Source organism: Cedecea sp. VD22, assembly GCF_037150195.1.
Taxonomy (GTDB): Bacteria; Pseudomonadota; Gammaproteobacteria; order Enterobacterales; family Enterobacteriaceae; genus Cedecea.
This window is the reverse complement of the sequence record NZ_JBBCPX010000010.1, coordinates 1-113780: the sequence shown is the minus strand read 5'-3', so window position 1 is coordinate 113780 and position 113780 is coordinate 1. Positions and strand designations below refer to the sequence as shown.

Sequence of the window (113780 nt, the reverse complement as noted above, 5' to 3'; positions counted from 1 at the left end):
AGCTGAATAAGCGTTTTAGCAAAGATGAGCTGCCGCCGCTGGTAGCGCTCACGGCCAACGTGCTGAAAAACAAGACTGAGTATCTTGAGGCCGGGATGGATGACGTGCTGAGTAAGCCGCTCGCCGTGCCGGCCTTGATGTCGATGATCCAAAAATTCTGGGATAAGCAGATAACGGATAAGGAGCCTGTGGTGACAAAAGTCGATAGTGAAAAACAGCAAGCATTACTCGATATTCCGATGCTCGAACAATATATCGAGCTGGTGGGCCCAAAACTCATTACCGATGGCCTGGCGATGTTTGAAAAAATGATGCCGGGTTATTTAGAGGTGCTCGATTCCAATATGACCGCGCGGGATAACAAAGGCGTGGTGGAAGAGGGGCATAAAATTAAAGGTGCGGCAGGCTCCGTTGGTTTGCGGCATTTACAGCAGGTTGCCCAGCAAATTCAGTCCCCGGATTTGCCTGCGTGGTCTGATAATGTCGGGGAATGGATCGAAGAGCTGAAACAAGAGTGGCAACATGACGTTAGCGTATTAAAAGCGTGGGTTGCGGAAGCTGGAAAAAAATGACCCCGGCCAGGCCGGGGTGCGCGAATACTGCGCCAACACCAGGGAAAACAGGGTTGCGCCTTTTTTAGCGTTGAATTATTGAACGGCACAACCAGCAATTCGCGGGCTGTCAGCCATATAAGATAGCAAACCTTAAAATATTTGTTACGTGAATCAGTAAAATATGTGAAGCATAGCGATCAAATTAACGTGGCTGATACTGATTCACCCGGAACGAAAAGGAACTGACGGATGAAAAAAATAGGCGTAGTGCTGAGCGGCTGTGGGGTTTATGACGGCAGTGAGATTCATGAGGCCGTATTAACGCTGTTGGCCATTTCTCGCGCTGGTGCGGAAGCCGTTTGCTTCGCGCCGGATAAACCTCAGTCTGACGTGATCGATCATTTAACCGGCGAAGCTGCAGCAGAAACTCGCGACGTGCTGGTGGAGGCTGCGCGTATTACTCGTGGCAATATTCAGCCGTTGCGTGAAGCTTTGTCTGAAAACCTTGACGCATTGATTGTGCCCGGCGGTTTTGGCGCGGCGAAAAATCTAAGCACTTTTGCTTCAAAGGGGGCAGATTGTGAGGTTGATGCCGATCTCCGTCGCGTTGCACGGGAATGCCACGAACAGGGCAAGCCGCTCGGTTTTATGTGTATTGCCCCGGCGATGCTGCCAAAGATTCTGGATATGCCTGTGCGTCTGACCATCGGCACCGACATCGATACCGCAGAGTTACTGGAAGCCATGGGGGCAGAACACATCCCTTGCCCGGTGGATGATATCGTGGTGGACGAAGAACAGAAGGTTGTCACCACTCCTGCTTACATGCTCGCGCAAAATATCGCAGAGGCCGCTGCCGGGATCGACAAGCTGGTTGCCCGAGTGCTGGAACTTAGCGCATGAGTAAAGGGCGTTTCGCGCCGTGGCAGTGGGTTAAACGCTGGCTGCTAAAAGCTGTGCTGGCGGTTTTGGCGATTTGGTTCATGGGCATCCTGACCTTTCGCTTCCTCCCGGTGCCGTTTTCCGCAGTGATGGTGGAGCGGCAGTTCAGCGCGTGGTTCAGCGGTAACTTCGGTTACGTTGCCCATTCTGACTGGGTTTCCATGGATGATATTTCGCCGTGGATGGGGCTGGCAGTGATCGCCTCTGAAGATCAAAAATTTCCCGAGCACTGGGGCTTTGATACTGATGCCATCGAAAAGGCGCTGGCCCATAATGAACGCAACGAAAATAGGGTACGAGGCGCGTCGACGCTTTCCCAGCAAACCGCAAAAAATTTGTTCCTGTGGGATGGACGGAGCTGGCTACGTAAAGGGCTGGAAGCCGGCCTTACGGTGGGGCTCGAAACCGCGTGGAGCAAGCGACGTATTCTGACGGTGTATCTCAATATCGCCGAATTTGGTGAAGGTGTTTTCGGCGTGGAAGAAGCCTCCCGTCGTTACTTCAACAAGCCAGCTAGCCGCCTGACACCTGCCGAAGCAGCGCTGCTCGCCGCCGTCCTGCCTAACCCAATTCGTTTTAAGGCTAATGCGCCTTCAGGCTATATTCGCCAGCGCCAGCAGTGGATTTTGCGACAGATGCGCCAGCTGGGCGGAGAGTCATTCCTTGAGCAGCACAATTTAAAATAAGCCGCATCCAACGCACTCGCGCGCTCTCCACGACAAGGTAAACGCTATGATGACCTCTTGCCTGAAAGAAGATACCGCCCGGCAAATTGTCCAGCGCACCATGAACATCATCGATCACTCGGTGAATGTGATGAGCGAGCAGGGGGTGATTATTGCCTCTGGCGATCCACGCCGTCTGTATCAGCGCCATGAAGGTGCTGTCCTGGCGCTGACGGAAAACCGGACCGTGATTATTGATGAGGCTTCTGCCCGGCGGCTGAAAGGGGTTAAACCCGGTATTAATTTGCCCATCGTCTTTCGCCAGAAAATCGTTGGCGTGGTGGGGATTTCTGGTGAGCCAGAGAAAGTGCAGGCTTATGCCGAACTGGTCAAAATGGCGGCCGAGCTGATCCTTGAGCAGGCGGAAATGCTTGAGCAAAATCAGTGGGAAAAGCGCTACCGGGAGCAGCTCGCCGCGCAGATTATTTCAGGCCAGCAAAGTCTGGCGGAACTGCGCCCTATGGCCAGCGGCCTTGGCGTAGACCTTGAATTGCCACGGTTTGCGCTGATGATTCATTTTCCCTCTCGAGATGTTTTGCGTCAGCGGGAGCTGCTCGAGCGGCTTGGCGGCTACGACAACCAGGCATTAGTCACGCCATTCGGTTTTGAACAAATCGCAATGCTACTACCCCTTGGCGGTGGCCGGCCTGAGGAGTGGCAGGCATTGCTGAAAAAAACGCTGCGCAAACTTCATTCTCAGCTGTTGGCGCATTTTGAAGTCACCCTGTCAGTTGGGGGATGCTTCGACGGCGACGACGCGTTACGACGATCCTGGCTTAGCGCCGTGGCGCTGCATGAGATGGCTTCACGGCAAAAAATTGGCCGGTCGATTTTGTACTATCAGGATTTTTTATTGCCTGTGTTGCTCAACGGACTTTCCGGCAGCTGGCAGGCCGAGGAAATGGGGCGAGCATGGAAAACGCTTTGTGAAGCCGATCCGAAAGGCGTGCTTCGCCGCACGCTGCGCTGCTATTTTGAACAGAATTGTGATCTGTCTCAAACGACAAAATTGCTGCATATTCACGTCAATACATTGCGCTATCGGCTAAGTAAAATAGAGTCGATAACGGCTTTAGATATTAATAAGTTAGATTCGACTCTTCAGCTGTTTATTGGTATGCAGCTCAGCGACTGATTTGTAGTAATCTACAAGAAAACGTTTCTTTCACCGCCCATTTTCTGGTGTTTTCTCTCAAGCTATTTGCAGCCCGCTCAGGGTAATGTCCCGCCGTACCTTTCGATCTCCCTAAAAAAATCAAAACAGGAGTGATTCATGACCACGGTTTCGGCTCTGGGCGCCCTGGTGGCGCTGGTTGTTTCTATTGTCCTAATTTTACGCAAGGTTCCTCCGGCCTACGGCATGATTGCTGGCGCTCTGGCTGGCGGGTTAGTTGGCGGCGCTGATTTAGTGCAGACGCTTTCGCTTATGATTACCGGGGCGCAGGGGATTACCAATGCGGTACTGCGCATTCTCGGGGCAGGCATACTGGCGGGCGTGCTGATTGAGTCCGGGGCAGCCAACACAATTGCCGAAACCATTGTCCGTAAGGTGGGTGAGAAAAGGGCGCTGTTCGCTTTGGCAGTGGCGACCATGTTGCTGACCGCCGTCGGCGTATTTATTGATGTTGCCGTTATCACGGTCTCTCCTATTGCCCTGGCGATTGCCCACCGGGCCGATATTTCGAAAATGGCTATACTGCTGGCGATGATTGGCGGCGGGAAGGCCGGCAATGTAATGTCGCCCAATCCTAATACGATTGCGGCGGCTGACGCTTTCCACGTTCCACTCACCGACTTAATGATGGCGGGCGTTGTACCGGGTCTGTTTGGGCTGGCGCTCGCCTATTTTCTGGCGAAGCGGTTGCAGCATCGGGGCTCTAAAGTTGCCAGCAGTGAGTTGATTGCCGGGGAAAAAGAAAAGGCCTTGCCTGCGTTTGGCGCGGCAATAGCGGCGCCGCTGGTGGCTATTTGCCTGCTTGCACTTCGCCCGATTGCCGGCATTGCGATTGATCCGCTGGTTGCGTTGCCGATAGGCGGCCTGATTGGGGCTATAGTGATGGGGCAGTGGCGGCAGACAAATCATTTTATGGTGTCGGGGCTGGCGCGTATGTCTCCGGTGGCGATTATGCTGCTGGGGACCGGAACGCTGGCCGGGATCATCGCCAACTCCGGCTTGAAGGATGTGCTGATTAACGGTTTAACGGCCTCCGGTATGCCGTCCTACCTTCTGGCACCTTTTTCCGGGGCGCTGATGTCCATGGCTACCGCATCAACAACGGCAGGAACGGCGGTGGCTTCTGCGGTGTTTAGCTCAACGCTTGTCGATATGGGAATTTCTGCACTCGCCGGGGCGGCAATGATCCATGCCGGGGCGACGGTGCTTGACCATATGCCGCACGGCAGCTTTTTCCATGCCACCGGGGGCAGCGTGAATATGCAGGTTCATGAACGCTTAAAACTGCTTCCCTACGAAACAGCCGTTGGTTTGGCCATCGCTTTTGTTTCAACCCTGATGTTTGGTGTGTTTAATTTAGCGGGTTAATGAGGTTGCCATGAAAATTGTTATTGCCCCCGATTCTTTCAAAGAGAGCCTGAGCGCGATGCAGGTCGCCGAGGCCATTGAGCAAGGTTTTCGCGAGATTTACCCGAACGCAGAGTATATCAAGCTGCCGATGGCCGACGGAGGAGAAGGGACCGTTGAATCGATGGTTGCCGCGACGCACGGGCAAATTATCCCTGTAACGGTGACCGGCCCGCTGGGGCTGCCTGTTGAGGCTTTCTTTGGCATCACGGGCGATAGCGAAACAGCCATCATTGAAATGGCGGCCGCTTCAGGGCTGCATCTGGTGCCGCCCGAAAAACGAAATCCGCTGCTGACCGGCACTTTTGGCACCGGGGAGCTTATTCTGGCGGCGCTGGATCGCGGCGCACGTAAAATCATTATTGGTATCGGTGGCAGTGCGACCAACGACGGCGGGGCCGGCATGATGCAGGCGCTGGGCGTCAGGCTTCGTGATGCACAGGGTAATGTGCTTTGCGCAGGCGGTGCTGCCCTGGCTGAGCTTGCAGAGATTGATGTTAGCCAACTGGATGCCCGCCTGGCACAGTGCGACATTCTGGTGGCCTGTGATGTCGATAATCCGCTGTGCGGTGAGCGCGGTGCGTCAGCGGTCTTTGGGCCGCAGAAAGGCGCTACGCCCGAGCAGGTTATGCAGCTTGATACTGCACTCAGGCATTATGGCGAACAGCTGGAGCACATCAGCGGTAAGGATGTGATTGCCGTAGCAGGTGCCGGGGCGGCAGGGGGCATGGGGGCGTCTTTGTTTGGTTTGCTTCATGCCCGCCTGCAGCCCGGTGTGGAAATTGTCACCGAAGCTTTGCGGCTTGCCGAGGCTGTTCAGGGGGCGGACCTGGTTATCACCGGAGAAGGGCGTATAGACAGCCAGACCATTTATGGCAAAACGCCGATAGGCGTGGCGAGAGTGGCGAAGCGTTTTCAGGTGCCGGTTATCGCGCTGGCTGGCGGTATGACGACTGATTACGGCGTAGTCCATCAGCACGGGCTCGACGCTGTATTTTCGGTGCTTAATCGGGTTCAGACGCTGGCGGAGGCGTTGGAAAAGGCGGGCGAGAATATTTGCGTGACAGCGCGTAACGTTGCCGCAGTATGGAAAATAGGGCGCGGTTAGATCCGCGCACGGCGGTTAGTCTTCGTCAAATCCGGCATTGAACAGAGCAATCACGGCCGCCAGGGCTTGCTCTTCTTCCGGGCCTGTGACTTCTATTTCTATGTGGCCTCCTTTGGCGGAGTCCAGCATCAGGAGGGCAATCACGCTGCTGGCTTCAGCTTCGGTGCCCGCTTCGTTTCTCAGCATCACTTCTGCGTCAAAACTTTGTACCAGCTCAAACAGTTTCATCGCCGGGCGCGCGTGCATGCCCAGCTTGTTGGTGATTTCAACGGTCTGCTTTACGCTCATGTTTTACGTTTTTCCAGCGTGCGGTGACGGGACTGGACGTTCTTCCCGCGTGAGCGGAAGTAGTCAGCCAGCTGCTCTGCAATATAAACCGAACGGTGTTTACCGCCGGTACAGCCAATCGCCACGGTCAGGTAGCTACGGTTGTTGGTTTCAAGCATCGGTAACCATAACTCAAGATAGCTGCGGGTCTGGTAGATAAAATTGTGTACTTCTGTGTGCCTGTCGAGGAAGGCGGCGACAGGGCGATCGAGGCCGGTCATTGGACGCAGTTTTGGATCCCAGTGCGGGTTAGGAAGAAAACGCACGTCGAACACATAATCGGCGTCAATCGGTATGCCGTGCTTAAAGCCAAAAGACTCGAACACCATGGTGAGTTCGCGTTCACGTTTACCCAACAGACGAGTACGCAGCATCTCCGCCAATTCGTGTACCGACATTTCGGAGGTGTCGATGATCAGGTCCGCGCGGGATTTTAGTGGTTCGAGGAGATCGCTTTCTTCGTCAATCGCACTTTCCAGAGAGAGATTTTTGCTGGAAAGCGGATGAAGGCGGCGCGTGTCACTGTAGCGGCGGATTAGCGTATTACGATCGGCATCAAGGAACAGCAGCTGCGGAGAAAAAGCGTCCGGCAGGCTGTCCATTGCGTGCTCGAAGATTTCCGGCGACTCCGGCATGTTGCGCACGTCTATGCTGACGGCAGCAGAGATTTGCCGATCGGCAAGCGTTTTTGCCAGCTCTGGCAACAGGACAACCGGCAGGTTATCCACGCAATAGAATCCCATATCTTCCAGTGCGCGCAAGGCTACAGACTTCCCTGAACCTGAGCGGCCGCTGACAATCATCAGCACCATGTAATCATTCTCCCGATTTATCTGTCTGAGACATCAAACGCGCCGATTATTCATTTTCGCTGTCGTGATCGACTTCTGTTTCAGTAATTATCTGGTAAAGCTCTTCGTCACTGCCGGCTGAGCGCAGCCTGCGACAAATGGTTTTATCCGCCAGACGCTTGGCCACCAGGGAAAGCGTGTGCAGGTGGGTTTTTGTCTGGTCAGCAGGTACCAGTAACGCAAATAACAGGTCAACCGGTTGATTGTCGATGGCATCAAAAGCGATTGGCGTTTCCAGTTGAATAAAGACGCCGACGGCGCGAAGCGTATCTTCCTCCAGCTTGCCGTGGGGAATAGCGATACCGTTGCCAATGCCGGTACTGCCCATACGCTCACGGGTCAGTACGGCTTCGAAAACGACCTGCGGTGGAAGGCCAAGCTGTTTGGCTGCCAGTTCGCTGATGATTTCCAGCGCACGTTTTTTACTCTGGCAGTGGACGCCACTGCGAGTACATTCCTGGTTAAGGACATTGCTCAGTTGTAGAGCGGAATCGTTGTTCATCATAAGTTCACCTAAGCACTTTTGTGCAAACGGCCCGCGACTTAAGCAGCGGGCCGGCCATATGCACATCGGATGCCCGGATTATCAGTGTTGTTTTAGTTTATCTTTGTGTTTCGTTAACTGTCGGGCCAGTTTATCAATCAGGCCGTCAATCGCCGCATACATGTCCTGGCCTTCGGCACTGGCATGCAGTTCTCCACCGTTCACATGCAGCGTAGCATCCGCTGTATGGGTGACTTTTTCCACCTTTAATACAATATAGACCTGGTTGATTCTTTCGAAGTACTGCTCCAGTTTGGCAAACTTCGAGTTCAGAAATTCACGCAGTGCTTCAGTGATCTCGACGTTTTGTCCCGTAATGTTGAGCTGCATAGTGTCTTCCTTATCGGTAAAGTCACACCAGCTGTTTACGCTGGTTTGACGGTGGAATGGATAAAGACTCTCGGTACTTCGCAACTGTGCGGCGCGCCACCATAATACCTTGATCCGACAGTATTGAGGTTAACTTACTGTCGCTCAGCGGTTTGGCGGGGTTTTCCGCAGCAATTAACTTCTTCACCAGCGCCCGAATTGCCGTGGAGGAGGCTTCACCGCCGCCTTCGGTATTGACGTGGCTGGAGAAGAAATATTTCAATTCAAAGATGCCGCGTGGGCTATGCAAATATTTCTGAGTGGTCACCCTCGAAATTGTCGACTCGTGCATGTCCACTGCCTGAGCAATATCGGCCAGCACCATCGGTTTCATATGCTCTTCACCGTGCTCAAAGAAGGCCTGCTGCTGTTCGACAATGCATCGGCTCACGCGCAATAACGTATCATTGCGGCTTTCCAGGCTTTTAATCAACCATTTCGCTTCCTGCAGGTTGCTGCGGATGAACTGCGAGTCGCTGTCATTGCGCGTGTTGCCGCTCATGGCTGCGTATTGCTGATTGATTTTGAGGCGCGGGATGCTGTCTACGTTAAGCTCTACAACCCAGCGCGTCAGGTGCTTACGCACCAGTACATCAGGAATAACGTACTCAGGTTCACCCGTTTGGATCGACTGGCCGGGGCGAGGATCGAGGGACTGAATCAGGCACATGGCCTCTTTAAGCGCGTCCTCTTTGATACGCGTGACCCGCATCAACGTCCGGAAGTCGTGATTTGCCAGCAGATCTAAATGATCGCTAACAATAAGCCGGGCTTCCGCCAGCCATGGGGTCTCTTTGGCGTACTGAGAAAGCTGAATTAACAGGCAATCGCGTAAGTCTCGTGCTGCGACGCCGACGGGATCAAAACGTTGGATGCGTTTGAGGACGGCTTCCACTTCGTCAAGGCTTACATCGTCGTGGCCCAGACTTTCCAGAATGTCTTCCAGCGGCACGGTGAGATACCCGGTTTCATCCACTGCATCGACAATAGACGTCGCGATAGCGGCGTCCGTATCGGAAAATGGCGTCAAATCGACCTGCCACATCAGGTAGTCCTGCAGGGACTGGGTGGTCTCGCCCTGGTAGACAGGCAGCTCGTCGTCCAGATAGTCAGTTCCCGTACCTGAAGGCGTTCCAGCGGTGTAAATTTCATCCCAACTGGCATCCAGCGGCAGCTCATCGGGCATCTCTTTCTGCTCGAGGGCTTCACGGGTGTCCATTGCTTCGCTCTCAGGCACTTCCTGAGTATCGATCTCATCATGCAGGTCGGTTTGCTCAAGCAATGGATTACTGTCCAGTGCCTGCTGGAGTTCTTGCTGAAGCTCTAACGTTGAGAGCTGAAGCAGACGGATGGCCTGCTGCAGCTGGGGCGTCATAGCAAGTTGTTGGCTAAGCCGTAATTGCAAACCTTGCTTCATGTTCAGAGCAAACGTCCTCAAATAAGTCGTGTAAGACTTCCCACCCTATCAGAGTCTGAACTCTTCGCCCAGATAGACTCGCTTAACTTGCTCGTCTTCAAGGATTTCTTCCGGTGTACCGTGGGCAATCAGGTGCCCCTGACTAACGATGTAGGCGCGTTCGCAGACGGCCAGCGTTTCGCGGACGTTATGGTCTGTAATCAATACGCCGAGGCCGCTGTCACGCAGGTGCTCGATAATGCGTTTGATATCAATAACGGAAATAGGATCAACCCCGGCAAAGGGTTCATCCAGCAAAATGAACTTCGGGTTTGCCGCAAGCGCGCGAGCAATTTCTACGCGGCGGCGTTCACCGCCGGACAGTGACTGCCCGAGGTTATTACGCAGGTGCGAGATATGAAACTCTTCCATCAGCTCGTTAGCGCGATCGTCACGCTGCTCTGACGTCAGATCATCGCGAATCTGCAGCACCGCCATCAGATTATCAAACACGCTCAGGCGGCGGAAAATGGACGCTTCCTGCGGCAAATAACCGATGCCGCGACGCGCACGAGCGTGCAGCGGCAGCAGACTGATGTCTTCTTCATCAATAATGATGTTACCTGCATCGCGTGGCACGATCCCCACTACCATGTAAAACGTCGTGGTTTTACCGGCGCCGTTTGGCCCGAGCAGCCCAACGATCTCACCTGATTTAACGGTTAGGCTGACGTCTTCGACTACGCGGCGGCCTTTGTAGGCTTTGGCCAGGTTTTTCGCAATTAAAGTTGCCATAACGAATCAGTTACTCTTTTTTGGTGCCGGTTGCTGGCCGTTTTTGTTTTGCAGCTGAGACGGCACCAGCACGGTGGTCACGCGTTTGCCTTTCTCGCTAAACGCCTGCATTTTTTGCTCTTTCACCAGGTAGGTGATCTTGTCGCCGGTGATGTTGCTGTCCAGCTGTTCAAGGTAAGCGTTGCCGGTCAGTACAACGAAATCTTTAGCCAATTCATAATGCATGGTGGACGCGTGGCCTTTTACCGGCTTACCGTTGTCCTGCATTTGATAGAAAGTAGCTGGGTTACCGTAGCCATCAATCACCTCTTTGCCTTGTTCACCGCCTGGGCGGGTCACAACGACTTTATCGGCGTTGATTTTGATCGTGCCCTGAGTCACAACGACATTGCCGGTAAAGGTAACGACGTTGCCCTGCATATCGAGAGACTGTTGGTCGGATTCGATATGAATAGGTTGGTCGGTGTCACCGGTCAGTGCCCAGGCTGACAGCGGTACGGCAAAAAGCGAACCAAGCAGAACAAGTTTAAGGCTGAGTTTGTTTATTCTGGATTTCATATGAGGTTTTAACCTTTTCAATCAGCTGTGCAGTTTGGCTGCGTAAGTTGCCACGCATTTTCAGGCCACTGGAGTTAAATGTGGTGCCGTACAAAGTCACCAGGTCGTCAGAAGCGACATCCTGAGTAATTAAATTCACCTGCGCATTGTCCGTCGTGATTCTGCGTAACTGAGAGTCAGGTGTTAACGCAGTGACGACGACGTTGCCATACAAATAAAGCATTTTGTCATCGGTAAGTTTGGCGCGATCCGCCTGAATTTCCCAGGTGGCGATTTTATTTTCATCGTACTGGGTCATGACGGGTTTGGTGAACCATGAAATACCCGTATCCGAGAAGTATTCAACGTGTTGAGCAATAAGCTTATAGTTCAGCGCGCCCTGTGGGTTGTATACGACTGTCGTGGAAAATTCGCTTTGATAAGTTGGCGTATCGCTGTTAACGGTTACGCCGGACTCGTCCTTCTCCGTCAGATTCAGGCCGATAAGCACTAATGCCGCAATGGCAAGCAGGAAAATAATCCAACGTCTGGTCTTGCTCATATGGATTGCCCTTTCGCCTCATCAAGCTTGCCTTGCGCCATCAACAGGAGATCGCAGATTTCCCGCACTGCGCCTCGCCCGCCGCTGATTCTGGTCACGTAATCCGCTTTTGGCGTCAATAATGGGTGGGCGTCTGCAACGGCAACGCTTAAACCGACCCGTTCCATGACTGGCCAGTCGATCAGGTCATCGCCAATGTAGGCAACCCGATCGGGAGAAAGCGCAACCTTTGACAACAGATCGTGGAACGCCACAACTTTATCGGATTGCCCTTGATAAAGGTGGGTAATGCCCAACGTTTCGCAGCGATCTTCCAGCAGTTTTGCTTTCCTGCCTGTAATAATAGCGACTTCAATTCCGGAGGTCAGGGCGCAGCGAATGCCATAGCCATCGCGTACGTTAAAGGCTTTCAGCTCTTCACCGCTGTTGCCCATGTAAATAAGGCCGTCAGACATTACGCCGTCAACGTCCAGAATCAGCAGGCGAATCTCTTTCGCTTTCGCTATGACCTGCGCGCTTACCGGCCCGTAGCAGGTATTAAGCAGCGCATCATGGTTACTCATTAAGGCTAATCCTTTTTTAAACTACGCCCGCGCGTAGCATGTCATGCATATGTACCACACCCAGCAACTGGTCGCCATCCGCCACCATAACCGAAGTAATATGGCGTGACTGCATCAGGTTTAATGCGTCCACAGCTAATGTGCCAGGGCGTACGCGAATGCCTCCCGTTGTCATGACATCCGCAATACGTAAGGTATGTAAATCAACACCCATATCGAACACGCGACGTAAATCGCCATCGGTAAAGATGCCCTCTATTTTCATCAGGTCATTGCAGATGACCGTCATCCCCATATTTTTACGGGTAATCTCCAACAGCGCATCCCGCAAAGAGGCTTCTTTGCTTACGTGCGGGATATCATCACCCGTGTGCATGATATCGTTCACGCGGAGTAATAGCTTACGCCCCAGCGCGCCGCCAGGATGAGACAGAGCAAAATCTTCAGCGGTAAAACCACGAGCCTTCAGTAACGCCACGGCCAGCGCATCGCCCATAACCAGCGTCGCCGTTGTGCTGGAGGTTGGCGCGAGGCCGAGAGGGCAAGCTTCCTGAGGCACTTTGATGCACAGATGAATATCCGCTGCACGGCCCATTGAGCTTTCCGGGCGGGCGGTCATGCAAATCAAAGGCACCTGAAGGCGCTTTAATACCGGGATGAGCGCCAAAATTTCGTTCGACTCGCCGGAATTAGAAATCGCCAGGACGATATCCTGTGCCGTGACCATGCCTAAATCACCGTGGCTGGCTTCTCCTGGGTGCACAAAAAAGGCTGGCGTGCCGGTACTGGCAAAGGTTGCCGCGATTTTTTTCCCAATATGACCCGATTTTCCCATCCCCATGACAACAACTTTACCGGGACAATAGAATATCTTCTCACAGGCCAGCGAGAAATCGTCGTTGATGTACTGGTCGAGTTGAGCCAGGCCTTCACGTTCAATATTGAGCACGTCTTTGCCCGCTTGTTGAAAGTCAAAACCCGGCGCTAAATCTATATGAGACATAATTCCCGTTTCCGCTTTATTCGACGACAGGTGGCGCAACGAACCACAGCACCACAATCCATATGATGAATCCACATGTTAACAGAGCGCCCGCGAGCTTGCCGATTTGGCGAGGTTTGCGCCAGCAGAGCAGGGCAAAAACAGCACTTACCGCTAACATCAACCAATAATCCCGGGCAAAAGCTAACGGGTTGAGGTGGCCCGGTGCCACCAACGCAGGAATGCCAAGCACAAACACAACGTTAAAAATGTTCGAACCGATGATATTACCAATCGCAATATCATCTTCGCCCTTGCGCGCGCCGGCTATGGCGGTCGCTAATTCCGGCAGACTGGTACCAATCGCAATGATCGTCAAACCGATAACCAGTTCGCTTACGCCAAAATAATGGGCAAGCACCGAGGCATTATCGATGACCATTCGCGTTGCCATCGGCATAATAACCAACGCCACTCCCAGCCATAAAAATGCGACGGACAGACTGCCTTCTTGAGGGAGTTCGGCCTGCTGCTCCCGCGTCAGACTATCGATCCCCTGCCGTTCCGCAAGGCGGCCTATTCTAATGATAAAGAGTAGATATAACACTGCGATTGTCAGCAGCATGACGCCCTCGGCCTGCGTCAGTTCACCGTCATAGAGAAACAGACCTGCGGCGGCACTCACCGCCAACATTAGAGGCAATTCACGACGTAGAATATCGGAATTAACGGTAAATGGGTGCAGCAGCGCGGCGAGCCCCAGGATCAGCATAATGTTAGTGATATTTGAGCCGATAGCTGTCCCTACGGCCAAATCCAACTGGCCGTGCAGCGCTGACGTACTGGCGATGATAATTTCAGGCAGTGAAGTGCCAATGCTGACCACCGTCATGCCGATAATCAGCGGCGGGATCCCGATGCTGCGACAAAGTATCGCTGCGGCGAAAACTAAACGGTCGGCACCATAGACCACCAGGAGTAAACCAATAATTAATAGCGCCGTAGCTAACAGCATGAAAAATCCTTTATTAGGGTATAATCGCCGATCCTGAGGGGCTGAAGGGTCGGGCAAAACGAAGTGCAGCCTGAGCCTGGCGATAAGTCTTAATTCTGACTTTATGCGGCGAAAAAGTAAAACAAATGCCAGCTTTCGCTAACCTGCGCAGGTAATATTCTGTAAAAATGTTGGGTTTTAGCATCCCTTTGAGGCCATGCTTGCCGGCAAACATAAAAAAGGAAGGGCGATGAGTCAGACAGAAGCCAATCTGGTTGAGATCCGTGGGATGAGTTTCTCTCGCGGCGAGCGCCAGATCTTCGAGAATATTTCGCTGACGGTACCACGCGGCAAGGTGACGGCGATCATGGGGCCATCGGGGATCGGTAAAACTACGCTGTTGAAGCTTATTGGTGGGCAGATCCAGCCGGACAGCGGCGAGATCCTTTTTGATGGTGAGAACGTACCGTCGATGTCGCGTTCACGGCTTTTTACCGTGCGTAAACGCATGAGTATGCTGTTCCAATCCGGCGCCTTATTTACCGATCTTAATGTGTTTGAAAACGTGGCTTATCCACTGCGTGAACATCTTCAGTTACCAGAACCGCTATTGCACAGCACGGTGATGATGAAACTGGAAGCCGTGGGGCTTCGCGGGGCGGCCAATCTTATGCCTTCTGAATTATCTGGCGGGATGGCGCGCCGCGCGGCGTTGGCCCGTGCTATAGCGCTTGAGCCAGACTTGATTATGTTTGATGAACCTTTCGTCGGACAGGATCCCATTACCATGGGCGTGCTGGTTAAGCTTATTTCAGAACTTAACAGCGCTCTTGGCGTCACCTGCATTGTGGTATCACACGATGTACCAGAAGTATTAAGCATCGCGGATTACGCTTATATTGCTGCCGATCAGCACATTGTTGCTCAAGGTAGCCCGGCGGAATTGCGTGAAAACCACGATCCACGCGTTAGACAGTTCCTTGATGGGATCGCGGATGGCCCGGTGCCATTCCGTTATCCAGCCGGGGATTATCAACAAGATTTATTACCTGGAACGAGGAGCTAAACTGCTCATGCTGCTAAATGCACTGGCATCTCTCGGGCGACGCGGGATAAAAACCTGCGCTTCGTTTGGACGTGCCGGACTGATGTTATTCAACGCGCTGGTAGGGAAACCGGAGTTTCGCAAGCATGCGCCGTTGCTGGTTCGTCAGCTTTATAATGTCGGTGTACTGTCGATGTTGATCATTATGGTTTCCGGCCTGTTCATCGGGATGGTGCTTGGCTTACAGGGCTATCTTGTGCTGACGACTTACAGCGCTGAGTCGAGTCTAGGCATGCTGGTGGCGCTTTCACTGCTCCGTGAACTTGGCCCGGTTGTTGCCGCGCTACTGTTTGCCGGGCGTGCGGGTTCTGCTTTAACCGCCGAAATTGGCCTGATGCGTGCGACGGAACAGCTGTCCAGCATGGAGATGATGGCTGTCGATCCGCTGCGCCGCGTCGTTTCACCGCGATTTTGGGCTGGGGTTATCTCGCTGCCGCTTCTGACGCTTATCTTCGTTGCCGTGGGCGTTTGGGGTGGTGCTCTGGTGGGCGTGAACTGGAAAGGCATTGATGCCGGTTTCTTCTGGTCAGCAATGCAAAATGCAGTCTCATGGCGGCTGGATTTGGTTAACTGCGTGATTAAAAGCGTAGTCTTCGCCATTACCGTAACGTGGATTGCGTTATTCAACGGGTACGATGCTATTCCGACTTCTGCCGGGATTAGCCGGGCAACCACGCGCACCGTTGTGCACGCTTCTCTGGCCGTTTTGGGCCTCGATTTTGTGCTGACAGCACTGATGTTTGGGAATTGAGTTCATGCAAACAAAGAAATTTGAAGTTTGGGTTGGTGCTTTTCTGCTGGTCGCGCTGGTCGCTATTATTTTTCTCTGTCTGAAAGTGGCGAATGTTACCTCTCTGCGTAGCGAACCGACTTATCGGGTATATGCCACCTTCGACAACATCGGTGGCCTGAAAATGAGTTCGCCGGTTCGTCTTGGTGGTGTTGTTATTGGTCGAGTTGATGGTATCGCTCTTGACCCGAAAACCTATTTGCCTCGCGTAACGCTGGACATTGAACAGCGCTACAACCAGATTCCGGATACCAGCTCTCTGGCGATTCGCACGTCTGGGCTGTTGGGTGAGCAATATATTGCTCTTAACCTCGGCTTTGACGACCCGGAACTGGGGTCATCTATGCTGAAAGATGGCAGCACCATTCAGGATACGAAATCTGCTTTGGTTCTTGAGGATCTGATAGGTCAGTTCCTTTACAAGAGCGGCAACGGCGACAATAAGAATTCTGGCGATGCTGAAGCGCATTCCGCAGGCCATACTGATGCTGCACCGCAGTCAGGTACTACGAATTAATTTAAGAGGAACAAGTGATGTTTAAGCGTCTTATGATGGTAGCTATGCTGGTTATCGCCCCATTTGCGATGGCGGCAGACCAGACCAACCCTTACAAATTAATGAATGAGGCGGCGCAGAAGACCTTTGATCGCCTGAAAAACGAGCAGCCTCAAATTCGACAGAATCCGAATTATCTGCGGGATATCGTTGGCCAGGAACTGCTGCCTTATGTTCAGGTAAAATACGCGGGGGCGCTGGTGTTAGGGCGTTACTACAAAGATGCTACGCCTGCGCAGCGTGACGCTTACTTCAAGGCTTTTGAAGAGTACCTGAAGCAGGCCTATGGTCAGGCGCTGGCGCTGTATCACGGTCAGACTTATCAAATCGCCCCGGAGCAACCTCTTGGTAATGCTGATATTGTGGCGATCCGTGTGACGATAATCGATCCAAATGGGCGTCCACCAGTGCGTCTTGATTTCCAATGGCGTAAAAATAGCCAAACCGGGAACTGGCAGGCATACGATATGATTGCCGAAGGGATCAGCATGATCACCACCAAACAAAACGAGTGGAGCGACCTGCTCCGTACGAAAGGTATCGATGGTTTGACCGCGCAGCTGCAGTCGATTTCGAAACAGCCAATTACCCTGGACAGTAAAAAGTAATGGCGGAAGAACTAAGCTGGAAGCAGGACGGTGCAACGCTGCATTTCTTCGGAGAGCTGGATGGCGTCACCGTTAATTCGCTTTGGCAGCAGCGTGAGAAAATGGTCACGGGTATCAGTCTCTTTGAGCTAAGTGGCTTAACTCGCGTTGATACCGCCGGGCTGGCGTTGCTTATTCACCTGACAGCCATCGTGGCTCGCCAGGGGAACAAGATTGAGCTTAGGGGCGCTACTGATAATTTGCGCACACTGGCTCAACTCTACAATCTGCCAGAGGCGCTATTGCCACATCTGGCAGGCTAATGATTTCAGCACGTTACTTTCAAAGCCCTCGAACTGCTAAGTTCTGGGGCTTTTTGCTTATTTAAGCGGACGCCACTTTCCTCTAAGATGTGTGGCTTATTTCATCATTTATTAATCGACGAATAGATACCCCATGGAAAATCATGAAATTCAGACAGTGCTGATGAACGCACTGCCCCTCCAGGAAGTCCACGTCTCAGGCGATGGCAGCCACTTTCAGGTTATAGCGGTGGGTGAGTTATTCGCCGAGTTAAGTCGCGTCAAAAAACAGCAAACCGTGTATGCCCCGCTGATGGAATTTATCGCGGATAATCGCATGCATGCTGTGTCTATTAAGACCTATACGCCAGAAGAGTGGGCGCGCGATCGCAAACTGAATGGTTTTTGAATCATCGGCTCAGGCTGGTGATAACGTTTTGAATTTAAAAGAGAGCAGTTTCAATGGATAAATTTCGTGTGCAGGGGCCTACCCGCCTGAGTGGAGAAGTCACAATCTCAGGGGCTAAAAACGCCGCGCTGCCAATCCTCTTCGCCGCGCTTCTGGCGGAAGAGCCGGTAGAGATTCAGAACGTTCCAAAACTGAAAGACATTGATACCACGATGAAGCTGCTGAGCCAGCTGGGTACCAAAGTTGAGCGCAACGGTTCCGTCTACATTGACGCCAGCGGCGTAAATATTTTCTGTGCGCCATATGACCTGGTGAAAACCATGCGAGCCTCTATTTGGGCGCTAGGGCCACTGGTTGCTCGCTTTGGCCAAGGGCAGGTTTCTCTGCCTGGTGGTTGTGCCATTGGCGCTCGTCCGGTGGATTTGCACATTACTGGTCTGGAGCAGTTGGGTGCGGAGATTAAGCTCGAAGAAGGCTACGTTAAGGCGTCGGTAAATGGCCGCCTTAAAGGTGCTCATATCGTGATGGATAAGGTCAGCGTGGGTGCAACCGTGACCATCATGAGTGCGGCCACGCTTGCGGAAGGCAAAACGATCATTGAAAACGCTGCCCGTGAACCGGAGATCGTCGACACTGCGAACTTCCTTAACACCCTGGGCGCGAAGATCAGCGGTGCGGGCACCGATCGTATTACTATCGAAGGCGTTGCTCGTTTGGGCGGGGGCGTTTACCGCGTGCTGCCTGACCGTATTGAAACCGGGACGTTCCTGGTGGCTGCGGCAATCTCTGGCGGTAAAATTCTTTGCCGTAACGCGCAGCCGGATACTCTGGATGCTGTTCTGGCGAAGCTGCGTGAAGCTGGCGCGGAAGTTGAAACGGGTAAAGACTGGATCAGTCTTGATATGCATGGCCAACGTCCAAAAGGCGTAACGGTGCGTACTGCTCCACACCCAGGTTTCCCTACCGATATGCAGGCGCAATTCACCCTGCTGAATCTGGTGGCGGAAGGGACAGGCGTTATCACCGAAACTATCTTCGAAAACCGCTTTATGCATGTGCCTGAATTAATCCGTATGGGCGCGCATGCTGAGATCGAAAGCAATACAGTTATCTGCCACGGTGTCGAAAAGCTTTCCGGAGCTCAGGTAATGGCAACCGATCTTCGTGCGTCTGCAAGTCTGGTTCTGGCGGGCTGTATCGCAGAAGGGACAACGATAGTGGATCGTATTTACCACATTGATCGCGGCTATGAGCGTATTGAAGATAAGCTTCAGGCGCTGGGGGCTAAGATCGAGCGCGTCAAGGGAAGCGAGTAAACATCCTCCCTTAAAGACGGATAGCCGGGGCATGCCCCGGCTTTTTTATAGCTGTCGGATCTTCCGTGTTCGGTCGATAAACTCACGTGTCACCGGGTCGTGGTAGCGTGAAGGCCAGATAACCTGTGGTGCAACACCTAAAGCCTTAGCGATAATAAACTCCCCTTTGGGCCAGGGGCGAGACAGCGCATTGGCGAGCGTTGATGAGCTTAAACCTGACTGGCGTGATAAGGCGGCGAGCGACGTTTTCTTTTTTCGCAGTCCGGCAATAATGTCCGCCGGATGCCAGTCCACAAATTGATTTTCCATAATCTCTCCCTGTGATCTTACTAATCCTGCTCTGAGATGAGCGATGGCACAGGAAATTTATAACATAAAAATTTCCAAATGATTCCAGTAAGTGCAAGGAATAATAGATTCTGTGTTTTCATCCGCAAATATGATGAAAGCTAGTGAGAATGAAATATTCAGGAAAGAGGGAAGGGTTGAGGATCTGTTTTACTGGAAACTTTAGCGCGCCAACTGGCGCGCTAAAGTTGATGTTAGTGGTCGCGTTGAACGGACATGTGCGCCAAAGAAATTAGCGCTTCACGGTAAGGAGTATCAGGCAGCACTGAAAGGGCATCGATTGCTTTATCTGCCTCTTCTTCGGCGCGTTGACGAGTCCATTCCAGAGAACCGCAATCCGACATAGCTCTCAGTACGGGATCCAGTAAATGACGGCCATTTCCCTGTTCGATCGCTTCACGAATCATCTGAGCCTGCTCTGGTGAGCCGTTGCGCATGGCGTGTAACAGCGGCAGCGTCGGTTTGCCTTCGTTCAGATCATCGCCGACATTTTTACCCAGCGTTTGCCCATCTGAGCTGTAATCCAGCAGGTCATCAATGAGTTGAAACGCAGTACCCAGGTACCGCCCATAATCCTGCAGCGCTTTTTCCTGAATCTCCGTTGCGCCTGCCAGAATCCCCGAGCATTGAGCCGCAGCTTCAAACAGGCGGGCCGTTTTGCTGTAAATGACCCGCATATAGCTTTCTTCAGTAATGTCTGGGTCATTACAGTTCATCAGCTGTAGCACTTCGCCTTCAGCGATAACGTTTACGGCCTCTGACATCACTTCCAGCACTTTCAGCGAACCGAGGCTGGTCATCATCTGGAATGCTCGCGTATAGATGAAATCGCCGACCAAAACGCTCGCAGCGTTGCCGAAAGCGGCATTGGCTGTGGCTTTACCCCGACGCATATCTGATTCGTCCACGACGTCATCATGAAGTAGCGTGGCGGTATGTATAAATTCGATCAGCGCTGCAATTCTGACATGTGCTTGCCCTTCGTAAGCAAGCGCCCGCGCGGCAAGTACGGCAATCATTGGGCGGATGCGTTTACCGCCACCGCTGACGATGTAGTAGCCCAACTGGTTGATCAGTTGAACATCGGAATTCAATTGCTCAAGGATTGTCGCATTGACACCCGCCATATCTTGCGCGGTTAACTCATTAATTTTTTCTAAATTCATCGCAAAAGTCTGGCTTTCGTCCTGTTTATTCCATATCCATATGGCATAACGAGAGGGTTGAGGTTCGATACTGTAGTACAGATTGTACTGAAAAAACGAGGCAGATAAACGGTGTGTGTGCTGTTGCGTTTTTTTTCTACGGTAATTGACGATCGGGCTTGTCAAACCCTCACGATTTGCGTAATATTCGCGCCCTATTGTGAATATTTATAGCGCTACCTGAAACCTATGTAAGGTAAGCGCGGAAAGCGGAGTTTTATATGTACGCGGTTTTCCAAAGTGGTGGTAAACAACACCGAGTAAGCGAAGGTCAGACCGTTCGCCTGGAAAAGCTGGACATCGCAACTGGCGAAACTGTTGAGTTCGCTGAAGTTCTGATGATCGCAAACGGTGAAGAAGTCAAAATCGGCGTTCCTTTCGTCGATGGTGGCGTTATTAAAGCTGAAGTCGTTGCTCACGGTCGTGGCGAGAAAGTTAAAATCGTTAAGTTCCGTCGCCGTAAACACTATCGTAAGCAAGCGGGCCACCGTCAGTGGTTCACTGATGTGAAAATCACTGGCATCAGCGCCTAAGACCTGAGGAGTAGATTAAATGGCACATAAAAAGGCTGGCGGCTCAACTCGTAACGGTCGCGATTCAGAAGCAAAACGCCTGGGTGTAAAACGCTTTGGTGGTGAAACTGTACTGGCTGGTAGCATCATCGTTCGTCAACGTGGTACCAAATTCCACGCTGGCAACAATGTAGGTTGTGGTCGTGACCACACCCTGTTTGCTAAAGCAGACGGTAAAGTGAAATTCGAAGTTAAAGGCCCGAACAATCGTAAATACATCAGCATCGTTGCTGAGTAAGTTTTTCGGTCCGGTAACGGATGAAAGCCCCGCAACGTGTTGCGGGGCTTTTTACATTGTACGCCTGGTAAATTAAGACAGGGAATGGGCATGGGGCAGCAGGCGGGAATCGGTATTCTTTTAGCGTTAACCACGGCGATGTGCTGGGGGGCGTTACCCATAGCGATGAAGCAGGTGCTTCCGGTGATGGCGCCACCAACCGTGGTATTTTATCGATTTCTGATGGCCAGTATTGGCCTGGGTATTTTCCTTGCGATTCGGGGGAAATTACCGCCGCTCAGGATGTTCCGTAAGCCCCGGTGGCTAGTACTGTTAGCGATCGCCACTGGGGGATTATTTGGCAACTTTCTGCTCTTTAGTTCTTCCCTGCAGTATTTAAGTCCTACTGCGTCTCAGGTTATTGGCCAGCTTTCTCCTGTCGGGATGATGGTGGCGAGCGTAGTAGTGCTAAAAGAGAGAATGCGTGGCACGCAGATTATTGGTGCCATGATGCTCTTGTGTGGTCTGGTGATGTTCTTCAACACCAGTCTTGTAGAGATTTTTACCCGCCTGACGGATTACACCCTTGGTGTTATCTTCGGCGTGCTGGCGGCAACGGTTTGGGTCAGCTATGGTGTGGCGCAGAAAGTGTTATTACGCCGGTTAGCCTCACAGCAGATCCTCTTTTTGTTGTACACTTTATGTACTATTGCACTTTTGCCGCTGGCAAAACCTGGTGTGATTTTCCAGCTCAGTAGCTGGCAACTGGCATGTCTGGTTTTCTGCGGTCTGAATACGCTGGTAGGCTATGGCGCGCTCGCTGAGGCGATGGCGCGCTGGCAGGCCTCCCAGGTTAGCGCCATCATTACGCTAACCCCGTTATTTACGTTGCTGTTCTCAGACCTGCTGTCTCAGGCCTGGCCCGAGTATTTCGCCATACCGATGCTTAACCTTGTGGGTTATATCGGGGCTCTCGTGGTTGTGGCTGGTGCGATGTATTCCGCGATTGGCCACCGCCTTTGGGGGCGCTGGCATAAAACCGAAACGATCACGCCGGTGCAGCGTTCGGGCGAATGATTTACGGAGAAGTAAGATGAAGTTTGTTGATGAAGCAACGATCCTGGTCGTAGCAGGTGATGGCGGTAACGGCTGCGTTAGCTTCCGTCGTGAAAAATATATCCCGAGAGGCGGCCCGGACGGTGGTGATGGTGGTGACGGTGGTGACGTATGGCTTGAAGCCGACGAGAACCTGAATACGCTTATCGATTATCGTTTTGAAAAGGCCTTCCGCGCAGAACGTGGCCAGAACGGCCAAAGCCGCGATTGTACCGGTAAACGTGGGCATGACGTCACTGTAAAGGTACCAGTGGGTACCCGAGTGATCGATCAGGGCACCGGTGAAACCATGGGCGATATGACGCAGCATGGCCAAAAGCTGATGGTTGCCAAAGGCGGCTGGCACGGTCTGGGTAATACCCGTTTTAAATCCTCCGTAAACCGTACCCCACGTCAGAAAACGATGGGGACTCCGGGTGAAAAACGCGATCTGCAGCTAGAGCTGATGCTGCTGGCCGATGTCGGTATGCTGGGTATGCCAAATGCGGGTAAATCTACCTTTATCCGCGCGGTATCTGCAGCGAAGCCAAAAGTGGCTGATTATCCATTTACTACGCTAGTGCCAAGCCTGGGCGTTGTTCGTATGGACAATGAAAAGAGCTTCGTTGTCGCGGATATCCCGGGGCTTATCGAGGGCGCCGCTGACGGCGCTGGTTTGGGCATTCGCTTCCTTAAACACCTTGAGCGCTGCCGCGTATTGCTGCATCTCATTGACATTGAACCTATCGATGGCTCTGACCCGGTTGAAAACGCCCGCATCATCGTTGGCGAACTGGAGAAATACAGCGAAAGCCTGGCGTCAAAACCTCGCTGGCTCGTGTTTAACAAAATCGATCTGATGGATAAAGCGCAGGCCGAAGAAAAAGCGAAAGCCATTGCCGAAGCGCTTGGTTGGGAAGATAAATACTACCTGATCTCCGCTGCCAGCCAGATGGGCGTCAAAGATCTCTGCTGGGATGTGATGACCTTTATCATCGAGAACCCGATTACGGCGGCTGAGGTCGCTAAGCAGCCAGAGAAAGTCGAGTTTATGTGGGATGATTACCATCGCCAACAGCTCGATGAAATGGAAGCTGAAGCAGAAGAAGACTGGGATGACGACTGGGATGATGAAGACGACGAAGGCGTCGAAATTATCTACCAGAAGTAAGTCTCAACGAAGAAGGCCGGTGCTCCCGGCCTTTTTTATTGGATGCTGTTCGGAAGCCAGCAGTCAGCCTGCAAGCCGCCTTCCGCACGATTGCCTAATGCCAGGCGGCCATGGTGAAGTTGAACAATCCGCTGCACAATGTTCAGACCCAGTCCGCTACCGCCATAGCGCTGATCCATACGCCTGAAGGGTTCCGTGATTTGTTGAAGATATTCGTCTTTAATGCCCGGGCCGCTGTCGGCCACGCTCAAGATCGTTCCACCCTCTTTTTCCGTCAATGCTATATGAATTTCGCCTTTTTCCGGGCTATAGCGGGAGGCATTTTCCAGCAGGTTACGCAACATTAAACGCAGCAGCACGGCATCACCTTGCACGGTCAGAGCGGATGCTGCAGGCCAGGTTAGCTTTTGCGAGCGCTGTGCCGCCAACTCTTCCATTTCCATTTTAAGCGGCGCAATGATGTCGTCACTCCAGACCAGCGTATTGTAATGCCCGCTGGCCAGAGCTTGCCCGGCGCGCGAAAGCATCAGGAGCTGTTCAATGGTATGCATAAGCTGATCGATACGTGTTAGCAGCATCGGGGCCTGCGCTACCCCATTTTTTACCATCAATTCCAGATGTAACCTGAGACCAGCAAGCGGTGTTCTCAGTTCATGGGCCGCATCGGCAGTGAATAAGCGCTCCTGTTGAATCGTATGATCCAGCCGGCCAAGTAGCTGGTTGAGGGAATTGGTTACGGCCACCATTTCGTCCATGTCGGAAAACATAGGCAGGGGAGTGAGGTTGTCGGCTGAGCGGTTAGCCAGGCTTGAACGCAGCTGATTCAGCGGGCGGGTTATCCAGGTAATTGCCCAGAAAGAGAAAAACAGCGTAAAGGCAACCATGACCAGAGAAGGCACCAACAGGGAAGCAATCGCTTCACGAATCTCTTTTTCGACCTGCTGGTTTCGGGCTTTTGCGGAGAGCGTTTCACTCACCAAAAAACCAATCTGCTCACGGCTCTCATGCCACAGCCAGACAACGCTAATCAACTGGAAGAAAAGAAGAATAAGCGCCAGCAGGATCATCAGGCGCCGGCGCATGCTGCTCATGAGCGGCTTTCCAGCCGGTAGCCAACGCCGCGCACGGTTTTGATTCTGTCTTTGCCTAATTTTCGGCGTAGGTTGTGAATGTGCACTTCAAGGGTGTTGGAGCCGGGATCGTCCTGCCAGCTGTAAATATCCTGCTGTAGCGTTTCACGGTGGACCGTCTGGCCGATTCGCATCATCAGGCGTGTCAGAAGAGCGAACTCTTTGGGCGTAATTTCTACAGCCTGATTGGCGAGCAGCACCTGCTGAGTCTGCAAATTGAGGGTTAAATCGTCTTCCTGAAGCAGATTGTCGCTGTGTCCCTGGTAGCGACGGATCAGCGCTCTCGCACGCGCCTGCAGTTCTGCAAGCGCAAAAGGCTTAACCAGATAATCATCCGCGCCGGAGTCCAGACCATTTACTCTGTCTTCAAGCGCGTCACGAGCCGTCAGGATTAGCACCGGGTTTTTTACCCCACGCCGACGCCATTGACTCAACAGCGTGGCACCATCTTTGTCCGGAAGCCCCAGGTCGAGAATAATCAGGCTGTATTCACCGCTTTGCAGCAAGGCATCAGCCTCCGCAGCCGTCGCGGCGCAGTCCAGCGCGTAGCCTTCCCCACCTAACGCCAGCGCAAGACCTTCCTGTAACAGTAAATCGTCTTCAACAATAAGCAGTTTCATAACTAGTTATTCTGGTAAATGTCTTTGTAAAGCCGGCTTTCGAAGCGCACTAACGGGATGCGGCGATTACGCTGGTCCGCTGGTTCAACGGCATAACCAGAGAGATACTGCACAAAGGCCATGCGCTGCCCGCTTGCCGTGGTGATGAAGCCAGCCAGATTATAAACACCCTGCAATGAACCCGTTTTCGCCGACACTTTCCCATCCACGCCAGCCTGATGTAGGCCGGCACGATACTGCAGAGAGCCATCGTAGCCCGCGAGCGGCAGCATAGAGATAAAGTTTAGCTGATTATCATTCTGCGCGATGTATTGCAGCACCTGCATCATTGTGGCCGGTGAAATCAGGTTATGACGCGAAAGGCCTGAACCATCGACGACAATACTGTTCCCCAAATCTACGCCCGCTTTTTGGCGCAATATCTGGCGTACAGCATCAGAACCTGCCCGCCAGGTGCCAGGAACACCCAGCCGGTTATGTCCGATGGTCCTGAATACGGTATCGGCAATCATGTTGTCGGATTTCTTGAGCATGATTTTAAGCAGGTCATGCAACGGGGCTGACTGTTTGCTGGCTATCACCGTGCCCGGTTCGTTGGGTTGAGTCTGGCGCAGTAGTGTTCCGCTATAGCTGATCCCTGCCTGCTTCAGTTCATCTTTAATGATGGCACCTGCATAGCTTGCACCATCCTGAATGGCAAAGGCTAAGGGCAGCGGATCGGCACGTTGTGTAAGGCAGCCGGTAAGCGTATAGCGGTTGAGATCGCCCGGGACAACATCCAGTTCGCAGTATTGGGCGTCAGGAGAACCTTTGGCCAGCGTTCTGACCTGACTAAACATCACGACCGGATAGTACGAAGCAATGCGGATATAGGCTAAATCGTCAGCTTTTGGCGCGCTGTATAAGGAAATAGAGAAGCAGTTACGGTCCACGATGGCGGCGGCGGGTGGTGCGCTGAAGCACTGTGTCATGTCGTTCCACGGCCAGCCCGGTGCTTTATCGTGGCTGGCGAAAATAGACGTGTCGACCAGCACGTTGCCCTTAATCTGTTGGACGCCCGCTTTTTTTAATTCGGCAACCATGTTGCGAATATCCTGACGCTTAAGCGTAGGATCTCCGCCGAAACGAGCGATAAGATCGCCGTTAAGTACGCCATTATCGATTTGAGCACGGCTTTCCAGCGTGGTGGTAAAACGAAAATCCGGGCCCAACTGAAGGAGCGCCGCTAGCGCCGTAATCACTTTCTGCGTACTGGCAGGCAGAGCCATTTGTTGGCTGTGATAATCAATGAACGGGCTTGTCGCACCGACTTTTTGTACCATCAGCGCCAGGTTCGCCCCGTCAGGCAACTGGGAGGTGTACTCTTCAACGTTCGCAGCCTGAACATTGATGGCTACGGCAGCGGTCAACCCAATGACAAATCTCAAAAATCGCATAATCTCGCGGTAACGGCCTGGAAACGTGACCGCCATACTACGGTGCATTATGGTGCAAAGTAAACGATGACCCTCAGGGAACTCCAGGGTAAAATACCGGTCAATTTGAAAACTGTTACTGACCTGGAGTCATTACCCCGGGTCGGTTTTCTTTTATTTGTTGCCGGAGAGACTTGCGTTACCGGCCATGCTCTTAAGCCAGCACGGTGTTTACCCTGCTGCAGAGGACTGATTTTAAGAGGTATAACAAATGCAACCTATTCCGATGACCTTACGTGGCGCTGAACAACTCCGCGAAGAACTGGATTTCCTGAAGTCCGTTCGTCGCCCTGAAATCATTGCTGCGATTGCTGAAGCTCGCGAGCATGGCGATCTGAAAGAAAACGCTGAATATCATGCCGCGCGTGAGCAACAGGGCTTTTGCGAAGGCCGCATCCAGGATATCGAAGCGAAGCTTTCTAATGCTCAGGTGATCGACGTCACAAGAATGCCAAATAACGGCCGTGTGATCTTTGGTACTACCGTAACAGTATTGAATCTGGACAGTGATGAAGAGCTTACTTATCGCATCGTTGGCGACGATGAGGCTGATTTTAAAAAGAATCTTATTTCTGTAAACTCGCCTATTGCTCGCGGTCTTGTGGGCAAGGAATGCGACGATGTTGTCGTAATTCGCACGCCGGGCGGTGATGTCGAATTCGAAATCTTAAAAGTAGAATATTTGTAATTTTTACTACGCTGGCTAAAGGGTTGGCGTATTGTAAAGAAAAGAAAAAGGCCGCATAGCGGCCTTTTATCAACGAACATAGCGTGGCATTTTGCACACCTCTGCTTATTTCGGCAGAGAAATCTTACGCTCTTTAGAAGGGCGGTAGAGCACCAGCGTTTTACCGATGACCTGTACATTACAGGCGCCGGTTTCCCGCACGATGGCATCCACAATTAAGGTTTTGGTTTCGCGATCTTCCGTTGCGATCTTCACCTTGATTAATTCATGGTGCTCAAGCGCTTGTTCAATCTCGGCCAGTACCCCTTCGGTCAAACCATTATTGCCAAGCATAACCACCGGCTTGAGCGGATGGGCCAGACCTTTTAGGTGCTGTTTTTGTTTAGTACTCAGATTCATCGTATTTTTTGCTTACGTTGGGATTGAAAACGGTTCATTCTACCGCCATCTCCAGTGTATCGCCAAATCGGCTGTGCTGATTGTTAGTTAGCCTGCTATTCACGATGAACAAAGTTGGATATTGAGATGACAGGTAAGAAGCGTTCTGCCAGCTCCAGTCGCTGGCTGCAGGAACACTTTAGCGATAAATATGTTCAACAGGCACAGAAAAAGGGGTTGCGGTCCCGTGCCTGGTTTAAACTTGATGAAATACAGCAAAGTGACAAACTTTTTAAGCCAGGAATGACTATTGTTGATCTTGGTGCTGCACCCGGCGGGTGGTCACAATATGTCGTGACGCAAATCGGGAATCAGGGGCGAATCATCGCTTGCGATCTTTTACCAATGGATCCTATCGTTGGTGTGGACTTCCTTCAGGGCGATTTTCGTGATGAATTAGTCGTCAAGGCCCTGCTGGAACGTGTTGGTGACAGTAAAGTGCAGGTTGTCATGTCAGATATGGCGCCAAACATGAGCGGGACACCGGCAGTCGATATTCCCCGCGCTATGTACTTGGTTGAACTGGCACTGGAAATGTGTCGGGACGTGCTGGCGCCGGGCGGTAGTTTTGTAGTGAAAGTGTTTCAGGGCGAAGGTTTCGATGAATACCTGCGAGAAATTCGCTCCCTGTTTACGACGGTTAAAGTTCGTAAACCGGACTCTTCTCGTGCCCGCTCACGTGAAGTGTACATTGTAGCGACCGGGCGCAAACTATAGTACCCTGACGCTGTTTGTTAACACAGTTGTAATATGAGGTTAATCCCTTGAGTGACATGGCGAAAAACCTAATACTCTGGCTGGTCATTGCCGTTGTGCTAATGTCTGTATTCCAGAGCTTTGGGCCCAGCGAGTCAAATGGCCGTAGGGTGGATTACTCCACTTTCCTGTCTGAAGTTAATCAGGACCAGGTTCGCGAAGCGCGCATCAACGGACGTGAAATCAACGTTACCAAGAAAGATAGTAACCGATACACGACTTACATCCCCGTTAATGATCCCAAGCTGCTTGATAATCTGATTACCAAGAACGTGAAAGTTGTGGGCGAACCGCCTGAAGAGCAAAGTCTGCTGGCAACTATCTTCATTTCCTGGTTCCCAATGCTGCTGCTGATTGGGGTCTGGATCTTCTTTATGCGTCAAATGCAGGGCGGCGGTGGCAAAGGTGCCATGTCGTTCGGTAAGAGCAAGGCGCGCATGCTAACGGAAGACCAAATCAAAACCACCTTTGCTGACGTCGCTGGCTGTGATGAAGCGAAAGAAGAGGTGGGTGAGCTGGTTGAATACCTCCGTGAGCCGAGCCGCTTCCAGAAACTGGGCGGTAAAATCCCGAAAGGTGTCCTGATGGTCGGCCCTCCGGGTACGGGTAAAACGCTGTTGGCAAAAGCGATTGCTGGCGAAGCGAAAGTACCGTTCTTCACAATTTCCGGTTCTGACTTTGTTGAAATGTTCGTTGGTGTTGGTGCATCCCGTGTGCGTGACATGTTCGAACAGGCCAAAAAAGCGGCACCTTGTATTATCTTCATCGATGAAATCGATGCCGTAGGTCGTCAGCGTGGTGCTGGTCTGGGCGGTGGTCACGACGAACGTGAGCAAACCCTGAACCAAATGCTGGTTGAGATGGATGGCTTTGAAGGTAACGAAGGGATCATCGTTATTGCGGCAACTAACCGTCCTGACGTGCTTGACCCTGCGCTGCTGCGTCCTGGTCGTTTCGACCGTCAGGTTGTCGTGGGTCTGCCAGATGTTCGTGGCCGTGAGCAAATCTTGAAAGTTCATATGCGTCGCGTACCGCTTGCACCGGACATCGATGCCGCAATTATCGCTCGTGGTACACCTGGCTTCTCTGGTGCCGATTTGGCTAACCTGGTAAACGAAGCTGCGCTGTTTGCTGCTCGCGGTAACAAGCGTGTGGTGTCGATGGTTGAATTCGAGAAAGCGAAAGACAAAATCATGATGGGGGCAGAACGCCGCTCCATGGTGATGACGGAAGCGCAGAAAGAATCGACCGCTTATCACGAAGCAGGCCATGCGATTATCGGTCGCCTGGTACCGGAGCACGATCCGGTCCATAAGGTAACGATTATCCCTCGTGGCCGCGCCCTGGGTGTGACCTTCTTCCTGCCTGAAGGCGACGCAATTAGCGCCAGCCGTCAGAAACTGGAAAGTCAGATTTCCACGCTGTATGGCGGTCGTCTGGCTGAAGAGATTATCTACGGGGCAGAACATGTTTCTACCGGTGCGTCGAACGACATTAAAGTAGCGACTAACCTGGCTCGTAACATGGTGACTCAGTGGGGCTTCTCCGACAAACTTGGCCCGCTGCTGTATGCGGAAGAAGACGGTGAAGTATTCCTGGGCCGTTCAGTGGCAAAAGCGAAGCATATGTCTGATGAGACTGCGCGTATCATCGATCAGGAAGTTAAATCCCTGATTGAACGCAACTATGCCCGTGCTCGCCAGTTGCTGAATGAGAACATGGATATTCTGCACACCATGAAAGACGCATTGATGAAGTATGAAACCATTGATGCCCCGCAGATTGACGATCTGATGGCGCGCCGTGAAGTTCGCCCGCCAGCAGGTTGGGAAGATGCGAGCAAAAACAACAATAACTCTGACAACAACGGTACCCCGAATGCGCCGCGTCCGGTTGATGAACCACGTACGCCAAATCCGGGCAACACGATGTCTGAGCAACTGGGCGACAAATAAGACGCTCACCGAGATGTTTTTGCAGTAATCTATAAACCCCGGGCCTGCCCCGGGGTTTTTGTTTTTGTACAGCCTAAGACGAACGCAAAGGAAGAAGAATGAAACTCACCGCGCAAGGCTCCACGCTGGATCTCTCGCATCCTCACGTCATGGGGATTTTAAACGTCACGCCGGACTCCTTTTCCGACGGTGGTCAGCACAATTCCCTGGTTGAGGCCCTCAAGCATGCAAATGCGATGATCAATGCCGGGGCGACAATCATCGACGTTGGCGGAGAGTCAACCCGGCCTGGCGCGGCAGAGGTGAGCACAGAAGAAGAACTTGAGCGCGTTATTCCGGTGGTCGACGCGATCGCTCAACGGTTTGAAGTCTGGGTCTCAGTGGATACATCGAAAGCCGAAGTTATTCGCGAATCTGCACGAGTAGGGGCGCATCTTATCAACGATATTCGTTCCTTAACGGAGCCAGGTGCGCTAGCTGCCGCTGCGGAAACGGGGCTCCCTGTTTGCCTGATGCATATGCAGGGCGAACCGAAAACGATGCAACAGGCACCACAGTACGATGACGTATTTGCCGATGTGAATCGCTTTTTTGTGGAGCACATTGCCCGCTGTGAAGCCGCAGGGATTTCAAAAGATAAATTGCTGCTCGACCCGGGCTTTGGTTTCGGTAAGAATCTCACCCACAATTATCAGTTATTGGCTCGCCTTTCGGAATTTCATCGCTACGGTATGCCGCTACTGGTAGGCATGTCCCGTAAATCGATGGTCGGGCAACTGCTTAATGTTGGCCCGGATCAGCGCCTGAGCGGTAGCCTTGCCTGCGCGGTGATTGCTGCGATGCAGGGGGCTCAAATTCTTCGCGTTCATGACGTAAAAGAGACTGTTGAAGCTATGCGCGTGGTCGAAGCTACGCTTTCAGTGAAGGAAAACAAATACTATGAGTAACCGTAAATATTTTGGCACCGATGGTATCCGTGGTCGCGTGGGCGATGCACCTATTACCCCCGATTTTGTTCTGAAGCTTGGCTGGGCTGCGGGTAAAGTCCTGGCTCGTCATGGTTCGCGTAAGATTATTATCGGTAAGGACACGCGTATTTCCGGCTACATGCTGGAATCTGCACTGGAAGCCGGTCTGGCTGCAGCCGGGTTGTCTGCTTCATTTACTGGTCCAATGCCTACGCCTGCAGTTGCTTATTTAACTCGTACATTCCGCGCTGAAGCCGGGATTGTTATCTCCGCCTCACACAACCCGTTCTATGATAACGGTATAAAATTCTTCTCGATCGACGGGACTAAACTGCCGGATGAGGTCGAAGAAGCTATTGAAGCGGAGATGGAAAAAGAGATCACCTGCGTGGATTCGGCGGAGTTGGGTAAAGCCAGCCGTATTGTCGATGCAGCAGGGCGCTATATTGAATTCTGCAAAGGCACGTTCCCGAACGAACTGAGCCTTAATGGCCTTAAAATCGTCGTAGACTGCGCCAACGGCGCGACTTACCACATTGCCCCGAATGTATTGCGTGAACTGGGTGCAAAAGTCATTGCCATCGGCTGTGAGCCGGATGGGGTGAATATTAATGAAAAATGCGGTGCGACCGATGTGCGTATGCTGCAAGAGCGCGTGCTGTCGGAAAAAGCCGATCTAGGCATCGCGTTTGACGGCGACGGCGACCGGGTAATTATGGTGGATAACCAGGGCCTTAAAGTCGATGGCGATCAGATCCTTTATATCGTTGCCCGGGAAGGATTACGTCAGGGGCAGCTTCGCGGCGGTGCCGTGGGTACGCTAATGAGTAATATGGGACTTGAAGTCGCGCTGAAGCAGTTGGGTATTCCCTTTGCCCGCGCGAAAGTTGGCGACCGCTATGTTCTGGAAAAACTGCAGGAGAAAGGCTGGCGAATTGGGGCTGAAAACTCCGGTCACGTCATTCTGCTGGACCAAACCACCACCGGTGACGGCATAGTCGCAGGTTTGCAAGTGCTTACCGCAATGGTTCGTAACCATATGAGCCTGCACGATCTCTGCAGCGGAATGAAATTGTTCCCGCAGATTCTGGTTAACGTTCGCTTTACCGCAGGCAGCGGCGATCCGCTTGAAAACGAAGAGGTTAAGCGCGTTACGGCTGAAGTGGAAGCTGCATTGGGCAGCCGTGGACGGGTGTTGCTGCGTAAATCCGGAACGGAGCCACTCATTCGCGTGATGGTCGAGGGTGAAGATGAAGCCCAGGTTACCGCGTTTGCTCATCAGATCGCAGACGCAGTGAAGGCCGTTTAATATTTTTTCTTCGCAAACTGATTGAAAAGGCGGCAGTTGCCGCCTGTTTCTTTGGTGGAAATTACTTGTTTGCTGTTTTTTTCCGCAGTCAGTGCATTGTTAATAAATTGCCCTTGCGCACCAGTCTGGCTTTGGTTAGTATTCTCACCCGCTTCAGTGGGTAATGACAAACGTATCCGCTTAACTGGTTTGAAGCAATTGGCGTGCGGTAACCCCGCAAGGAACAGGTTGATTATGTACGAAGCTCTTTTGGTTGTTTTCCTTATTGTAGCGTTGGGCCTTGTAGGTCTTATCATGCTGCAGCAAGGTAAAGGCGCTGATATGGGAGCCTCCTTCGGAGCAGGCGCTTCCGCTACGTTATTCGGTTCAAGTGGTTCTGGTAACTTCATGACCCGCATGACCGGTGTGCTCGCAACGCTGTTCTTTATCCTGAGCCTGGTTCTGGGTAACCTCAGCACCAACAAAACCAGTAAAGGAAGCGAGTGGGAAAATTTAAGTCAGCCAGCACAAACTGAGCAGACTGCGCCAGCGGCACCTACCAAGCCGAGCAGCGATATCCCACAGTAAGTTTGTCAGCTTCAATGCGGTGACATGAAGGTTACCGTATTCAAAGAGTGCCGAGGTGGTGGAATTGGTAGACACGCTACCTTGAGGTGGTAGTGCCCGATTGGGCTTACGGGTTCAAGTCCCGTCCTCGGTACCAAATCCTAGCAATTCTTGCATTTAATGCAATTCTGGCGTAGTATTTGCCACGTTTTCGGACGCGGGGTGGAGCAGCCTGGTAGCTCGTCGGGCTCATAACCCGAAGGTCGTCGGTTCAAATCCGGCCCCCGCAACCACTTTCCCTGAGAGTTCTTTTTCAAATATACTGTGAACACCAGTTTCGGTGCCTTCGCGAAGAATTTAGAAAAAAATTCTCCTGGACGGTGTCCGGGCCGCAGTTGCGGCATACAGGGTTCAGTTATATAAAGCCCCGATTTATCGGGGTTTTTTGTTATCTGACTTTAGAATAACTGGGCTATATGCCCTTTTTTTATGTCTTGGGGGTGGGCTTGTCCACATTAGAGCAAAAATTAACAGAGATGATTTCAGCACCGGTCGAAGCACTGGGCTATGAACTTGTAGGCATCGAATTCGTTCGGGGCCGCACGTCTACGCTGCGCATCTATATTGATAGTGAAGATGGCATCAATGTTGATGATTGTGCTGATGTCAGTCACCAGGTCAGTGCCGTACTGGATGTCGAAGATCCCATCACCGTGGCCTATAACCTGGAAGTGTCCTCACCTGGCCTCGATCGCCCAATGTTCACCGCAGAACACTACGTTCGTTTTACCGGCGAAGAAGTGAGCATTGTATTGCGTATGGCTGTGCAAAACCGCCGCAAATGGCAGGGTATTATTAAAGCCGTAGACGGTGAGATGATCACGGTAACGGTCGAAGGAAAAGACGAAGTGTTCGCGCTGAGCAACATCCAGAAAGCGAACCTGGTACCCCACTTTTAATAGTTTGGATTGAGGTGAAAACCCAGGATGAACAAAGAAATTTTGGCTGTTGTTGAAGCAGTTTCCAACGAAAAAGCGCTGCCGCGTGAGAAGATTTTCGAAGCGCTGGAAAGTGCGCTGGCAACGGCGACCAAGAAAAAATACGAGCAAGAAATTGACGTTCGCGTTGAGATCGACCGCAAAAGCGGTGATTTCGATACCTTCCGCCGTTGGGTTATCGTTGAAGAAGTCACTCAACCTACGCGTGAAATCACTCTCGAAGCGGCTCAGTTTGAAGATCCGGCTCTCGGCCTCGGCGATTACGTTGAAGACGAAATTGAGTCCGTCACCTTTGACCGTATCACCACTCAAACTGCGAAGCAGGTTATCGTGCAGAAGGTTCGCGAAGCCGAACGTGCGATGGTAGTAGATCAGTTCCGCGATCAGGAAGGTGAGATTGTTACCGGTGTAGTGAAAAAAGTTAACCGCGACAATATCTCCCTTGAACTGAAATCGGAAGGCATGTCCGGCAACGCTGAAGCTGTGATTCTGCGTGAAGATATGCTGCCACGTGAAAACTTCCGCCCGGGCGACCGCATTCGCGGCGTGCTTTACGCAGTACGTCCTGAAGCTCGCGGTGCGCAGTTGTTCGTTAGCCGTTCCAAACCTGAAATGCTGATCGAACTGTTCCGCATTGAAGTGCCGGAAATCGGTGAAGAAGTTATCGAAATTAAAGCCGCCGCACGCGATCCGGGCTCTCGCGCCAAAATCGCCGTGAAAACAAACGACAAACGTATCGACCCGGTCGGTGCTTGCGTTGGTATGCGCGGTGCGCGCGTTCAGGCGGTTTCTACTGAGTTAGGCGGTGAGCGTATTGATATCGTGCTGTGGGACGACAACCCGGCGCAGTTTGTTATCAACGCAATGGCACCGGCCGACGTAGCATCCATTGTTGTCGACGAAGACAAACATACGATGGATATCGCGGTAGAGGCAGGCAACCTGGCACAGGCCATTGGCCGTAACGGTCAGAACGTTCGCCTGGCATCACAGCTGAGCGGCTGGGAACTCAACGTTATGACCGTTGATGACCTGCAGGCTAAACATCAGGCTGAAGCGCATGCGGCTATTGATACCTTTACCAAATACCTCGATATTGACGAGGATTTCGCCACCGTGTTGGTCGAAGAAGGTTTCTCCACGCTTGAAGAACTGGCCTATGTGCCAATGAAAGAGCTGCTGGAAATCGACGGCCTTGATGAAGATACCGTGGAAGCATTACGCGATCGCGCTAAAAACGCGCTCACCACACTGGCTCTGGCACAAGAAGAGAGCCTTGGCGATAAAAAACCTACTGAGGATCTGCTGAACCTCGAAGGGATGGATCGCCCGCTGGCCTTTAAACTGGCTGCTCGTGGTGTTAGCTCGCTGGAAGACCTTGCCGAGCAAGGTGTTGACGACCTGTCTGATATCGAAGGCTTAACGGATGAGAAAGCCGGCGAGTTGATCATGGCAGCGCGTAACATTTGCTGGTTTGGCGGCGAAGCGTAATAAACTGTAGCAGGAAGGAACAGCATGACAGATGTAACCGTAAAAGCGCTGGCCGCAGAGATTCAGACCTCCGTGGACCGCCTGGTACAGCAATTTGCTGATGCAGGGATCCCGAAGTCTGCTGATGACTCCGTTTCGGCGCAAGAGAAACAAACGCTGCTGGCACACCTGAACCACGAACATGGTTCAGGCCCAGACAAGTTGACTTTACAGCGCAAAACGCGCAGTACTTTAAACATTCCAGGTACCGGTGGGAAAAGTAAATCGGTACAAATCGAAGTCCGCAAGAAGCGCACCTTTGTGAAACGTGATCCGCAAGAGGCAGAACGCCTTGCTGCGGAAGAACAGGCGCAGCGTGAAGCGGAAGAGCAAGCCCAGCGTGAGGCAGAGGAAGCTGCCAAACGTGCGGCACAAGAAAAAGCTAAGCGTGAAGCTGAAGAACAAGCTAAGCGCGAAGCCGCTGATAAAGCGAAACGTGAAGCTGCGGAAAAAGACAAAGTGAGCAATCAACAAACTGATGAAATGACGAAAGCCGCCCACGCCGAGAAGGCTCGCCGTGAAGCGGAAGCTGCTGAACTGAAGCGTAAAGCTGAAGAAGAAGCCCGTCGCAAACTCGAAGAAGATGCCCGTCGCGTGGCGGAAGAAGCCCGTAAAATGGCTGAAGCTAACGCTGGCGTTTGGGAAGAGCAGGAGAAGGTGGAAGACGATAAGTCTGACTATCACGTCACCACTTCCCAGCACGCTCGTCAGGCAGAAGACGAAAACGATCGTGAAGTTGAAGGCGGTCGTGGTCGTGGTCGTACTGCAGCTAAAGCGCCGCGTCAGAAAAAAGCTGGCGGTAAGCACGGCGAGTCTAAAGCTGACCGTGAAGAAGCTCGTGCAGCCGTTCGCGGTGGCAAAGGTAAGCGTAAGCCAAGCAGCCTGCAGCAGGGCTTCACCAAGCCAGCACAGGCCGTTAACCGTGACGTTGTGATTGGTGAAACCATCAGCGTTGCTGAACTGGCTAACAAAATGGCCGTTAAAGGCTCTCAGGTCATCAAAGCGATGATGAAGCTGGGCGCAATGGCGACCATCAACCAGGTTATCGATCAAGAAACCGCTCAGCTGGTTGCTGAGGAGATGGGCCACAAAGTTATCCTGCGTCGTGAGAACGAGCTGGAAGAAGCGGTAATGAGCGACCGTGACACCGGCGCTGCGGCAGAAACCCGTGCACCGGTTGTGACCATCATGGGTCACGTTGACCACGGTAAAACTTCTCTGCTGGACTACATCCGTTCTACTAAAGTTGCCTCCGGCGAAGCGGGTGGTATTACCCAGCACATCGGTGCTTACCACGTAGAAACCGACAACGGAATGGTTACCTTCCTGGATACCCCAGGTCACGCAGCATTTACTTCTATGCGTGCTCGTGGTGCTCAGGCAACGGATATCGTTGTTCTGGTTGTTGCTGCCGATGATGGCGTAATGCCACAGACTATCGAAGCTATCCAGCACGCAAAAGCGGCGCAGGTACCGGTAGTTGTCGCGGTGAACAAAATCGATAAGCCAGAAGCGGATCCGGATCGCGTTAAAAACGAACTGTCCCAGTATGGCATCATGCCGGAAGAGTGGGGCGGCGAAAGCCAGTTCATCCACGTTTCTGCAAAAGCCGGTACCGGTATCGACGACCTGCTGGATGCAATCCTGCTGCAGGCCGAAGTTCTGGAGCTGAAAGCTGTCCGTAAAGGTATGGCAAGCGGCGTGGTCATCGAATCCTTCCTGGATAAAGGCCGTGGTCCGGTTGCTACCGTTCTGGTACGTGAAGGTACCCTGAACAAAGGCGATATCGTTCTGTGTGGCTTCGAATATGGCCGCGTGCGTGCTATGCGTGACGAGATGGGGCGTGAAGTGACCGAAGCGGGTCCTTCTATTCCAGTTGAGATCCTCGGCCTGTCCGGCGTGCCTGCCGCGGGTGACGAAGTGACCGTTGTTCGTGACGAGAAGAAAGCTCGTGAAGTTGCTCTGTATCGTCAGGGTAAATTCCGTGAAGTGAAACTGGCTCGTCAGCAGAAATCCAAACTGGAAAACATGTTCGCCAACATGACCGAAGGCGAAGTGTCCGAAGTGAACATCGTGCTGAAGGCAGACGTTCAGGGTTCTGTGGAAGCAATCAGCGACTCCCTGCTGAAACTGTCTACCGATGAAGTTAAAGTTAAAATCATCGGTTCCGGCGTGGGTGGGATCACCGAAACTGACGCAACGCTGGCTGCAGCATCCAACGCCATTCTGGTTGGCTTCAACGTCCGTGCTGATGCGTCTGCGCGCCGCGTGATTGAAGCAGAAAGCCTGGATCTGCGTTACTACTCCGTCATCTATAACCTGATCGACGAAGTGAAAGCGGCGATGAGCGGTATGCTGTCTCCAGAGCTGAAACAGCAGATCATCGGCCTGGCTGAAGTTCGTGATGTCTTCAAATCACCGAAGTTTGGCGCGATTGCTGGCTGTATGGTTACCGAAGGTGTGGTGAAACGTCACAACCCAATCCGCGTACTGCGCGACAACGTGGTTATCTATGAAGGCGAGCTGGAATCCCTGCGCCGCTTCAAAGATGACGCAAGCGAAGTCCGTAACGGTATGGAATGTGGTATCGGCGTTAAGAACTACAACGACGTGCGCGTGGGCGATATGATCGAAGTCTTCGAAATTATCGAGATCAAGCGTACCATCTCCTGATAGCCGTACCGCATCAACTATCTTAGGGGGGCCGTGTGCCCCCCGTTTTGTCTGGAGAAATTATTATGGCGAAAGAATTTGGTCGCCCGCAGCGCGTTTCTCAGGAATTGCAGAAAGAAATTGCCATTATCCTGCAGCGTGAAATTAAAGACCCGCGTCTGGGCATGATGACCACCGTTTCTGGGGTCGAAGTCTCCCGTGACCTGGCGTATGCCAAAGTATTTGTGACCTTCCTGAACGACAAAGACGAAGATGCCATCAAAGAAGGCATCAAAGTTCTGCAGGACGCGTCGGGCTATATCCGAACTTTAGTTGGCAAGGCAATGCGTCTGCGTATCGTGCCTGAGCTGACCTTCTTCTACGATAACTCGCTGGTTGAAGGGATGCGCATGTCTAACCTGGTTTCCAATGTCATCCGTCATGATGACGAGCGTCGCGTGAATACGGACGACAGCAAGGAGGATTGATGAGTCGTCCTCGTCGTCGCGGTCGTGATATTCATGGTGTACTGTTGCTCGATAAGCCTCAGGGCCTTTCGTCCAACGACGCACTGCAAAAAGTAAAACGTCTTTATAACGCGAACCGCGCGGGTCATACCGGGGCGCTGGATCCGCTGGCGACCGGTATGCTGCCGATTTGCCTTGGTGAAGCGACGAAGTTCTCCCAGTACCTGCTGGACTCCGACAAACGTTATCGCGTGATTGCCAAACTTGGGCAGCGCACGGACACGTCAGATGCCGACGGCATTGTGGTCCAGGAACGCCCAATTAGCTTTAGCACCGAGCAGCTTGCTGCCGCGCTGGAGAGCTTCCGCGGGGATACCGAGCAGGTTCCATCGATGTACTCTGCGCTTAAGCATCAGGGTAAGCCCCTGTACGAATACGCGCGCGCGGGGATTGAGGTTGAACGTGAAGCTCGCCCAATCACGGTGTACGAGCTGTTGTTTATTCGCCATGAAGGGGATGAACTGGAGCTGGAAGTCCATTGCTCTAAGGGAACGTACATTCGTACGATCGTTGACGATCTCGGTGAAAAACTTGGCTGTGGGGCGCATGTTATCTTCCTGCGTCGTCTGGCTGTAAGTAAATATCCGATTGAGCGGATGGTCACTCTGGAGCAGCTTAATGAGCTGGTAGAACAGGCACATCGGCAGGGGCGCGAGCCAGCGGAAATGCTGGATCCGCTGCTGATGCCGATGGACAGCCCAGCCTCCGATTTCCCGCTGGTGAATTTGCTGCCTGAAGTTGCCGTCTACTTTAAAAACGGTAATCCAGTTCGGGTGGCAGGCGTTCAGGCCGAAGGGTTGGTGCGCGTCACCGAAGGCGAAGAGAAGAAATTCATCGGTATGGGTGAAATCGATGGCGAGGGCCGGGTTGCTCCGCGTCGTCTGGTCGTCGAATATCCCGTATGACTTTTGCCGCTACCTTGCGGTAAAAGGGCGCTACAGGTAAAATAGCGCGGCTTAACGGCTGGCCGATTGTTTAACAAACGGTTCAGGCGTGCACTGGGGTTGCTGAATTAGAGATCGGCACCCTGTTTATTTATCTATAATGTTGGAGTTGAAAATGTCTCTAAGCGTTGAAGCTAAAGCTAAAATCGTTTCCGAGTTTGGTCGTGGTACTAACGACAGCGGTTCTACCGAAGTTCAGGTTGCACTGCTGACTGCACAGATTAACCACCTGCAGGGTCACTTTGCAGAGCACAAAAAAGATCACCACAGCCGTCGTGGTCTGCTGCGTATGGTTTCTCAGCGTCGTAAACTGCTCGACTACCTGAAACGTAAAGATGTAGCACGTTACACTGGCCTGATCGAGCGCCTGGGTCTGCGTCGCTAGTTCTTGCGAGTTTCAGAAAAAGGGGCCTGTAAGGGCCCCTTTTTTCAACCAGACGGCAGCAATTCTATGGAAACTAATGTATTGTTGCTGAGTGTGATCTTTATTGCAGAGGTTCGCGCGGCTAATGAGAGGCTTTACCCGTCAGAGCGGGTTAGGATTGTCATTAGTCGCGAGGATGCGATGAAGGTCGGGTACCAACGGCGGCGCGTGAAGCCACGTGCTGCCCGTCATTTTAAAGGATCTTATTTTGCTGAATCCGATCGTTCGTAAATTCCAGTATGGCCAGCATACGGTCACGCTTGAAACCGGCATGATGGCTCGCCAGGCTACCGCTGCTGTAATGGTAAGCATGGATGACACCGCGGTATTCGTTACCGTTGTTGGCCAGAAAAAAGCCAAGCCAGGCCAGGACTTCTTCCCGCTGACCGTTAACTATCAGGAGCGTACCTACGCTGCTGGTCGTATCCCAGGTAGCTTCTTCCGTCGTGAAGGCCGTCCAAGCGAAGGCGAAACCCTGATTGCGCGTCTGATTGACCGCCCGGTTCGCCCGCTGTTCCCTGAAGGTTTCGTCAACGAAGTGCAGGTTATCGCCACCGTTGTCTCCGTTAACCCGCAGGTTCACCCTGATATCGTAGCCATGATCGGTGCTTCTGCAGCACTGAGCCTGTCCGGTATTCCGTTTAACGGCCCAATCGGTGCCGCTCGTGTTGGTTACATCAATGACCAGTATGTGCTGAACCCGACCGCTGAAGAACTGAAAACCAGCAAGCTGGATCTGGTTGTTGCCGGTACCGAAAGCGCAGTGCTGATGGTTGAATCCGAAGCTGAACTGCTGAGCGAAGACCAGATGCTGGGTGCCGTTGTCTTCGGTCACGATCAGCAGCAGGTTGTTATCAAAGAAATCAACGCGCTGGTTGCCGAAGCCGGCAAACCACGCTGGGACTGGCAGCCTGAAGCGGTAAACGAAGCGCTGAATGCGCGCGTTGCCGCGCTGGCTGAATCCCGTCTGAGCGATGCTTACCGCATCACTGAGAAGCAAGAGCGTTATGCACAGGTTGACGTCATCAAAGCTGACGTTATCGCGACGCTGACCGCAGAAGACGAATCTCTGGATGCCGCTGAACTGTCTGACATTCTGCACGCTATCGAGAAAAACGTTGTTCGTAGCCGCATCCTGGCTGGTGAACTGCGCATCGATGGCCGCGAAAAAGACATGATTCGTGGTCTGGACGTGCGTACTGGTGTTCTGCCGCGCACTCACGGTTCTGCACTGTTCACTCGTGGTGAAACTCAGGCGCTGGTTACCGCCACGCTGGGTACTGCACGTGACGCACAGACGCTGGACGAGCTGATGGGCGAGCGCACTGACAGCTTCCTGTTCCACTACAACTTCCCTCCGTACTCCGTAGGCGAGACCGGGATGGTAGGTTCGCCTAAGCGTCGTGAAATTGGTCACGGCCGTCTGGCGAAGCGTGGCGTTCTGGCCGTTATGCCAGAAGCTGACAAATTCCCGTACACCGTTCGTGTGGTTTCTGAAATCACCGAATCTAACGGTTCTTCTTCCATGGCCTCTGTGTGCGGTGCATCTCTGGCACTGATGGACGCTGGTGTGCCAATCAAAGCCGCCGTTGCGGGCATCGCGATGGGCCTGGTGAAAGAAGGCGACAACTTTGTTGTTCTGTCCGACATTCTGGGTGACGAAGATCACCTGGGTGACATGGACTTCAAAGTAGCCGGTAGCCGTGAAGGTATCTCTGCGCTGCAGATGGATATCAAAATCGAAGGTATCACCCGCGAAATCATGCAGGTGGCTCTGAACCAGGCTAAGGGTGCGCGTCTGCACATTCTGGGCGTGATGGAGCAGGCTATCGACGCACCGCGTGGCGATATTTCTGAGTTCGCACCACGTATTCACACCATTAAAATCAACCCAGACAAGATCAAAGACGTGATCGGTAAGGGTGGGGCTGTAATTCGTGCGCTGACTGAAGAAACCGGCACCACCATCGAAATCGAAGATGACGGTACCGTTAAAATCGCAGCGACCGACGGCGACAAAGCGAAACACGCTATCCGTCGTATCGAAGAGATCACCGCGGAAATCGAAGTGGGCCGTATCTATAACGGTAAAGTCACTCGTATCGTTGATTTCGGTGCGTTTGTTGCTATCGGCGGCGGTAAAGAAGGTCTGGTTCACATCTCTCAAATCGCCGACAAGCGCGTAGAGAAAGTGACTGACTATCTGCAGATGGGTCAGGAAGTTCCGGTGAAAGTACTGGAAGTTGACCGTCAGGGCCGCGTCCGTTTAAGCATTAAAGAAGCAACCGAGCAGTCTCCGGCAGAAGGTGCAGCACCAGCCGCGCCAGAAGCTGAGTAAGGTTTGCCAATTAAGCTCTCCATGGTGACATGGAGAGCTGTTTGTTACGGGACAGGATGTCTCGTTTGCAGCCGGGGGACAGGACGTTCATCCATTTGTTGTCTTCGGGAGTAGGAAATGAAGCCTTTTTTGCGCTGGTGTTTCGTTGCGACAGCTATCACGCTGGCCGGATGCAGCAACTCTGCCTGGCGTAAGAACGAAGTATTAGCGGTGCCATTGCAGCCTACGCTGCAGCAGGAAGTGATTCTGGCACGCATGGAACAAATACTTGCCAGTCGGGCTTTAACCGATGACGAACGCGCACAGCTTTTATATGAGCGCGGAGTGTTGTATGATAGCCTCGGTCTGAGGGCTCTGGCGCGGAATGATTTTTCACAAGCGCTGGCCATCCGTCCCGATATGCCTGAAGTATTCAATTACTTAGGCATTTATTTAACGCAGGCAGGCAATTTTGATGCTGCCTATGAAGCGTTTGATTCTGTACTTGAGCTTGATCCAACTTACAACTACGCGCACTTAAATCGCGGTATCGCCCTCTATTACGGTGGTCGTTATCGTTTAGCGCAAGATGATCTGCTGGCGTTTTATCAAGACGATCCCAACGATCCTTTCCGTAGCCTGTGGCTCTATATTGCTGAACGCAATTTGGACGAAAAACAGGCCAAAGTGGCGCTACAACAGCGTCTCGAGAAATCGGATAGAGAGCAATGGGGATGGAATATTGTCGAGTTCTACCTGGGCAACATTAGCGAAAAAGAGCTAATGGAACGCCTCAAGGCGGACGCAACGGATAACACCTCGCTCGCTGAGCATCTCAGTGAAACCAACTTCTATTTAGGTAAGTACTACCTAAGTCTGGGGGATAAGGACAGCGCCAAGGCACTGTTCAAGTTAGCGGTTGCTAACAACGTACACAACTACGTTGAGCATCGTTATGCATTGTTGGAATTAGCGCTCTTGGGCCAGGAGCAAGACGACCTGGCAGAATCGGACCAGCAATAGCTGACGAACAACGATCGTCCCATAAACTTTTTAACTAAAGTCATCACCTTCACGGGTGAGGGCGTTTTTGTTCGTTAATCAATCAAATTTGAGCCGGTTCACACTTTTCAATGAAAATTGCAGATCAATTTCACGATGAGTTACGTAGACTGGCCGCCATCAACGAGGCACATGTACTACATGACTGATATCATCGAAACCACTTTTTCTGATCTGGGGCTGCACGCCTCCATCATTCAGGCCCTGAACGATCTGGGCTACGAAAAGCCATCACCCATTCAGGCTGAGTGTATCCCACACCTGCTGAATGGCCGCGACGTTCTGGGTATGGCCCAGACCGGTAGTGGTAAAACCGCAGCGTTCTCTCTGCCGCTGCTGAACAACCTCGATCCTGAGCTGAAAGCACCGCAAATCCTGGTGCTGGCCCCGACCCGCGAACTGGCGGTTCAGGTTGCTGAAGCCATGACGGATTTCTCTAAACACATGCACGGCGTGAACGTTGTTGCCCTTTACGGCGGTCAGCGTTATGACGTGCAGCTGCGCGCTCTGCGTCAGGGACCACAGATTGTTGTGGGTACCCCAGGGCGTCTGCTTGACCACCTGAAACGCGGCACTCTGAACCTGTCCGGCCTGAAAGGTCTGGTCCTGGACGAAGCGGACGAAATGCTGCGTATGGGCTTCATCGAAGACGTTGAAACCATCATGGCGCAGATCCCGGCTGAACATCAGACCGCGCTGTTCTCTGCCACCATGCCGGAAGCGATTCGTCGTATTACCCGTCGCTTCATGAAAGATCCTCAGGAAGTGCGCATTCAGTCCAGCGTGACTACTCGCCCGGACATCAGCCAGAGCTTCTGGTCTGTTTATGGCATGCGTAAAAACGAAGCGCTGGTTCGTTTCCTGGAAGCAGAAGACTTTGATGCGGCGATTATCTTCGTTCGTACCAAAAACGCGACTCTGGAAGTGGCTGAAGCGCTGGAGCGTAGCGGTTACAACAGCGCCGCGCTGAACGGTGACATGAACCAGGCGCTGCGTGAGCAGACCCTGGAGCGCCTGAAAGATGGTCGTCTGGATATCCTGATCGCCACCGACGTTGCGGCCCGTGGCCTGGACGTGGAGCGTATCAGCCTGGTTGTTAACTACGACATCCCGATGGACTCCGAGTCTTACGTTCACCGTATCGGCCGTACCGGTCGTGCTGGCCGTGCTGGCCGTGCGCTGCTGTTCGTTGAGAACCGCGAGCGTCGCCTGCTGCGCAACATCGAACGCACCATGAAGCTGACGATTCCTGAAGTAGAACTGCCAAACGCAGATCTGCTGGGTGAGCGTCGTCTGGCTAAATTCGCCGCTAAAGTTCAGCAGCAGCTGGAAAGCAGCGATCTGGATCTGTACCGTGGCCTGCTGGCAAAAATTCAGCCTTCCGCTGAAGAAGAGCTGGACATCGAAACGCTGGCTGCAGCACTGCTGAAAATGGCTCAGGGTGAACGTCCTCTGATCCTGCCACCAGATGCACCGATGCGCCCACGTCGCGAATTCAAAGAGCGTGACGATCGCTTCGAACGTCGCGGCGACCGTAATGACCGTGGCCCACGTGGCGACCGTCCAGAGCGTGGTGGTGAAGATCGTCCGCGTCGCGAACGTCGTGATGCTGGCGATATGGAACTGTACCGCATTGAAGTGGGCCGTGATGATGGGGTTGAAGTTCGTCACATCGTTGGCGCTATCGCTAACGAAGGCGACATCAGCAGCCGTTACATCGGTAACATCAAGCTGTTCGGGACCCACTCCACCATCGAGCTGCCGAAAGGCATGCCGGGTGAAGTTCTGCAGCACTTTACCCGCACTCGTATTCTGAACAAGCCGATGAATATGCAACTGCTGGGTGACGCGCAGCCTCGTCCAGAGCGTAGTGGCGAACGCCGCGGCGGTCGTGACGGCGGTGGCCGTGGCTTCGGCGGCGAGCGTCGTGAAGGCGGTCGTGGCCCACGTCGCGAAGGCGCTGGTGCCGGTGCTGGCCGTAGCTTCAGCGGTGAACGCCGTGAAGGTGGTCGTGGCCCGCGTCGCGAAGACGGAGCTGCAACCGCTCGTCGTCGCTTCGGTGATGCATAATTGACCTATAATCTGCCGTATTATTTTTAAACGGCAGTGATAAAAGCCCCGGTTATTGCAATCGGGGTTTTTTTTATCCCTTTTGTACTCATGTACTGGTACAATGAACCGCATAAGACAATTTCGTCGTGCTCAGTTTTTCAGGGATTCGATATGACAACGTTAACCGCCCCCGGCACAAAGCCTTCGTTAATTGGCGGGGTGATGATCATCGGTGGGACAATCATTGGTGCAGGGATGTTTTCGCTCCCGGTGGTGATGTCGGGGGCCTGGTTCTTTTGGTCGCTGGCTGCGCTGGTCTTCACCTGGTTCTGCATGCTGCATTCCGGGCTGATGATCCTGGAGGCGAACCTGAACTACCGCATCGGCTCCAGCTTCGACACTATCACTAAAGATCTGCTGGGGCGCGGCTGGAACGCGATCAACGGCCTGTCGATTGCGTTTGTGCTTTATATCCTGACTTACGCCTATATTTCTGCCAGCGGCTCCATCCTGCATCATACGTTTTCAGAGATGTCGCTGGACGTGCCGGCTCGCCTGGCGGGGCTCGCCTTTGCGCTGGCTGTGGCGTTTATCGTCTGGCTGAGTACCAAAGCGGTTAGCCGCATGACGGCCATTGTGCTTGGTGCCAAAGTCATCACTTTCTTCCTGACCTTCGGCAGCCTGCTTGGGCACGTCACGCCAGTAACGCTATTTAACGTGGCGGAGAGCAATGCCTCCTACACGCCCTATTTATTAATGACGCTGCCGTTCTGCCTGGCCTCTTTTGGCTATCACGGCAATGTACCTAGCCTGATGAAGTATTACGGCAAAGATCCTCGCACCATTATTCGCTGCCTGGTTTACGGCACGCTGATGGCGCTGGGGCTGTATACCATCTGGCTGCTGGGAACGATGGGGAATATTCCACGCCCTGAGTTTATTGGCATAGCGGAGAAGGGCGGCAACATTGACGTGCTGGTGCAGGCGCTGAGCGGCGTGCTCAACAGCCGAAGCCTGGATTTGTTACTGGTGGTGTTCTCGAACTTTGCGGTGGCGAGCTCATTCCTCGGCGTCACGTTGGGGCTGTTCGATTACCTGGCGGATCTGTTTGGGTTTGACGATTCCGCACTGGGGCGTTTGAAAACGGCACTGCTGACTTTCGTCCCGCCGATTGTCGGTGGCCTGCTGTGGCCGAACGGCTTCCTGTATGCGATTGGCTATGCGGGACTGGCGGCGACGATCTGGGCGGCCATTGTCCCTGCGCTGCTGGCGAGAAAATCACGTAAACGCTTTGGCAGCCCGAAATTCCGCGTCTGGGGTGGCAAGCCGATGATCGTCCTGATTCTGATCTTTGGCGTGGGCAATGCGCTGGTACACATCTTGTCTACCTTCGACGTCCTGCCGGTCTATAAGTAAATGCTAACGGGCCCTCCGAGCTGAGAGGGCCCCACACCACGTTAGCCTAAAAGCTCTTCTTTCACCTGCATGGCCAAATCGAACGAATGTAAGCGCGCCTGGTGATCGAAAATCTGGCCGTTAACCATAATTTCATCCGCTTCAGTTTCGCGCAGAACGGACTCCAGGCCGTGGCGCACCTTCGCTTTATCCCCCACCAGAGACATGCTCAGTGCCTGCTGAACCCCATATTGCTCAGAGGCAGACCAAAGCTGGTGCATATTCTCCACCGGTGGCGGAAGCTGCCCGGTTTCACCGCGACGGAGGCGAACAAAAGCCTGCTGCATGGAAGTAAACAGGAACTCGGCATCGCGGGTGCTGTCTGCCGCCACGATATTGATGCAGACCATCGCGTAAGGTTTTGCCAGCCGCTCGGACGGCTTGAAGTTTTCGCGGTAGAGCTGCAGCGCCCGGAACAGCATATCTGGCGCAAAGTGCGAGGCAAAAGCAAACGGCAGGCCCAGCTGTGCCGCTAGTTGAGCGCCGTACAGGCTGGAGCCCAATAGCCAGACCGGTACCTTTTCGCCATAACCTGGGACGGGGCGTACATGCGGGTTCGGATCGCGGGCATCAAACCAGTCCACCAGCTCAGCAACATCCCGGGGGAAGTTATCCACGTCGCCGCTCATATGGCGTCGCAGCGCCCTCATGGTCGGCTGATCGCTGCCCGGCGCACGACCAAGTCCGAGATCGATACGCCCCGGATAAAGCGCATTGAGGGTACCGAACTGCTCGGCAATCACCAGCGGTGAATGGTTCGGCAGCATCACGCCGCCGGAACCTAAATGCAGCGTGGTGGTATTCGCGGCCAGGTAACCAATTAGCACCGAGGTTGCCGCGCTGGCAATACCGACCATATTGTGATGTTCCGCCAGCCAGTAGCGATGGTAGCCGCGTTTTTCGGCCAACCGGGCGAGATCCAGAGAGTGGGAAAAAGCCTCCTGCGCCGAGGAGCCTTGAGGGATCGGCGCTAAATCCAGCACCGAGAAAGCAACATTTTTGTCAGTCATAACCGCTCACTTTAGTTACAGCGTAGTCATCAGATTGAAGGTCTTCTTCCAGCCTGGCGCAGGAATACCGCGCCGGCCAGAAAAGCTGCACTTTTAATAGTGCATTAAACGATGACCAAATTTGTTAACAAAGTGAGCTATTATCAGGCCCGAAGCTCCAGCCCGGCGACGCGTCGCCAGTAGCCGTTACAGTCGCTGCGGTTGGCCAGCGGCAGCGGTGCGCTACCGTTCTCATTAGCGCGGAAGGCGTTCAAAATATCCAGCGTCCCTAAGCCCATGGGGGACAGACGAACAATATCCACCAGCCCTTTCATCGACGTCAGCTCATTGCCGAGGTTATAGACATAGCCGCTCATGGTCTGAATGCCGTTCAGCACAAAGACCTGCTGCTGCTCCTGAGAGCGCATATCCCGGCCATTGGGGTACTTAATACAGCAAGTTTCGCATTCGTCCTTTGCGCGGTCTTCGGAGCGGGCGGTAAAGCAGCGGGCGGAATAAGCCAGCGGCAGATGGCCGTAGCTCAGCACTTCCACTTCGAATTTGTCACGAATGCCGAGCTCATCGCACTGCTGGAGCATATTGGCTAACCAGTCGCGGGAAAGCTCGACCGGCATACACCAGCGCGTCATGCCCTGTTTTAATAACAGGCGCAGCGTCACGGCGTTGTAGCAGTTGAGCGCATGCCCGGCGACAAACGGCAGTTTGCGCTCGGCGGCCATATTCACGCTGCCGATATCATTGGCTTCAATCAGAAAGTCGCCGTTTTCTACGTAGCGCTTCAGCTCCCCCAATTCTGACGGAGCCTGCACCAGCGCCAGCGTGGAAAGCACCACCTGCTTGCCCTGGCCTGCGAGCATTTTCGCCATATCCAGCCAGTCGCCAACTTTGGTTGCCCGGCGCTTGCTGCATACCGCTTCGCCCAGGTAAATCACATCGGCCCGGCTTTTCGCCGCGGCCTGATAAAACTTTTCCAGCGTCTCTTTTGGCCAATAGTAAAGCACCGGCCCTAATGAATATTTCATGCTTTTCCCTACTGCCATTTGCGGTGATAGGCACCAAGCGTTGTTTGCGTGCCTTCGGCCATAGATCCCAGGGTCTCCATCCAGGTAGGTTGGGCCTGGTAGCCTTTGGGATCGGCCATGCAGCGATCGATGGCCTGGCGCCAGACTTTTGCCACCTGAGTCACATAAGCCGGGCTGCGCTGGCGGCCCTCAATTTTCACCGACGCAATATTGGCGGCGAGCAGCTCCGGCAGCAGTTCGAGCGTGTTAAGGCTGGTGGGTTCTTCCAGCGCGTGGTAAGGCCTGTCGTCAACCAGATAACGCCCTTTGCAGAGGGTGGGATAGCCCGCATTTTCGCCGTCTTGATAGCGGTCAATCAGCACGTCGTTGAGACGGGACTCCAGCCCCTGGGACGTCTGTTGCCAGCGTACAAAGCGAGCGGGGGAGCAGGCACCCACGGTATTGGGCGACTCGCCGGTAAGGTAAGACGAAAGATAGCAACGCCCTTCCGCCATAATGCACAGGCTGCCAAAAGCGAAGACTTCCAGCGGCACCGGCGTGACGCGAGCGAGCTGTTTGACCTGATGAATAGAAAGCACGCGCGGGAGCACCACGCGGGCAACATCGAAGTGGCGATGATAAAACCGGATCGCTTCTTCATTGGTGGCCGAAGCCTGCACCGATACATGACGCTCGATGTGTGGATAGCGCTCAGCGGCATATTCCAGCATGGCTAAATCTGCCAGGATCAGCGCATCGGCCCCCAGTTGGGCGGCCATATCAACCGCCCGCTGCCAGCGGGAGTAGCCGTCCGGGTGGGCAAAAGTATTGATGGCAATATGCAGCTTACGGCCGCGAAGATGCACGTAGCTGACGGCTTCCTGCAGCTTTTTCTCGGTGAAATTAAGACCAGCAAAATGACGCGCATTGGTATCATCTTTCAGGCCGATGTACACCGCATCTGCACCGTTATCGATGGCCGCTTTCAACGCCGGAAGGTTTCCGGCCGGGCAAAGCAACTCCATATTTTATCCTGAATCATAGGGGGCATGAATACGTGCCCGCGCTGCACAGGGACGGGCAGCATAATTGTTAACGAACCGGGATTTTAGTTAACCTGTCGGCGACAATTTTTGATTTGGGGCAGAGAAAGGCGTATTGCTTAGTGTCGCCGCCGCCAATTCGGCCCCGCAGCAACCTGCGGAATTGTTGATTTGGCGCGCCATCGGGAATTGTCGTTATGGCAAAATAGCGACAAATCTTTTAAAGGAGTTAAACCCGTGTTCGATAAACTGCGTTCTCGCCTGGTTCAGGCTGGTCCTTCTTTGCTGCGGGTTCCGGTCAAGCTAACCCCTTTTGCCGTTAAGCGTCAGGTCCTGGAGCAGGTGCTGGGCTGGCAGTTCCGTCAGGCGCTGCAGGATGGCGAGCTGGACTTTCTGGCAGGCCGCTGGCTAAGTATTGAAGTACGCGATCTGGGCCTGAAGTGGTTTACTTCCGTTGAGGACAATAAGCTGCTGGTGTGCGACGATGCACCTGCAGATGTGAGCTTTAGCGCTGAGGCCAACGATCTGTTGCTGATCGCCGCTCGCAAGCAGGATCCTGATACCCTGTTTTTCCAGCGTCGTCTGGTCATTGAAGGCGACACGGAACTCGGGTTGTATGTGAAGAATCTAATGGATGCCATTGAGCTGGATGCCATGCCTAAACCGCTGCGCATCCTGCTATTACAGCTGGCTGATTTTGTTGAGGCGGGTTTGAAACACAACGCCGCTCCTGAAGGTAATTCGATAGGTGAGCCATGTTAATTCGTGTAGAAATTCCCATTGATGCACCCGGCATCGACGCGCTGCTGCGCCGTTCCTTTGAAGGTGAGGGTGAAGCTGAGCTGGTGAAAGCACTGCGGGAAGACGGGCTGTTAACGCTGGGTCTCGTCGCCACCGACGATGAAGGGCAGGTGATTGGCTACGTGGCCTTCAGCCCGGTCGCTGTAGAAGGCGAAGAGCTGCAGTGGGTGGGGCTTGCACCGCTGGCGGTAGATGAGTCGGTTCGCGGGCAGGGCATTGCCAAACAGCTGGTATACGAAGGGCTGGATTCTCTGAATGAGTTTGGCTATGCCGCCGTGGTCACGCTGGGTTCGCCGGAGATGTATGGTCATCTTGGCTTCCAGCCTGCGGCCCGTTACGATCTGCGCTGCCGCTGGCCTGGCACCGAAGCGGCATTCCAGGTTCATCCGCTGGCGGATGATGCCCTGAACGGCGTCAGTGGCCTGGTAGAATATTCTGACCACTTCAACACCGTTTAGCGAGTTTCCCCTTGAAGGCTTGCGAGCAGGTCTTCAAGGGCTACCTTGCCCACTACCAGCCGCTCTTTCTCGGCCTTGCTCAACTGTTTAATTCGGTATTCGGCCCGCAGCGCCAGCGACCGGTTGCCCACCACCTGACTAAATACCAGATCCAGCTCCCCCTTGCCGCGCAGCGCCTTGGCTCCTTTCCCTGACTGATGCTGGGCAAAGCGGCGAGCTACGTCGGTGGTGATGCCGGTATAAAGGCGGTTATCTGGGCAGCGAATTAAATAGAGATACCAGGGAGTCATAGGGCGGGCGCATAATTAACATTTGTCGCAGAGTAACACTGTTCAGGATGACGATGGAATCACTCAATGCCATCAGCCGCTGGCTGACAAAACAACATGTTCTCAGCTACTGCGTGGGCAGTGGGCATTCGCTTTGGTGCGCGAACGCGTTTTACATTTTCGACCCTGAACGCGTGGCCTTTTATCTGTTGAGCGAGACTTCATCCCACCACGGTGAGCTGATTGGGGAGCAGGCCCCGGTCGCCGGGACGATAAACGGCCAGCCCAAAACCGTGGCGCTTATCCGGGGCGTACAGTTCCGGGGGGAAATTCGTCTGCTGGCGGCAGAAGAAGCGGCCGACTTTCGTATTCGCTACCTGAAGCGTTTCCCGATAGCCAAAGTCATGTCGGCCCCGATGTGGGAAATTCGGCTGGATGAGCTAAAAATGACTGACAACACGCTCGGCTTCGGGAAAAAGCTACACTGGCTACGTGACGAGTAAATTCATTCTCAGGAGGCAGTATGAGTCGTGTTCTGATCGTCGGCGCCACGGGGCTTGTGGGCGGCCATTTACTCCGCCTGCTTAGTCAGGAATCGCGCGTTACCTCGATTGTGGCACCCACCCGCCGTCCGCTGCCGGTAGCGCTGAACAAGGTTGTTAATCCACACGATCCACAGCTGTCAGACGCGTTCGCGCAGGTCACGGAACCGGTTGATACGGTCTTTTGCTGCCTGGGTACAACACTTCGCGAGGCCGGCAGCAAAGAGGCGTTTATCCTGGTCGATTACACACTTGTCTTGGACGCCGCTCTTACGGGCCAGCGGCTTGGGGCAAAACAGATGCTGGTGGTCAGCGCGCTGGGCGCGAACAGCCGCTCGCCGTTCTTCTACAACCGCGTGAAGGGTGAAATGGAAGATACGCTGATAGCGCAAACCTGGCCGCGTCTGACTGTTGCCCGCCCCTCAATGCTGCTGGGACATCGCCAAACCCGTCGCTTAAACGAAGTCGTCATGCTGCCGATTTTTAAAATGCTGCCCGGCAATCTCAAAGCCATTGAATCGTTGGACGTGGCAAAAGCCCTGCTTTTTGAAGCGTTCAACCCCGTTCGGGAAGGAGTAACGATTGTTAATTCTGCCGAACTACGAGAACGCGCTCAGCAGTATGCCGTGGAGTAATTGTTCCAGAGAGCTTATGTGGCATTATTTACGTTGGTTTTGTAAATAAAAGCCACATTATTACATGGCTTTTTAATAGCAAAGGCATGCCGCTCAATAAACTATTGAGAAGATAACTGTCAGGTGTTAAAGGCTAAATATTAAAAGGACTGCAGGTAATCAATATATCCTTTAGCACTGCTTTCCAGTTGCTGGGCGGAAACTTCATATTCGGCGCCATAAAATGCGTAGAAAGGCTGATAATCCGCTTCGACGTATTTCGCGGTCATTTCAAACGGCAGAAGTATTTCCTGTAACGAATGCTGATAGCGCCCATCACGAGAAAAATCCTCCTCTTTGATACCGGCGCTTACCGCCAGCGCGAACTTACGGCCTCTGAGCTGATGCCCGCTGGTAGAGCCGTAGGCCCAGCCATAGGTAAAGACCTCATCCAGCCACTGCTTTAACAACGGTGGGCTGTTAAACCAGTACAGCGGAAATTGCAGAATAATTTTATCGTGTTGTTCAATCAGTTTCTGCTCGCTTTCCACATCAATAACACCATCTGGATAAGCCTGATAAAGATTGTGGACGGTATATAACGCTGGATGCTTTTCTAATTCACTTACCCAGCGATTATTAATTTTAGACTCATTAATATTCGGATGAATAACAACAATTAACGTCTTCATGGTTAATTCCTCTTGAGGTCGCTGTCCATTATCGTTTGTTTGATGTTTGCATCATAGGGAGCTTTAAATTAAAGTACAATACTGTCATTGTTGATATGTACTATACCAAAGGATAGTGTTATGAGCGAAAAGGCTGTGCCGGATTCTTGCGCATTTATGGGCGACACGGGCTTTGCCTACACGCTGTCGCTGGTGAATGGGAAATATAAAATGATCATTCTCTATGCGCTGGCTGAGCATAAGCCGGTGATTCGCTTCAACGAGCTCAAGCGCAGCATTGAGACTATCTCGTTCAGAACCCTGAGCCTGACGCTGAAAGAACTGGAGAATGACGGGTTGATTATCCGGAACGAATATCCGCAAATTCCACCCAAGGTAGAGTACAGCCTTTCAGAGCGTGGTAAGTCGCTGATCCCGGTTTTGGATATGATGTGTGAATGGGGAAACGTGCATCGTCATGATGTGCTGCAGTGAAGCTTCCCGCCGGCTATCGGGAAGCCTGATTTAACGCAGATGATGAACGACCTGGTTACTGCTGCCTCGCCAGATAAGCGCCGGGTCTTTTAAATCCTGAACAAACTTACCGTCCACCAGCACGTTGATTAACGCTACCACTTCCTGCTGTGCGGCGTTCAGTTCATCGATCTTATATCCCGTCCACACCCAGATGTCCTTGCCCGGGCATTCAGTACGCACGCGCTGCACCAGCTTTAGAATCTCGGGCACGTTCTGCGGATGCAGCGGATCGCCGCCCGAAAGCGAGATTCCCTGGCGTTTAACGCGGGTGTCGTTCAGGTCGGTAATAATGCGATCGGCCATTTCTGCGGTAAACGGCATGCCCGAATTTACGCGCCAGGTGCTTTTGTTGTAGCAGCCGGGGCATTCATGCACGCAGCCTGAGACAAACAGCGTGCAGCGAGTGCCGGGGCCATTGACGATGTCGACGGGGTAGTACTGGTGATAATTCATTTTCGCATCTCAATTGACGCCATAGCTGTCTCACTCACCCCGGCCCTCTGTCACAGGAGAGGGAGAAAACTAGCGCGCGGCGTAAGTATTTACACAGACTGTTCCCTCTCCCCTTAGGGGAGAGGGTTAGGGTGAGGGGAGTTCGCTTTATGGCTTAACCGATCTGCCCGTTGCCCAGGTGCTTCACTCGGCGCTTAACTTCTTCCTGCTTGCCGGCGTTAAACGGACGTGCGTCCGGGCTGCCGAGATAACCGCATACGCGGCGGGTAACCGACACGCGCGCCGCATCGTGGTTACCGCATTTCGGGCAGGTAAAGCCCTTGCTGGTACATTCGAACTCGCCGGTGTAGCCGCACTCGTAGCATTCATCGATTGGCGTATTGGTGCCGTAGTAAGGCACGTGCTTATAGCTGTAATCCCACACATCTTCCAGCGCCCGCAGGTTGTGCTGGATGTTCGGGTACTCGCCGTAGCAAATGAAGCCGCCGTTAGCCAGAGGTGGGTAAGGTGCTTCGAAATCTATTTTGTCGTAAGGATTCACCTTTTTCTCCACGTCGAGGTGGAAGCTGTTGGTGTAGTAGCCTTTGTCGGTAACGCCAGGCACGACGCCGAACTCAGCGGTATCCAGACGACAGAAGCGGTCGCACAGGTTCTCACTTGGCGTGCTGTAGAGGCTAAAGCCGTAGCCGGTTTCTGCCTTCCAGCTGTCGGTGGCTTCGCGCAGACGAGCCACGATAGCAACAGCTTTCTTACGCAGGGCTTCGCTGTCATACACGTGCTGATTACCGAACAGGGCGTTCACCGTTTCGTGGATGCCGATGTAGCCCAGGGAAATGGACGCCCGGCCATTTTTAAAGATCTCAGACACGTCGTCGTCGGCCTTCAGGCGCACGCCGCAGGCGCCTTCCATATAGAGGATCGGGGCCACTCGGGCTTTGACGCCTTCCAGGCGGGCAATGCGGGTCATCAGCGCTTTACGCGCCAGCAGTAAGCGTTCGTCCAGCAATTTCCAGAAGGTGGCTTCATCCCCTTTGGCTTCCAGCGCAATGCGCGGCAGGTTCAGGCTGATCACGCCGAGGTTGTTACGCCCGTCGTGGATCTGCTCGCCGTTTTCTTCGTATACGCCGAGGAAGCTGCGGCAGCCCATTGGCGTTTTAAACGAGCCGGTGACTTTCACCACCTGATCGTAATTAAGAATGTCCGGGTACATGCGTTTGGACGCGCATTCCAGTGCCAGTTGCTTAATGTCGTAGTTGGCGTCGCCGAACTTATGGTTCAGACCGTCCTGGATCGCAAAGACCAGTTTTGGGAACACCGCGGTCTTGCGATTTTTACCCAGGCCGGCGATGCGGTTGCGCAGAATCGAAGTCTGGATCAGGCGTGATTCCCAACGGGTACCGAGGCCAAAACCAAAGGTGACAAACGGCGTCTGCCCGTTGGCGGTATGCAGGGTATTCACTTCGTATTCAAGGGACTGGAAGGCGTCGTAGCACTCCTTCTCGGTGCGGGAGTGAGCATATCCCTCCGCGTCGGGGATCTGCCACTCTTCAGCAATTTTACGGTGCTTGTTAAAGCTTTCGGTCACAAACGGGGCCAGCACTTCGTCGATGCGGTTGATGGTGGTTCCGCCGTAAATATGGCTGGCAACCTGGGCGATGATCTGCGCGGTAACCGCCGTTGCGGTAGAAATGGATTTTGGCGGTTCGATTTCGGCGTTACCCATTTTAAAACCGTGGGTCAGCATACCTTTGAGATCGATAAGCATGCAGTTGAACATCGGGAAAAACGGAGAGTAGTCGAGATCGTGATAGTGAATATCGCCGCGCTCGTGCGCGAGCACCACGTCGCGCGGCAGCAGGTGCTGCTTGGCATAGTGCTTGGCGACGATCCCGGCCAGCAGGTCGCGCTGAGTGGGGATCACTTTACTGTCTTTGTTAGCGTTCTCGTTGAGCAGGGCGGAATTAGTCTGCTCAACCAGGCCACGAATTTCCTGGTTCAGGCGGCCACGCTTCTCGCGCTCAATATCGCGGTCATGGCGATACTCAATATAGGCGCGCGCCAGCTGCTTGTAGTTTCCGGCCATGAGCTGGTTTTCCACGGCGACCTGGATCTCGCCGATGTCGACCTGGCTGCGACCGGCCATCTGCTGACTGACGATATCTGCGACGGTGGCGCAATAGTCCGCGTCATCGACTCCCGCTGCTTTAGCTGCACGCAGAATGGCTTCTCTGATGCGCTCTGAAGTGAAAGGTACCTTGCACCCGTCTCTTTTCATCACATGCGGTGTCATGATTTCTCCGTTTATTTTTAGGTTATCCACAAATGTAGGGGGATCTCCGGGAGCTCGTAGCCAGTTGTCCTGTCAAAATTTCCCGAAAGTTGGCCCTTTTTATCCACAGATAATCCCCAAGCTTATCCTGAGGGCCTTGTCGTTATAATAGTCGATGAATACAACATGTAGGGCCGGGATGCATTCTAAGTTCTATATATAGTGATTTGCATCAAACATGTTTGCGATTTTATTGATTCAGAACAAAGTAAATCGGGGGCGGTAGAAACGGCGGGCGTTGTCTATGGGAGGGAAATTATCCGATTAATTTTTCGTATAAATATTCTACAAACACCCGAGTCTTTGGCGGGATTTTTCCTCCGGCATACTTCACCCAGAGCTGCTGCGGCTCGGGGGCTGAACCCTGCAAAATCGGCACTAATTTGCCTTCGGTGATGGGACGGGTGAGATACCAGTCGGCGAGATAAACGATCCCCATGCCGGACAGCGCGGCATCCATCAGAGAATCTGGCGAGGTGGAGATAAACCAGGCTGAAGGCTCATCAAACAGCGTTTCGTTATTCATCCATTGCTGAAGGCGCCCGGTGCCGGAGTTGCGGTGGATGAGGCAGCGATGCTTCGCGAGATCTTCTGGCGTTTGTGGCGTTCCGTGTTGAGCTAAATAGGCCGGTGACGCCGCCGTAATCATTTTCGAGGTATACAGTTCGCGCGCCACCACGCGGTTATCTCTTACCGTGCGGTGGCCGATGGCCACGTCAATGCGCTCGCCAATGAGGTTGACGCTGCGGGCTTCCATCGACATCTCAAAGCGAATCAGCGGATAGCGCCGCTGGAATTCGGCCAGGATCGGCATCAGGCAGTGACGGCCAAAGCCAGGGATCACGCTGACGCGCAGCAGCCCCGAAGGTTCCGCCCCCGGATTAACCAGCGCCTGGTTCAGCGCCTGCCACAGCGGAGCGACCTCTTCACGCAGCGCAGTCCCTTCTTCGGTCAGCACCACAAAGTGCGTATTGCGCACAAAGAGCACGATGCCCAGCCGCAGTTCAAGCTGACGTATGCTTTTGCTCACCGCCGCGGGCGTAATGCCCAACTGACGGGCTGCCTCGGAAAAACTCTGGCAGTCTGCCGCCGCCAGAAAAGCGGGAATGAGCCGATGAACGTCAGCGGAAAGCATCATGCTTGTAACCTTTGGTTGAAACAGATGTGCCATGTTATGGACTACAGGTAAGTCCTGTCATCTGAAAAGATAGCCTCATCCCAAAAATGAGGTCTGAAAGATGAATAAAATATTAGTGCTGGCGGCACATCGTGCCCCTGAAGAATCTCGTATTAACCGCGCTGGCGTTACGGCCCTGAAAAGCATCGCAGGCGTCACCGTGCACGAACTTAAGCGTGAGTACCCGGATCATCAGATTGACGTTGAGCGTGAACAGGCGCTGCTGGTGGAACATGACGCGATTGTGCTGATGTTCCCGTTCTGGTGGTACAGCTCCCCGGCGATCCTGAAAGACTGGCAGGATCAGGTGCTAACCTTTGGCTTTGCCTACGGGACTAACGGCACCGCGCTGCACGGCAAAAAGCTGATGGTCATGACGTCGACGGGCGGCCAGGCGGAGGCTTATCGTGCAGAAGGTGCTAACCGCTACACGGTGGAAGAGCTGCTGCTGCCGTTCCACGCGATGGCGAATAAGACCGGTATGATATGGCAGGCTCCTGCGCTTATTCAGGGGGCGAATACGATTACGGAAGTGCTGATCGACGAAGGCGTTAACGGCTGGCTGAGCCGGGTTCAGGCGCTAAAAGGGTGATTTCCCCTCATCCCGGCCCTCTCCCCAAAGGGGCGAGGGGGCAAACAACGGGGTAAAGCAGTACTCAATCTATTCCCTCTCCCTTTCAGGGAGAGGGGTAGGGTGAGGGTCAGAAGCGACATTGGGGGTTGTCAGTAATCAGACTAACGCTTAATCCAGTACACCGCCTCAAACGGCCTCAGGCTCATCTCCGCAGGTTTAGGGGCGGCATCAGCGTAGTTACTCATCAGTACTTCCCATTCACCTTCGTGCCCTTCCAGCTGCAGCCATTGCGCCTCTGCGCTAAGGTTTGCGGCAACTACCAGCGTCTGGCCTTCATGTTGGCGGCTGTAGCTCCACACCAGCGGGTGCTCCGGCAGCAGATCCTGATAATTCCCCCAGGTCAGCACCGGCTCGGCCTTACGCAGCTTGATCAACTGCTGGTAGGTATAGAAGACCGACTCTTTGTCCTCCAGCGCCGCTGCGGCGTTGACCGTCTGGTAGTTATCGCACAGGCCAATCCACGGCGTGCCTTCGCTAAAGCCGGCATTACTGCCCGCATCCCACTGCATCGGCGTGCGGCTGTTGTCGCGTGACTTACTGGCAAGAATAGCCATCAGCGTGTTGCTGTCGCGTCCAAGGGTTCGCAGCTCGGCAAACATATTCAGGCTTTCCACGTCGCGGTACTGATCGATGCTGGAGAAATGCGGATTGGTCATCCCAATCTCTTCCCCCTGATAGATGTACGGCGTGCCTTGCATGCCGTGCAGCACCATCGCCAGCATCTTCGCGGAGGTGGTTCGCAGCTCGCCTTCGTGACCAAAACGGGAAACTATGCGCGGCTGGTCGTGGTTACACCAGAACAACGCGTTCCATGCCACGTTGTGCATACCCTGCTGCCAGTGGTTGAAGATTGACTTCAGCTCCACGTAGTCAGGTTTTGCCAGCGTCCATTTCTCACCGCCAGGATAATCCACCTTGAGGTGATGGAAGTTAAAGGTCATCGACAGCTCGCTGCCGTCGAGAGCGCCATATTTCTGGCAGTTATCCAGCGAGGTGGAGGACATCTCGCCGACGGTCATCAGGCCGAGCGGCTTAAAGGCATCGCGGCTGAATTCCCGCAGGTACTCGTGAACCCGTGGGCCATCGGTGTAAAAACGACGCCCATCCCCGCCGTGCACGTCATTCGGGAACGTCTGGTCTTTTGAAACCAGGTTAATTACGTCGAGGCGCAGGCCGTCTACGCCACGGTTGGCCCAGAACTCGCAAACCTTCTTCAGCTCGGCGCGAACCGTCGGGTTTTCCCAGTTAAGGTCTGCCTGCTCAGGCGCGAAAAGATGCAGATAGTATTGCCCGGTTTCCGCCTGCCACTGCCAGGCGTTGCCGCCAAACTTAGAACGCCAGTTATTCGGCAGAATATCCGGCGTGCCGTCGCGCCAGATATAGAACTCGCGGTACGGGCTGTGTTTATCCTGCGCCTGCTTGAACCAGTCGTGCTCCGTGGAGGTGTGGTTAAACACCATATCGAGCACCAGACGAATACCGCGCTGGTGGGCTTCGGCCACCAGCAAATCAAAATCTTCCAGCGTGCCGTAGGTCGGATCTATCGCGCAGTAGTCAGCGACGTCGTAGCCGTTATCTATCTGAGGCGACACATAAAACGGCGTCAGCCAAATGGCATCTACACCCAGCGTTTTGAGGTAATCCAGACGCTGAATCACGCCCTTCAGATCGCCGGTCCCGCTGCCGGTCGTGTCCTGGAAACTCTTCGGGTAAATCTGGTAGATGACGCCGTTCTGCCACCACGGAGGAGTGATATTCATAGCGAGTTCCTGCTAGCTGAAGGGGCGGAATTGCCCCATAAACTGATGACAAACTTCTGGCAGTAGAAAGAACCGTAAGTGCCATCAAAAATAAACAAGGAAAATCAACGGGCTGATTTTCAGCTGATAACCCACAAAGCGAGAAAAAGTCACTTTGCTCTGACGAAAAGGGGGCATTTCTGCCCCCGGTCTATCTCACTACACCACCAGCAGCGTGCCCTGGCGGAATTTACGCTTGTAGACGATGGAGGTCAGGATAATCGGCACAATCACCGCGATAACAATTGCAATGGCGTAGACGCCCCAGAACTTAGGCTGAATGGACAGGATGCCCGGCAGACCGCCGACGCCAATCCCGTTCGCCATCACGCCGTTCAGGCCGCACAGCAGGCCAGCCAGGCCGGAACCGACCATCGCGCACAGCATCGGGAAGTGGTACTTCAGGTTGATCCCGTACATAGCCGGTTCGGTGACGCCGAGGTAGGCAGAAATGGCCGCCGGGACGGAGATTTCACGTTCATTCTGCTTGCGGCTACAGATAATGATGCCGACAACCGCAGAAGCCTGCGCGATGTTAGACAGCGCAATCAGCGGCCAAACCGGTGTCCCGCCCAGGCTCTGGATCATCTGCATGTCGATGGCCAGCGTGGTCTGGTGAACGCCGGTAATCACCAATGGTGCATACAGGAAACCAAACAGCGCGGCGCCGATAGGGGCGAAGCTGCCGGTCATCAGGTGGCGAACCGCGAACGCCACGCCGTCGCCGATCATACGGCCAAACGGCCCGATGACGGTGTGCGCCAGGAAAACAGCCAGGATCAGCGAGCAAACCGGCACGATAACCAGATAAAGATAATCCGGCACGATGCGCTTCATCCGAGTTTCGATGAAGCCGAGCGCCAGACCGGCCAGCAGCGCCGGGATAACCTGCGCCTGGTAACCGACTTTCTCAATAGTGAACCAGCCGAAGTTCCACACTTCCGGGATCTTGGTGCCCAGTTCGTAGGCGTTCATCAGCTGCGGGGAGACCAGCGTAACGCCCAGCACGATGCCGAGGATCGGCGTGCCGCCCATTTTCTTCACCGCAGACCAGCAAATGCCCACCGGCAGATAGAAGAAGATCGCTTCACCAATCAACCACAGGAAGTCATAGACGGTTTTCAGCGCCGGGTACATCTGGGCAAGGGTTTCCCCGTTGCTCATCGGCAGGTCGCCAATGACGTTACGGAAGCCCAGGATCAGGCCTCCGCTGATAAGCGCAGGCAGCAGCGGGAAGAAGATCTCTGCGAAGTGGGAGATCAGCTGCTCGTGCCATTTCATGTTTTGGCGCGCCGCCGTTTTGGCCTGCTCCTTGTCGGCGGAGTCCAGCCCGGTCGTGGCGATCAGCGCTTTGTAGTAATCATCCACATCGGTACCGATAACCACCTGGAACTGGCCGGCATTGGTAAAGCAGCCTTTCACCATGGGCAGATTTTCGATCTCTTTAGGATGGGCATTTTCGGGATGGTTCAGCACAAAACGCAGTCGGGTAATGCAGTGGCTGACGGTGGCGATATTCTCGCGCCCGCCAACCAGTTCGATCAGTTTGTCGATGTCTTGTTGTTTTACTTTGCTCATAAGTAACACCCTGGGTAGGAGGTAATGACCTGTTGTAAGGGTAGCCAGGTTTCTATTTTGCGAAAATGGGAACGTTCCCGAAACCGGGCGAAGATCACAAAATCCCGTTCAGGGGTGGTTTTATTGCAGGTGACTAGGGATGACGATTTGCCGCAGCTGTTGGCCCTGAGAAATCTGCCCGATCAGCTGTAAAGCCGCGGCGCGACCGGCTTCGGCGTAGCCTGGGTCAACGGTAATGATTTCAGGATGCAAGAATTTCATCAGCGGCGTGTTCCCCACGCTCGCCAGTTGAATATCGCTGCGGTTTTGCTGCTGGAGATATTTGCTTGCGCCCAGCGCCAGGGTGTCAGTGGCGCACAGCAGGGCGGTGGTTTTCGGGGTCAGAACTTCAACCACATGCTCGTAGCCCTGCTTCATGGCAAGGCCGGGCAGGGCGGCATTTGGAACGATATCGTGGTCACGGCAAAAAGCGAGATACGCCTGGTGGCGGCGGTAACCGGTGGTGACGTCGCCGTGCGGTACGCCAAGGAAGCTGATGTCCCGGTGACCCTGCTGATAAAGCGTGGACATCAGGATGTGAATAGAGCCTTCATCGTCATAACACACCGAAGCGAAGCCGCTGGCGTCTCGCGCCATCAGCACCAGCGTGGAACGCCATGGCTGCAGCACTTTCTCGTTGATGCCGGTGAAGCCAAACAGAATCACGCCGTCGATGTTGCGGCGGCGCAGCATGCCAAGATGCTCCTCAACCATCTCTGGTGAGAACTGGCTTTCCATCATGATCGGATCGTAGCCCTGCTCGTAAAGGCAAGGCAGCATGGTTTGCACCGCCAGATTTTCCGACAGTGAGTCCAGGCGGGTCACGATAATGGCGACGACTTTATCGCTTTGGCCCCGCATCGCGCGCGCCGAGCGGGAGGGGGAAAACTCATGCTGCTGCATTACCGCTTCAACCCGTTCCCGCGTGCGGGCGCTTACGCCGCTTTCATTGTTCAATACGCGAGAAACGGTAGATTTCCCCACGCCGCTCAGGCGGGCAATATCTTTGATGGTAAGGCGACTTTGCATGGTTGTTCTTTTCCCTGGCGGTCACGGTGCAAATTGGCTGGTTAGACAATGGCGGCTAGCCCTGTTCCCTTTGGGACACGAATGCGGTGATTGTCACTCGTTTGCCACCAACCTGTAATCCGGATTATTTAGAATATACTTATCAGGAGTAAAGTTTTAACGCGCTATCCCGTTCCCGATATGGGCAAAATCTGGTTTACAGACGGTTTAGTTTTACGGGCGTAGTATACCTGGCATTCTCATTATGCCAGAAGGCGTAATGCTATTTTTCTTTCAACGCTACCGGAGATGACATGGAACCCGATCCCAGTCCTCACCCTGAAGTAACAGGAATTTTCCGGTAAGCCACAGGTTAACGCCCGCTGCCTTACCGGTTTTGTAAGGCAGTGACGACCGCTCTCTTTTACGTCCCTGCTTGTTGATGCTCTCCTGCCTGATGCAGCTTTGTTGCGCCTGCAGGAAACTTAGGTACCGCTCAAGACGGTGCTAAGGACGTTTATGCAATTCAAAAACCTCACACGCCAGCTGATGTCCCAACTGAGCCGCCATCTGCCGCGCCGCCTGGTGCAGCGCGATCCTATGCCTGACGGGAAAGTGGTGGCGAAGGCCGCCGATATTCCGGCGACGCTGACCCAGGCCTGCCTGAAATATGCCGCCGCCAGCGAAGAGCAGCTCTACGTTGAGTTTGGCAGCCACCCGGAAGGGCTGGACGCTCGCGAAGTCGAAAAGGCGCGCGAAACCCACGGTCTGAACCAGATCCCGGCGCAGCAGCCCGCGCCGTGGTTTGTGCATCTCTGGGTTTGTTACCGCAACCCGTTCAACCTGCTGCTGACGGCGCTGGGGATTTTCTCCTACGCAACGGAAGATGATCTGTTTGGCGCCAGCGTCATCGCGCTGATGGTGGTGATTTCCACGCTGCTGAACTTCATCCAGGAAACCCGCTCCACCCGCGCGGCTGATGCGCTGAAGGCGATGGTTAGCAACACTGCGACCGTGCTGCGTGTGATCAACGAACAGGGTGAATATGCTTATGTCGAAGTTCCGCTGGACCAACTGGTGCCGGGGGATATCGTTAAGCTTGCCGCAGGTGACATGATCCCGGCGGATCTGCGCGTGATTCAGGCGCGTGACCTGTTTGTTGGCCAGGCGTCGCTGACCGGGGAATCTCTGCCGGTCGAGAAAGTTGCCGTCAGCCGCCAACATGACCAGCACAACCCGCTGGAGTGCGACAACCTCTGCTTTATGGGTACCAACGTGGTGAGCGGCACCGCGCTGGCGATGATTATCGCCACCGGCGGCAACACCTGGTTCGGCCAGCTTGCCGGGCGTGTCACCCAGCAGGAAAGCGAACCTAACGCCTTCCAGCGCGGGATCAGCCGCGTAAGCTGGCTGCTGATCCGCTTTATGCTGGTGATGGTGCCGGTGGTCCTGCTGATTAACGGCTTCACCAAGGGCGACTGGTGGGAAGCGGCGCTGTTCTCGCTCTCCGTTGCCGTCGGCCTGACGCCGGAAATGCTGCCTATGATTGTGACCTCCACGCTGGCGCGCGGGGCGGTCAAACTGTCGAAGCAAAAAGTCATTGTGAAACACCTGGATGCTATCCAGAACTTTGGCGCGATGGACATCCTGTGTACCGATAAAACCGGCACCCTGACCCAGGACCGCATCGTGCTGGAAACCCACACCGATATCTTCGGTGAGCAAAGCGATCGCGTGCTGCATACCGCCTGGCTGAACAGCCACTATCAAACCGGCCTGAAAAATCTGCTCGACGTGGCGGTACTGGAAGGCGTCGATGCCGATCACGCCCGCACGGCGGTTGCCCGCTGGCACAAAATAGATGAAATTCCTTTCGACTTTGACCGTCGCCGCATGTCGGTTGTGGTCTCCGAGCAGGCCGACGTGCATCAGCTTATCTGTAAAGGCGCGCTGCAGGAGATCCTCAACGTCTGTACCCACGTGCGCCACGGGGACGAAATTGTGCCGCTCAGTGAAGGGATGCTGGCGCGCATTCGCAGCGTAACCGACTCGCTAAACAGCCAGGGTCTGCGCGTGGTTGCCGTTGCCACCAAATTCCTGCCAGCCCGCAGCGCAGACTACAGCCGCGTGGATGAGTCCGACCTGATCCTCGAAGGCTACATTGCCTTCCTCGATCCGCCGAAAGAAACCACCGCTCCGGCGTTAAAAGCGCTGAAAGCCAGCGGCATCGCGGTGAAAATCCTGACCGGTGACAGCGAACTGGTCGCGGCGAAAGTATGCCGTGAAGTCGGCCTGGAAGTTGGCGACCTGATTATCGGCAGCGACATCGAAGAGATGAGCGATGACGAGCTGGCTCGTGTGGCGCTGCAAACCACGCTGTTTGCCCGCCTGACACCGATGCACAAAGAGCGTATCGTTCGCCTGCTGCGCGGTGAAGGCCATGTGGTTGGCTTTATGGGCGACGGCATCAACGATGCTCCAGCGTTACGTGCGGCGGATATCGGTATTTCCGTTGATGGCGCGGTGGATATCGCCCGTGAAGCTGCCGACATCATCCTGCTGGAAAAAAGCCTGATGGTGCTGGAAGAGGGCGTGATTGAAGGCCGTCGTACCTTCGCCAACATGCTCAAGTACATCAAAATGACCGCCAGCTCCAACTTCGGCAACGTCTTCAGCGTGCTGGTGGCCAGTGCCTTCCTGCCGTTCCTGCCGATGCTGCCGATCCACTTACTGATCCAGAACCTGATGTACGATGTCTCGCAGGTCGCGATCCCGTTTGATAACGTCGACGACGAGCAAATCAAGCAGCCGCAGCGCTGGAATCCGGCTGACCTGGGCCGCTTTATGGTGTTCTTCGGGCCGCTCAGCTCCATCTTCGATATCGTGACCTTCGGCGTGATGTGGTGGATTTTCAAAGCCAATTCCCCGGAAGCGCAAACGCTGTTCCAGTCCGGCTGGTTCGTGGAAGGCCTGCTGTCGCAGACGCTGATTGTGCACATGATCCGTACCCGTCGCATTCCGTTCCTGCAAAGCCGTCCGGCCTGGCCGCTGATGGTGATGACGCTGCTGGTGATGGCGCTCGGGATTGCGCTGCCGTTCTCCCCGCTGGCGGAGTATCTCCACCTGCAGGCGCTGCCGCTGAGCTACTTCCCGCTGCTGGTGATCATCCTGGCAGGCTACATGATGCTGACTCAGGCGGTAAAAGGTTTCTATAGCCGCCGTTACGGCTGGCAGTAATCCAAATATTGACGAGATGTGATCCACGTCTCGCCACCGCCTTGCTGAAAAATCCTTCACGTGATAACAGATTGTTTTTGCTGTTTTCTGGCCCGTCACGTGAAAGGATTATCCATGTTCAAATCGCTTCGTTTCAGCCTGCTGGCCGCAGGTATCGCCGTTGCCTGCCAGGCGCAGGCCGCTCCCGCAGGGGATCTCCCGCTAATGCCCTGGCCGCAGCAGGTCGAACTCCCGGCCACGCAGGGCAGCCTGCCGCTGACTAACGCCGTGTCTATTGCCATTAGCGGCGACAAGCTCGAAGGGGCTATTGACCGCTGGCGGCAGCGCATCAGCCTGCAAACCGGCTGGCAGCTTCAGCCTGCGGCTGCACAGCCGGCCAAACCCACGATTGCTATTCAAATTAAACAAGCCGTTGATCCACTGCCTAAAGCTGACAGTGACGAAAGTTATGCCTTAAGCGTGACGGCGGACGGCGTGAAGCTCACTGCTAACACGCGATTTGGGGCAATGCGCGGCATGGAGACCTTGCTGCAGCTGATTCAAAATGGCCCGCAAAACACGTCGATTCCTTATGTCGAAATCAAAGATGTCCCGCGTTTCCCGTGGCGCGGGCTGCTGCTTGATTCGGCTCGCCACTTTATGCCGGTGAACGACATTCTCCGTCAGTTGGACGGGATGGCCGCCGCCAAGCTGAACGTCTTCCACTGGCACCTGACGGACGATCAGGGCTGGCGCTTTGCATCGACCCATTATCCGAAGCTGCAGCAGCTGGCGAGCGACGGGCAGTTCTACACTCAGGCGCAAATGAAACAGGTGGTACGCTATGCCACCTCGCTGGGCATTCGCGTGGTGCCGGAAATCGACATACCGGGCCACGGTTCCGCGCTGGCTGTCGCTTACCCGGAGCTGATGAGCGCGCCGGGGCCTTACCAAATGGAGCGCAACTGGGGCGTCCTGAAGCCGCTGCTAAACCCGGCAAACGAAGCGGCCTACAAATTTGTTGATACGCTGATTGGCGAAGTTACAGCCATTTTCCCGGACAGTTACTTGCATATCGGCGGGGATGAGGTGGATGACACCCAGTGGAAAGAAAACGCCGCCATCCAGCAATTTATGAAGCAGCACAACCTGGCGGACTCTCACGCGCTGCAAACGTACTTCAACCAGCGGCTGGAGAAGATCCTCGAGAAACATAAGCGCCAGATGATGGGCTGGGATGAGATTTATCACCCGGATCTGCCGAAGAACATTTTGATCCAGTCCTGGCAGGGGCAGGATTCGCTGGGGGCGATTGCGGCCCACGGCTACAAAGGCATTCTGTCCACGGGCTTTTACCTCGATCAGCCGCAGTCCACCGCCTACCACTACCGCAATGAAGTCCTGCCGGTTGGGCTAAACGGGGTGGATCACATCCGCGAGGCCGACAGCGCGCAGAGCTGGTTCTTCAGCATGCCTCGCCTGAAAGGCAGTGCGGTAGAAGGCAGTTTTACGCTGGTGAAAAGTGACGGTGGCTGGCGCGGATTTATCGACTTCAAGGGCAAATCCCGCCGTGCAGTTCATGACGTAAAATGGCTGAACCCAACTCAGGTAACCTTTACGGTAGACACCTGGATGGGGGAAACGCGCCCGGTAGTCACGCTGGAAAACGACAAGCTTAATGGCTACTTCCTGGTGGGCAACGTGCGCTATCCGGCGACCGGGCAGAAGCTCGAGGGCATCCCGGATGGCAAACAGCCTGTGGTCCCAACCGAAGCGCAGATGAGCAATATTCTCGGCGGCGAAGCGGCGCTGTGGGCGGAAAACGTGATCTCCCCGCTGCTGGATATCAAGCTCTGGCCGCGGACTTTTGCCGTAGCCGAGCGGCTGTGGTCGGCTAAAGACGTCACAGACGTGGACAATATGTACCAGCGTATGCAGGCCATTGATGCCTGGTCCACGGTGTCCGTTGGCCTGCGTCAGCATACCGAGTCCGTTACGCAGCTCACTCGCCTCGCCGGTACACCGGAGATCATGCCTTTGCAAATCCTCGCCCAGGCCATTGAGCCGGCGCAGTACTACACGCGCCAGCATCTGAAATTCCAGGCCGGGAATTACAACCACTTTGAGCCGCTGAACCGCTTTGCCGATGCGCTTGGGGCCGAAAGTGGGCAGGTCAGGGCGATTAACGGTTGGGTGGACAAACTGATTGCCGACAGGGAAGACGGGAACAGTGCGGAAGCGTTGCGCCATATCTTCACTCGCTGGCAGAACAACACCCCGGATGTATTGGCGCTGATCGACGGCAACTACGTGCTAAAACCGCTCAAGCCGGTTGCTGAAGACGTGGACAAACTCGCCGGGCTGGGCTTAAGGCTGACGGATTTGGTGGCGAAGCAAGGTTCGCTCAGCGATGACGAGCTGAAGGCCATTCAGGCTCAGCTGGATGCTGCGGCGCAGACTCGTGATGAAGTGGTGATTGCGGCGGTGTATCCGCTGGAGAAACTGCTGCGGGCTGCCGTGAAGTAAGAAAGAAATGGCCCCGTGAAAGCGGGGCCAGAAGCAAAGCGCGACGGCGAACTAGCGGCGAACGGCGATAGCTTCGATTTCGATTTTAACGTCTTTCGGCAGACGAGCCACTTCAACGCAAGAGCGAGCCGGGAAGGTCGCATTATGTTCGTTGAAGAAAGCTTCGTAGGTGGCGTTCACGGTCGCGAAATCATTCAGATCTTTCACAAACACGGTGGTTTTCACGATGTCGCCCACTTTCAGGCCCGCGGACTCAACGATAGCCTTCACGTTTTCCAAGGACTGACGAGCCTGAGCGGCTACATCTTCCGGCACTTCGCCGGTTTTTGGGTTCACCGGGATCTGCCCGGAAGTGATGATCATGCTCCCGAGATCGACACCCTGAACATAAGGACCGATAGCGGCCGGTGCATTTTCCGTGCTAAGCGTACGTGACATACTTTCTCCTTAGTATTGGATATAAACTCCGTCCATTATAGGGACGGGAAATTGCTTGTCATTAGTGGTCGTTAATCTACCAGAACCACGTGGCGAGCGAACTCTTTCTCGCAATACTTGCACTTCAGGCTGATATCGTCGGCGCGCTGCTTCACGGCGAACGAAGAAGCCACCGGCTCGTTGTGGCTGATGCAGTTGGTGTTCGGGCACAGCAGCACTTTCTCGATGCGATCCGGCAGGCTTGGGGTGCTTTTGCCCACCACTTCGTATTCGTCGATGCGGTTCACCGTGGCGTGCGGGGCGTACAGCGCCAGCTGATTCACCTGCTCGTCGGTCAGGAAAGTATTTTCAATTTTGATCAGATCTTTGCGACCCAGCTCGCGGGACGGCAAATTCAGGCCGATGGTAATGCGCTGGTCGGTTTCGGTCAGTTGGAACAGGGTCAGCAGCTTAAAGCCAACCTGAGCCGGAATGTGGTCGATAACGGTGCCGCGCTTGATGGCTTCAACCTGTAATTTATTATCGTGCGTCATCTTCTTGTCCTCTCACTTAAACCAGTTCGCGATTCAACACCAGCGCCAGCAGCGCCTGGCGAGCAAAAATACCGTTCCCGGCCTGCTGGAAGTACCAGGCATGCGGCGTGCTGTCTACGTCGGTGGTGATCTCATCCACGCGCGGCAGCGGGTGCAGCACCTTCATGTTGCCGCGTGCGCCGGCCAGGTCGGCGGCGCGCAGGATAAACTGCGCCTTAACGTTGGCGTACTCAGACGGATCCAGACGCTCTTTCTGCACGCGAGTCATATACAGAATGTCCAGCTCGCCCACCACTTCGTCGATAGACTCGTGGCGGCTCCAGGCAATGCCTTTTTCATCCAGCATGTCGAGAATGTACTGCGGCATCGCCAGGGCAGTTGGCGCGATGAAATAGAAGCGGTTGCCGTTGAACTTCGCCAGCGCCTGGGCCAGCGAATGCACGGTGCGGCCATATTTCAGGTCGCCGACCATGGCGATATTCAGGTTCTCCAGGCGGCCCTGAGTTTCCTGAATGGTGAATAAATCCAGCAGGGTTTGGGTCGGGTGCTGGTTCGCGCCGTCACCGGCGTTCAGCACCGGGATCTCACCGGAAAACTCGGTGGCCAGGCGAGCCGCGCCTTCCTGCGGGTGGCGCATCACAATGGCGTCCACGTAGGTACTGATGACGGAGATGGTATCCGCCAGCGTCTCACCTTTCTTGCCCAGCGAAGTGTTGCTGCTGTCGGAGAAACCCACCACGGACGCGCCCAGACGGTGAATGGAGGTTTCAAACGAGAGGCGGGTTCGGGTCGACGCTTCAAAGAAGCAACTGGCGATAACTTTGTGCTTCAGCAACTCCGGCTGTGGATTAGCTTTTAGCTTTGCCGCGGTTGCCAGCACCAGTTCAAGTTCTTCACGACTGAGATCATTGATGGAAATGATGTGTTTTTTATAGAGCGGGTTAGTCATGCTTCTCTCCTGTTCTCGGGCCGACGGGCAAAAAAAAGGCCCCTCAACGAGGGGCCTTAGCAATTTGGGAATTTAGAAATTCGACGGTGCAACGGGAAGAAAAACGCCCTGCCGCGTCTGCTTTCAGACGTCGAGCTGCGACATTTTTTTGAACACAGTAAACCATGCTTCCTCCCGGCAAATTGTGGCGCATTATACGCGCGTGGGTGTTCTCTGCAAGCGCTAAAATCACACTTTTTCAGGGGCGCTGCAATCGGTTGCGGTGCATTCAGGCCTGTCCCAGCATACGCATGATGCGGCGATGCACCAGCGGCGTTTTTTGCACTTCACGCGGCGCAATCCAGACCACGCTGCTGCCGGCGACCACGCCCAAAATCTCTGCGATGGCGTGATGATCGAGAATTTTTGCTATCGCTTTGCCGTAACCTGACACCGTATGCACCATGACAAATTCGCTGTTGTGCTCAACGCTTAACACCATTTCGGCCACCGAACGCGCCGCGTTGGGCTGGGGCAAAGTCTGCGGGCTAAGAGCATAGATTTTTTGCCCTTTGGCATTGCGCAATTTGATAACGCCCAGCAGCTTGAGCAGGCGGGAGACGGTGGACTGACTGATGGCTTCGAAGCCGTGCTGTTTCAGGTCATGGCGCAGTTGCTCCTGGGAGTGATAACTCTTGTGGCTGATGAGCTGTTGGCACAGTTCAAGCTGGCGCTGCTCTTTCTCGAACGAGAGGCGGGATGTCCTCATGATCTCTATACACTCCTGTGATGGCCGGTGCGTTTTCATTGCACGGTGGATGAACGTAATTTATTGATAGAAATGATTTTTATTAATTTTATCTTTTTAAAATGTTGCCAATGGATGGAGATGAAGCGTTTAACGCCACAATCGTGGCGTTAATGGCGTCAGGCTATCTGTAAATTTCCACTTATGACCAGTTTTAATGTCCATGCGGCCAGAGCCAGAATGGCCACGGCGATCGCCAGTTCATAGCTTTTCAGCAGCGGCTGACCCTGGGTTTTTTTCTGCCACAGGAACACCAGAATGCCCGGCGTGAATAACAGCGAGCTCAGCAACATCGAATCGCCTGCGGCGTAGCAAAGCCAGAAGCCGTAAGCCGTGGCAATCAGGCCAAGCACGATGCCGCCGGTTCGTGATTCCCCCTGTCCATAGCGCTCCCCGGTCCAGGCCAGCTTCAGTCCGTAGGCTGCGCTGAACAGGTACGGAGGTAAAATGGCCGCCGTGGCAATGGAGAATAGCGCCTGGTAGCCGGCGGCGTAGAACAGGGTAAGGATCAGGAAGAGCTGAATTAAGCCATTGGTGATCCACAGTGAAAACGAAGGTGAATGACGGGCGTTCTCTTTGGCGAAAATTTTAGGGAAAATGCCGTCAATTGCCGCGACACGCGGTAATTCTGCGGCAAACAGCGTCCAGGCCAGCAGCGCGCCGGCTACGGACAGAATCACGCCTCCGGCAACGAACTTCGCTCCCCATGCCCCGACCACGCTTTCCAGCACGCCGGCCATCGACGGATTCTTCAGCCCGGCCAGGCTCGCCTGATCGAGGATCCCCATCGACAGCACGCTGACCAGCACGTAAATCGCCAGCGCGCCCAGCAGACCAATGACCGTCGCCTTACCGATATCCTCACGTTTTGCGGCCCGGGCAGAAACAACGGTTGCCCCTTCAATGCCGATAAACACCCAGGTAGTTACCAGCATGGTGTTTTTAACCTGGTCGAAAATTTCCGGGCGAGATCCTTCGACCAGCATCATGCGGCCCCAGAAATCCGCCGTGAACACGCCAATCCGAAAGGCAATCAGCACCGCGACAATAAAGACCAGCAGAATGATGACCTTGACCACGGTGAGGATGGTGTTGATGTAGGCGGCTTCTCGCACCCCGCGAAGTACCAGGGCATGTACCAGCCACAGCACAACGGAGGCACCGATAATGGAAGGCAGGTTATTCCCGTCGCCAAACACCGGAATGAAAAAGCTCATGGCGCTAAACAGCAGCACCGCGTAAGAGACGTTCCCGAGCCAGGCGGAGAACCAGTAGCCCCAGGCGGACTGGAAGCCAATAAAGTCGCCAAACCCGGCCCGGGCATAGCTGTAAACGCCGCCGTCAAGATCCGGGCAGCGAGCGCTGAGATTCTGATAAATAAACGCCAGGCAAAGCATGCCGACGCCGGTAATGGCCCAGCCGATCAGCAATGCGCCGGGGGACGCTACCGAAGCAAAGTTTTGCGGCAGGCTGAAAACGCCCCCGCCAATCATGGAGCCTATAACCAGCGCCACCAGCGCGCTGAGTCCGAGTTTTCTTTCACTGCTTGTGGAGGTGTCTGCGGCACCTTCATGGGTAACATCGGCCATTTCCTTTTCTCCCGCTGCGCGAAGCAGCACAAGGGCAATACGGGCAGCGAGGGGTTCCCACTGCCCGACAGCGTTACGCGCCGAGCGTGGCGACCATCACGGCTTTAATGGTATGCATGCGGTTTTCGGCTTCGTCGAAGACAATGGAGTGTGCTGACTCAAAGACTTCCTCGGTCACTTCCAGCCCCTTCAGGCCGTAGGTTTCTTCGATCTCTTTGCCGACTTTGGTGTGTTCGTTATGGAAGGCAGGCAGGCAATGCATGAACTTGACGTGCGGGTTGCCGGTCGCATTAAGAACGCTCTGGTTAATCTGGTAGGGCGTCATGATACTTACGCGTTCAGCCCAGGCTTCTTTAGGCTCGCCCATCGAAACCCAAACGTCCGTGTAGAGGAAATCCACGCCCGCAACGCCTTCTTCCACGCTGTCCGTCAGCATGATGCGGCCGCCGGTTTCTTTGGCGATGGCGCGGCATTGCTCGACCAGCGCCGCTTCAGGCCAGAAGGCTTTCGGCGCGACAAGACGAATATCCATGCCCATTTTGGCTGCGCCCACCATCAGGGAATTGCCCATGTTGTTACGGGCATCGCCGAGATAAGCGAAGGAGAGATCCTGCAGTTTTTTACCCGGAGCGTGCTCCAGCATGGTCATCAGGTCGGCGAGGATCTGGGTCGGGTGAAATTCATTGGTTAGCCCGTTCCACACCGGCACGCCAGCGTATTCCCCCAGCTCTTCGACAATGTCCTGGCCATAGCCGCGGTATTCAATCCCGTCGTACATCCGCCCCAGCACGCGAGCGGTATCTTTCATGGATTCTTTATGGCCGATTTGCGAGCCGCTTGGCCCCAGATAGGTCACCAGCGCGCCCTGGTCAAACGCGCCAACCTCAAAGGCGCAGCGGGTACGGGTGGAGGTTTTCTCGAAGATCAGCGCGATGTTTTTACCGCATAGCGTTTTTTTCTCTGTTCCGGCCTGTTTGGCGGCCTTCAGTTCACGGGCCAGGTCGATGAGGTACTGAATTTCTGCCGGTTTGAAGTCGAGGAGTTTCAGGAAATTACGGTTTTTTAGGTTGATAGTCATTTTCGTTATCCTTTGAATGAGAAGTTTTTTTACCCTCACCCCGGCCCTCTCCCTGGAAGGGAGAGGGGGGAAATGCTGGTGATTCTGTTTCGTTTCCTGTCCCCTCTCCCCGAGGGGAGGAGGAAGTGCAGGCGGCTCGGTTTTATCCCCTCTCCCCCAGGGGAGAGGGTTAGGGTGAGGGGGCTTTCACGGCTCCCGAATTAACGTGCCTTTCTCCCCGGCCAGAATTGCCGGGCCATCCTCCAGCGCACCTATCCCGGCGATACCGTGGCAACTGGCGACAAAGTGACTGCAGGCGGACACTTTTGGCCCCATCGAGCCTGCATCGAAGCTCATGCCTTCAAGCTCGGCTGGCGTCACGCTGGTGAGCGGGCGCTGCGCTGGTGTGCCCCAGTTGAGATAAACGGCGTCTGCGTCAGTGAGGATCAGCAGGGCGTCGGCCTCTATCTGGCGAGCCAGCAATGCGGCGGAAAGATCCTTATCAATGACGGCTTCAATCCCGTGGTAGCCATCGGCTTTCTCCACCACCGGCACGCCGCCGCCGCCGTTACAAATAACCAGGTGGTCACGCTGGATAAGCGCCGTAATGGCATCGCTTTCGACGATGCGTTTAGGCAGCGGGGACGGCACGACGCGGCGGAAATACTGGCCATCAGCTTTTACCGACCAGCCTTTGTCACGTACCAGCGCATCCGCCTGCTCCTTGCTGTACACCGGGCCGATGTACTTGGTCGGATTGCTAAAGGCCGGATCCTGCGGATCTACTTCAACCTGAGTCAGCAGCACGCTGACTTCGCGGTCAGGCAGATGATTTTTCAGCGCCTGCTGCAGCATGTAGCCGATCATTCCCTGGCTCTCAGCGCCGAGAACGTCCAGCGGATAAGGACTTACGTTTTGGTAGGCGCTGTTTTGCAGGGCCAGCAGGCCGACCTGCGGACCGTTGCCGTGCACCAGCACCACGCGCCAGGCGTGGGTGAGCTGGGCGATAGTTTTTGCCGCCAGCTCAATATTTTTACGCTGCAGGTCGGCTTCCAGCGGTTCACCACGCTTCAGCAGGGCATTCCCGCCGAGCGCGACTACGAGAGTGGGTTTATGTTGCATATGCTTTCCTCCCTTAAATCCCGTCGCGTTCCAGCGGGCAGCTCATGCAACGCGCGCCGCCACGTCCGCGGCCCAGTTCATCGCCTGGAATAGGCAGGACGGTGATCCCGGCTTTGTCGTATTTCTCGTTGGTCCAGATATTGCGTTCGTAGCCGATGACCACGCCGGGGCGAACGGTCAGCACGTTGTTGGCGTCGTTCCACTGTTCGCGCTCGGCTTCAAAAGCATCGCCGCCGGTGGTGATGAGCTTGACCTGATCGATACCCAGCGCTTTTTCGATGGCGTTCACCAGGCTGGTTTCCTGCTGGCGTTTGATGCCGCCGTGGCCGTCAGGGGTTAACGTCCAGCACTGCACGTCTTTGCGGACGACTTCCGGGTAAACGGAGAAGGTGTCGAGATCGAGATGAGTCATGACGGTATCGAGGTGCATACAGGAGCGGTGCTTCGGTAGCTCGACGGCAATCACGCGTGTTGCCTGTTGATGCCTGAATAATGATTCAGCGAGGAATTCAATGCCCTGAGGGGTGGTTCGTTCGGACATGCCAATTAATACCGCACCCCGGCCAATCACTAATACGTCACCGCCTTCCAGCGTGGCATGATCGTAATTAATATTTTCGTCGCCGTAATACTTAATGAATTTCCCGTCGGTGAATGCCGGATGCCAGCGGTAAATGGCCCTTAAGTTATTTGTTTCGCGCTGGCGAGCGGCTTTTGCCATTGGGTTAATAGAGACGCCGTTATAAATCCAGCAGGAAGTATCTCGGGTGAATAAATGGTTGGGGAGCGGCTTCATAATAAAGTCTGTTGTGGCATGAATATCCACGACCATATTTTTAATGTGTGTCGGAATTTCCCCATAGGTCAGCCCGCCAGAAAGGCGACGGGCGAGTTCGCGATGTGGCATATCAGCCAGCCAGCCGCGAACGTCCGAGGCGAATGCCGGCCCGAGCCGATAGTCTGAAATCTGGGTGTTCAGCAGCCAGGCCTTGGCATCGCTGACGTCCAGCGTTTGCGTCAGCAGGTCGGTTAGCAGCAGAACTTCCACGCCCTGACCGCGCAGCGTATTGGCAAAAACGTCGTGCTCTTCACCGGCGCGCTCAACGGAAAGCACATCGTCAAATAACAATTCCTGACAGTTTGAAGGGGTAAGTCTTTTCAGGCTGAGGTTTGGGCGATGCAGCATCACGCTGCGTAGTTGACCTATTTCGGAGCCGACATAATGTTTGTCCATGACTATTCCTTTGCATTAATTCGGAGATAGACGTGCCATTGGCGCAATAAATATTGCGTCGCGATTTTATTAACCTGTAAAGTTTTCTTCGAGGCGTATATTAATTTCTTCACAACCATTTAATGTGAGATTTATCACGCGCTCAAGGTGGTTTTTATTTGTTTTGTTATTAATTGATGGCTGTCAGAGAACGGTGATTTAACTGAGGTTGATGAATGCATAATTATACGATAAATCGTTTTTAATTATTTTGGTGTGTTAAAAATATGTAAGTTTATTCCTAAGGGTGAATGTCGCAATGTATTGATTATCATTGATTTTTATTTTCTGTTTGCATGATTATTCATTATGGAATCTGTTTAATGCCGTGAAGAGAAGTTCACGGAAAAATAGTTATTTTTATTTTGCTATTAATGCAGTGCATGCAAACTGTGAGCGCAGCGGATTTATTCTTTTTATCTTAATGAAAACAGACTGTTGTGTGGGGCATAAAAAGAGAGGGAGATGAGGTTATGTCCTTTTAGTGCATAAAAAATGCTGGGCGTGCATCAGACGCGCAACATTTTTAGTAATAACCAGGCGGGAGAAAAGAAAACCCCTCGGGCGGAAAGCCGCCGAGGGGCCAGGAGAAGCCCTGGGAGCGAAGAAACTAGTTTGCCAGCGTGGCGACCATCACGGCCTTGATGGTGTGCATCCGGTTCTCAGCCTGGTCGAACACCACGCTGTGGGAGGATTCAAAAACTTCATCGGTGACTTCCATGCCGCCGTGCAGATCGAACTCCAGCGCCATTTGTTTACCCAGCGTGGTTTGATCGTCGTGAAACGCCGGCAGGCAGTGCAGGAACTTGACCTGCGGGTTGCCGGTTAACGCCAGCATGGCGCTGTTGACCTGATAAGGGCGCAGCAGGGTGATTCGCTCGGCCCACTTCTCTTTGGCTTCGCCCATCGACACCCAGACGTCGGTATAGATGAAATCCGCCCCTTTAACGCCCGCGGCAACGTCTTCGGTTAACGTGATTTTTCCGCCAGTCTTTTCGGCCATGGCTTTGCATTCGGCGACCAGCTTTTCATCCGGCCAGCAGGCTTTAGGCGCCACCAGGCGCAAATCTAGCCCGGTCAGAGCGGCAGCTTCCAGCATGGAGTTCCCCATGTTGTTGCGCGCGTCCCCGGCGTACACCAGCGTCATCTCATTCAGGTTTTTGCCCGGCAGGTGTTCCTGCATGGTGAGCAAATCCGCCAGCAGCTGGGTCGGGTGATATTCGTTGGTCAGGCCGTTCCACACCGGTACGCCCGCATAGCTGGCAAGGGTTTCGACGATATCCTGGCCGTAGCCGCGGTACTGGATGCCGTCATAAATGCGCCCCAGCACGCGAGCGGTATCTTTAATTGATTCTTTATGCCCGATCTGACTGCCGCTTGGGCCGAGATAAGTGACGCGGGCGCCCTGGTCGTAAGCGGCAACTTCGAAAGAGCAACGAGTACGAGTCGAATCTTTTTCGAAGATGAGCGCAATGTTTTTACCAGTAAGATGCTGAATCTCAGTTCCTTTTTTCTTGTCACTTTTCAGCTTGGCGGACAGGGTCAGCAATTCGTTCAGTTGAGCAGGGGTAAAATCGAGCAGCTTAAGAAAGTTTTTCTGATAGAAGTGACTCATTTTTTCCTCGCAGGGCGTAAGCCTTAATTGAATTAAAATTCAATTTATATGTATGAATATTCAATTGCAACCCTGTGTGTTAAAACTTTGCGGTGAAAGGTGGAGGCAAACCCCGGCGTGTGTGAAAATGAGAGTATCTGCCGACACATTTGAGGAAAGGGCCATGGCAAATCCAGAACAGCTGGAAGAACAGCGCGAAGAAACACGTTTAATCATTGAAGAACTGCTGGACGACGGGAGCGACCCGGACGCGCTGTACACCATCGAACACCACCTTTCTGCGGATGATTTCGAAACGCTGGAGAAAGCGGCCGTTGAAGCGTTCAAGCTGGGTTATGAAGTGACTGACCCGGAAGAGCTGGAAGTGGAAGAGGGTGATACCGTCATCTGCTGCGATATCCTGAGCGAATGCGCGCTGAACGCTGAGCTGATCGGTGCCCAGGTTGAGCAACTGCTGAACCTGGCCGAGAAATTCGGTGTGGAATACGACGGCTGGGGCACCTACTTCGAAGACCCGAACGGCGAAGAGGGTGAAGAAGACGGCGACGAATATCAGGACGAAGACGACGACGGCGTTCGTCACTAAAAGTAAGCGGCGCAGCGGCGTTTAGCCGCTGCGCCTGGCATGTGTCATTCTTACCCGATCGGGCAAAATTCTCTTTTTTCCTTTCTTCTTAAATAAATGATTTTCAGGCCACCTATTCTGCCTTAGCATCGTCATCTTGTATTAAAAATGCGCAAATGAGGCTAAAGTCTCGCCATTTCAATTATCAGTCAGCACAGGATGTGTAATATGACAGCTTCCAGTCTTACTCCCTCCTCGACCCCAGCACAAAAAACGCCCAGAACAGGTTTTGAAAAGTGGCAGGACGGTATTAATAAGGCCCCCGGCGATACGCGGTGGAATGCCTGGGATTGTGACATCCAGCGGGTAGTCGATGGATACAATCGCCATCTCTCCTCTACGCCAGGCTACAGGACTTTGGACTGGCATCTGATTAAAGCGATGGTCTGGGTCGAAACGGGAGCCCTGAGCTCTGACTGGCATTTCCGACCGATGCAAATCGGTGTTAAGGGCGATCCTGGGATGACATCTTTCCTGTCAGGTAAGGAAGGCGGTGAGCTCATCCTGCCTGACGCGTGGAAAAAACAGTTAACCGTCGCCACGATCAGAACCACGCCGTTAAATAACCTGCGTGCGGGCATCGGCTACCTGCTGATGCGTATGGCGCAATTCGAGCACCGAACGATACTCACTGTTGACAGCAAAATTTATGACGTCACCGTGAAACCCGGTGACAGCCTGGCAAAAATAGCGAAAGCGCAGGGAAGCACTCTGGAACTGCTGCAAAAGCTTAATCCACAGGTCAAGATTCTCCGTGCTGGTCAGACGCTCAAGTGCCAGAAGGCAAACGCTCGCAGAGTGATTGCCGGATGGCGGAGCATTTCGACCACGACGATCGCTCTTCGCTATAACGGCGGCGGCGATCCTAACTATTCCAGAAAACTCGATTACGCATTATCACTGATTAAAAAAGGGAAGAGCGCTTTATGCAAATGACACTGAAAGCTTGCCTGGTTATCGCCGCTTGTCTGCCGATGCTGGCGCTGGCTGACGATCCTCAGCCAGTTAAGGATGCCACGGCCCTGCGAGAAGCGTGTAGTGAATATGCGGAAGCGGGGATGCGTGACTGTCTGATTAAGCAGTCGAAAGAGAGTGAGCAAGTTTTGGAAAAAGCCAGCAAATCCGCCGCCACCAGAATCGCCGAATGGGATGAAGACCAGGGCTATATCGAGAAAGCTAGCGCAGCGCTCGAGACATCAAATCAACGGTTCATTCATTACCGCAACGGTCAATGCCAGCTTGCGGCTTCGCTCAGCGGAGGTGCGGCAGGCAATGCGCGTGAAATCAGGCGGCTGTCTTGCATAGCTGAACTCAACTATGGTCGCGCTGAGCAGCTAACCCACGCGGTTTCAGGGCTAGCCGTGAAATAGTGCAGCACGCTCTTTGTTGCCGGGCTTACTGACAAAAGTGTGGGCAGTGATTATGCTGTCCTTTACGAAAAGTAAGCGGTGCAGCGGCATTCAGCCGCTGCGCATCAGGATATCCTCATGGACTACCAGCAACTCCTCTCCCCGATTACCCAATTCCTGCAGTGCCCGACGCCCGAGGCGTGGATTCAAAAGGCACGTCGCCCGGAAAATCTGCCGCTGCTGCTAACCGACCACATGGTGTGCGAGCTGAAAGCCGCGCAAACCGCGATGCTGCTGATCCGCAAATACGTTGCCGATAAAGAGAGTTCCCAGGCGCTGCTGGCCTGGCTCCAGCCTTATGAAGCCTTTACCTTCCGTGACGGCGAGGAACCCGATTTTCTCTCGCTCCACAAAGGGCTGAGCAAAAGCATCATGCCGAAAACGGCGAACGGCTGGGGGCAGCAGCTTATCGACAGCATGGTGCTGCTGATCAAAGAAGAGCTGCACCATTTTTGGCAGGTGCGGGAAATTATGATTGCCCGTAACATCCCGTACGCCAAAATCACCGCCAGCCGCTACGCTAAAGGTTTACTGAGTGAAACTCGTACTCATGAACCGCTGATGCTGGTCGATAAACTTATCTGCGGCGCCTACATTGAAGCGCGATCCTGTGAACGATTTGCCGCGCTGGCGCCGCACCTGGATGATGAATTACAGCGTTTTTACCTGTCGCTGCTGCGCTCCGAGGCGCGCCATTATCAGGATTATTTAACCCTGGCGGAGCAGATTGCCGGGGGCGATATCAGTGAACGCGTGCGTTTCTTTGGCAAGGTTGAGGCCGGGCTTATCCAAAGCCATGACGACGAGTTTCGTTTCCACAGCGGCGTACCCGCCGCAGAGTAGAAGGATGTACCATGAACTGGACCCACGTCATTATTGCAGGCTATGTCGGGGCTGTGATCGCCGCGGTGGTAGCGGTATTCCGCAAGAAAGGCTGGGTCGGTAAAGCGGGCGCGGTGGCCATTGCGCTGGTTGCCATCATGGCGTGGAACATCTTTGACGTAAAATACCTTATTCCTCGCGATCGGGCCGGGCAGGAACTGGCCGGGCTGGATGACGCGATGGCCCGGATGCCGGTTTACCAGGTGCTGAAAGAGCAGGAACCCGCGCTGTGGATGTCCATTCGCCAGCAGGCGGTAGAGATGCACCAGCAGGGGAAAACCGAGCAGGAAGTGATCGACACCATCCAGCCGCAGATCCTCGCGGTGGAGACCAAGCGCCTGCAAAGCGCGACGGACGACAACGTCGTGGCGTTTATGCAGGTGAACATGCAGCAAACGGCGATGGTGCAAAAATCCAGTGACGACGCCTGTTTCCGCTTCCTGTTCCCGGACGTGAAGGGCGGCATCAACTCCACGAAAATACTGCCTAAGGATGTGACGATGCGCCGCATGCAGGTGGATGCGGCGATGATGCGTTCCGCCTACGGCGCAGACAAACACAGCGTAACTGACGCCGAGCGCGATCAGGCCCGCAAAGACATTCAGCCCATCGTGCAGCAGTTGACTAAGCGCTACGGGAGCGACCTCCAGCTTATGTCGGACCCGCATAAAGCGGTGGGCAAAGAGGGGCTGGTCTGTAACCAGGTTCAGGAGCTGTGGCGCAACGTTCTGCAGCTGCCTCCAGCCCGCGCGGCCGGGATCATTCGCCTGTCGGTTGCGCAGGAATAACCCGTAGCGATAGCGATCGAAATCGCTTAAGGCTTGAACAGCTACGCGCTTATCGCTAAGGTAAGCGCGTTTTTTTACCTTCCTGGAAAGCATCATGACCGCTATCGCCCTTATCGACGACCACCTTATCGTCCGCTCCGGCTTTGCTCAACTTCTTGGGCTGGAGGCGGATTTTCAGGTCGTGGCCGAGTTCGGCTCCGGACGCGAGGCGCTGGCCGGGCTGCCGGGGCAGGGCGTGCAGGTGTGTATCTGCGATATTTCAATGCCGGACATTTCCGGGCTGGAGCTGTTAAGCCAGTTACCAAAAGGAATGGCGATCGTCATGCTGTCGGTGCACGACAGCCCCGCGCTGGTGGAGCAGGCGCTAAACGCTGGCGCGCGCGGCTTTTTATCCAAACGCTGCAGCCCCGACGAACTGATTGCCGCCGTGCGCACGGTGGCGACGGGCGGGTGCTACCTGACGCCGGACATTGCCATGAAGCTGGCCGCCGGGCGGCAGGATCCGTTGACGAAACGCGAGCGGCAGGTGGCTGAAAAGCTGGCGCAGGGCATGGCGGTGAAAGAGATTGCCACCGAGCTGGGACTTTCGCCAAAAACGGTGCACGTGCACCGCGCCAACCTGATGGAAAAGCTCGACGTCAGCAACGATGTGGCGCTGGCGCGACGCCTGTTTGACGGTTGGTAATGCGACCTTTCTTCTCGCGGCTGATTGCCGTTATCGCCAGTTTCTTTATCTTTTCCGCCGGCTGGTTTTGCCTGTGGAGCATCAGTCTGCATCTGGTGGAGCGGCCTGAGCTGGCGGTGCTGTTATTTCCCTTTGGATTGCGTTTAGGGCTGATGCTGCAGTGCCCGCGCGGCTACTGGCCGGTTCTGCTGGGCGCGGAGTGGCTGATGCTTTTCTGGCTCGCGCAGGAAGTGGCGCTGGCGCATCTGCCGCTGTTAATGCTGGGCGGGGTGCTCACCATCCTGCCGGTGGCGCTCATTTCTCGTTATCGTCATCAGCGTGACTGGCGGACTCTGCTGCGCCAGGGCGCGGCGCTTATCGCGGCCGCTTTGCTGCAGTCGCTGCCGTGGCTGAACCAGGGCAGCGATGCCCTGAATGCGCTGCTGCTGACCCTGACCGGCGGGTTAACGCTGGCGCCGACCTGCCTGGTACTCTGGCACTATCTGACCAGCACCGTCTGGCAACCTCTTGGCCCGGCGCTGGTTTCCCAGCCGGTCAACTGGCGCGGGCGGCATCTGATTTGGTATTTACTGCTGTTTGCCGTCAGCCTCTGGCTGCAGTTGGGGTTACCCGCCGAACTCTCCCGTTTTACGCCGTTCTGCCTGGCGCTGCCGATTATCGCCCTGGCCTGGCACTACGGCTGGCAGGGAGCGCTGATTGCCACCCTGATGAACGCCATCGCGCTGATTGCCAGCCAGACCTGGCACGATCATCCGGTGGATCTTCTGCTTTCATTGCTGGCTCAAAGCCTGACCGGGTTATTGCTGGGCGCAGGGATCCAGCGCCTGCGTGAACTGAACCAGTCTTTGCAAACCGAGCTGGCGCGAAATCGCCGCCTGGCCGAACGCCTGCTGGAAACCGAAGAAAGCGTGCGGCGGGAAGTGGCGCGGGAACTGCATGACGACATTGGGCAAACCATCACGGCGATCCGTACCCAGGCCGGGATCGTGCAGCGGCTGGCGCCAGAAAGTGAGGGCGTTAAGCGCAGCGGCGCGCATATCGAACAGCTTTCGCTGGGGATTTATGACTCGGTTCGCCGCCTGCTCGGGCGCTTACGCCCGCGCCAGCTGGATGATTTATCGCTCGAGCAGGCGATTCGTTCCCTGATGCGCGAGATGGAGCTGGAAAGCCGCGGCATCGTCGGCCATATCAACTGGCAAATCGATGAGCCTCTGCTTAGCGAGGGGCAGCGCGTGACGCTGTTCCGCGTTTGCCAGGAAGGGCTCAATAACATCGTAAAACACGCCAGCGCCAGCGCGGTAACGCTCCAGGGCTGGCAGCAGGACGAGCGGCTGATGCTGGTGATTGAAGACGACGGCAGCGGTTTGCCGCCGGGTTCCGGGCTGCAGGGCTTTGGGCTTACCGGCATGCGTGAGCGCGTGACGGCGCTGGGCGGGACGTTCGCCATTTCCTGCACTCACGGCACGCGCGTCAGCGTCAGCCTGCCACTACGTTATGCCTGAGGGGCGAGCATGTTCAATTTTTTAAAAGTCCCGGCAAGCGTCGCGCCGCTTAGCGACAAAAGTGAAATTGATGCCCGCTACCGTTACTGGCGTCGTCATATCCTGATCACTATCTGGCTCGGCTACGCGCTGTTTTACTTTACCCGCAAAAGCTTTAACGCCGCCGCGCCAGAAATCCTCGCCACCGGCGTGATGGAGCGCACCGATATCGGCCTGCTGGCGACGCTGTTTTACATCACCTACGGCTTGTCGAAATTCTTCTCCGGGATTGTCAGCGACTTTTCCAATGCCCGCTATTTCATGGGCATCGGGCTGATAGCTACCGGCATCGTAAATATTCTGTTTGGCTTCTCGACCTCGCTTTGGGCGTTTGCGCTGCTGTGGGCGCTGAACGCCTTTTTCCAGGGCTGGGGATCGCCGGTTTGCGCCCGGCTGCTGACGGCGTGGTATTCCCGCAGCGAGCGCGGCGGCTGGTGGGCCGTCTGGAACACTGCTCACAACGTGGGCGGGGCGTTAATCCCGATCATCATGGGTGCTGCGGCGCTGCAGTACGGCTGGCGTGTCGGGATGATGATCGCCGGTGGCCTGGCGATTATCGCCGGGTTATTCCTCTGCTGGCGGCTGCGCGACAGGCCGCAAACCGTGGGCTTACCGGCGGTGGGCGACTGGCAGCATGACGCCCTTGAAATCGCCCAGCAGCAGGAAGGCGCTGGGCTGACGCGCAAAGAAATCCTCTACAAGTATGTGCTGGTTAACCCTTACATCTGGCTGCTCTCGCTGTGCTACGTGCTGGTGTATGTGGTGCGGGCGGCGATCAACGACTGGGGTAATCTTTATATGTCCGAAACGCTGGGGGTCGGGCTGGTTACCGCGAACTCGGCGGTGACCATGTTTGAGCTGGGCGGATTTATCGGCGCACTGGTGGCGGGCTGGGGCTCGGACAAGCTGTTCAACGGCAACCGTGGCCCGATGAACCTGATCTTCGCGGCAGGCATTCTGCTTTCCGTGGGCTCGCTATGGCTGATGCCCTTTGCCAGCTACGTGATGCAGGCGGCCTGTTTCTTTACCACCGGCTTCTTCGTGTTTGGGCCGCAGATGCTGATCGGCATGGCGGCGGCAGAATGTTCGCACAAAGAGGCGGCGGGCGCGGCGACGGGATTTGTCGGGCTGTTTGCCTATCTTGGCGCCTCGCTTTCCGGCTGGCCGCTGGCGCGGGTGATCGACATCTGGCACTGGAGCGGCTTCTTTGCCGTGATCGCAATTGCCGCCGGGATATCGGCTTTGCTGCTGCTACCGTTCTTAAACGCCCAGGCCCCGCGCGAGGCTAACGAAGCGTGATACTCCTCACCCTTTTGCGCCATAAAGGGCAAAACTAAGAAATTTTCCCGGTTCGGCCTGGACGCTGTCTCAGGCCAGTTTGCTCGCTGATTTTTACAATGCCTGCCATTAAGCAGGTATTCAAATCAGGAGTCATCCATGCTGGCCTTTCTAAACCAGGTGCGTAAGCCCACCCTGGATCTGCCGCTCGAAGTGCGGCGAAAAATGTGGTTCAAACCGTTCATGCAGTCGTATCTGGTGGTGTTTATTGGCTACCTGACGATGTACCTGATCCGCAAAAACTTTAACATTGCCCAGAACGACATGATCTCCACCTACGGGCTGAGCATGACACAGTTGGGGATGATTGGCCTCGGTTTCTCCATTACCTACGGCGTGGGCAAAACCCTGGTTTCTTATTACGCAGACGGGAAGAACACCAAGCAGTTCCTGCCGTTTATGCTGATCCTTTCCGCCATCTGTATGCTCGGCTTCAGCGCCAGCATGGGCGCAGGCTCGGTTAGCCTGTTCCTGATGATTGCTTTCTACGCTCTGAGCGGTTTCTTCCAGAGCACCGGCGGGTCGTGCAGCTACTCGACCATCACCAAGTGGACGCCACGCCGCAAGCGCGGCAGCTACCTGGGCATGTGGAACATCTCCCACAACCTCGGCGGCGCTGGCGCGGCCGGTGTGGCCCTGTTTGGCGCTAACTACCTGTTTAACGGCCACGTTATCGGGATGTTTATCTTCCCGTCCGTTATTGCCCTGATTGTCGGTTTTATTGCCCTGCGCTACGGCAGCGATTCCCCTGAGTCCTACGGCCTCGGCACCGCCGAAGAGCTGTTTGGCGAAGAGGTCAGCGAAGAAGACAAAGAAGCCGAAGACAATTCGATGACCAAATGGCAGATCTTTGTTGAATACGTGCTGAAAAACAAAGTGATCTGGCTGCTGTGCTTCTCCAACATCTTCCTGTACGTGGTGCGTATCGGTATCGACCAGTGGTCCACCGTGTATGCTTTCCAGGAGCTGAAACTCTCCAAAGAAGTGGCGATTCAGGGCTTCACCCTGTTTGAAGTGGGCGCGCTGGTTGGCACGCTGATGTGGGGCTGGCTGTCTGACCTTGCGAATGGTCGTCGTGCGCTGGTGGCCTGCGTAGCGCTGGCATTGATCATCGCCACGCTGGGCGTGTACCAGCATGCCAGTAATCAGTACGTTTACCTGGCTTCGCTGTTTGCCCTTGGTTTCCTGGTCTTTGGCCCGCAGCTGCTGATCGGCGTGGCGGCAGTCGGCTTCGTGCCTAAGAAAGCTATCGGCGCGGCCGACGGCATCAAAGGCACCTTCGCTTACCTGATCGGCGACAGCTTCGCCAAGCTGGGCCTGGGGATGATTGCCGACGGGACGCCAATCTTCGGTCTCACCGGCTGGGCCGGCACGTTCGCTGCCCTGGATGCCGCCGCAATCGGCTGTATCGTGCTGATGGCCATCGTGGCGGTATTTGAAGAGCGCAAAATTCGCCGCGAGAGAAAGATCCAGCAGCTGAAAATCGCTTAAGCGCATTCTGAACTGTTCCAGCCCGGCATAACGCCGGGCTTTTTTATGCCCGCGGATAACGCCAGCGCGAGGCATTACTGGGTAAAGTGATTGCGCTATACTGCCCGGCATTCATTGATAGCAAATTGTCGTTAAGCTGCCGGGTATTTAACTTCATGATTTGGATTATGTTAGCTACGCTTTGCGTGGTGTTTATTGTCGGCTTTCGGGTGCTCACGTCGGATTCACGGCGGGCTATTCGCCGACTGAGTGAGCGGCTGGGGATCGACGTGGTGCCGGTTGAATCGATGATCGATCAAATGGGGAAAGCACAGGGCGACGCGTTTTTACAGTATTTGCACCGCCCGGATGAGTCCCATTTGCAAAATGCGGCGCAGGTTTTGCTGATTTGGCAGATGGTGATTGTCGACGGCAGCGATCAAAATCTCCAGCAGTGGTATCGAAGGCTGCAAAAAGCCCGGCTTGCCACACCGATTACTGACGCTCAGGTTCGCCTGGCACAGGGGTTTTTACGAGAGATGGAGCCGGAGAAGCCGGAGATCACGGCTTTTCAGATGCGCTATAACGGCTACTTCCAGCCTGAAGATGGCGTGCACTGGCTGCACTAGTGCACGCCGTTTCACAGAGAATTACAGCGTTTTGAGCATGGTGACTTCGCAATCCACATGGCCGGTGCAGCCTAGTGGGGCAGGAATATGTTCAAAGCCTAAATGTTCGTATAGCCCAACGGCTTCTTTCAGAAATGCGGTAGTTTCCAGGTAACAGCGCTTGAAGCCCTGATCCCGGGCGTGATCCAGCGCCTGCAGCGCCAGTTTCTTGGCTAATCCCTGGCCGCGAACCACCGGCAGGAAATACATCTTCTGCAGCTCACAAATGTCCGGCTCGCTACACGATAACGGCGCCACGCCGCCGCCCCCCACCACTTCGCCGTTGATTTCTACCACCCAGTACGCATGGCCTGGCTGGCTGTAGAGCTGATAAAGCTCGTCAAGATTAGGGTCGGCAACGGTGTAGCCTTTATCGGCGGTCAGGCCGTATTCGGCGGACACCTGGCGAATAACTCGGGCGATAGCCGAATTGTCTTCGGCAGTAATCCGGCGCAGCTGGAGCTTCACATCGACCGGGGCTGTGGTGTTCATCATGTGACTCATAGGCTTAGGGAAGGATAAAAGCAGTTAATAGCACTTCATTACGGAGGGCGCAAGCTGCATAAAAAACGCCCCACACCGAGGTGCGGGGCGAATTATGCCTGGGGCCGATTACAGCGCGGCGATAACGGTCTGCTGCTCAATCAGCTTCGCTTTGGCGTCGGCAAAGCCTTCGAGACGCTCACGCTCTTTGGCGACAACGTCAGCTGGCGCGCGGGCGACAAAGCCTTCGTTGGACAGTTTGCCTTCGATCTTGCCAATTTCGATTTCGATCTTCGCCACTTCTTTCACCAGACGCTCGATCTCAGCGGCTTTATCTACCAGACCGGCCATCGGGATCAGCAGCTCTGCGCCGTCGATAATCTTGGTCACGGAAACCGGACCTTTGTCATCGACTGGCAGGATGGTGATGCTCTCCAGGCGAGCCAGGTTCTGCAGGAAGGTGCGGTTTTCGCTCACGCGACGAATTGCTTCCTCGCTGCAGCCGCGCAGCAGCACGTCCAGACGTTTGCCTGGAGCGATGTTCATCTCGGCGCGAATGTTACGCACCGCGGTGATCACGTCCTTCAGCCATTCGGTGTCTGCGAACGCCGCTTCATCAACCTGAGACGCATCGTAGGCCGGGAATGACTGCAGCATAATAGTGTCTGCGGTGATGCCCTTCAGCACTTTCACGCGCTGCCAGATGGTTTCGGTGATGAATGGAATGATCGGGTGTGCCAGGCGCAGCAGACCTTCGAGCACGTTCACCAGCGTATTGCGGGTGCCGCGCAGTTCGGCTTCAGAACCGCCGTTCATGACCGGCTTGGTCAGCTCCAGATACCAGTCACAGAACTGGTTCCAGGTGAACTCGTACAGGATGTTGGCGGCGATGTCGAAGCGGTAGCTGTCCAGCGCTTCACGGTATGCTTTCACGGTACGGTTGAACTCGGCCAGGATCCAGCGATCGGCCAGAGACAGCACCATTTCGCCGCCGTTGAAGCCGCAATCCTGCTCTTCGGTGTTCATCAGCACGAAGCGGCTGGCGTTCCAAAGTTTGTTACAGAAGTTGCGGTAGCCTTCCAGGCGCTTCATGTCCCAGTTGATGTCGCGGCCAGTAGAGGCCAGCGCCGCCAGGGTGAAGCGCAGGGCGTCGGTGCCGTGCGGCTCGATGCCGTTCGGGAACTGTTTCTCGGTGCGCTTGCGGATTTTCTCCGCGAGCTGCGGCTGCATCATGTTGCCGGTACGTTTCTCCAGAAGATCTTCCAGAGAGATGCCGTCCACCATGTCCAGCGGGTCGATAACGTTGCCTTTGGATTTGGACATCTTCTGGCCTTCGTCATCGCGAATAAGGCCGGTCATGTAGACGGTCTTAAACGGCACCTGCGGCTTGCCGTCTTCATCTTTGATGAAGTGCATGGTCAGCATGATCATGCGGGCAATCCAGAAGAAGATGATGTCGAAGCCGCTGACCATAACGCTGGTCGGGTGGAAGGTGCGCAGCGCTTCGGTGTTTTCCGGCCAGCCCAGGGTGGAGAAGGTCCACAGGCCAGAGGAGAACCAGGTGTCCAGCACGTCTTCGTCCTGGTTCAACGCCACGTCGGCACCCAGGTTGTTTTCGGCGCGAACTTCCGCTTCGTTGCGGCCAACGTACACGTTGCCTTCCGCGTCGTACCAGGCCGGGATACGGTGACCCCACCACAGCTGACGGGAGATACACCAGTCCTGAATATCGCGCATCCAGGAGAAGTACATGTTTTCATACTGCTTAGGCACGAACTGGATGTCGCCCTGCTCAACGGCTTCTACCGCCACTTTTGCCAGCGGCGCGGTACGCACATACCACTGGTCGGTCAGCATTGGCTCAATAACCACGCCGCCGCGGTCGCCGTAAGGCACGGTCAGGTCGTGGGGTTTGATTTCATCCAGCAGGCCCATTGCATCGAACTTCGCGACCACGGCTTTACGTGCTGCAAAACGCTCCAGTTTCTGGAATTCAGCCGGGATGTCGGAGGCGTAAACGGTGGACTCTTCGCCGTTGGTATCGAACACTTCTGCGGCTTCACGGATATCCCCGTCGAAGGTCAGAATGTTGATCATTGGCAACTGATGGCGGCGGCCAACTTCGTAGTCGTTAAAGTCGTGCGCCGGGGTGATTTTCACGCAGCCGGTGCCTTTTTCCATGTCCGCGTGCTCGTCGCCCACGATAGGAATGCGGCGGTTAACCAGCGGCAGTACCACGAATTTACCAATCAGGTCTTTATAACGCGGATCTTCCGGGTTAACGGCCACGCCGGTATCACCGAGAACGGTTTCCGGGCGGGTGGTGGCGACAATCAGGTAATCTTTACCGTCTGCGGTTTTGGCACCGTCGGCCAGCGGGTAACGCAGGTGCCACATGGAGCCTTTTGACTCGCGGTTTTCAACCTCGAGATCGGAAATCGCGGTACGCAGTTTCGGGTCCCAGTTGACCAGGCGCTTGCCGCGGTAAATCAGGTCTTCTTTATAGAGACGGACGAACACTTCTTTCACCGCGTTGGACAGGCCTTCGTCCATGGTGAAGCGCTCGCGCTCCCAGTCTACGGAGTTACCGAGACGACGCATCTGACGGGTAATGGTGCCGCCGGATTCAGCCTTCCACTGCCAGATTTTGTCGATGAACGCATCGCGGCCGTAATCGTGGCGGGTTTTGCCTTCTTCGGCGGCGATTTTACGTTCTACAACCATCTGCGTTGCGATACCGGCGTGGTCGGTGCCCGCCTGCCACAGGGTGTTTTTGCCCTGCATGCGCTGGTAACGGATCATGGTATCCATGATGGTTTGCTGGAAGGCGTGACCCATATGCAAACTGCCGGTGACGTTCGGCGGTGGGATCATGATGCAGAAGCTTTCCTGGCTGGTGTCGCCATTCGGTTTGAAGTAGCCCTGCTGTTCCCAGTGCTCGTAAAGCGGCTGTTCGATATCTTGCGGGTTATATGTCTTTTCCATTGTCTGCTATGTCGTTCCCGGCGGGGTATAGGTCGCCGTAGTCAAGTGGAAACCGGCAACGCGGTACGCTTTGTAGCGCTCGCGGGCCAGTTGTTTCTGGGATTCTTCGTAAGGTACGAAGTCTATCACTTCCAGGAAAGCGGTGGCAAAATCTGCGAACTGTGGCAGCAGGCTAATCAGCAAATCCCGGGGAGCGCTGCCGCGGCGCTGAGGCCATGCCAGCTCAACCGGCGCGCCGTAGCGTGGGCCTTCACCAGCCAGATTGTGCGGGACGAATGCCTGAGCATCTCGCTGCCAGAGCGCTTCGTCGAGGCGAATCGCCTGCTGTTCGTTTTCGCAGGCGACCAGCACCCGCTTGCCTGCACGGAATCCATCCGCAGCCAGCTCGCACACCAGCTGTTCCACGGCACTTAGCCCTTCGGCATGAGTGTCGTTATCCAGCAGGTAAAACGTTGCGTTTTTCATGAGACCAGCTTGTTAAGTTGAATGTTGTTGCCCCTCACCCTAACCCTCTCCCCAGAGGGGCAAGGGAACCAAACGGCGTTTTTTATGCCCGTCCGGGGTGAGGGTAAAGCTTTACGCTTACTCTTCGCCGTTAAACCCGGAACGGTTCAACAGGAACTGGGACAGCAGGGCGACAGGGCGGCCAGTTGCGCCTTTTGCCTTGCCGGAGCGCCATGCGGTGCCGGCGATGTCCAGGTGAGCCCAGTTGTACTTGCGGGTAAAGCGAGACAGGAAGCACGCCGCCGTAATCGCGCCACCAGGACGGCCGCCAATGTTTGCCATATCGGCAAAGTTGGACTCCAGCTGTTCCTGATACTCGTCACCCAGCGGCAGACGCCATGCGCGGTCACCGGCTTGCTCAGACGCGCTGATCAGCTCGTGCGCCAGCGGATTGTGATTCGACATCAGGCCGGTGATGTGATGGCCAAGGGCGATTACGCAGGCGCCAGTCAGCGTTGCGACGTCGATAACCACTTCTGGCTCGAAGCGCTCGACGTAGGTCAGCACGTCACACAGCACCAGACGGCCTTCGGCATCGGTATTTAGCACTTCAACGGTCTGGCCGGACATCGTCGTCAGCACATCACCCGGGCGATAAGCGCGCCCGCCTGGCATATTTTCACAACCGGCAAGGACGCCAATGACATTCACCGGCAGGTTCAGCTCCGCCACCATGCGCATCACGCCGTAAACGGAAGCCGCGCCGCACATGTCGTACTTCATCTCATCCATGCCTTCGGCAGGTTTGATGGAGATACCGCCGGAGTCAAAGGTTAAGCCTTTGCCAACCAGCACAATCGGACGAGCATCCGGGGAGGCATTGCCTTTATATTCAATCACCGACATCAGTGATTCGTTCTGCGAGCCTTCGCCTACCGCGAGATAGGAGTGCATGCCCAGCTCTTTCATCTGCTGTTCGCCAATCACGCGGGTGACCACGTTTTTGCTGAACGAGTCCGCCAGTTGACGAGCCTGAGAAGCCAGGTAAGCGGCGTTACAGATGTTTGGCGGCATGTTGCCGAGATCTTTCGCGGCTTTGATGCCGGATGCGATAGCCAGGCCGTGCTGAATGGCGCGCTCCCCGCTGGTCAACTCACGACGAGTTGGCACGTTGAACACCATTTTACGCAGCGGACGGCGTGGTTCGGTTTTGTTGGTTTTCAGTTGATCGAAGCTGTACAGCGTCTCTTTAGCTGTCTCAACCGCCTGGCGTACTTTCCAGTAGGTGTTACGGCCTTTGACGTGCAGCTCGGTCAGGAAGCAAACGGCTTCCATTGAGCCGGTGTCGTTGAGCGTGTTGATGGTTTTCTGAATCACCTGCTTGTACTGGCGCTCATCAAGCTCGCGCTCTTTGCCGCAGCCAATCAACAGAATGCGTTCAGACAGCACGTTCGGTACGTGGTGAAGCAATAAGGTTTGCCCTGGTTTTCCTTCCAGCTCACCACGGCGCAGAAGCGCGCTGATGTAGCCATCGCTGATTTTATCGAGTTGTTCTGCGATCGGGGACAGGCGACGCGGTTCAAAGACTCCCACAACGATGCAGGCACTACGCTGTTTCTCGGGGCTACCGCTTTTTACACTGAACTCCATGCACTACGCTCCTGAATCTTAAAGACAACGGCGGGGGCTACAGGCTAGAATTGCAAGCTTTCGTAACTCATCTCCGCTGTTGCGATGACTTCGTGTTAATCTTAACGAATGGATTTACGTTTTCTATTGTGTCTGAACATCGTCCCGTAATGCGAGTTCGCCGGGCTATCTAATCTTAGCGATGTTTTCGACGATTAAAGAGAATAAATGACGTATAAGCGATGAAACAAGCGATTTTCCTGCAAAAAGACTCGTTTCTACAGGCGTATTTAATGTGATTATCATAAAGTATCTGGTTCGGGAGACGCTTAAGAGCCAACTGGCGATCCTTTTCATCCTGCTGCTGATTTTCTTTGCTCAGAAGCTGGTTAGGATCCTCGGTGCTGCGGCCGACGGCGAAATCCCGACAAATCTGGTTTTATCTTTGCTGGGTTTAGGTGTGCCTGAAATGGCGCAGCTAATCCTTCCCCTGAGCCTTTTCCTCGGCTTACTGATGACGCTCGGCCGCTTGTACACCGAGAGTGAAATCACGGTAATGCATGCCTGCGGTCTGAGTAAAGCAGTACTGGTCAAAGCCGCGATGGTTCTCGCACTCTTCACCGGAATTGTGGCCACCGTAAACGTGATGTGGCTGAACCCGTGGTCCGCTCGTCACCAGGACGAAGTGCTGGCTGAAGCCAGAGCGAACCCGGGTATGGCTGCCCTGGCGCAAGGGCAGTTCCAGGTGGCGACCAACGGCAGCGCGGTGCTGTTTATAGAAAGCGTGCGGGGCAAAACATTCAACGATGTTTTCCTTGTTCAGGTGCGTCCGAAGGGCAATACACGTCCTTCCGTGGTGGTCGCGGACTCTGGCCAAATCTTCCAGCGCCCGGACGGCACGCAGATTGTTAAGCTGAATACCGGCACGCGCTTTGAAGGAACCTCAACGCTGCGCGATTTCCGTATTACAGATTTTAAAGACTACCAGGCCGTGGTGGGCCATCAGGCGGTGATGCTTGATCCCTCCGATATCAGCCAAATGAGCATGACCGAATTGTGGAAGAATCCGGAGCCTTCTGCGCGAGCCGAGCTGCACTGGCGCCTGACGCTCATCATGTCGGTGGTCATTATGGCCCTGATGGTAGTCCCGCTGAGCGTGGTGAACCCGCGTCAGGGGCGCGTGCTGTCGATGCTTCCAGCCATGCTGCTCTATCTGGTCTTCTTCCTGCTGCAAAGCTCTTTGCGTTCCAGCGGGTCAAAGGAAAAGCTGGATCCGATGATTTGGATGTGGGCGGTCAACCTGGCGTACCTGGCGCTGGCCGTTGCCCTGAACCTGTGGGATACGGTACCGATGCGCAAAGTGCGTGCCCGCTTTAGCTATAAAGGAGCGGCTTAAATGTTTGGCGTACTTGACCGTTACATCGGTAAAACCATCTTAAACACCATCATGATGACGCTGTTTATGCTGGTGTCGCTGTCGGGAATCATTAAGTTCGTTGACCAGTTGAAAAAAACGGGCCAGGGTTCTTATTCCGCAGCGGGTGCGGGGATGTACACCCTGCTCAGCGTGCCAAAAGATGTTCAGATCTTCTTCCCGATGGCCGCGTTATTAGGCGCGCTGCTGGGGCTGGGGATGCTGGCTCAGCGCAGTGAGCTGGTGGTGATGCAGGCGTCCGGCTTTACGCGTATGCAAATCGCTTCCTCGGTAATGAAAACCGCGATTCCGCTGGTTCTGCTGACAATGGCAATCGGCGAGTGGGTTGCCCCGCAGGGCGATCAAATGGCGCGTAATTACCGTGCGCAAATGCTGCTTGGCGGCTCATTGCTGTCCACAACCAACTCCATTTGGGCGAAAGACGGCCATGACTTCGTGTATATCGATCACGTCAACAGCGAGACAGAAATTGCCGGCATCATGATTTACCACTTCAACGGTGAGCGCCGCCTGCTTTCGGTTCGCAATGCCGCGGCGGCGAAGTATGACGCTGAGCATAAAGTCTGGCGCCTGTCGCAGGTTGACGAGTCAAATCTTTCCGATCCAAAGCAGATTACCGGGTCGCAAACCGTGAGCGGGGAATGGAAAACCAACCTGACGCCCGACAAGCTTGGCGTGGTTGCGCTTGATCCTGACTCGCTGTCGATCAGTGGGCTTTATGATTACATCAAGTACCTGAAAACCAGCGGCCAGGACTCCCGACGCTACCAGTTGAATATGTGGAGCAAGATTTTCGCCCCGGTCTCGGTGGCGGTAATGATGCTAATGGCGCTGTCGTTCATCTTTGGCCCGCTGCGTAGCGTGCCGATGGGCGTACGAGTGGTGACGGGGATAAGCTTCGGTTTTATTTTCTACGTGTTGGATCAGGTGTTTGGCCCGCTAACGCTGGTATACAACATTCCGCCGATTCTGGGAGCGCTGCTGCCTAGCGTGACCTTCCTGCTGATCAGCCTCTGGATGCTGACGAAAAGAGCGGGATAAGTTTACCCTCACCCTAACCCTCTCCCTAAAAGGGAGAGGGAATCTCACTGATACTCTTCTGTGTTTCTTGCCTTTTAGTGTTTCTTTCCCACTCTCCCTTTGGGAGAGGGCCGGGGTGAGTGAAATCAGTGAATAAACATCACCGACACACACAAGATCCCGATAATCAGCGTCAACAGATTCGCCAGCGAACGCCAAGGCTTAAGTGCGGGCACGAGATATGTCGACAGCGTTGGCATAATGAATAAAATCAGTGCGATAAGCGGCCCGCTGATGGCGTAAATCATCGCCAGCGCATTCGGGTTGATATAGCATACCACGAAGGTCAGCAGCGAAATCAGGGTAATAGACAGCGCCCGGCAGAAGGCCCGGCTTCGGTTGATACCTGCCGCGCCCAGCGTGGACTTAACAATCGCCGTCGCCCCTTCAATCACCCCGAAATAGGTGCCCAGAAACGACTTGGACATCGCCACTATCGCAACGATAAAGCCTGAAATACCCAGCCAGGCCGGCGTGCCCGGCACCATCGACAGCGCCGACAGAATGGTCAGGCCCTGAGCCTTCGCGGCGGTAATATCCTGAGCCGGAATAGACAGGAAGCAGCTAAACACGAAGAACAGCACGCTGCAGCAAATCACAAAATAGGCGACACGCATGATTTTCTTACTGTTATTCATCGCGCCTTCGCCGCGGCTTTCGCGCTGTGCTACGGCAAAAGTAGAAATAATGGGCGTGTGGCTGAAGGCGAAGACCATCACCGGAATCGACATCCAGATCTCACCCAATGCGTGACGGTCGAGGACTAAGCCCTCGGTCAGCAAAGACGTCTGCCAGCTGCTGGTCAAATAGAGGGATAAAAACAGGAAGTAGGCAATCAGCGGGAAAACCAGGAATCCCATCACTTTGATGGTGACTTGCCGCCCCATCAGGAAGATCAGGTTCAGCGCCGCAACGACGCCAAGGCTAACCAGCACTCTGATTGTGGTCGTAATCGGCCCGTGTTTGGCTAACTGCTCGATGAGCGAATTGGTAATCGCGACGGCATAAATCAGGATCACCACAAAGAACGCGACGAAATAGAGCCCGGTGATCAGGTTGCCGATTGTTTTGCCGTAGTAGTGGGTCACGGCGCTGGTGATGCCGCCGCTGCCTGGGGTCTTTGCCGACAGGATAAACTGGCAGAGCGCCCGGTGCGGCCAGTAGGTCAGCGGGTAGGCGATCAATGCCGTAAGAAGCAGAACGATGGCGCCGGCTGAGCCGAGCTGAATAGGGAGAAAAAGGGTTCCTGCGCCAACGGCAGTACCATATAAGGCGAAACTCCACAAAGTTTCTTCTTTTGTCCAGAATTTGCGCATTATTTAATCTTTTCTTCTGACTGATTTCCAAAAACCGGCGTAATCTAGCACAAAACTAACCTGGTGAGTCATGTGGCTGTTATTGCAGTATTTATTCCCCTCACCCCGGCCCTCTTCCTGGAGGGGAGAGGGGGAAAGTGAAGAAGTGCCAGGGACAGAGTGGAAAGAAAGATCCCCTCTCCCTTGAGGGAGAGGGTTAGGGGGAGGGGGAAATCGCAGAACCTACCGCTTACGCCCCCCCATAATGCTGCCCAGTACGCCGCGAATAATCTGGTTCGTTACCTGCCTGGCCGCACTCTTTGCCATCGTCTGCACCACGCCATCGCGCTTGCCGCCTCGTGGCCCGGTGCTGCCGAACAGAATATCCTTCAACCCGCCGAGAATTCCGTCATCCACCGCCACGCCCTGACCTTTGGCCGGTGGCGCGTCCTGCTGCTCTCCCGCGGCCTGCACGCCTTTTTGAAGGATCTCGTAGGCCGATTCCCGGTCAATCACTTCGTCATATTTGCCGTACAGCGGGGAGTGATTCAGCAGGCCGTTACGCTCGTCGTCCGTCACCGGACCCATGCGCGAACAAGGGGCGATCACCATCGCGCGCTCGACCACAGTCGGGCTGCCTTTGGCGTCGAGGAAGGAGATTAGCGCCTCGCCGGTGCCCAGTTCCTGAATAGCGTTTTCGGTATCGAAAGCCGGATTCGCCCGCATGGTTTGCGCCGCCGCTTTTACCGCCTTCTGATCTTTGGGCGTAAAGGCACGCAGGGCGTGCTGGACGCGGTTACCCAACTGGCCAAGCACTATGTCAGGCACATCGGCAGGGTTTTGCGTCACGAAGTACACGCCGACACCTTTGGAGCGGATGAGGCGGATCACCTGCTCGATTTTATCCAGCAGAACCTGCGGGGCATCGTTAAACAGCAGGTGCGCTTCGTCAAAGAAAAACACCAGTTTCGGCTTGTCGAGATCGCCCGCTTCCGGCAACTGCTCATAAAGCTCGGACAGCATCCACAGCAGGCTGGCGGCGTACAGCTTCGGCATCTGGTAGAGCTTTTCCGCCGACAGAATATTGATGATCCCTTTGCCGTTTGAATCGGTGCGCATCCAGTCTTTGATATCCAGCATCGGCTCGCCGAAGAAATACTCCGCGCCCTGCTGCTCAAGAGAAAGCAGCCCGCGCTGAATGGCCCCGACGGAAGCGCTGCTGATATTGCCGTACTGCGTCTGGAAGGCTTTGGCGTTATCACCGATGTACTGAGTCAGGGCGCGCAGGTCTTTAAAGTCCAGCAGCGGCAGGCCCTGGTCGTCCGAAATGCGGAAGATGATCTGCAGCACGCCGCTTTGCACATCATTCAGGTTCAGCAGCCGTGCCAGCAGCAAAGGCCCGAGATCGCAGACGGTGGCGCGAACAGGATGCCCTTTCTCGCCGAAGATATCCCACAGCACCACCGGATTGCCGTGCGGCGACCAGTCCGTCACGCCGATATTGGCAAGCCTGGCGAGGAGCTTCTCAGACTCGGCACCTTCTTCGGCCACGCCGGTTAAATCTCCCTTCACGTCGGCCATAAACACGGGCACGCCAATCTCTGAGAAGGACTCAGCCAGCTTCTGCAGCGTCACGGTTTTGCCCGTCCCGGTTGCGCCGGTGATCAACCCGTGGCGGTTCGCCATGTTGGGCAGAATATGCAGTTCAGTCTCTTTGGTTCTGGCAATCAGCAGTAGTTCAGTCATGAGCGTTTCCCTGTGGCAACATTTGTCTAAAGCATAGCCTTCCGCACGAATTGAGCATCAGGATCTTCCCATGTTTACCCCCTCGGCCCAGCGAAGGTCTATGCTTGGCAGATCTCTTACACAACCAGGGAAAGCTATGTCCAGATTCTTTTATAACGATCGCAAGCAGTTGGTTAACGATGCCATCGAAGGCGTCATTGTCAGTTCCCGCTACCGCAACCTTGTGCGGCTGGATATCGACCCGGCCATCCGAGTGGTGGCCCGCAGCGACTGGGACAAAAGCAAAGTGGCGATCATTTCCGGCGGCGGCTCCGGCCACGAACCCGCACATGTGGGCTTCGTCGGCAAAGGTATGCTTACCGCGGCGGTGTGCGGCGACCTGTTTGCCTCCCCGAGCGTGGATGCGGTGCTGAACGCCATTGTCGGCGTCACCGGGGATCGCGGCTGCCTGCTGATCGTCAAAAACTACACCGGCGACAGGCTGAACTTCGGCCTGGCCGCCGAGAAAGCAAAAAAGCACGGGCTGAAGGTCGAGATGGTGATCGTCGGCGACGATATTTCGCTGCCGGATAACAAACAGCCGCGCGGCATCGCTGGCACAGCGCTGGTGCACAAAATTGCGGGCTATGCCGCAGAGCAGGGCAAATCTCTCGGCGACGTGCGGGACATCGCGCAAAAGGCCTGCGACAGCATTGCCAGCATGGGCGTGGCGATGCAAACCTGTAACCTGCCGGGCAGCGATGATGCAGAAGGGCGCATTAAAGGCGGCCACGTCGAGCTTGGGTTGGGCATTCACGGAGAGCCGGGTGCCAGCACCGTGGATACCCAAAACAGCAAAGAAGTGATTGCCACGCTGGTGAAGCACCTGCGCAAAGCGACGGGCAAAGAGAGCGACCTGGCGGTGCTGATCAACAACCTCGGCGGCGTTTCCTCGCTAGAAATGGCGCTCCTGACCAAAGAGCTGATGCATTCGGATCTCGGTTCGCAGATTAAATATCTGATCGGCCCCGCGCCGCTGGTCAGCGCCCTGGACATGAAAGGCTTCTCGCTCTCCGCCATCAAGCTGAGCCCGGACTTTATTCAGGCGCTGGAATCTGACGTGGAAACCGCAGGCTGGCAGCCGATGGTGAAATACCACCCGATGCCGGAGCAGAAGCAGGCGGTTATCCGCGAAGACCACGCGGTAAAACCTTCCGCTAACGACGAGGTGAAAGCCCTGGTAGCAAGCGTGACCCAAACGCTGATCGCCCAGGAGAACCACCTTAACGTGCTGGACGCCAAAGTGGGCGACGGTGACACCGGCTCAACCTTTGCCGAAGGCGCGCGAGACATCGCCAACCTGAACGACAAAGGCAAGCTGCCGCTGAACGATACCGCCGCGCTGCTGGGCCTTGTAGGTGAACGACTGGCAACCGTGATGGGCGGTTCCAGCGGCGTGCTGATGTCGATCTTCTTCACCGCCGCCGGGCAAAAAGTCAGTGAGAAGCAGCCGCTGGCGGAGTCCCTGCTGTTTGGCCTGGCGCAGATGAAGCGCTACGGTGGCGCGGATCTGGGCGACAGAACGTTAATCGACGCCCTGCAGCCGGCGCTGGAAGCGCTGAGGGATAAAGATCTGAAAGCCGCCGCGAAGGCAGCAGAGAAGGGCGCGGCCGACACGGCGAAGATGCAAAAAGCCAACGCCGGGCGCTCGTCCTATGTGAACAGCGACAACCTCGATGGTGTGAAAGATCCGGGGGCGGTCGCCGTGGCTGAGGTATTTGCCGGGCTGGTTAAGTGACTAAAAAGGCTCCCGAGGGAGCCTTTTTTACATCAGAAATCCGCTTTCAACACCACGCGGTAGCGGGCTTTGCCGTCGCGTACGTGCTGGATGGCTTCGTTGATTTTCGACATCGGGTACAGCTCGATCTGCGGCTGCACCTTCGCCCGGCCCGCCAGCTTCATCAGCGAACGTAGCTCGTGCGGGGAGCCGGTTGCTGACCCGGAGATGCTGCGGTCCCCGGCAATCAGGGTGAAGGCCGGCACCTCGAACGGCTTCATGACTGCGCCAACCGTGTGGAAGTTGCCACCGTACGCCAGCGCCTTGAAGTACGGCATCCAGTCCAGGTCGACGTTGACGGTATTGATGATCAGATCAAACTGGCCCGCCAGCGCGGTTAACTCGGCCGGATCGCGGCTGTTAACCACTTTATCTGCACCCATCGCCAGCACTTCTTCTTTTTTGGACGGGTTAGAGCTGAACGCCGTCACCTCGCAGCCCATGGCATGCAGCAGTTTGATGGCTATGTGCCCGAGGCCACCGATGCCGATCACGCCCACGCGGCTGGTGGCGGTGATGTGGTGCATTAACAGCGGTTTAAACACTGTAATGCCGCCGCACAGCAGCGGCCCGGCGGACTCTATATCAATGGAGTCTGGCAGCGGGATTACCCATTGCCAGTCTGCTCGAATTTTGTCGGCGAAGCCGCCACGATTCACGATGGTCGGCACGCTGCCTTCCTGGCAGTTTATCTGGCTGCCGCTGATACACGCATCGCAGTGGCCGCAGCTTCTTGCCGTCCAGCCGATGCCGACGCGTTGGCCGACTTTGAGTCCTTTGTTCTGTGCCGCTGACCCCAGCGCGTGCACGCGGCCAATCACCTCATGCCCGGCAACCAGCGGATACTGCGAGAACCCCCATTCGTTGTCGATCATCGACAAATCCGAATGGCAGATGCCGCAATACTCGACCTTAACCTCGACATCCTCCGGCAGCAGATCGCCCGCGTCGAAATCCTGAAGCGCCAGCTCCGCACCGGCCTTTGGCGCGGCATAACTTTTGATAACAGACATCGCTCTTCCTCCATATTGGCTCTGCAATCAGTGTAGAACATTGGACGTAGGAGCGACCTGGTGGAATGTGCCCAGGAGGGTTAAAGCTTTACCCAGCCGCCGCCCTGTTCCGCCGAAGCGTAGAGCGCGGCGACGATCTGCTGCACGACATAACCCTGTTCAGCATCGGCTACCATGGCTACCTCGCCCTGAACGTGGCGGACAAAGCTTTCCATGGCGCGGAAATGGCGGCGATCGTCGGCGGTCTCCCGGCGCTGGAGCGTTTCCAGCTTTCCTCGCGGTCGTGGTAAATATGGGCCGGGAACAGCCTGGCACCGGCTCGATCGCCACAGAACTCAACGTTCATTTGCGAGGTTTCTTCCACGTTGAGAATAAAGGAAGTATCAAGCCGCAGAATGCCGCCGTTTTCAAACTCGACCACGCCGAACAGCGCGTCTTCAACCGTATAAAGCGACGGATCCCACTCGCCAAACAGGCCGCCACCAAAGCCAAAGAAGGATTAGTCGCATAGTAAGCCGCGTGCACGTTCTCAGCGATCTGCGCTGGCCCGATGATGGCGACTCGCATGGGGGCAGTGGGGTTGGGATTGGGCATGGGGCTTCGTTGTGTGGCCTCAGGCTGAAAGCAAATCACATCGCAAACGAGCGGGAATGTAAACCGTAGAGTTGTTCATGGATGGGGAAATGAGGAAAACGGCAGGTCGCTGAAAAATTCAGCACTTAACGCCACTTACGCACAGCGCCGCTTGCAAGGCCGCCAGCGACAGGTATAATCCACAACGTTTCCGCATACCCCTTCAGTGCCGAAGTGGCGAAATCGGTAGACGCAGTTGATTCAAAATCAACCGTAGAAATACGTGCCGGTTCGAGTCCGGCCTTCGGCACCATCGGAACATCAATAGACGTCAGCGGACGTCTTTTTTTGTGTCTGAAATCCAGTATCCGCAAGGCTTTCCTCGCTTTTCAGTCAACCGACGTCAATCTGAGTTACCCCACATCAACATGCTTGTGAGTATAGAACCGAGTATATATGCTGGTTCGATAATGCTTATATACTCACGGCAGCATATGGAAGGAATACCATCATGGCCCTGACTGATACCAAGGTGCGTTCTGCAAAACCTGAGGCAAAGGAATACTCGCTCGTCGATGGCGACGGCATGTTTTTGCTGATACACCCTAACGGCTCCAAATACTGGCGCTTTCGTTTCCGCTTTGGCGGTAAACAACACCTGATGGCTTTTGGTGTTTATCCCGAAACGTCACTGGCTGATGCTCGGCAAAAGAGGGAGGAGGCCAGGAGGCTTGTTGCTGCCGGTGTCGATCCTCGTGAACATAAGCGTGCAGTAAAAGAAGAACAGGCTAGAGAGGTCATCACTTTTGAATCTGTTGCCAGAGACTGGCACGCCAGCAATCAAAAGTGGTCTGAGTCGCATAGTAGTCGTGTTCTTAAGAGTCTGGAAGATAATCTCTTTGATGCGATTGGTAAGCGAAATATCGCTGAGCTAAAAACCAGAGATTTACTTATTCCTATCAAAGCCGTGGAGATGTCTGGACGTCTTGAGGTGGCAGCACGTCTACAACAACGAACAACAGCAATTATGCGATTTGCTGTGCAGAGCGGTTTAATCGATTACAACCCTGCACAAGAGATCGCTGGAGCGGTAGCTACAGCTAAGCGGCAACATCGCGCTGCGCTAGAACTTAATCGTATTCCTGAACTACTTCATCGTATCGACACATATACCGGCAGACCACTAACACGCTTAGCTGTGGAGCTGACGTTGTTGGTCTTCATTCGGTCTAGTGAACTGCGTTTTGCACGCTGGTCAGAAGTCAATTTTGAAACTGCTATGTGGACGATTCCGGGAGAGCGCGAGCCATTGGAAGGAGTGAAGCATTCACATCGAGGTTCGAAAATGCGGACCCCTCATCTTGTTCCTTTATCCCGGCAGGCTCTGACCATTCTGGAACGGATCAAAAGCATGAGTGGAAATCGTGAGCTGATCTTCGTTGGCGATCATGATCCACGTAAACCCATGAGTGAGAACACGGTGAACAAGGCGCTGCGGGTGATGGGCTACGATACGAAGGTTGAGGTTTGCGGGCATGGTTTCAGGACTATGGCATGTAGTTCATTAATTGAGTCGGGATTGTGGTCGAAGGATGCGGTAGAGCGGCAGATGAGCCACCAGGAGCGTAACTCTGTGCGAGCGGCCTACATTCATAAAGCCGAGCACTTGGGGGAGCGCAGGCTGATGGTGCAGTGGTGGGCTGATTATCTGGATTTGAATCGGGAGAAGGGGATTAGTCCGTTCGATTTTGGTAAAATACCAATCACTGTTCAGAAATAAAATAATTAATTATGATGGTAAAGTATAATTTCTCGAAATGTTCGAGAAATTATACTTATATTTTCATGCTTTAATAGTGTGTATAGTCGCGATCTTATCAACTACTATTTTATCTACAAACTCCAGTGTCTTTCGATACTCATCTTCACCAACATAGCTTAAGCTGAGCATGTCTGATTGTGCCCCTTGTATAACACCTTCTGAAAATCCGTGGCCAGCCTTGATTGCTGCATTATTAGTAATTAAATATCGGTCGTGAAAATATTTTGGTGGCGCAACTAAAATTTTAAAACTAGGAATGTAGGCAAATTTTGTTGAATATTCGCTATTAAAAACATCTTGAGGATTGTTGGTGTTAATACTTGTGATTAAAGTGATAGCAATTATATTATTTATTGTTTGTATTTCTTGGAATATTTTTTTTAAAACTTCATTTTTAGCTAGACGAAAATGTTGATCAATAATAATCAACTCATCACTTAAAAATAGCATTGGTTTTATAGTGGAGACTATTTCTTGGGCTGTTTTTGAAATAGGGTAGGTCGGCGATATTACCCAATTTTCGGGGGATTCATTAATTTGTTCATAACTAATATTATTGTCCCCAGCTTTGTTTGAAATAATCAAGCTGAATGCGTGCTTTTTATGTTGATGATTTATCCATGTTGACCATTTTTCAATATGTTCTGCTCCAATGTCTTTTCTGTAGGTAGGAAGTAGGAATATGTTACGTTTTTTTTCTCTTTGCAAATTATTTAGATAGTTAGTCACTGATTTCTTTTTAACTGGAGATATTTCAGATGCTTTGACTGCTTGAAAAGCCTCTTTAGCCCAATCTTTTGCTGAAGCTATTACATATCTGCCTTTTTCAAAGCCAAAGCTTTGTTTAAGTAAACCATAATATTCGTATTCCGCCATGCACTCTGGGTCAAAGGCTATTTCCTTATACATTAGAATAGCTCCTCATCTCTTTCATCAAAGAAACCATTTGGCCAATCTTCTTCAAAATCACCATCTTCAGTTATTGCTTGTTTTTTTGCTATAATACCTTCAGACGTAGATTGCAAATAAGTTATAGAGATATCTTCAGGTGTTACATGCTTTCCAGTTGGAGAAAATTTTTCTTCTTTCGTTTGCCTAATTCTTCTTAATATTCTGAGTATTATGTGTTCACTATGAGTTTCAACAATGAACATTGGATTAGTAGTTTTAGACTCATTTGATTGGGTAAATAAATCACCAATTACAACCTGGAAGGCAGGGTGTATGTGAAGTTCTGGTTGTTCTATTGCGATAAAGCCTTTAGTAACTGAATGCGCTGCTACTATAATAGGGAGAATTTGGCTAAGCCCAATGCCTACTTGGCTAGGATAAAGCTTCAGGTCGTTTTTTATATCCATAAAGAATATCTGCGGCTCAATACCTCTTTCAAAAAAGGCATTCTGATCTGGCTCATAGAAGCAGGAAGCTGAATCTTCTATTTCACCTAGCACATTTTTTCGAACAACCTCTTGAAGACTTCCAATTCTAATGATTTTATAACCTGTATTCAATTTATCTTGTTCACTAAACCAATAGTTAACTTTATCTATCAATTTATCATTTTTATTATCGTCGAATTTATATAAAATATCCCACGCAGCTGAACCATCGAACCAATTTTTTTGCTCGGGGTAAGGGTTCATTTTATAATAAGATTCTGGAACGACTCTTAATGGCCCTATAGCTATACTATCGTTAAGAAGAATTTTAAATTTATCTAATGGAGAAGTGAAAATTTGGGTTAATGCTCGAATAATAATATCACGACCAAGTATTTCATCAACGGAATTGGCAGATTCCAAGCCAAAGCCTACTTGGATTAATTCACCAATAATAGGTAGTCCACCTGCATATCCTTTGAAGAACACTGGTTTACTATTATTAAATTTTTCAGAGTTAAACTCTGTTATCTTCTCATTGGATTTTTTATATAAAAAATCAATTTCCATGCTTCCTATTAATTCATTATATTTTTCATGAAACTTATTCATGTATTCATTGTTTTTATCATATTCCGAGTCATCATCATCATTAATTAATGTATGGGAGAAGTTTATATCTGCTATAATTGAATGGTCAATATCTTCATTACAAAGCATCGACCCAAAGTATTCATCATTTATAGTTACTTTATACTTCCTTACATAAGCAGTCTGCTTGCTAAATGACCATGAAATGATAAAGTCTAGTCTTATTTTTTTTGCTTCAGCAGATATGTCATTAATTCTTAATATATCAAATCCACTTAGGTCTGCAAATTTTTCAATATATTCGCTGTACTCTTTCCCTATAGTTGTTCCGGGTGAAAATTCGACACCAATTCCGATTTCTTTATTGAGATCCCCACCATTTACTAATGACTTAAACCCGCCTATTTTCTTATCACCCATAGACTCAATTTGAATCGGATTACATTGTTCTTTATCTAAAATTTGTTGCAAGTAAAAAAGAGCCATTAAAATGGTCGTTTTACCAACACTGTTAGGCCCAAAGAGTAATGTAACAGGAGCAAACTCGATAGTTTGAGTTTCCTTAAAAGACCTGAAATTAGTTAAGACTAGCTTAGTTAGTTTCATGATATTGCCTTTAATTTCAATTGAAAAATTTATTTATGAGAGTGTTAAATAATTTCTCTAGCTCTTCTTTACTTTCAATATGAGTGTCTACTTTGCTCTTTACTGTTTTATATATTACTTCGTATTTATCCTGCAATTCTTTAGGTGGAATAAGGATTTTAATATTCTGCATTTCTTGAGCATTTATATTTGCCATTCCAACAATACTTTTGCTCATGTTTATTAAAGTACTCTTTCCGTGCAAAGAATTTAAGTATCCTGAAATATAATAATTATTCCCGATATCATTTGCCCTGACTCTAACTAGATATCCAGCATAAGCCATCTCAATATCATTTTCAAACACTGCGGTTTTACCTACTAGTTCTTTGCTATTTGTTCTGTTAAATAATAAGTCACCTTTCCGCACTAAAAATTTATCTTTAGATTTCTCATCTAAATCAATGTATTTCAAATCTTTAAAATCCCAACCTCCTTGATAGGTTATATTTCCCATCCTTAGTATAGGATATCTTCCGCTATGTTCTGATGCTTTGCCCGAGGAGCCATAGCTCACTGAGCTTACAAGATCTCGAATAGTACCAACAGGAAAGTTTTTAGGATTATTCTCAAGCTCGCCAAACATTTTCAAAAAGGTAGCACGTAGGAATGTATCAGCAATTGTGATAGATTCATCGCGTTTGGTAATAATTGAATTAACATGATCAAGAATAGTTGAGATGTGCTTCTGCTCACTGAGTGAAGGAAGGGGAATCCTCATTTCAGAAAAGCGACTTTTATTAACAATTGGAACAGTTGTTGATGGGGCAAAGTTTATCAATTCATTTTTTAGAAGCTTTAAAGCATAAAAACCATATTTATAATCAACTTTTTTCGGATCAAAAGTAACGGAGTTAATTTGTTGGTTTGTAACAACATCTTTATCCGCAATCGCTATTTTTCCTAATGAACCAATGCAGCATACAAGGATGCTATTTTTAGGTATTATTTTTGAGACTTTAACGCCTTTTTCGGAAAGGTACTGTTTAGGTTCTAACAGATAGTTAGAGTTGGTAAGTTCGACAGGTGTTATAAATGGCATAGTACCACCAAAAAGACTATTATCTGATTTTGATGGTGTTTTTCCTGTTACAATATCAGCAACAGTCTTTATTTCGACCATTGGCCATCTCATTATAACATCCCCTCCAAGTCATCTAAATCTGAAATAATTTCCTTCTCTAATTCTTTCAATCGCTTTAATATTAACTCAGGAGATTCATGAATTTCACTTTCATATACCACTTCTTTGTAGCGATTGATAGAAAGGTCATATTTCTGCTTGGCGATATCCGTTTTTGGAACAACGAATACACATTGTGTGCGGTCCAAGTAATCAGTGACGATATTAATCCCTTCTGGATATTGTTGTTTCAAAAGAGTATTAAATTTATCACCGATAAAATTATCTGTAGGTAGACTTTTACTCTGGCGATAATGCTTCCAGCTCGCAATAAGATGGGGTAGGTCATTATCTTTCACTGGATTACGTTTGTCATCTAGGCTGTAGCCATCGTGATGAAGATCGTAGAACCAGACATTATCAGTTACCCCACCTTTGGTGAATATCAGAATTGCAGTTGCCACTCCTGCATAAGGTTTAAAAACACCTGATGGTAGATTGATAACGGCTTCAAGCTGATTGTCTTCTACAAGAGTTTTGCGCAATGACTGGTGGGCTTTACTGGAACCGAACAGTACACCCTGAGGAACAATCGTTGCACTGCGGCCACCAACCTTCAGCATTTGCAGAATACGCGCTAAAAACAGAAGTTCGGTTTTTTTTGTTTTAACTGTTGCTAGCAGAGAAGGATCAATGTCTTCTTCGTCCAGAGAACCTGTGAACGGTGGGTTTGCCAGAATCAAGTTAAAAGCATTCTTACTGGCCTGTGGGAAGTTGTCGCTAAAGTTTTGGCTCATTGTATCCTGATAATGAATATCCGGCTGTTCTACGCCATGCATAATCAGGTTCATTGCTGCGATGCGCAGCATGGTGGTGTCAAAGTCATAACCATGGAACATGTTCTGATCCACATGAGCACGATAATCGGTTAGCAGGTCACCTGTGAATATTTTCTGTTCTTCCAGTTCACCTAGCTCATTCACACCTAATTCGCTATGAATCGACTCAAGGGAACTATATTTCTCCAGCAGATACTCATAGCTAGTAGCCAGAAAACCGCCAGTACCACAAGCAGGATCACAAATGGTCTCGTTACGAGCAGGATTAGGCTCCATCATCTCCACGACGGCGCGGATGATGTGGCGGGGTGTACGGAACTGACCATTAATGCCCGCGGTTGTGAGTTTGCTCAGTAGGTATTCATACAAATCACCTTTGGTATCTCCACGATCCAATGGCAAGTTTTTGATCATTTCGACTGCTTTGGTTAATAGTGACGGTTTCACTATTTCCAGACGGGCATCTTTCATAAAGTTGCCCAACAGTGAATCACTGCTGCCTAATGTCCGAAAATGCTGGAATACGCCGTCACGTACCACTTCCATCATTTCATCGGCGCCTAAATTGCTGTACTGGCTGAAACGAAACTCTTGTTGTTCAGGGGCAAAGCGTGGTTTGAAATCGATTTTTGTCAGTTGTTTACGCTTTTCGTCCTTCAGCTCAAGGCTGTCAAGCATACGGGAGTACATCAGATAGGTGATTTGTTCGATCACGGTCAGGGGATTGGTGATACCGCCAACCCAAAAATCTTCCCATAAGTTATCAATGCTACTTTTTAGTTCTCTTGTGATCATAATGCTTCTTTAATTCACGTTTATCGCTACCGATGGCAGCTTTGAAAAGAGAAAGCCCCGGGATGTACGAGGCTTGAATGGGAGCATTATAGCGCCGGTGACGGAATGACTACACCCAACTCTTCAACGATTTTTTGCAATGTTACGATCTGCTGCATATCCGGGAAGATTCCGGTGACCCCCTCACCATGTATCTGGGTAAATGGCTGTTCGAAGAGCTGTTTCATCTCGATAGTACCGTAATCACGGATATGGTTTTTGAGCATCTCCAGGAAACGAATCTGCTGGCTGTTAAGGTGATTTTCAGATGCAAACATAGCGAAGCGTTCGGTAACAGCTTGCCCATCCATACCGATAATCGTTCGCAACAGCTTATCCAGACTGGCAGTTGCTTGAGGAAAGAAGCTTTTCAGATCGCGAATATCGACGTTGGGGTTTTGAATTAGCACAAGTTTTGCCAATTCATCTAGCTCTTCAGGTGTCACTGGTTCACCATGGCGAATTTTCTTGAGCACGGGATTTTGCTGGAATAATGGTTCCAGTGCCCCTTGAACCTGTTGACGCCAAAGTCTGAAATCTATAGTTCGAACTTGTGTTTTCCTGATGCCGGTTTCTATCTGAGTTACATCCTCAGTAACATCTACCGTGAGCGTTCCAACTTGAGGTATGACTTCTTTTTCCATCAAATGCATGATGCCGCGTAAATGGATACGCATATCTTCGAAATCATCAAAACTAGCTTGTTTCCACCAAGAAAGTTCTCGCAAATTGTTTATGCGAGCACCTTGTTGTTGTACCTGCACTAAATGAGGTGGGAGCCTTTCTAGCTTTTCAACTACAGTAGGCCAGAGTACATCAAGCTCTTCTATGTTGGTGTAACGGGCTGTTTGTGCAGCTAGTATATCCATATCAAAACGCATAGCGTCGCTTTGGCCGCGTACATCTACCCATTGCATTAGTGGAGCAATAAAATCGATTAATATCTGTTGGGTCTGAGGGGCAAATTGTTGCAAGAGCCTTTCATCGCTACATTGTGCTTTTTGCTGCCATCTTTCTTGCACTGCAATGGATTTGTCATCCAGAGTATTAATTTGTACCAGTAGTTGTGCGGCTACTCGATTAACTGCTTGTTTATCAAACTTTCGTAATGCTGCCCGGCCTAGCTCAATCCATGCCTCAAAACGTTTCTGTGCTAAGGGCTTACTGGTTGTGACCTCGGCTTCCTCGGTATTTAGTTCGTGATACTCGAAGTTACCCCAGTGATCAAAGATACGGAATTTCTCTTTATCCAGCGATTTTCCATTCTCATTAACGCCATACAGACCTTTAGCTAAACGTGTTCCACGGCCAATCATTTGCCAGAACTTAACTTTCGATTTAACGGGTTTTGCAAAAACCAAGTTGACGATTTCTGGTACATCGATGCCGGTATCCAACATATCAACCGAAATTGCGATGATAAGCTCTTTGTTGGTACTTTCATCCAACCCTTTAAAATCTTCGATCAGCTGCTCCGACCTGGTTTCCTGATTATCAATAACCTGACAAAAGCGACCAGCAAACTGCGGGTACATTTCATCAAATAGATCTCTCAACAAGATGGCATGGTCGTGCCCTCTGGCGAATATAATTGATTTGCCGGGAAGCTGGCCGTCTTTATCTTTGATGCCATTTTCCATCAGATTACGTAAAATTAGCCGGTTAGTGTCTCGGTTAAAGATCCGATCATCGATGGCTTTGCTATCAAACTCTAGTGTATTGGGATCAATATTCTGTTCTTCTAGTTCACGTATCTGAGCATTGCTTAAGTTATCGCGCCTGATTCCCTCACGTAAAAACTGTGTAGTGTGGGTGACAACTTCATAGGGCACCAGATTGTTGTCTGCAATTGCATCTTCCAGACTGTAGTTCGCCGTAGGAATGCGCCCTTCACAGCCAAACAGCCCAAATGTTGTTTTGCTGACCATATCAATAGGGGTCGCTGTCAGACCTACCTGTAACGCATCAAAATATTTGAACAAATCACCGTATACGTTATAGATGGAACGGTGTGATTCATCAGCAATAATAAGATCGAAATAACCAACATCAAAGCGATCCATGATGTTCATCATCCCTGGATAGGTCGCTATATAGACACGGGCATTAAGCATATCTTTCGTTGGAGATACGCCAACGACATACATAGGGTCACTGATGTATTGTTTAAACGCGTTCCCTGCCTGCTTACGTAGTTCTCTACGGTCACAAAGGAACAACACACGCTTCACCCAGCGGGCATCAATCATTAGTTTGCTTAATGCGATAGCAACTCGAGTTTTTCCCGTGCCAGTAGCTTGTACAATGAGCGACTGACGATATTTCTGTGTAAAACGTTCACTCACCCTCGCCAGGGTCTCTTGTTGATACAAGCGGCCAGCGACAAGCTCACCTTTACTGTCTCTGGCGTGAGGAACTTCATTCAGTGGTAAGCGGGTTTCGCGTTGTTGAATCAGATATTGCAGGCTTTCTTTACTGTAGAAACCGAATACTTTGCGTGGCGGGTAGCCCTGAGTTTTATGGTCATCCCACAGATAAATATCGTAACCATTGGTGTAAAAAATAACAGGACGTTGGCTGTATTCTTTCTCCAGCCAATCAGCATATAGTCTGGCTTGTGTCCGACCTTTATCTGGACTGACTTTAGTTTTTTTTGCTTCAACTACGGCAATCGGTTTGTGGCTATCATCCCACAGTACATAGTCTGCAAATCCGTTGCCTGATGTCGTTGGTTGTTCTTTAACAGGATGCTCCTGAGATACCTGTTCAGTATTGGCAGCGTCGGGAGCTACATCCCAGCCTGCAGCAATGAGGCGTGAGTCAATCAGGTGGCGGCGAGTTTCAGCTTCATCAAGTGATAGAATGTCAGCAACTTGCTGGTTACGATCTTTTACTTCATGCAGGCGTTGTTCAAGTATTTCTGTTTTTTCCTGCTCTTTTTGCAATGCGCGCTGAAGCGCAATTTCCCGCTCGCGAGCACTATCAAGATCTTTGATCGCCGTATCTAAACGTTTTTGCTGTTCTGTAAGATTAACTGAAGTATTTAGAGCATCAGACAATGGAGGTAGAGCAAAAGGTTGGCAGTCATCAACATTCCCCTGAGCGTAACGAACGTAAAGCCATAGCCCTAATAGAAATGCTTCTTTTAACAACCAGTATGCATCCTTAGCTTTAATGGTGCTGCCATGAGCTGCGCGATTGCCATGAATGCGCAGGGCGTCCATTTTCATTAAAATTGCTTCAGGCATGATGCTAGTAAATACAGAAGCATTCATCAGATCATACAAGCTAGCTTTGAAGCCTTCAGGAAGTCGTTCCTGTCGGTAGATCCAGCGGACAATTTGCTCATCATAGTTACGTAGCTTTACTAAGCAACTTTCTGGATCCGAATGGACGTACTGTTCTGCTGCGGTCGCAAGGCTTGCTAAATCAGGCCACTGACTGCGTAGCATTTCAAAATTGCGAGACTGTTCCATTAAATCGTTGCCTTATGAAATGGATACAACTAGATATCAGTTGATTTTATCACAGGTTTGTAGGTGATTTGTGTGAGCTGCAGAAAAGGTTTAGCAGTAAATTTATGCTTATAGTTTAGAAAGTTAGCTTCAACCAAAGGCATGTGATGAGGATTAAGGGGGGAAGCAGGGCAATTGTGAAAGTATAATCATCTTTGGGAGAAGGAGCGTATCAAGGTAATTGCGACAGATGGCAGTTGTGTATGCTGCTGGCTTGCATAATGGCTCGAGACAACAAAAACTAAAAGGGTTATTATGCATTCAACACAGTAGCAGCTTGTTTCATGAAGGAATATTAATGTGAGTAGCGAATCAACAAAGATTGGATTTAGTGGATGGCGCCTTCTTTTATCGTTTGTTATATTTATATCATGACCTATACACTTTTTACAATAAAATACCTCTTTTTGTCATGGGCTGGTGATTATGGTTTTTTGGACAATTTAATTCATCCATCGGACAGTTTTGTTGCTAATGAGGAAATAAAGCTCGCGATCTTTACTATAATCGGTGCTTTATTTGGTGGAGCTACATTAGGCATAACCTCTTTACATAAATATTCTGCTGTAACGAAAACATTGGATTGAATCGCCACTGATAGTCTAGACACTTCCGAGCCGTTGATAATAGTGGTTTTCATATTCTGCTGGTGACATCTGATCGCTGGAACCATGCCGACGCTTACTGTTGTAAAACATTTCGATGTAATC

At 53.3% G+C, this 113780-nt stretch carries 107 protein-coding genes, 3 tRNA genes and 1 pseudogene (1 of these 111 running past the window's edge); 59 read left to right on the top strand and 52 right to left on the bottom strand.

What is annotated here, in order from left to right:
* From arcB to WFK85_RS17055, 6 genes are all read left to right on the top strand, one after another.
* Positions 1 to 572 carry the 3' end of an aerobic respiration two-component sensor histidine kinase ArcB gene (gene arcB / locus WFK85_RS17080; RefSeq protein WP_336708954.1) on the top strand. 1771 nt of this gene lie to the left of the window's left edge, so 572 of the gene's 2343 nt are visible here — the last part of the coding sequence; the start codon falls outside the window, past its left edge; it ends in the stop codon at positions 570 to 572.
* Between the two features lie 231 nt (positions 573 to 803).
* Complete coding sequence (elbB, locus tag WFK85_RS17075; protein ID WP_166877747.1) at positions 804 to 1457, top strand: isoprenoid biosynthesis glyoxalase ElbB; 654 nt, start codon at positions 804 to 806, stop codon at positions 1455 to 1457.
* On the top strand, positions 1454 to 2182 hold the full coding sequence (gene mtgA / locus WFK85_RS17070; protein WP_336708955.1) for a monofunctional biosynthetic peptidoglycan transglycosylase: 729 nt from the start codon (positions 1454 to 1456) through the stop codon (positions 2180 to 2182). Before elbB ends, mtgA begins: the two co-directional genes overlap by 4 nt.
* A 46-nt stretch (positions 2183 to 2228) precedes the next feature.
* Complete coding sequence (locus WFK85_RS17065) at positions 2229 to 3356, top strand: sugar diacid recognition domain-containing protein (protein WP_166995008.1); 1128 nt, start codon at positions 2229 to 2231, stop codon at positions 3354 to 3356.
* Between the two features lie 138 nt (positions 3357 to 3494).
* Positions 3495 to 4763, top strand: a complete 1269-nt coding sequence (locus WFK85_RS17060) for a GntT/GntP/DsdX family permease (RefSeq protein WP_166995010.1) — start codon at positions 3495 to 3497, stop codon at positions 4761 to 4763.
* A 10-nt stretch (positions 4764 to 4773) separates the two neighbouring features.
* The gene (locus WFK85_RS17055) at positions 4774 to 5910 is read left to right on the top strand and encodes a glycerate kinase (RefSeq protein WP_166995012.1); all 1137 of its coding nucleotides are present in this window, start codon (positions 4774 to 4776) and stop codon (positions 5908 to 5910) included.
* A gap of 15 nt (positions 5911 to 5925) precedes the next feature.
* Here WFK85_RS17055 and npr read toward each other — a convergent pair whose 3' ends face one another.
* From npr to WFK85_RS17000, 11 genes are all read right to left on the bottom strand, one after another.
* Positions 5926 to 6198: a PTS phosphocarrier protein NPr gene (gene npr / locus WFK85_RS17050; protein WP_008454837.1), complete on the bottom strand. Its 273-nt coding sequence runs from the start codon at positions 6196 to 6198 to the stop codon at positions 5926 to 5928.
* Positions 6195 to 7049, bottom strand: a complete 855-nt coding sequence (rapZ, locus tag WFK85_RS17045) for an RNase adapter RapZ (protein ID WP_008454836.1) — start codon at positions 7047 to 7049, stop codon at positions 6195 to 6197. The genes npr and rapZ overlap by 4 nt, the downstream gene beginning before the upstream one ends.
* 46 nt (positions 7050 to 7095) lie before the next feature.
* Positions 7096 to 7593: a PTS IIA-like nitrogen regulatory protein PtsN gene (gene ptsN / locus WFK85_RS17040; RefSeq protein WP_008454834.1), complete on the bottom strand. Its 498-nt coding sequence runs from the start codon at positions 7591 to 7593 to the stop codon at positions 7096 to 7098.
* A gap of 81 nt (positions 7594 to 7674) precedes the next feature.
* A complete protein-coding gene (gene hpf / locus WFK85_RS17035; protein ID WP_008454833.1) occupies positions 7675 to 7962 on the bottom strand; it encodes a ribosome hibernation promoting factor in 288 nt (95 codons plus the stop codon).
* A 22-nt stretch (positions 7963 to 7984) separates the two neighbouring features.
* Positions 7985 to 9418: an RNA polymerase factor sigma-54 gene (rpoN, locus tag WFK85_RS17030; RefSeq protein WP_336708956.1), complete on the bottom strand. Its 1434-nt coding sequence runs from the start codon at positions 9416 to 9418 to the stop codon at positions 7985 to 7987.
* A 48-nt stretch (positions 9419 to 9466) separates the two neighbouring features.
* On the bottom strand, positions 9467 to 10192 hold the full coding sequence (lptB, locus tag WFK85_RS17025; RefSeq protein WP_008454830.1) for an LPS export ABC transporter ATP-binding protein: 726 nt from the start codon (positions 10190 to 10192) through the stop codon (positions 9467 to 9469).
* Positions 10193 to 10198: 6 nt separating this feature from the next.
* Complete coding sequence (gene lptA, locus WFK85_RS17020; protein ID WP_008454829.1) at positions 10199 to 10750, bottom strand: lipopolysaccharide ABC transporter substrate-binding protein LptA; 552 nt, start codon at positions 10748 to 10750, stop codon at positions 10199 to 10201.
* The gene (gene lptC, locus WFK85_RS17015; protein ID WP_166877761.1) at positions 10719 to 11291 is read right to left on the bottom strand and encodes an LPS export ABC transporter periplasmic protein LptC; all 573 of its coding nucleotides are present in this window, start codon (positions 11289 to 11291) and stop codon (positions 10719 to 10721) included. Before lptC ends, lptA begins: the two co-directional genes overlap by 32 nt.
* On the bottom strand, positions 11288 to 11854 hold the full coding sequence (kdsC, locus tag WFK85_RS17010; protein ID WP_008454827.1) for a 3-deoxy-manno-octulosonate-8-phosphatase KdsC: 567 nt from the start codon (positions 11852 to 11854) through the stop codon (positions 11288 to 11290). The genes lptC and kdsC overlap by 4 nt, the downstream gene beginning before the upstream one ends.
* 16 nt (positions 11855 to 11870) lie before the next feature.
* Entirely contained in the window at positions 11871 to 12857 is a 987-nt protein-coding gene (kdsD, locus tag WFK85_RS17005; protein ID WP_008454826.1) for an arabinose-5-phosphate isomerase KdsD, read from the bottom strand.
* Between the two features lie 16 nt (positions 12858 to 12873).
* Positions 12874 to 13851, bottom strand: a complete 978-nt coding sequence (locus tag WFK85_RS17000; RefSeq protein ID WP_008454825.1) for a calcium/sodium antiporter — start codon at positions 13849 to 13851, stop codon at positions 12874 to 12876.
* A 229-nt stretch (positions 13852 to 14080) separates the two neighbouring features.
* On the opposite strand from WFK85_RS17000, the gene mlaF reads away from it, so the two are divergent.
* The 7 genes from mlaF to murA all read left to right on the top strand — a co-directional run bounded on the left by mlaF (position 14081) and on the right by murA (position 18895).
* Positions 14081 to 14896 (top strand): phospholipid ABC transporter ATP-binding protein MlaF, encoded by an 816-nt coding sequence (gene mlaF / locus WFK85_RS16995; protein WP_008454824.1) that lies wholly within the window; start codon positions 14081 to 14083, stop codon positions 14894 to 14896.
* Between the two features lie 7 nt (positions 14897 to 14903).
* Positions 14904 to 15686, top strand: coding sequence for a lipid asymmetry maintenance ABC transporter permease subunit MlaE (gene mlaE, locus WFK85_RS16990; protein ID WP_008454823.1), 783 nt, complete (start codon positions 14904 to 14906; stop codon positions 15684 to 15686).
* Positions 15687 to 15690: 4 nt separating this feature from the next.
* Positions 15691 to 16242: an outer membrane lipid asymmetry maintenance protein MlaD gene (gene mlaD / locus WFK85_RS16985; protein WP_008454822.1), complete on the top strand. Its 552-nt coding sequence runs from the start codon at positions 15691 to 15693 to the stop codon at positions 16240 to 16242.
* 17 nt (positions 16243 to 16259) lie between these two features.
* Positions 16260 to 16889, top strand: a complete 630-nt coding sequence (mlaC, locus tag WFK85_RS16980; RefSeq protein ID WP_008454821.1) for a phospholipid-binding protein MlaC — start codon at positions 16260 to 16262, stop codon at positions 16887 to 16889.
* Entirely contained in the window at positions 16889 to 17191 is a 303-nt protein-coding gene (gene mlaB, locus WFK85_RS16975) for a lipid asymmetry maintenance protein MlaB (protein ID WP_166995016.1), read from the top strand. Before mlaC ends, mlaB begins: the two co-directional genes overlap by 1 nt.
* Before the next feature lie 133 nt (positions 17192 to 17324).
* Positions 17325 to 17579, top strand: coding sequence for a BolA family iron metabolism protein IbaG (gene ibaG, locus WFK85_RS16970; RefSeq protein WP_008454819.1), 255 nt, complete (start codon positions 17325 to 17327; stop codon positions 17577 to 17579).
* Between the two features lie 53 nt (positions 17580 to 17632).
* Complete coding sequence (murA, locus tag WFK85_RS16965) at positions 17633 to 18895, top strand: UDP-N-acetylglucosamine 1-carboxyvinyltransferase (RefSeq protein WP_336708957.1); 1263 nt, start codon at positions 17633 to 17635, stop codon at positions 18893 to 18895.
* Between the two features lie 45 nt (positions 18896 to 18940).
* On the opposite strand, the gene sfsB is transcribed toward murA, so the two are convergent.
* Complete coding sequence (gene sfsB / locus WFK85_RS16960) at positions 18941 to 19204, bottom strand: DNA-binding transcriptional regulator SfsB (RefSeq protein ID WP_008454817.1); 264 nt, start codon at positions 19202 to 19204, stop codon at positions 18941 to 18943.
* A gap of 233 nt (positions 19205 to 19437) precedes the next feature.
* Entirely contained in the window at positions 19438 to 20409 is a 972-nt protein-coding gene (gene ispB, locus WFK85_RS16955; protein WP_008454813.1) for an octaprenyl diphosphate synthase, read from the bottom strand.
* A 260-nt stretch (positions 20410 to 20669) separates the two neighbouring features.
* Between ispB and rplU the strand changes: the two genes are divergently transcribed.
* The 4 genes from rplU to cgtA all read left to right on the top strand — a co-directional run bounded on the left by rplU (position 20670) and on the right by cgtA (position 23503).
* On the top strand, positions 20670 to 20981 hold the full coding sequence (gene rplU, locus WFK85_RS16950) for a 50S ribosomal protein L21 (RefSeq protein ID WP_008454812.1): 312 nt from the start codon (positions 20670 to 20672) through the stop codon (positions 20979 to 20981).
* A 19-nt stretch (positions 20982 to 21000) separates the two neighbouring features.
* A complete protein-coding gene (rpmA, locus tag WFK85_RS16945) occupies positions 21001 to 21258 on the top strand; it encodes a 50S ribosomal protein L27 (RefSeq protein WP_007673187.1) in 258 nt (85 codons plus the stop codon).
* A gap of 90 nt (positions 21259 to 21348) precedes the next feature.
* On the top strand, positions 21349 to 22314 hold the full coding sequence (locus WFK85_RS16940) for an EamA family transporter (protein WP_166995018.1): 966 nt from the start codon (positions 21349 to 21351) through the stop codon (positions 22312 to 22314).
* Between the two features lie 16 nt (positions 22315 to 22330).
* Positions 22331 to 23503 (top strand): Obg family GTPase CgtA, encoded by a 1173-nt coding sequence (gene cgtA / locus WFK85_RS16935; protein ID WP_008454808.1) that lies wholly within the window; start codon positions 22331 to 22333, stop codon positions 23501 to 23503.
* A 35-nt stretch (positions 23504 to 23538) separates the two neighbouring features.
* On the opposite strand, the gene pmrB is transcribed toward cgtA, so the two are convergent.
* The 3 genes from pmrB to dacB are packed head-to-tail and all read right to left on the bottom strand — an operon-like array spanning position 23539 to position 26689.
* The gene (gene pmrB, locus WFK85_RS16930) at positions 23539 to 24594 is read right to left on the bottom strand and encodes a two-component system sensor histidine kinase PmrB (protein WP_166995020.1); all 1056 of its coding nucleotides are present in this window, start codon (positions 24592 to 24594) and stop codon (positions 23539 to 23541) included.
* Positions 24591 to 25253, bottom strand: coding sequence for a two-component system response regulator PmrA (gene pmrA, locus WFK85_RS16925; protein ID WP_008454804.1), 663 nt, complete (start codon positions 25251 to 25253; stop codon positions 24591 to 24593). Before pmrA ends, pmrB begins: the two co-directional genes overlap by 4 nt.
* A 2-nt stretch (positions 25254 to 25255) precedes the next feature.
* The gene (gene dacB / locus WFK85_RS16920; protein WP_008454802.1) at positions 25256 to 26689 is read right to left on the bottom strand and encodes a serine-type D-Ala-D-Ala carboxypeptidase; all 1434 of its coding nucleotides are present in this window, start codon (positions 26687 to 26689) and stop codon (positions 25256 to 25258) included.
* Between the two features lie 250 nt (positions 26690 to 26939).
* Here dacB and greA point away from each other — a divergent pair, with 250 nt between their 5' ends.
* Positions 26940 to 27416, top strand: coding sequence for a transcription elongation factor GreA (gene greA, locus WFK85_RS16915; protein ID WP_008454799.1), 477 nt, complete (start codon positions 26940 to 26942; stop codon positions 27414 to 27416).
* Between the two features lie 105 nt (positions 27417 to 27521).
* Here greA and yhbY read toward each other — a convergent pair whose 3' ends face one another.
* A complete protein-coding gene (yhbY, locus tag WFK85_RS16910) occupies positions 27522 to 27815 on the bottom strand; it encodes a ribosome assembly RNA-binding protein YhbY (RefSeq protein WP_008454796.1) in 294 nt (97 codons plus the stop codon).
* A 126-nt stretch (positions 27816 to 27941) separates the two neighbouring features.
* Between yhbY and rlmE the strand changes: the two genes are divergently transcribed.
* The 4 genes from rlmE to glmM all read left to right on the top strand — a co-directional run bounded on the left by rlmE (position 27942) and on the right by glmM (position 32842).
* The gene (gene rlmE / locus WFK85_RS16905; protein ID WP_008454794.1) at positions 27942 to 28571 is read left to right on the top strand and encodes a 23S rRNA (uridine(2552)-2'-O)-methyltransferase RlmE; all 630 of its coding nucleotides are present in this window, start codon (positions 27942 to 27944) and stop codon (positions 28569 to 28571) included.
* Between the two features lie 56 nt (positions 28572 to 28627).
* Complete coding sequence (ftsH, locus tag WFK85_RS16900) at positions 28628 to 30565, top strand: ATP-dependent zinc metalloprotease FtsH (protein WP_166877784.1); 1938 nt, start codon at positions 28628 to 28630, stop codon at positions 30563 to 30565.
* A 98-nt stretch (positions 30566 to 30663) separates the two neighbouring features.
* Positions 30664 to 31512, top strand: coding sequence for a dihydropteroate synthase (gene folP / locus WFK85_RS16895; protein ID WP_166995024.1), 849 nt, complete (start codon positions 30664 to 30666; stop codon positions 31510 to 31512).
* Positions 31505 to 32842: a phosphoglucosamine mutase gene (glmM, locus tag WFK85_RS16890; RefSeq protein ID WP_336708958.1), complete on the top strand. Its 1338-nt coding sequence runs from the start codon at positions 31505 to 31507 to the stop codon at positions 32840 to 32842. Before folP ends, glmM begins: the two co-directional genes overlap by 8 nt.
* Here glmM and WFK85_RS16885 read toward each other — a convergent pair.
* The gene (locus WFK85_RS16885; protein ID WP_157141373.1) at positions 32839 to 33012 is read right to left on the bottom strand and encodes a hypothetical protein; all 174 of its coding nucleotides are present in this window, start codon (positions 33010 to 33012) and stop codon (positions 32839 to 32841) included. The two genes, glmM and WFK85_RS16885, sit on opposite strands and share 4 nt — an antisense overlap.
* A 64-nt stretch (positions 33013 to 33076) precedes the next feature.
* Between WFK85_RS16885 and secG the strand changes: the two genes are divergently transcribed.
* The 14 genes from secG (at position 33077) to mtr (ending at position 47310) form a co-directional block, all read left to right on the top strand.
* Complete coding sequence (secG, locus tag WFK85_RS16880; protein WP_038478508.1) at positions 33077 to 33409, top strand: preprotein translocase subunit SecG; 333 nt, start codon at positions 33077 to 33079, stop codon at positions 33407 to 33409.
* 49 nt (positions 33410 to 33458) lie between these two features.
* Positions 33459 to 33545: transfer RNA gene (locus tag WFK85_RS16875), tRNA-Leu, on the top strand.
* A gap of 59 nt (positions 33546 to 33604) precedes the next feature.
* Positions 33605 to 33681 (top strand) — tRNA-Met (locus tag WFK85_RS16870).
* A gap of 213 nt (positions 33682 to 33894) precedes the next feature.
* Entirely contained in the window at positions 33895 to 34347 is a 453-nt protein-coding gene (gene rimP / locus WFK85_RS16865; RefSeq protein WP_008454786.1) for a ribosome maturation factor RimP, read from the top strand.
* A gap of 27 nt (positions 34348 to 34374) precedes the next feature.
* Complete coding sequence (nusA, locus tag WFK85_RS16860) at positions 34375 to 35877, top strand: transcription termination factor NusA (RefSeq protein WP_008454785.1); 1503 nt, start codon at positions 34375 to 34377, stop codon at positions 35875 to 35877.
* A gap of 24 nt (positions 35878 to 35901) precedes the next feature.
* The gene (infB, locus tag WFK85_RS16855; protein ID WP_166995026.1) at positions 35902 to 38589 is read left to right on the top strand and encodes a translation initiation factor IF-2; all 2688 of its coding nucleotides are present in this window, start codon (positions 35902 to 35904) and stop codon (positions 38587 to 38589) included.
* Between the two features lie 65 nt (positions 38590 to 38654).
* A complete protein-coding gene (gene rbfA, locus WFK85_RS16850; RefSeq protein WP_008454782.1) occupies positions 38655 to 39056 on the top strand; it encodes a 30S ribosome-binding factor RbfA in 402 nt (133 codons plus the stop codon).
* A complete protein-coding gene (gene truB / locus WFK85_RS16845) occupies positions 39056 to 40000 on the top strand; it encodes a tRNA pseudouridine(55) synthase TruB (RefSeq protein WP_336708959.1) in 945 nt (314 codons plus the stop codon). Before rbfA ends, truB begins: the two co-directional genes overlap by 1 nt.
* Before the next feature lie 154 nt (positions 40001 to 40154).
* A complete protein-coding gene (gene rpsO / locus WFK85_RS16840; protein WP_008454776.1) occupies positions 40155 to 40424 on the top strand; it encodes a 30S ribosomal protein S15 in 270 nt (89 codons plus the stop codon).
* A 247-nt stretch (positions 40425 to 40671) separates the two neighbouring features.
* Positions 40672 to 42801 carry a polyribonucleotide nucleotidyltransferase gene (gene pnp / locus WFK85_RS16835; RefSeq protein WP_008454773.1) on the top strand — a complete coding sequence of 710 codons (2130 nt, stop codon included), beginning with the start codon at positions 40672 to 40674 and terminating at the stop codon, positions 42799 to 42801.
* Between the two features lie 117 nt (positions 42802 to 42918).
* The gene (gene nlpI / locus WFK85_RS16830; protein ID WP_008454770.1) at positions 42919 to 43803 is read left to right on the top strand and encodes a lipoprotein NlpI; all 885 of its coding nucleotides are present in this window, start codon (positions 42919 to 42921) and stop codon (positions 43801 to 43803) included.
* A 110-nt stretch (positions 43804 to 43913) separates the two neighbouring features.
* Positions 43914 to 43991, top strand: coding sequence for a protein YrbN (gene yrbN / locus WFK85_RS16825; RefSeq protein WP_099458804.1), 78 nt, complete (start codon positions 43914 to 43916; stop codon positions 43989 to 43991).
* The gene (locus WFK85_RS16820) at positions 43984 to 45912 is read left to right on the top strand and encodes a DEAD/DEAH family ATP-dependent RNA helicase (RefSeq protein ID WP_008454769.1); all 1929 of its coding nucleotides are present in this window, start codon (positions 43984 to 43986) and stop codon (positions 45910 to 45912) included. Before yrbN ends, WFK85_RS16820 begins: the two co-directional genes overlap by 8 nt.
* 153 nt (positions 45913 to 46065) lie before the next feature.
* Positions 46066 to 47310 carry a tryptophan permease gene (mtr, locus tag WFK85_RS16815; RefSeq protein WP_336708960.1) on the top strand — a complete coding sequence of 415 codons (1245 nt, stop codon included), beginning with the start codon at positions 46066 to 46068 and terminating at the stop codon, positions 47308 to 47310.
* A 41-nt stretch (positions 47311 to 47351) separates the two neighbouring features.
* Here mtr and WFK85_RS16810 read toward each other — a convergent pair whose 3' ends face one another.
* The 3 genes from WFK85_RS16810 to ubiU all read right to left on the bottom strand — a co-directional run bounded on the left by WFK85_RS16810 (position 47352) and on the right by ubiU (position 50385).
* On the bottom strand, positions 47352 to 48359 hold the full coding sequence (locus WFK85_RS16810; protein WP_008454765.1) for a luciferase-like monooxygenase: 1008 nt from the start codon (positions 48357 to 48359) through the stop codon (positions 47352 to 47354).
* Between the two features lie 143 nt (positions 48360 to 48502).
* A complete protein-coding gene (locus WFK85_RS16805) occupies positions 48503 to 49381 on the bottom strand; it encodes a U32 family peptidase (RefSeq protein ID WP_442892315.1) in 879 nt (292 codons plus the stop codon).
* An 8-nt stretch (positions 49382 to 49389) separates the two neighbouring features.
* Positions 49390 to 50385: a ubiquinone anaerobic biosynthesis protein UbiU gene (gene ubiU, locus WFK85_RS16800; protein ID WP_008454763.1), complete on the bottom strand. Its 996-nt coding sequence runs from the start codon at positions 50383 to 50385 to the stop codon at positions 49390 to 49392.
* Positions 50386 to 50640: 255 nt separating this feature from the next.
* On the opposite strand from ubiU, the gene ubiT reads away from it, so the two are divergent.
* Together ubiT and WFK85_RS16790 are read left to right on the top strand one after the other, a co-directional pair.
* A complete protein-coding gene (ubiT, locus tag WFK85_RS16795) occupies positions 50641 to 51165 on the top strand; it encodes a ubiquinone anaerobic biosynthesis accessory factor UbiT (protein ID WP_039288056.1) in 525 nt (174 codons plus the stop codon).
* The gene (locus tag WFK85_RS16790) at positions 51159 to 51662 is read left to right on the top strand and encodes a GNAT family N-acetyltransferase (RefSeq protein ID WP_008454760.1); all 504 of its coding nucleotides are present in this window, start codon (positions 51159 to 51161) and stop codon (positions 51660 to 51662) included. Before ubiT ends, WFK85_RS16790 begins: the two co-directional genes overlap by 7 nt.
* Here the strand turns inward: WFK85_RS16790 and WFK85_RS16785 are convergent.
* On the bottom strand, positions 51659 to 51952 hold the full coding sequence (locus tag WFK85_RS16785; protein ID WP_336708962.1) for a GIY-YIG nuclease family protein: 294 nt from the start codon (positions 51950 to 51952) through the stop codon (positions 51659 to 51661). The genes WFK85_RS16790 and WFK85_RS16785 overlap by 4 nt on opposite strands.
* A gap of 53 nt (positions 51953 to 52005) precedes the next feature.
* Here WFK85_RS16785 and WFK85_RS16780 point away from each other — a divergent pair, with 53 nt between their 5' ends.
* Together WFK85_RS16780 and WFK85_RS16775 are read left to right on the top strand one after the other, a co-directional pair.
* Positions 52006 to 52434: a YhbP family protein gene (locus WFK85_RS16780; protein ID WP_336708963.1), complete on the top strand. Its 429-nt coding sequence runs from the start codon at positions 52006 to 52008 to the stop codon at positions 52432 to 52434.
* Between the two features lie 20 nt (positions 52435 to 52454).
* Complete coding sequence (locus WFK85_RS16775) at positions 52455 to 53108, top strand: NAD(P)H-binding protein (RefSeq protein WP_336708964.1); 654 nt, start codon at positions 52455 to 52457, stop codon at positions 53106 to 53108.
* A 140-nt stretch (positions 53109 to 53248) separates the two neighbouring features.
* Here the strand turns inward: WFK85_RS16775 and WFK85_RS16770 are convergent, their stop codons facing one another.
* A complete protein-coding gene (locus WFK85_RS16770; protein ID WP_336708965.1) occupies positions 53249 to 53779 on the bottom strand; it encodes an NAD(P)H-dependent oxidoreductase in 531 nt (176 codons plus the stop codon).
* Between the two features lie 120 nt (positions 53780 to 53899).
* On the opposite strand from WFK85_RS16770, the gene WFK85_RS16765 reads away from it, so the two are divergent.
* The gene (locus WFK85_RS16765) at positions 53900 to 54253 is read left to right on the top strand and encodes a winged helix-turn-helix transcriptional regulator (protein ID WP_008454744.1); all 354 of its coding nucleotides are present in this window, start codon (positions 53900 to 53902) and stop codon (positions 54251 to 54253) included.
* 30 nt (positions 54254 to 54283) lie between these two features.
* Here the strand turns inward: WFK85_RS16765 and nrdG are convergent, their stop codons facing one another.
* From nrdG to WFK85_RS16750, 3 genes are all read right to left on the bottom strand, one after another.
* Positions 54284 to 54748, bottom strand: coding sequence for an anaerobic ribonucleoside-triphosphate reductase-activating protein (gene nrdG, locus WFK85_RS16760; RefSeq protein ID WP_008454741.1), 465 nt, complete (start codon positions 54746 to 54748; stop codon positions 54284 to 54286).
* A gap of 154 nt (positions 54749 to 54902) precedes the next feature.
* Positions 54903 to 57038, bottom strand: a complete 2136-nt coding sequence (gene nrdD, locus WFK85_RS16755) for an anaerobic ribonucleoside-triphosphate reductase (protein ID WP_008454740.1) — start codon at positions 57036 to 57038, stop codon at positions 54903 to 54905.
* A 295-nt stretch (positions 57039 to 57333) separates the two neighbouring features.
* Positions 57334 to 58215, bottom strand: a complete 882-nt coding sequence (locus WFK85_RS16750; RefSeq protein ID WP_008454738.1) for a LysR family transcriptional regulator — start codon at positions 58213 to 58215, stop codon at positions 57334 to 57336.
* A 100-nt stretch (positions 58216 to 58315) separates the two neighbouring features.
* On the opposite strand from WFK85_RS16750, the gene WFK85_RS16745 reads away from it, so the two are divergent.
* On the top strand, positions 58316 to 58846 hold the full coding sequence (locus tag WFK85_RS16745) for an NAD(P)H-dependent oxidoreductase (protein WP_166995042.1): 531 nt from the start codon (positions 58316 to 58318) through the stop codon (positions 58844 to 58846).
* Positions 58847 to 58989: 143 nt separating this feature from the next.
* Here the strand turns inward: WFK85_RS16745 and treC are convergent, their stop codons facing one another.
* From treC to treR, 3 genes are all read right to left on the bottom strand, one after another.
* Entirely contained in the window at positions 58990 to 60648 is a 1659-nt protein-coding gene (gene treC, locus WFK85_RS16740; RefSeq protein ID WP_166995044.1) for an alpha,alpha-phosphotrehalase, read from the bottom strand.
* Positions 60649 to 60846: 198 nt separating this feature from the next.
* A complete protein-coding gene (gene treB, locus WFK85_RS16735) occupies positions 60847 to 62265 on the bottom strand; it encodes a PTS trehalose transporter subunit IIBC (RefSeq protein ID WP_008454726.1) in 1419 nt (472 codons plus the stop codon).
* A gap of 120 nt (positions 62266 to 62385) precedes the next feature.
* Positions 62386 to 63333 (bottom strand): trehalose operon repressor TreR, encoded by a 948-nt coding sequence (treR, locus tag WFK85_RS16730; protein WP_008454725.1) that lies wholly within the window; start codon positions 63331 to 63333, stop codon positions 62386 to 62388.
* A gap of 498 nt (positions 63334 to 63831) precedes the next feature.
* Between treR and mgtA the strand changes: the two genes are divergently transcribed.
* Positions 63832 to 66549, top strand: coding sequence for a magnesium-translocating P-type ATPase (gene mgtA, locus WFK85_RS16725; protein ID WP_166995046.1), 2718 nt, complete (start codon positions 63832 to 63834; stop codon positions 66547 to 66549).
* A gap of 114 nt (positions 66550 to 66663) precedes the next feature.
* Positions 66664 to 69054 carry a beta-N-acetylhexosaminidase gene (locus tag WFK85_RS16720; protein WP_336708966.1) on the top strand — a complete coding sequence of 797 codons (2391 nt, stop codon included), beginning with the start codon at positions 66664 to 66666 and terminating at the stop codon, positions 69052 to 69054.
* A gap of 51 nt (positions 69055 to 69105) precedes the next feature.
* On the opposite strand, the gene ridA is transcribed toward WFK85_RS16720, so the two are convergent.
* From ridA to argF (WFK85_RS16675), 9 genes are all read right to left on the bottom strand, one after another.
* Complete coding sequence (ridA, locus tag WFK85_RS16715; protein ID WP_008454721.1) at positions 69106 to 69492, bottom strand: 2-iminobutanoate/2-iminopropanoate deaminase; 387 nt, start codon at positions 69490 to 69492, stop codon at positions 69106 to 69108.
* 71 nt (positions 69493 to 69563) lie between these two features.
* Complete coding sequence (gene pyrI / locus WFK85_RS16710) at positions 69564 to 70025, bottom strand: aspartate carbamoyltransferase regulatory subunit (protein WP_008454720.1); 462 nt, start codon at positions 70023 to 70025, stop codon at positions 69564 to 69566.
* A 16-nt stretch (positions 70026 to 70041) separates the two neighbouring features.
* Positions 70042 to 70974: an aspartate carbamoyltransferase gene (pyrB, locus tag WFK85_RS16705; RefSeq protein WP_166995050.1), complete on the bottom strand. Its 933-nt coding sequence runs from the start codon at positions 70972 to 70974 to the stop codon at positions 70042 to 70044.
* 268 nt (positions 70975 to 71242) lie between these two features.
* Positions 71243 to 71722, bottom strand: a complete 480-nt coding sequence (locus WFK85_RS16700) for an arginine repressor (RefSeq protein WP_008454718.1) — start codon at positions 71720 to 71722, stop codon at positions 71243 to 71245.
* 158 nt (positions 71723 to 71880) lie between these two features.
* On the bottom strand, positions 71881 to 73350 hold the full coding sequence (gene arcD, locus WFK85_RS16695) for an arginine-ornithine antiporter (RefSeq protein ID WP_336708967.1): 1470 nt from the start codon (positions 73348 to 73350) through the stop codon (positions 71881 to 71883).
* Positions 73351 to 73423: 73 nt separating this feature from the next.
* Positions 73424 to 74428 (bottom strand): ornithine carbamoyltransferase, encoded by a 1005-nt coding sequence (gene argF / locus WFK85_RS16690; RefSeq protein ID WP_336708968.1) that lies wholly within the window; start codon positions 74426 to 74428, stop codon positions 73424 to 73426.
* 186 nt (positions 74429 to 74614) lie between these two features.
* Positions 74615 to 75529, bottom strand: coding sequence for a carbamate kinase (locus WFK85_RS16685; RefSeq protein WP_336708969.1), 915 nt, complete (start codon positions 75527 to 75529; stop codon positions 74615 to 74617).
* Positions 75530 to 75542: 13 nt separating this feature from the next.
* On the bottom strand, positions 75543 to 76763 hold the full coding sequence (gene arcA / locus WFK85_RS16680; protein ID WP_008460769.1) for an arginine deiminase: 1221 nt from the start codon (positions 76761 to 76763) through the stop codon (positions 75543 to 75545).
* Positions 76764 to 77412: 649 nt separating this feature from the next.
* Positions 77413 to 78417, bottom strand: coding sequence for an ornithine carbamoyltransferase (gene argF, locus WFK85_RS16675; RefSeq protein WP_166995068.1), 1005 nt, complete (start codon positions 78415 to 78417; stop codon positions 77413 to 77415).
* A 163-nt stretch (positions 78418 to 78580) separates the two neighbouring features.
* Between argF (WFK85_RS16675) and rraB the strand changes: the two genes are divergently transcribed.
* The 10 genes from rraB (at position 78581) to WFK85_RS16625 (ending at position 87784) form a co-directional block, all read left to right on the top strand.
* Complete coding sequence (gene rraB / locus WFK85_RS16670) at positions 78581 to 79003, top strand: ribonuclease E inhibitor RraB (RefSeq protein ID WP_008460771.1); 423 nt, start codon at positions 78581 to 78583, stop codon at positions 79001 to 79003.
* A 207-nt stretch (positions 79004 to 79210) separates the two neighbouring features.
* A complete protein-coding gene (locus WFK85_RS16665) occupies positions 79211 to 79978 on the top strand; it encodes a LysM peptidoglycan-binding domain-containing protein (RefSeq protein WP_166877864.1) in 768 nt (255 codons plus the stop codon).
* Positions 79969 to 80412, top strand: coding sequence for a lysozyme inhibitor LprI family protein (locus WFK85_RS16660; RefSeq protein ID WP_008460773.1), 444 nt, complete (start codon positions 79969 to 79971; stop codon positions 80410 to 80412). Before WFK85_RS16665 ends, WFK85_RS16660 begins: the two co-directional genes overlap by 10 nt.
* A gap of 117 nt (positions 80413 to 80529) precedes the next feature.
* Entirely contained in the window at positions 80530 to 81294 is a 765-nt protein-coding gene (gene miaE / locus WFK85_RS16655) for a tRNA isopentenyl-2-thiomethyl-A-37 hydroxylase MiaE (protein ID WP_166877870.1), read from the top strand.
* A gap of 11 nt (positions 81295 to 81305) precedes the next feature.
* Positions 81306 to 82121 (top strand): topoisomerase II, encoded by an 816-nt coding sequence (locus WFK85_RS16650; protein ID WP_166877873.1) that lies wholly within the window; start codon positions 81306 to 81308, stop codon positions 82119 to 82121.
* A gap of 94 nt (positions 82122 to 82215) precedes the next feature.
* Entirely contained in the window at positions 82216 to 82806 is a 591-nt protein-coding gene (uhpA, locus tag WFK85_RS16645) for a transcriptional regulator UhpA (RefSeq protein WP_008460776.1), read from the top strand.
* Positions 82806 to 84308 (top strand): signal transduction histidine-protein kinase/phosphatase UhpB, encoded by a 1503-nt coding sequence (uhpB, locus tag WFK85_RS16640; protein WP_336708970.1) that lies wholly within the window; start codon positions 82806 to 82808, stop codon positions 84306 to 84308. The genes uhpA and uhpB overlap by 1 nt, the downstream gene beginning before the upstream one ends.
* A gap of 9 nt (positions 84309 to 84317) precedes the next feature.
* Positions 84318 to 85646 (top strand): MFS transporter, encoded by a 1329-nt coding sequence (locus tag WFK85_RS16635; RefSeq protein ID WP_336708971.1) that lies wholly within the window; start codon positions 84318 to 84320, stop codon positions 85644 to 85646.
* Between the two features lie 138 nt (positions 85647 to 85784).
* The gene (gene uhpT, locus WFK85_RS16630; RefSeq protein WP_336708972.1) at positions 85785 to 87176 is read left to right on the top strand and encodes a hexose-6-phosphate:phosphate antiporter; all 1392 of its coding nucleotides are present in this window, start codon (positions 85785 to 85787) and stop codon (positions 87174 to 87176) included.
* Positions 87177 to 87331: 155 nt separating this feature from the next.
* Entirely contained in the window at positions 87332 to 87784 is a 453-nt protein-coding gene (locus WFK85_RS16625) for a DUF1198 domain-containing protein (protein WP_008460785.1), read from the top strand.
* Between the two features lie 21 nt (positions 87785 to 87805).
* Here the strand turns inward: WFK85_RS16625 and WFK85_RS16620 are convergent, their stop codons facing one another.
* The 4 genes from WFK85_RS16620 to pepA all read right to left on the bottom strand — a co-directional run bounded on the left by WFK85_RS16620 (position 87806) and on the right by pepA (position 93385).
* Complete coding sequence (locus WFK85_RS16620; RefSeq protein WP_442892314.1) at positions 87806 to 88327, bottom strand: GNAT family N-acetyltransferase; 522 nt, start codon at positions 88325 to 88327, stop codon at positions 87806 to 87808.
* A gap of 108 nt (positions 88328 to 88435) precedes the next feature.
* Positions 88436 to 91291 carry a valine--tRNA ligase gene (locus WFK85_RS16615; protein ID WP_336708973.1) on the bottom strand — a complete coding sequence of 952 codons (2856 nt, stop codon included), beginning with the start codon at positions 91289 to 91291 and terminating at the stop codon, positions 88436 to 88438.
* 6 nt (positions 91292 to 91297) lie between these two features.
* Positions 91298 to 91756, bottom strand: a complete 459-nt coding sequence (locus WFK85_RS16610) for a DNA polymerase III subunit chi (RefSeq protein ID WP_039287963.1) — start codon at positions 91754 to 91756, stop codon at positions 91298 to 91300.
* Positions 91757 to 91873: 117 nt separating this feature from the next.
* Positions 91874 to 93385: a leucyl aminopeptidase gene (gene pepA, locus WFK85_RS16605; protein WP_008460793.1), complete on the bottom strand. Its 1512-nt coding sequence runs from the start codon at positions 93383 to 93385 to the stop codon at positions 91874 to 91876.
* A gap of 274 nt (positions 93386 to 93659) precedes the next feature.
* Here pepA and lptF point away from each other — a divergent pair, with 274 nt between their 5' ends.
* On the top strand, positions 93660 to 94760 hold the full coding sequence (gene lptF / locus WFK85_RS16600) for an LPS export ABC transporter permease LptF (protein ID WP_166995086.1): 1101 nt from the start codon (positions 93660 to 93662) through the stop codon (positions 94758 to 94760).
* Positions 94761 to 95840, top strand: a complete 1080-nt coding sequence (gene lptG, locus WFK85_RS16595) for an LPS export ABC transporter permease LptG (RefSeq protein ID WP_008460797.1) — start codon at positions 94761 to 94763, stop codon at positions 95838 to 95840.
* 125 nt (positions 95841 to 95965) lie between these two features.
* On the opposite strand, the gene WFK85_RS16590 is transcribed toward lptG, so the two are convergent.
* Positions 95966 to 97195 (bottom strand): amino acid permease, encoded by a 1230-nt coding sequence (locus tag WFK85_RS16590; protein ID WP_336708974.1) that lies wholly within the window; start codon positions 97193 to 97195, stop codon positions 95966 to 95968.
* A 222-nt stretch (positions 97196 to 97417) separates the two neighbouring features.
* Entirely contained in the window at positions 97418 to 98920 is a 1503-nt protein-coding gene (locus tag WFK85_RS16585; protein ID WP_336708975.1) for a helicase HerA-like C-terminal domain-containing protein, read from the bottom strand.
* Positions 98921 to 99056: 136 nt separating this feature from the next.
* On the opposite strand from WFK85_RS16585, the gene WFK85_RS16580 reads away from it, so the two are divergent.
* Positions 99057 to 100697 (top strand): dihydroxyacetone kinase subunit DhaK, encoded by a 1641-nt coding sequence (locus WFK85_RS16580; RefSeq protein ID WP_336708976.1) that lies wholly within the window; start codon positions 99057 to 99059, stop codon positions 100695 to 100697.
* Positions 100698 to 100729: 32 nt separating this feature from the next.
* Here the strand turns inward: WFK85_RS16580 and ahr are convergent, their stop codons facing one another.
* Both ahr and WFK85_RS16570 read right to left on the bottom strand, forming a co-directional pair.
* Positions 100730 to 101749, bottom strand: a complete 1020-nt coding sequence (gene ahr / locus WFK85_RS16575; protein ID WP_336708977.1) for an NADPH-dependent aldehyde reductase Ahr — start codon at positions 101747 to 101749, stop codon at positions 100730 to 100732.
* An 80-nt stretch (positions 101750 to 101829) separates the two neighbouring features.
* Positions 101830 to 102227: pseudogene (locus tag WFK85_RS16570) on the bottom strand (Gfo/Idh/MocA family oxidoreductase); the annotation flags it as partial.
* A 323-nt stretch (positions 102228 to 102550) separates the two neighbouring features.
* Here WFK85_RS16570 and WFK85_RS16565 point away from each other — a divergent pair.
* Both WFK85_RS16565 and WFK85_RS16560 read left to right on the top strand, forming a co-directional pair.
* Positions 102551 to 102635: transfer RNA gene (locus WFK85_RS16565), tRNA-Leu, on the top strand.
* A gap of 198 nt (positions 102636 to 102833) precedes the next feature.
* On the top strand, positions 102834 to 104102 hold the full coding sequence (locus tag WFK85_RS16560; RefSeq protein WP_336708978.1) for a tyrosine-type recombinase/integrase: 1269 nt from the start codon (positions 102834 to 102836) through the stop codon (positions 104100 to 104102).
* A gap of 63 nt (positions 104103 to 104165) precedes the next feature.
* On the opposite strand, the gene WFK85_RS16555 is transcribed toward WFK85_RS16560, so the two are convergent.
* From WFK85_RS16555 to WFK85_RS16530, 6 genes are all read right to left on the bottom strand, one after another.
* Positions 104166 to 105053: a hypothetical protein gene (locus WFK85_RS16555; protein WP_336708979.1), complete on the bottom strand. Its 888-nt coding sequence runs from the start codon at positions 105051 to 105053 to the stop codon at positions 104166 to 104168.
* Entirely contained in the window at positions 105053 to 106720 is a 1668-nt protein-coding gene (locus WFK85_RS16550; RefSeq protein ID WP_336708980.1) for a DUF3696 domain-containing protein, read from the bottom strand. Before WFK85_RS16550 ends, WFK85_RS16555 begins: the two co-directional genes overlap by 1 nt.
* A 16-nt stretch (positions 106721 to 106736) precedes the next feature.
* A complete protein-coding gene (locus tag WFK85_RS16545) occupies positions 106737 to 107882 on the bottom strand; it encodes a restriction endonuclease subunit S (RefSeq protein ID WP_336804205.1) in 1146 nt (381 codons plus the stop codon).
* A gap of 11 nt (positions 107883 to 107893) precedes the next feature.
* A complete protein-coding gene (locus WFK85_RS16540; RefSeq protein WP_336708982.1) occupies positions 107894 to 109516 on the bottom strand; it encodes a type I restriction-modification system subunit M in 1623 nt (540 codons plus the stop codon).
* 86 nt (positions 109517 to 109602) lie between these two features.
* Entirely contained in the window at positions 109603 to 113031 is a 3429-nt protein-coding gene (locus tag WFK85_RS16535) for a DEAD/DEAH box helicase family protein (RefSeq protein ID WP_336708983.1), read from the bottom strand.
* Between the two features lie 641 nt (positions 113032 to 113672).
* A partial coding sequence (locus WFK85_RS16530; RefSeq protein ID WP_336710377.1) for an IS3 family transposase occupies positions 113673 to 113780 on the bottom strand: 108 nt, incomplete at its 5' end.

What these genes read in the sequence shown, in the direction of transcription:
- rapZ (WP_008454836.1), bottom strand. Translation starts at nt 7,049, where the DNA reads ATGGTGCTGATGATTGTCAGCGGCCGCTCAGGTTCAGGGAAGTCTGTA.
- mlaB (WP_166995016.1), top strand. Translation starts at nt 16,889, where the DNA reads ATGGCGGAAGAACTAAGCTGGAAGCAGGACGGTGCAACGCTGCATTTC.
- lptC (WP_166877761.1), bottom strand. Translation starts at nt 11,291, where the DNA reads ATGAGCAAGACCAGACGTTGGATTATTTTCCTGCTTGCCATTGCGGCA.
- hpf (WP_008454833.1), bottom strand. Translation starts at nt 7,962, where the DNA reads ATGCAGCTCAACATTACGGGACAAAACGTCGAGATCACTGAAGCACTG.
- WFK85_RS16560 (WP_336708978.1), top strand. Translation starts at nt 102,834, where the DNA reads ATGGCCCTGACTGATACCAAGGTGCGTTCTGCAAAACCTGAGGCAAAG.
- pmrB (WP_166995020.1), bottom strand. Translation starts at nt 24,594, where the DNA reads ATGAGCAGCATGCGCCGGCGCCTGATGATCCTGCTGGCGCTTATTCTT.
- WFK85_RS16610 (WP_039287963.1), bottom strand. Translation starts at nt 91,756, where the DNA reads ATGAAAAACGCAACGTTTTACCTGCTGGATAACGACACTCATGCCGAA.
- WFK85_RS16720 (WP_336708966.1), top strand. Translation starts at nt 66,664, where the DNA reads ATGTTCAAATCGCTTCGTTTCAGCCTGCTGGCCGCAGGTATCGCCGTT.
- WFK85_RS17000 (WP_008454825.1), bottom strand. Translation starts at nt 13,851, where the DNA reads ATGCTGTTAGCTACGGCGCTATTAATTATTGGTTTACTCCTGGTGGTC.
- lptG (WP_008460797.1), top strand. Translation starts at nt 94,761, where the DNA reads ATGTTTGGCGTACTTGACCGTTACATCGGTAAAACCATCTTAAACACC.
- ahr (WP_336708977.1), bottom strand. Translation starts at nt 101,749, where the DNA reads ATGTCTGTTATCAAAAGTTATGCCGCGCCAAAGGCCGGTGCGGAGCTG.
- nrdG (WP_008454741.1), bottom strand. Translation starts at nt 54,748, where the DNA reads ATGAATTATCACCAGTACTACCCCGTCGACATCGTCAATGGCCCCGGC.
- secG (WP_038478508.1), top strand. Translation starts at nt 33,077, where the DNA reads ATGTACGAAGCTCTTTTGGTTGTTTTCCTTATTGTAGCGTTGGGCCTT.
- mlaC (WP_008454821.1), top strand. Translation starts at nt 16,260, where the DNA reads ATGTTTAAGCGTCTTATGATGGTAGCTATGCTGGTTATCGCCCCATTT.
- WFK85_RS16810 (WP_008454765.1), bottom strand. Translation starts at nt 48,359, where the DNA reads ATGACTGACAAAAATGTTGCTTTCTCGGTGCTGGATTTAGCGCCGATC.
- cgtA (WP_008454808.1), top strand. Translation starts at nt 22,331, where the DNA reads ATGAAGTTTGTTGATGAAGCAACGATCCTGGTCGTAGCAGGTGATGGC.
- mlaD (WP_008454822.1), top strand. Translation starts at nt 15,691, where the DNA reads ATGCAAACAAAGAAATTTGAAGTTTGGGTTGGTGCTTTTCTGCTGGTC.
- yrbN (WP_099458804.1), top strand. Translation starts at nt 43,914, where the DNA reads ATGAAAATTGCAGATCAATTTCACGATGAGTTACGTAGACTGGCCGCC.
- ridA (WP_008454721.1), bottom strand. Translation starts at nt 69,492, where the DNA reads ATGTCACGTACGCTTAGCACGGAAAATGCACCGGCCGCTATCGGTCCT.
- arcD (WP_336708967.1), bottom strand. Translation starts at nt 73,350, where the DNA reads ATGGCCGATGTTACCCATGAAGGTGCCGCAGACACCTCCACAAGCAGT.
- ptsN (WP_008454834.1), bottom strand. Translation starts at nt 7,593, where the DNA reads ATGATGAACAACGATTCCGCTCTACAACTGAGCAATGTCCTTAACCAG.
- WFK85_RS16650 (WP_166877873.1), top strand. Translation starts at nt 81,306, where the DNA reads ATGAACTGGACCCACGTCATTATTGCAGGCTATGTCGGGGCTGTGATC.
- truB (WP_336708959.1), top strand. Translation starts at nt 39,056, where the DNA reads ATGAGTCGTCCTCGTCGTCGCGGTCGTGATATTCATGGTGTACTGTTG.
- WFK85_RS16805 (WP_442892315.1), bottom strand. Translation starts at nt 49,381, where the DNA reads ATGAAATATTCATTAGGGCCGGTGCTTTACTATTGGCCAAAAGAGACG.
- dacB (WP_008454802.1), bottom strand. Translation starts at nt 26,689, where the DNA reads ATGCGATTTTTGAGATTTGTCATTGGGTTGACCGCTGCCGTAGCCATC.
- treC (WP_166995044.1), bottom strand. Translation starts at nt 60,648, where the DNA reads ATGAATATCACTCCTCCGTGGTGGCAGAACGGCGTCATCTACCAGATT.
- WFK85_RS16745 (WP_166995042.1), top strand. Translation starts at nt 58,316, where the DNA reads ATGAATAAAATATTAGTGCTGGCGGCACATCGTGCCCCTGAAGAATCT.
- WFK85_RS16700 (WP_008454718.1), bottom strand. Translation starts at nt 71,722, where the DNA reads ATGAGGACATCCCGCCTCTCGTTCGAGAAAGAGCAGCGCCAGCTTGAA.
- WFK85_RS16635 (WP_336708971.1), top strand. Translation starts at nt 84,318, where the DNA reads ATGTTCAATTTTTTAAAAGTCCCGGCAAGCGTCGCGCCGCTTAGCGAC.
- rpoN (WP_336708956.1), bottom strand. Translation starts at nt 9,418, where the DNA reads ATGAAGCAAGGTTTGCAATTACGGCTTAGCCAACAACTTGCTATGACG.
- rraB (WP_008460771.1), top strand. Translation starts at nt 78,581, where the DNA reads ATGGCAAATCCAGAACAGCTGGAAGAACAGCGCGAAGAAACACGTTTA.
- WFK85_RS16940 (WP_166995018.1), top strand. Translation starts at nt 21,349, where the DNA reads ATGGGGCAGCAGGCGGGAATCGGTATTCTTTTAGCGTTAACCACGGCG.
- WFK85_RS16780 (WP_336708963.1), top strand. Translation starts at nt 52,006, where the DNA reads ATGGAATCACTCAATGCCATCAGCCGCTGGCTGACAAAACAACATGTT.
- yhbY (WP_008454796.1), bottom strand. Translation starts at nt 27,815, where the DNA reads ATGAATCTGAGTACTAAACAAAAACAGCACCTAAAAGGTCTGGCCCAT.
- rbfA (WP_008454782.1), top strand. Translation starts at nt 38,655, where the DNA reads ATGGCGAAAGAATTTGGTCGCCCGCAGCGCGTTTCTCAGGAATTGCAG.
- argF (WP_166995068.1), bottom strand. Translation starts at nt 78,417, where the DNA reads ATGAGTCACTTCTATCAGAAAAACTTTCTTAAGCTGCTCGATTTTACC.
- mtgA (WP_336708955.1), top strand. Translation starts at nt 1,454, where the DNA reads ATGAGTAAAGGGCGTTTCGCGCCGTGGCAGTGGGTTAAACGCTGGCTG.
- uhpT (WP_336708972.1), top strand. Translation starts at nt 85,785, where the DNA reads ATGCTGGCCTTTCTAAACCAGGTGCGTAAGCCCACCCTGGATCTGCCG.
- ispB (WP_008454813.1), bottom strand. Translation starts at nt 20,409, where the DNA reads ATGAATTTAGAAAAAATTAATGAGTTAACCGCGCAAGATATGGCGGGT.
- ftsH (WP_166877784.1), top strand. Translation starts at nt 28,628, where the DNA reads ATGGCGAAAAACCTAATACTCTGGCTGGTCATTGCCGTTGTGCTAATG.
- WFK85_RS16785 (WP_336708962.1), bottom strand. Translation starts at nt 51,952, where the DNA reads ATGACTCCCTGGTATCTCTATTTAATTCGCTGCCCAGATAACCGCCTT.
- WFK85_RS16585 (WP_336708975.1), bottom strand. Translation starts at nt 98,920, where the DNA reads ATGACTGAACTACTGCTGATTGCCAGAACCAAAGAGACTGAACTGCAT.
- WFK85_RS16545 (WP_336804205.1), bottom strand. Translation starts at nt 107,882, where the DNA reads ATGGTCGAAATAAAGACTGTTGCTGATATTGTAACAGGAAAAACACCA.
- WFK85_RS16620 (WP_442892314.1), bottom strand. Translation starts at nt 88,327, where the DNA reads ATGAGTCACATGATGAACACCACAGCCCCGGTCGATGTGAAGCTCCAG.
- WFK85_RS17060 (WP_166995010.1), top strand. Translation starts at nt 3,495, where the DNA reads ATGACCACGGTTTCGGCTCTGGGCGCCCTGGTGGCGCTGGTTGTTTCT.
- pmrA (WP_008454804.1), bottom strand. Translation starts at nt 25,253, where the DNA reads ATGAAACTGCTTATTGTTGAAGACGATTTACTGTTACAGGAAGGTCTT.
- treR (WP_008454725.1), bottom strand. Translation starts at nt 63,333, where the DNA reads ATGCAAAGTCGCCTTACCATCAAAGATATTGCCCGCCTGAGCGGCGTG.
- WFK85_RS16625 (WP_008460785.1), top strand. Translation starts at nt 87,332, where the DNA reads ATGATTTGGATTATGTTAGCTACGCTTTGCGTGGTGTTTATTGTCGGC.
- WFK85_RS16590 (WP_336708974.1), bottom strand. Translation starts at nt 97,195, where the DNA reads ATGCGCAAATTCTGGACAAAAGAAGAAACTTTGTGGAGTTTCGCCTTA.
- WFK85_RS16580 (WP_336708976.1), top strand. Translation starts at nt 99,057, where the DNA reads ATGTCCAGATTCTTTTATAACGATCGCAAGCAGTTGGTTAACGATGCC.
- kdsD (WP_008454826.1), bottom strand. Translation starts at nt 12,857, where the DNA reads ATGTCTCATATAGATTTAGCGCCGGGTTTTGACTTTCAACAAGCGGGC.
- pyrI (WP_008454720.1), bottom strand. Translation starts at nt 70,025, where the DNA reads ATGACGCACGATAATAAATTACAGGTTGAAGCCATCAAGCGCGGCACC.
- treB (WP_008454726.1), bottom strand. Translation starts at nt 62,265, where the DNA reads ATGAGCAAAGTAAAACAACAAGACATCGACAAACTGATCGAACTGGTT.
- rlmE (WP_008454794.1), top strand. Translation starts at nt 27,942, where the DNA reads ATGACAGGTAAGAAGCGTTCTGCCAGCTCCAGTCGCTGGCTGCAGGAA.
- kdsC (WP_008454827.1), bottom strand. Translation starts at nt 11,854, where the DNA reads ATGAGTAACCATGATGCGCTGCTTAATACCTGCTACGGGCCGGTAAGC.
- WFK85_RS16820 (WP_008454769.1), top strand. Translation starts at nt 43,984, where the DNA reads ATGACTGATATCATCGAAACCACTTTTTCTGATCTGGGGCTGCACGCC.
- rpsO (WP_008454776.1), top strand. Translation starts at nt 40,155, where the DNA reads ATGTCTCTAAGCGTTGAAGCTAAAGCTAAAATCGTTTCCGAGTTTGGT.
- miaE (WP_166877870.1), top strand. Translation starts at nt 80,530, where the DNA reads ATGGACTACCAGCAACTCCTCTCCCCGATTACCCAATTCCTGCAGTGC.
- npr (WP_008454837.1), bottom strand. Translation starts at nt 6,198, where the DNA reads ATGAGCGTAAAGCAGACCGTTGAAATCACCAACAAGCTGGGCATGCAC.
- WFK85_RS16660 (WP_008460773.1), top strand. Translation starts at nt 79,969, where the DNA reads ATGCAAATGACACTGAAAGCTTGCCTGGTTATCGCCGCTTGTCTGCCG.
- pyrB (WP_166995050.1), bottom strand. Translation starts at nt 70,974, where the DNA reads ATGACTAACCCGCTCTATAAAAAACACATCATTTCCATCAATGATCTC.
- argF (WP_336708968.1), bottom strand. Translation starts at nt 74,428, where the DNA reads ATGACTATCAACCTAAAAAACCGTAATTTCCTGAAACTCCTCGACTTC.
- sfsB (WP_008454817.1), bottom strand. Translation starts at nt 19,204, where the DNA reads ATGGAAAATCAATTTGTGGACTGGCATCCGGCGGACATTATTGCCGGA.
- glmM (WP_336708958.1), top strand. Translation starts at nt 31,505, where the DNA reads ATGAGTAACCGTAAATATTTTGGCACCGATGGTATCCGTGGTCGCGTG.
- ibaG (WP_008454819.1), top strand. Translation starts at nt 17,325, where the DNA reads ATGGAAAATCATGAAATTCAGACAGTGCTGATGAACGCACTGCCCCTC.
- folP (WP_166995024.1), top strand. Translation starts at nt 30,664, where the DNA reads ATGAAACTCACCGCGCAAGGCTCCACGCTGGATCTCTCGCATCCTCAC.
- rpmA (WP_007673187.1), top strand. Translation starts at nt 21,001, where the DNA reads ATGGCACATAAAAAGGCTGGCGGCTCAACTCGTAACGGTCGCGATTCA.
- WFK85_RS16685 (WP_336708969.1), bottom strand. Translation starts at nt 75,529, where the DNA reads ATGCAACATAAACCCACTCTCGTAGTCGCGCTCGGCGGGAATGCCCTG.
- greA (WP_008454799.1), top strand. Translation starts at nt 26,940, where the DNA reads ATGCAACCTATTCCGATGACCTTACGTGGCGCTGAACAACTCCGCGAA.
- WFK85_RS16750 (WP_008454738.1), bottom strand. Translation starts at nt 58,215, where the DNA reads ATGATGCTTTCCGCTGACGTTCATCGGCTCATTCCCGCTTTTCTGGCG.
- mlaE (WP_008454823.1), top strand. Translation starts at nt 14,904, where the DNA reads ATGCTGCTAAATGCACTGGCATCTCTCGGGCGACGCGGGATAAAAACC.
- WFK85_RS16790 (WP_008454760.1), top strand. Translation starts at nt 51,159, where the DNA reads ATGTTAATTCGTGTAGAAATTCCCATTGATGCACCCGGCATCGACGCG.
- arcA (WP_008460769.1), bottom strand. Translation starts at nt 76,763, where the DNA reads ATGGACAAACATTATGTCGGCTCCGAAATAGGTCAACTACGCAGCGTG.
- WFK85_RS16775 (WP_336708964.1), top strand. Translation starts at nt 52,455, where the DNA reads ATGAGTCGTGTTCTGATCGTCGGCGCCACGGGGCTTGTGGGCGGCCAT.
- mgtA (WP_166995046.1), top strand. Translation starts at nt 63,832, where the DNA reads ATGCAATTCAAAAACCTCACACGCCAGCTGATGTCCCAACTGAGCCGC.
- murA (WP_336708957.1), top strand. Translation starts at nt 17,633, where the DNA reads ATGGATAAATTTCGTGTGCAGGGGCCTACCCGCCTGAGTGGAGAAGTC.
- nrdD (WP_008454740.1), bottom strand. Translation starts at nt 57,038, where the DNA reads ATGACACCGCATGTGATGAAAAGAGACGGGTGCAAGGTACCTTTCACT.
- WFK85_RS17065 (WP_166995008.1), top strand. Translation starts at nt 2,229, where the DNA reads ATGATGACCTCTTGCCTGAAAGAAGATACCGCCCGGCAAATTGTCCAG.
- lptB (WP_008454830.1), bottom strand. Translation starts at nt 10,192, where the DNA reads ATGGCAACTTTAATTGCGAAAAACCTGGCCAAAGCCTACAAAGGCCGC.
- ubiU (WP_008454763.1), bottom strand. Translation starts at nt 50,385, where the DNA reads ATGGAGTTGCTTTGCCCGGCCGGAAACCTTCCGGCGTTGAAAGCGGCC.
- infB (WP_166995026.1), top strand. Translation starts at nt 35,902, where the DNA reads ATGACAGATGTAACCGTAAAAGCGCTGGCCGCAGAGATTCAGACCTCC.
- elbB (WP_166877747.1), top strand. Translation starts at nt 804, where the DNA reads ATGAAAAAAATAGGCGTAGTGCTGAGCGGCTGTGGGGTTTATGACGGC.
- rplU (WP_008454812.1), top strand. Translation starts at nt 20,670, where the DNA reads ATGTACGCGGTTTTCCAAAGTGGTGGTAAACAACACCGAGTAAGCGAA.
- WFK85_RS17055 (WP_166995012.1), top strand. Translation starts at nt 4,774, where the DNA reads ATGAAAATTGTTATTGCCCCCGATTCTTTCAAAGAGAGCCTGAGCGCG.
- WFK85_RS16765 (WP_008454744.1), top strand. Translation starts at nt 53,900, where the DNA reads ATGAGCGAAAAGGCTGTGCCGGATTCTTGCGCATTTATGGGCGACACG.
- WFK85_RS16615 (WP_336708973.1), bottom strand. Translation starts at nt 91,291, where the DNA reads ATGGAAAAGACATATAACCCGCAAGATATCGAACAGCCGCTTTACGAG.
- pepA (WP_008460793.1), bottom strand. Translation starts at nt 93,385, where the DNA reads ATGGAGTTCAGTGTAAAAAGCGGTAGCCCCGAGAAACAGCGTAGTGCC.
- nusA (WP_008454785.1), top strand. Translation starts at nt 34,375, where the DNA reads ATGAACAAAGAAATTTTGGCTGTTGTTGAAGCAGTTTCCAACGAAAAA.
- nlpI (WP_008454770.1), top strand. Translation starts at nt 42,919, where the DNA reads ATGAAGCCTTTTTTGCGCTGGTGTTTCGTTGCGACAGCTATCACGCTG.
- uhpB (WP_336708970.1), top strand. Translation starts at nt 82,806, where the DNA reads ATGCGACCTTTCTTCTCGCGGCTGATTGCCGTTATCGCCAGTTTCTTT.
- lptA (WP_008454829.1), bottom strand. Translation starts at nt 10,750, where the DNA reads ATGAAATCCAGAATAAACAAACTCAGCCTTAAACTTGTTCTGCTTGGT.
- mtr (WP_336708960.1), top strand. Translation starts at nt 46,066, where the DNA reads ATGACAACGTTAACCGCCCCCGGCACAAAGCCTTCGTTAATTGGCGGG.
- WFK85_RS16665 (WP_166877864.1), top strand. Translation starts at nt 79,211, where the DNA reads ATGACAGCTTCCAGTCTTACTCCCTCCTCGACCCCAGCACAAAAAACG.
- WFK85_RS16550 (WP_336708980.1), bottom strand. Translation starts at nt 106,720, where the DNA reads ATGAAACTAACTAAGCTAGTCTTAACTAATTTCAGGTCTTTTAAGGAA.
- mlaF (WP_008454824.1), top strand. Translation starts at nt 14,081, where the DNA reads ATGAGTCAGACAGAAGCCAATCTGGTTGAGATCCGTGGGATGAGTTTC.
- WFK85_RS16770 (WP_336708965.1), bottom strand. Translation starts at nt 53,779, where the DNA reads ATGAAGACGTTAATTGTTGTTATTCATCCGAATATTAATGAGTCTAAA.
- WFK85_RS16555 (WP_336708979.1), bottom strand. Translation starts at nt 105,053, where the DNA reads ATGTATAAGGAAATAGCCTTTGACCCAGAGTGCATGGCGGAATACGAA.
- uhpA (WP_008460776.1), top strand. Translation starts at nt 82,216, where the DNA reads ATGACCGCTATCGCCCTTATCGACGACCACCTTATCGTCCGCTCCGGC.
- WFK85_RS16535 (WP_336708983.1), bottom strand. Translation starts at nt 113,031, where the DNA reads ATGGAACAGTCTCGCAATTTTGAAATGCTACGCAGTCAGTGGCCTGAT.
- WFK85_RS16540 (WP_336708982.1), bottom strand. Translation starts at nt 109,516, where the DNA reads ATGATCACAAGAGAACTAAAAAGTAGCATTGATAACTTATGGGAAGAT.